Source organism: Paenibacillus sp. J31P316 (assembly GCF_056269105.1).
Window position 1 is genome coordinate 115,344 of the sequence record NZ_JBWDNI010000006.1, and the last position, 115,343, is coordinate 230,686.

Here is a 115,343-nt window from a genome sequence, read left to right on the forward strand (position 1 = left end):
CCTCGTACCCGGATATGTCCACGACCGACGCGCGGATGCCCGCCTCCGCCATGATGCGGTCATGCCAAGCGGTATCGCGCTCGGAGGAACGCTCCATCAGCATGCGGAAGTTCGCCTCCGTCAGCTCCGTCACGCCCCAGCAGTGCTCCAGGCCGGCCATGAAATACTTGTAGTATGCCGTATGCTTCACCTTCGGGAGCACCTTTGCGAACGCTTCCCACTTCTGCTCGAACGGCGCGTCGCCGTTGGTCATCAGCCGCGCGAACGGACGGTCCTCCAGCCCGGAAGCCACGTCGAGGTCGGAATGCAGGTAGCCGAGGTAGAGGCCGAACGGGTTCGTTACCTTCCCGCCGCTGCCGATATGATGGTCGTGCGTATTAATGACGGGCACCGTATCGAGGTAAGCCCGCAGTTCGCCGTACAGTTCCTTAGGCATCGTCTCGTCCTCCCTTATCCTTGGCCTGCCGCGGCCTTCTTTTCCTTCGCTTTGTCCGCTTCGCCCGCGTTGCGGTTCGCGGCTTCGCGGTCGGCCTTCTGCTCCTCGACCGTCTTCGTCTTCAACCGGGCTGCTCCTCGGTAATCGTCGCGCGTCGGCACCTTGCGTCCGGCAGCCAGCCGTTCCTTCGCCTCCGCGATCGCGGACGTATACTGCGGCAGCCACCGCTCCTGCGCGACGAGCAGCTCGTCGGCCATCTGCCACACCTCGGGCGGATTGCAAACGGCGCCCGTCAGCGGATCCATCAGCATCGCCTGCCGCAGCAGCAGATCGTCCCCGCGCACCGCCGCCTCCACGCCGAGCCGCTGCACCGAGATGCTCGCGCTGCACACCGCCGCGCAGCCGAGCGGGATGTCCCCGACGACCGGCATGCTGATGCCGTTACGGTCCACGTAGCCCGGTGCCTCGATGATGGCATCGTCCGGCAGGTTCGTAATGATGCCGTTATTTGGCACGTTGAAGTGCCCCCGGTAAACGCGGCCCGTCTCCAAGCCTTCGATAATATAGGAGCCATGCTCCTCGCCGCGCTCCTCGGAAGCGTAGCGGAACGGCGGCGCGGCCAGCCAGTTCGGAAAATCCGTCTTGAACCAGTCGCGCCCTTCCGTGCATACCCGCAGGTAACCGCCCGTTTCGCCGTTGATCCAGACGCTGAGATCGATCCAATTGCCGATGTCGTCCGGCCGCTTGCGGTACCAGGGCACATACTCGCTGTCATGGCCGTTCGACTCCGTGCTGAAGTACCCGAACCGCCGCAGCAGGTCGATGCGCACCTTCTCGGTATCGCGATAGACGGGATGCCGTTCGAACGCGTCCAGCAGCTTGCCGGTCATGTCCTCCCCTTTGTGCTTGATGGACACGAACCAGGTCTGATGATTAATGCCCGCGCAGACGACGTCGATGTCGTCCTTCGCAAGCCCCAGCACCTCCGCGACCTGCCGCGTATCGCCCTGCACGCCGTGGCATAGGCCGATCGTCCGCACGCCGCCGTACTTGTTGCACGCCCACGTCAGCATGGCCATCGGATTGGCGTAGTTGAGCAGCAGGCAGTCCGGGTGCGCCACTTCGCGGATGTCCTTGCAGATATTCAGCATCTCGGCGATGCCGCGCTGCGCGTACATGATGCCGCCGGTGCAAAGCGTGTCGCCGACGCACTGGTCGACGCCGTAGCGAAGCGGAATATCGATATCCGATTCGAAGGCTTCCAATCCGCCGATCCGCACGACGGTGAATACGTATTTCGCGCCCGCGAGCGCCTCCCGCCGGTCGAGCGTCGATTGAATGGCGATTCCGAGTCCGTTCTCGCGGATATCCCGCTGACACAGCTGCGTGACCATGTCGAGCTGCGACTCGTTAATGTCCGTGAACGCCACCTCGATATCGGCGAACTCCGGCACCGACAGCAGATCCCGCAGCAAGCCGCGCGTGAAGCCGACGCTGCCCGCTCCGACAAAAGCGATTTTAAACGGCATGAATGATTGCCCTCCTTAAATGCTTGCTCATAATTCCATCCTGATGCGGTCCTGCTGCCGGTCAAATATCCGTCCCTGACCCGATGCTTCGAATGGCTACACGTCAATATGCTTCGAACGGCTGCCTGTCAATTCATGCGTTCGATGAAAATCCACTCGGCGACGAAGCGCCCTTCCAGCCTCACATTCAACCCTGAAGACATCAGCTGCGCACCCGTCATGCGCGCCGGCGGATTGGTGCCGTCCTCGAACGCGACCGCATACTCGGCCTCCGGCTCCAGCCCTTTCCACGGGATGGTCCAGGCATCCACGCCGCTGTCCGGCTTGAACACCATCGTCAGCCCTTTGCCCGTGTCCGGGTCGTACAGTTCCAGCCCATCCCACGTGACGCCGTCCGGCCGCGGCAAGTTATGGTACACGTTCGCATGCCGCACGAGCGGACGCACTTTCTCCTTGTACGTTCGGATCAAACGCGCCAACGTCGCCCGGTCCGCCTCCGACATCTCCGTGGGCAGCTCCACGTGCATCGACGGCGCGCCCATCAGATACGTGCGGAACCGGTAACCCGCCGTGCCGACGATGCCGTCCGACGCCGCGTCCCCGAACTGCGTCATGAGCTGCATGAGCGGGAAGCAGTAGACCGAATCCCACATTGCCCGCCGGATATTAATCGCTTCGAAATAATCGGTCACCTGCACGACACTCGACCGCTTCATGACGGCGTAGCCCTTGAGCGCTCCGCCGCCGGAGCAGTTCTGATAGCGAAAGCCCGGACGCTCCGCATTATAACGATCCAGCAGTTCGACGTACGCTTGCTCCGCCCAATACGCGGCGTCATTGCAGCCCCGATGCTTATTGCCGTCCGCCTTGCGCGTGACGACCGGGTCGTAATCAGTGCGCAGCGAGTCGACGCCGTATTCGTCAAACCGACGGGCAAGCGCTTCGTAGACGAATGCGCTGCATTCCGGCACGCCGAGGTCCGCCTTCAGGTTATCGACGAACCAAGCCGGATGCCCGTTCTCCCCTTCCGAGGTGAGCGCCTCCGGGTCGGTCGATTCCCCGTTCGTCAGCGTAAAATAAAGCGCGAACGCCAGTCCCTTGCCATGCGCGTAATCCGATGCGGCCCGCATGCCCCGCGGCCAGTTCTCCGCGCTGGCCCGCCAGTCGCCGTAGCCCTCCCACCAGCCGACGTCGATGGTCACTTCCTCCGCGCCGATCTCGGCGACGGCATCCACCATCGGGTAGTAATTGTCCTCTCTGCAAATCCACGAGCCCTTTTCAATAGCCGTATTGTAATAGGCATTCCAACCGACATACGGCAGATTCTCGTTCGTCCGGTTAATCTCCGGCATCATGTGCCGGAACAGCCACTTGCGCAGCCGGTTGCTTCCGTCGTCGATATCGCCGTTGAAAGTGCCGATGAATGCCGCGGGCAGCTCGAAGGACGTACCCGGCGCGATCTCGGCGCAAAAGTCATCGAACATGCCTGCGCGGATCTCTGCTTGGACCGAGGCGGATCCGCCCGCTCCGTTCGCGGCGCCGGAGGCTCCGCCTTCCATGCCCCGCACCGCGATGCGCCCATGGTTCCATACCCAGCCGACGTACAGCCCATGGCCGCTGCGGGCATGCAGCATGACGAACGGAATGAATCCGGTATCGTCGTCGTCCGGCTTCGTCCAAATATCCTTCGCGTACCGGTCGCGCAGCGGCTCGAGGTAAGTGCCGTAACCGGAGCGCATATAGGACATGATTGTCGCCGCGGCTCTGTCTTTATGTACATAGAAGACATCCGTGTCCTCTCCGGCGCCGACGACGATGTCCAGCGATTCCGGCTCAAACAGCAGTATCGGCTGCTCCGCCCGATTCTCGATGATCAGTTGATGCTGCACCGGCCCCGGGCCTGCATTCGCCGTCCACACGGAGCGCAGCGCTGCGCCGCTGACCGCGTCATGAAAATGCAGCGTCAGCTCCGTGCCTCCCGAACCGATCGTCTCCCCTGCCGCGGACTCGAACGTCCACTCCGGCGCTCGGCGCACGTAACCGGCCGCCAGCCTGCACGGCAGCTTCACTTCCGCCGATTCGCGGTCTGACCAATCAACGCCCGCCGGCCCCTTCAGCGAGACAAGGTACAGCCGATCTTCCCGGACGGTCAGCGCAAGCTCCGTATCCGCGGTGGCCAACGTCCAGCCATGCTCCCTATTCGCCAACGGATTCATCGGCCCCGCCTCCTTCGCTTACGCTTATGCCCTCGCCTTGGCCTTGTCCTTGGCTTTGGCCTTTGCCTTTGCCTTGGACTTCGCTTTTGCCTTCGCTACTGCCACCGCTCTTGCTGATATCGCTGTCGCTGTCGGCCAAACGATAGAACACCCACTCCGCGCTGAACTTCTCCGCCAGATACACGCGCAGCCCGCGCTCCATCAGCTCGCTTCCGAGCGCTCGCACGGGCGGCAGCGATGCATCATCGTAATCGATGTCGTAATGCGCGCTTGGTTCAAGCCCTTGGAGCGGCACGAAGATTTCCGCCCCCTCGTTATCCGGCCGAAAGACGGTCAGCATCCCGCGTCCCCGCACGGGATCGTACAGCTGAAGACCGTCCCAATTCACGCCGTCCGGCCGCGGCAGCGCATGATAGACGTCGGCATGCCGCACGAGCGGGCGAACGCGCTCCTTATACACCCCGACCAAACGCTTCAGCGTCGCCGCTTCCTCGGGCGGCATCTCGCTCGGCAGCTCGAAGTGGGCTGACGGGGCGCCAATGAGATACGTGCGGAACCGGTACGAGTCGCTCGCGCTCTTGCCGCCGGAGGCGACGTCGCCGAATTGCGTCAGCAGCTGCATGAGCGGCAGGACGTAGACGGAATCCCAAACCGCCTGCCGCACGTCGAGCGCGGTGTAAATGTCCGTCACCTGTACGGCCGTGGAGCGCTTCATGATCGCGTAGCCTTTGAACGCGCCGCCACAGTTGCAGTTCTGGAACCGCAGTCCCGGCTTGTTCGCGAGCAGATGATCGATGATGTGCAGAAACCCCTTCTGTGCCCAGTACGGACCGTCGTGGCAGCCTTGATGCGCATTGCCCTTCGCCTTGCTGCGGGCGATGGGGCTGAGATCCGAGCGGAACGTGTCCACGTCGTATTCGTTCAGCCGCTGCAGCAGCACGTCCTTGAGGAAATCCCGGCATTCGTCGATGCCCACGTCCGCCACCCAGCGGTGCACGAACCAATCGGGATGGCCGGTCGGCCCCTTCGAGCTCAGCGCCAGCGGATGCTCTGACCAGCCGTCGAGGAAGGCAAAATACAGCGTGAAGAGCATCCCGCGCTCATGGGCGTAACGCGAAGCGGCGTCCATGCCTTTCGACCAGCGCTCCTCATGCGCGCGGAAGTCGCCCGGCTTCTGCCACCAGCCGACGTCGATCGTGATTTCTTCGATGCCGACCTCCGCGACCGAGTCGACCATCGGATAATATTTGACCTCCACCGGGTTCCAGCTGCCCGGGGGCTCGCCCGTGTTCCAGAAGGCGTTCCACTGCACGTACGGAATATTCTCGTTCGTCCGGTTGGCTTCCGGCATCATATGGTTGAACAGCCATTTGCGCAGCCGGTTCGAGCCGTCGTCCAGGCTGCCCTCGAACGCGCCGATGAACGCGTTCGGCACCTCGAACGTCTCCCCGTCCGGAAGCTCCGTGCAGAAATCCCCGTGCATACCCGCGGATACCGCGGCGTACAAGCCGTCCGCCCCATTCCGTCCGGCGACATGGATGCGGCCTTCGTTCCACTCCCAGCCGACGTAGAGGCCGTGCGACTTCCCGGCATGCAGCATCACGAGCGGCACGTAGCCGGTGTCGTCGCTGTCGACGGTCGTCCAGACATCGGCGTGATAACGATCGGTAAGCGCTTCCAAGTACGTCCCGATCCGGTTCTGGAACGAGATCACCCGCGGGGCAAGACGGTCCTTCGACACGTAGAATACGTCCGCAGATTCCTGCCCGGCCGTAAATTCCGCATCCAGCGACTGCGGATCGTAAATCATGATGCCGCGGCCCGTGCGGTTCTCAATCGCCATCCCGTGCTGCACCGGCCCGGGACCGGGGCGAGACATCCATACCGACGTCAGCGTAATATCGAACTTCTTTGCTTTATAGGTAAGCGTCAGCCGGTCTCCGTCCGGAAGCCGCTCCAGCTCCGCATGCCGATACGTCCATTCCGGCGGATAGAGGCTCTCGCCCACCGCGAGCCTTCCCGGCAGCAGCACGTCGGTGCCCCGCTGCGCCCAGTTCCAGCCCCGGCGCCCTGCCGCCCAGACGATTCTCGGCGCATGGGGCCCGGCCTCCACCGTCAGCTGCATGTCTTCGGTTTCAAGCGTCCAGCTCATGCTCGGTCTCCCTTCTAATCTGCCTTGCGATTGGTCGTTCCTTCCGATGCACTTTGATTATAGGCCGCGCTCTCCGCCCGCTGTAGTCCAATTCTAAGACGTAAATGTATGAAACTAGGACCATGCCGGCAGGGAAAGAAAACCCTGCCGATTCGCGGTCAGCCAGTTCTCGGAACGCGAACGTTCAGAACCCCCGCAGATGCTCCCTATTCGCCTATTATCCGTACCGCCGTGACGACACCGGAGCGCGGCACCGCGATCGAAGCGACCCCCGACAGCGCGCGGACTTCGTTCGCCACGACATCGCCCATGCAGTTCTGCACGAGGATGTCCCACTTCGTCCCGCTGCCGAAGTCCGCCGCAACGTACGGTTCATGCGAGCCGTTCACCAGCACAAGCGTGCGCGCATCCTCCGCGACCTTCGCCACGATGCGGTTGTAGGCCGTCGTCACCTGCTTATCCGGCGTCTGGCAAGTGATGGCAGGGTAAAGGTTCTCCGGTGACTCCGGCATGAAGCGGCCGAACTGCAGCGCGTCGCGGTGCTCGAGCCAGAAGGCGGTATAGAACTTCAGCATCTTGGCATGCGGCTCGCTCAGCTCCGCAAGACGGACCGAAATCTGCGGCACCGCGTGCAGCACGCCGATGAACTGCTGCGCCGCCGATTCCGGCGACTCGTCCGGATGCCACGCGAACATATCCGAATGAACGACGGAGTCGCCCGCGAGCATGCGGATATCCGCGGTGCGGAAGCGGTTGGTGTGCGAGCCGAGCGCGCAGTCCATCGCCCTGAAAATATTGCCGTACGCGCGCATCCGCGGCCCGGTGTAATTTTGGCGGAACTCCAGCATGATGTCCGGCTTCAGCGCGGTCAATCGGCTCGTAATCGCGGACAGCAGCTTATCGACGGCCAAGTCGAGGCTCGGCGTGTCATGCGCCGGATCGCTGCGCAGCCTGCTTTTCCTGTCGGCGAAATCCAGATAGCGCGAGAAGTGATCGACGAAGTCCAGCTTGAAGCCGTCGATGTTCCATTCCTCCAGCGCCCGGACGTAGCGGTCGGCCAGATAATCGCGCACCGCCGGATACCTCGGATCGAGCGCCTGCGGCTGATCCTCGTCCGAGTCCAGTACATAGCCGCTCATCTGCGGATACAGCGGATTCGACCGGTTTATGTGGGGGACGGAGAACCAGACCATGATTTTGAGGCCGAGCGCGTGAATCTCCCGTACCGTGGCCGCCATATCCGGAAACTTGTCGACTGCGATCTCCCACTGCCCGAACGCAGGATCGGCTTCGCCCGGCCGATCGATCTGCCAGCCGAAATCAAGAATGACGGTGCCGCAGCCTAGCTCGCGTGCAAGCTTCGCCTCGTGGACCAGCTTATCGGCGTCGATCCGGTGATGGTACGCGTACCAAGTGGAATAGCAAGGACGCCGCGCAGCATCGGGCGCCGGGAGCGGATGGCAGCCGTCCAGCTCCGACCACCAGTCGGACAAGTCGCGAAGGGCTTCATAGATGGGCACGGGACGTTCGTCGATCCGCAGCACGATGCTGTAATCCGTCGTTTCGTACCCCGGCTCCGGCATGAGCTTGACCGTGATTGGCATCGTCGAAGCGCCCTCGTCGATATCCGCCACCATGTGCGTGCGCGTGCGCGTATCGGATACGCTCACCGTCGCGCGGTTCTCCCCGCCCGCGCTGTACAGCGCGTAGACCGGCGAGCCGTTATGCGGCGCCATGTTCATGCCCCCGTACCAGTTCGGAATGATGTACCGGTCCGCCCAGTAGTGGCCGGTGAACCGGGCCTGAATGTCGTTGAACGCATGCACCCACTCCGCGGAGAAAGCAGGGAGCTTCGGCGTATCCGACTGCATGCGGAGCGTGACGTAGCGAATGCCGCCCTCCTCCCGGCTCTCCGCGGTAAGCCTGAAATCATTCTCGCATTTGAACACGAACGTCCTGCCGCCGATTAATTCGTTTAACGTCTGAACCATGTCCCTCAGCACCTCTGAACGATGAATTTTGGTCGCGCTGCCTCACAAAACAAATAGGCCGAAGCTTCCCGTTATGGATGCTCGACCAAGGCGCAATGAACGTCCGCGGCTCGCGCCCCTTTCGTTCGACGATCCCCTAGAATGCCGCATGCGAAACCTGAGAAGGCCGCATGGCAGCAGACAATCACCTTAGCCAAGAAGGTTGCCACTTTCCGGGTATCTGTTAACCGTTTACCTAATACTATTATGTATCACTGATACTTACAACCATTTTTTTCCTAACATCTGCGATGTCGGTTAATCCAGCAAACGCAAAAAGGCGGCTCCCCATCCGATCAAACCCTGGGCTGCCGCCATAATTGGCTCGTGCTGGTATGAATCTTTAAATTTCCTGTCTCCCGCTCAGCAAAGCCCCGATCGCCCCGCAATACTCCCCGTTGTCCGGAAAGAACGGCGTGCCTCCGCGCAGCACGGTATAAGCCCGCACGACATCCCGCAGCGGCTCGTTCCGAATAAACGACGACCCAATATATACGATGGACGAAATCCCGTTTTGTCCGGCAGCCAGGACGCTGGTCGTCGCGACCGTCTCGCCCACCAATCCCATGACCGAGGCGATCAAGTCTTCTTTCGCAATGTCGTCTATGTGCTCATGCAGGAATAGTTTCGCAAAATTGCTTGCCGTCAGGTCCCCCGGAATCGGAGGCTCCGAGCCGGCGTAGATATCGCTGACCTTCAGGTCGACGCCGCCGCGCGCGCCCGACTTCGCTAACCCGACGATCGTCTCGAAGTCCGTCATGCCCGACAGCAGCCTGGACAGCCCCATCAGCGTGCCGCCGCCGACGCCGGTGCCGCCGATTCGCGCGTGTCCCTCGGGATTCACGCGGTGAATCGAGGTCCCGGTTCCGACGTTCGTCAGCACGTAGTCATCCGCCCCGAAAGCTTGCTCCAGGAGCAGGTAAGAGGCGCCCCTCATCGTTGCGATAAATTCCGCTATGCCCGATACGTCCTTGTTCATCCGCGCCTTCAGCTGTGCGCTCCTGCCGCCGGTCACGACAATCCGCGCATCCTCTTCTTCATTTAACCAAGCCGCAATCGCGCCCATCTCGCGCACGGGCGCTTTCCGGAGCTCGAGCGAACCGCTCTCGTCCATGCCGGCGATTTTGATCAACGTTCCGCCCGCATCGATTCCGATCTTTCTCATGACTGATCGCCACGCTTTCCCATCGCGTCATCGCCGCAATGTCATTCTCGCTTACCTTAGTATAGTATATGCCTTGTGAAAAGACCGTCAAACTCCTCGCCCGCCTCTTCGTGCCCGTCCGTTCCGTAAACAGCGCGAAAACCGCGAAAGTCTATGACCTTCGCGGCTTCTCAGAATTCCTCTATTCCAGCTTCTTCTTCCACGCTTTCTCTCGTTCGCCGATCAGCGGGAATTCGCCGATGCGCAGGCGCGCGCTGCCGTACGGCACGAGCGTCAGCTCCTTAATCTCCTGCCCCTTGACGTTCGGGTAGAGCGGCGGCGTGCCGGCGCTGTTGCCTTCCATCTTCCAGCCGCGCACGAACTGGCCGGATGCCCGGAGCTTCACCGGCGCATGCTCCGCTTCGAACGGCTGGTAGGGCACGTCGGACTCGCTGACTTCGTACTCGCTGTCCGCCAGCAGGCCGTATTGCCACTGGGAGCCGGGAAGGATTTCCCAGTCGTGGAACTTCTCCCGCTTCTGCAGCAGCTGCCAATTCTCTTGAACGGGCAGCGCGTACACGAGCGGGCCCCGCTCGACGCTCACCGCGTATAGATTGCGCGTGGTCGTCTTCACTTTCATCGGCAGCGTCAACGACAGTCGGTCGCCATTGCTCCACTCGCGCTCGACTCGGGCATAACCGTTAATCACATGAAGTGTTAACGCCGTGCCGTTAATCGTCAACGCAGGCGACTCGCACCAGGCCGGAATGCGCAGCGAGATGGCGAACGCCTCGCTCGCGCGGTCGAGCTCCACTTCGATGGCCACCGTCTCGCGGAATGGATATCCGCCGCTTACCCGGATCGTTGCCGATGCGCCGCTGCCGACCTCGGCCGTCACCGTGCTCGGCGCGTAAGAGACGGCCGCCAGGCCGCCGCTGCCTTCGCCCATCCAGAGATGGGACGCGAATTTCGGCCAGCCCTGATGCATGTTGGCCGTGCAGCAGCCGAAGTTCGGCTCCAGGCCGAACAGGTTCGCCTCTTCGTCGTTGCTCCATGTGCGCGGCGCGACATTGCAGATGACTTGATTCACCTGCTGGTCGTATTGATGCGAGGTCCAGTCCTTCGAGATCGTGGCCGGCAGCGCGTTGAACGCCACCTTTTCCAATATATCTCCGAACCGCCCTTCGCCGAATATCCGGGTCAAATGCTCCATCGAGAACATGTACTCAACGACGGCACATAGCTCTACGCCCTGACTCGGGCTCGTGCCGGACAGCCATTCGTCCCCGGAGAACATCCCGTGCGCCTGTCCGTGATACGTCATCAGGCTGTCGATTCCGCGATGGACCGCGTCGCGTTCGACTTCCGCCCCGCTCAGCTCGTAGCGAATGCCCGGCGTCTTGATCCCCATCGCCACGTTGACGACATGCGTCGTCCAGTCCCATTCCTCGACCTTGCGCCAATACGGAAAATCATGGAACACGTCCGTCCAGTCCGTCGTCTGCTCGGCCGCGATCTTCGCTAGCTCCAGCAGCGACTCATCGCCCGTCTTGCGGTACAGCCATTGGATGGAGAGCACGAGATCCGCGCCGCGCGCCTTGGCCCAGCCCCGCATCGGATATTGCTCGATAGCCCCGCGCAGGAAGCCGAAGAACTTCAGCATGAACGGAACGACCCGCGGATCGCCCGTCGCTTCCTCGTACTGGGTGAACACTTTCAGCATGATCGTGTAGTGCCACCAGTCCTGCTGTTTGTCCAAGTCGTTATTGACGGTTTGAATCGGACCCCGCGGACCGAAATTCCCGTCCGCCCGCTGGCTGTTCAGCGACCATTCGATCCAGCGCTGCGCCTTGGCGATCAGCTTCTCGTCGTCCAGCACGTAGGCGAGCGGCAGCAAGCCGTCCAGATAATACGGCCCGCGCTCCCAGCTCTCGCCTTTGCCTCCGATCCAGCCGTTGTCCGGACCGACGTCGCCCCAATGCTCTTCCAAATGTCCCGTGAACCCGTCCGCTTGAATGCGCAGCTGATCGCGCAGCCAGCCCGCCGGCTTGACCGCTCCGAGCGGAAGCTCCCGGAACGCTGCCTGCGCCTGCTTCTTCGTCGTCTCCATATTAGTGGTCGTCTCCCTTGCGTTCAATTGGCATGACATGTCCCGAATATACCATGGGGAGCGGATGGCAACCGATAGCCGATGACAACGTGTTAGTGACGAATCACAACATTAATATTGCATGCGTCTTCTAGCCATGATGCTAACAACTCCTTATACTTGAAGGACTAACCGGACAAACCGTCGAAAGGGGTTTCCGCAAAATGTTCCGATTCACCTCCCCGCCCATGCCGCATTACATTACATCCGGCAAGGATGTCTATCCTGCGGGCGACAGGCATGCCGACCGTTCCGGCATCGGGGTGTTCGACCTGCTCGTGACGACGCGCGGCTGCCTGTTTCTCGAGGAAGACGGGCTCGAGCTGACCGTTCCCGCCGGCCATTTCGCGATCTTGAGGCCGGACCGCTCCCATCGGTCGTCGAAGCCTTGCGACGAAGAGACGCATTTCTATTGGCTGCATTTCCAAACGCTCGGCAGCTGGAGCGAGGTCACGGAACGGGAGCCCTATGCAGCCCCCGCACGAACGATACCGTATTTGCAAATCGAGACGTTCGTCTTCCATGTGCCGCGATCCGGCGAGCTGCCCGCGAGGGAGACGATGTACGAATGGCTGGAGGAGCTGCAGGGGTTGAAGGCTGCCGCGGATGCCGGCGCCCGCTTCAAGCAGCAAGGGGTGTTTCAGCAGCTGTTGTTCCGGCTGCAGGAGGAAGGCCGCGCAGCCAAGGATGCCCAACTGGCGCTTGCCGATGAAGCCGCCGCGTTCCTGCGCCGCAGCTACCGCGAGCAGGTGAGCTACAAGGAACTGTCGGAGCAGCTGCATTTTCACGCCAACTACATCGCGCTCTGCATGAAGAAGGCGTTCGGCTGCACGCCGCTCGACTACTTGACCCGCTACCGGATCGAACAGGCCAAGCAGCTGCTGATCCATACGGGAGAGCCGATCGGATCGATCGCCGAAGCGACGGGGTTCGTGACGTTCTCGTATTTCGTGCGGTGCTTCAGCAAGCATACGGGGACGAGGCCGAAGGCGTTCCGGCAGCGGTTCCGGACGTAATCGAACGTCGCTCGCGCTCCATTATTCGTGTCAAATGGGCCATGCGACGAGGAATCGGGCCGCATCATCCCGAACCTATGAGCAAAAGGAGAAATGACGATGACGAACGATCCTCACGTACAGGAGCTGCTCACGCTCAAAATCATCGCCGAGACGCTGAACCAATCGAACGATCTGACGCTCATGCTGGGAACGGTGCTGGAGAAGCTGCTGGAGCTGACCGGGCTGCAGGCCGGATGGATCTTCTTGACGGACGGGCGAATGAACTACGAACGCGTCGCCGACCGGGGCCTGCCGCCGGGATTGCTGCACGACAATAAAGCGCCGATGTGCAACGGAACCTGCTGGTGCCTCGACCGCTACTGGGACAACCGATTGAATAATGCCGTTAATATTCTGAACTGCAAACGTTTGGAGGACGCGGTATCCTGCGGCTGGGGCGACACGCAGGGCATTACCCACCATGCCACCGTCCCTCTTCGTTCCGGCGACCGCAAATTCGGGGTGCTGAATGTCGCTTCGCCCTTCAAAACGCATTTCTCGAACGAAGAGCTCGCGCTGCTGCAAGCCGTCGCGTTCCAAATCGGCAGCGCCGTCGACCGCATGCGGCTGTATGCCGCCGAGCAGCGCCGAGCCGAACTGTTCGCCCGGCTCGGCGACTACAGCCGGTCGCTCGGCATGGCCGTCAGCGCGGGAACGGAGCCGGGGCGGCTGACGGAGCTCGCGCTTCGCCTGATCGGCGAGCATTTCGAATGGCCGTTCGCGGCCTTGCTGGAGACGACCGGAGGCGAGCTGGTCCTTCAGGCCGTCCATGCGCAAGGACGCACGACGCTGCCGAATGCGCGTCTTCCTCTGCCGGCGGCGAATTGGCTTCGCGAGGCCGCCCGCGCTCGGCGGCCTGCCGTCGCGACGTCCGAGCAAGCATCGGAGCTGGCCGGCCGCCGCGAGCTGCGCGGCTTGTCGCCCAAGCTGTCGATCGCGCAGGCGGTGCCGATTCCACTCGCCGGACTCATGCCGGGCAGCATGCTCGTCGTCGGTAGTGCTGCGGCAGGACGAGCGGAGCAGCCCGTCGACAACGAGGTGCTGGAGGCGCTCGCCGAGCATATCGCGATGGCGTTCGAGAGCGCCAGGCTGGAGGAGCATCGGCGGGAGCTCGCGCGCCTTGCCGAGCGCAACCGGCTTGCCCGCGATTTGCATGACTCCGTCTGCCAAATGCTGTTCTCGCTTTCGATGACGGCCAAGGGCGTGGAGAGCCTGCTCAAAGGGAGCAAGCCCGAGGCGGCGCTGCAGTCGGTCGGAGACATGCAGTCGCTCTCCCAGACGGCGCTCAAGGAAATGCGCGCGCTTATCATGCAGCTCCGGCCAGCCGGACTGGAAGCAGGCTTGGTCACGGCGCTTCAGGCTTACGGCGAAAAGCTGAAGCTGCGGGTGCATACCGAGGTGACGGACGTATGCGAGCTGCCACGCCAGATCGAGGAAGCGCTGTGGCGAATCGGGCAGGAGGCGCTAAACAATGTAAGCAAGCATGCCGGAACCGCGGATGCGACGGTTTCGTTGCGCGTGGAAGCGCGGCAGGCGGTTCTGCGGATCGCCGACCAAGGACGGGGCATCGCGAAGAAGAAACGGCCCGCGGAGGGAGTTCCCTCCTACGGAATGGCGACGATGCGCGAGCGGGCGGAAGCGCTCGGCGGCCGTTTTACGCTGACAAGCGCCTATCGGGGCGGTACGGCAATCGAGGTCGCGATCCCGTTTCCGGCAAACGAGTAATCGAGTAATTTAGAGGAGGTGATCGTCCATGGCGATCAAATTGCTGCTGGCCGACGACCATGCGATGGTCCGCAAAGGGCTGCAGGTGTTTCTGGCGACCCAGCCCGATATCGAGCTGGTCGGGGAAGCCGCGAACGGACTGGAAACGATCGAACGTACCGAAGCGCTGCGGCCGGACGTCGTTCTGATGGATTTGAACATGCCCTTGCTGAACGGCATCGAGACGACGAAGCGGCTCAAGCTGGCCTATCCCGAGGTCAAGGTCATCGTCCTGACGTCGTTTTCCGATCAAGACCATGTGCTGCCGGCCATTCGTGCGGGAGCGAGAGGTTATTTGCTTAAGGATATCGGCCCGGAGGAGCTCGTGATGGCGATCAAACGGGTGCATGACGGCAAAGTCGAGCTGCATTCGGAGGCGGCCGGGCTGCTGATGAACCTGGTCGCCTCGCCGGAAGCGCCCTCCGAGTCAGGAGCGGCCGACGGCTCTCGAACAGCGGAAACGCCTTACGGACAGCTGACTCCCAAGGAGATGCAGGTGCTCCGGCTGATCGCGCGCGGACGGAGCAACAAGGAGATCGGCGAAGCGCTCTTCATCACCGAGAAAACGGTCAAAACCCACGTCAGCCATCTGCTCGACAAGCTCGGCCTGACCGATCGGACGCAGGCCGCCATCTATGCCGTCAAACAAGGATTCGGCGATTAGCCCCTTCTCTACGACTAAAGTTGTAGACACGTTCAGCCGAAAGGCTGGACGTTTTTTCGTTTTGGCCTCATCCTTTCCGCCGACGCTGCACTGCCCTCCCATGCCGTAAGATGAATACATCGCAAGCAACTCCATTTCCCGGAAGGACGGACCCATATGAAAATCGTTATGATCGCAGGAAGCAACCGCAAGTCGGCCACGAGCACGCAGCTCACGGAATATCTGGTACGCATCGCGGAGCGGAAAGGACATTCGGCCGTGTTGTTCGACTTGTACCGTAACCCGCTCCCCTTCTACTCGCCGGATGATTCGCATGACGGCCACGGCGGACTCGTCGAGCTGAAGCGCCTGCTGCGCGAAGCCGATGCCATCGTCCTCTCCTCGCCCGAATATCACGGCAGCATGAGCGGCGTGCTCAAGAACGCGCTCGACCATCTCGGACAGGAGCATTTCGGCGGCAAGCCGGTGCTGTCCGTCAGCTCCGCCGGCGGCGCGGTCGGCGTCAGCTCGCTGCAGCAGCTGCAAGCCGTCATCCGCAACCTGCACGGCATCAACTCGCCGGAATGGCTGTCGATCGGCGGCCCGCAGCGCAAATGGTTCGAATCCGCGCAGGACGCGTATGAGGTCGGACAGGAGATCGACGACCGCATCCACCGCGTGCTCGGCTCGTTCCTGGCGCTCGCCCAGCTGGTCCGCGGGCAAGGGAAGCCGGCCGCCGCGGATGCCGTTTGAGGGGCGGTGTAATCGGATGATCACTCATTTCGCCGATTTACGGCTGCAGACCGTATCCATTCAAGGCGTCAAACAGTTTTATGGGGGGATGCTCGGGCTTCAGGCAGTCGACGAATCGGAAGATGGAATCCGTTTTCGGCTGACCGAGCGCTGCACGCTGACCTTCGAGGAGGCGGGTCTGCCGCTGTCGCCGGCACATGTTGCCTTCGAGGTGCCCTACCCGGCGTTCGATGATTGCGTGCGCGTCATTCGCGAACGGGGTATCGCGTTATTGCAATGGCCTGACGGCCAAGAGGAGACGACATTCGAGCACGGGCGGAGCGTCTACTTTCGTGACGGAGACGGCAACCTGCTTGAGCTCATCGCACATTCCTACATTCGCGATGACGTCGTGCATCCATACGGCGCGCTCCGGATCCTGTACCTCCGTGAAGCCGGAATGCCGGTCGACGATGTCGTCTCGTTTCGGGAATGGCTTAAGCGCACGCTCGGCCTGCGAACAAGAGACGAGTCGGATACCTTCAATTTCGCGATCGGCGGAACGGCTCACGTCATCGCGGTATCCACGAAGCGGCGTTGGATTCCCGTCGCCATGCAGGCACTGCCGCCGAACATGCACGTCGTCTTTGGAGCGACCGACATGGCTTACGTGGAGAACGTCCGGTTGGCGCTCGCCGACCAAGGCATTCCGTATTCGATTCCAGACGACAAGAACGCAAGCGATACGTTGCATTTCAGCGCGTTCGGCTACCGCTTCACATTGGTGCTCGTCGCGCCTCACCCTGCCATGGAAAAGGAGCGTTTAACATGATTAAATCGTTGTTCGAAACGCATCTACAGGTGACGGACGTGGATGCCTCTATCGCCTTCTACCAAACGATCGGTCTCAGCTTAATCGAAAGAAACCATGACGCGTTGGCATTCCTGCGGATCGGCAGCACGCCGGGACTGCATCAGGAGCTCGGCCTGTGGAGAGTGAGAGAAGGGCAGACGCTGGAGCGGCGGCATATCGCGTTTGAGGTCGACTTCTTCGATCTGATGAAAGCGAGGAACTGGCTGCGCGAGCGCGATATCGAGACGGTCGGCGTCTTCGGCCACAGCGATGGGGTACCGATCGTGCACACCGGCGGGACGGTGGCCTCTCTGTACTTCAATGACCCGGACGGCAACGAACTGGAATTCGCCTCGCGGGTATCGGGCCAGCATCGCAAGCTGGACTTTGTACCGACGCTGAAAGAGTGGGTCGCGCTTAATATCGACCATGCCTGAAGGAATGCCGCCCAAGTGCAGTGGTGAATAACCCACCGACCGCACTTAGGCGACTAGTTTACCAATATGCTGCTCTTTAGCTGTCTACTGGTTCTCGTAAGCCAAACCTCCAGCATACTTCTCGATGTATCTCAGCAAATAGACCGCTGCCTCATCCTGATTGGCCGTTAATGTCTTAAAGGTGCCGACAGCAGACTTAAGCTCGGCAAAATCAACGTCGAATTGCTTTTGCGCCGCGCTCACTTGATCGGCATCCTCATACTCAGTTAAGTTTTTGACACCATCGGCTTGTATTTGCCTTAAGTCCACGTCCAGCATCCGAGCCAACTCCTTATAGGCGCGCGCGTCAATCTTCGAACCTTTCAATTCCATATCGACGAAGGCATGCATACGATACCCGTACAATCCGAGTGTCCGAGCGCCGATATGGGACGACAGCGTGCCTCCTCCCCGGATGTAGTCGATTTCGGAGAAACCCATGACGATAGACTGAATGGCCCCGTTTAAGGCGTCAACTTGCCTTCCCAGTCCAGCGTTCCCCGAGAGGCTCCGCTGCTTCGCTTCGGCCTGGAAGCACTCCCCCAGCGCGAGATACATGTCGTCCTGTCCGTGCTCCGAGCCGTCGAAGCCCCGCTTGGTATATTCGTCGTCATAGATGCTGACGGCCTCATCCTCCGTGATTTCGGCATCTAGCACTTTGGTGCATAGCGATTGGTCAACCTGATCTTTGACGACCTTCTCATTACTATAAAAGTCTTCGTCGGTCCCCCTGCTCGACGGAACGTCATTCACCGGTTCCCCTTCATGGGAGGCGCTCTCGGTCCGCGCTTTATAAAAGGCTGTCACATCGCCGATCTTCCGGATCGTGCTGGACGCGTTCAAGCGTCTGTCTTGGTCAGCGTCGGATTGAAAACTTCGGTCATGCTGCCAATATACCATCGCAACCGTCTCGGAGTTCTTCCCCGCTTCCTGTCCCGGCAAACTGTAGGTTGCTAGCACGATAACTTCCTTCTTGCCGTCCCCGTCCATATCTTTGAACGAAACAGCTTCGACGGTTGCGAAGCTGCGGCCGTCGGCTATTGCCGGCTGCGGAAAGTTGTAGAGCAACGTATGTTTGGCATCTTCCAGACTCAATCGCAGCTCACTTACGCCATCGATACTTGAGGTACTAGAAGAAACAAACCGTACTTTCCCCCAGGACTCCAGATTAACGTCAAAGGATTGACTTGGAATTTCCTCAGCCGTGAAGCCGTTATTCTTTGTCTCGGGACTTGCGTCGCTATCCGCTCCGTTCTGCGCGGTGCTTTGCGATAAAGCCGGTTTAGAGGCATTTGCTGAAGAGGCAGCTGCCGTCTGGGCCGGAACCGTGCTTTTCGTTGCCGTTGCGGCGGGACTGGATCCATTGTCGCATCCCGCTAGTAGAACCATACCTACGCAAATGACGATAACCAACCTGTTCAAACCGTGCCTACTCTCTCAAGCCCGCATAATCGAAGCTCGCTGTTCTTCGCATGCCGCATCGCTATTGTCAGCCTTTCACGAGACCGGTTCTCAGCCGGCTGGCCCCATTCTCCAAGTACCCCTTCAAGCAGGTCAGCATGAACACCCAGCCTTCTTTGTTGTCCAGCATTTTGCCCAGCAGCTCCGGATCGTCTTCGCGGAATCCGGATTCGGTCACCTCTAGAATCGTCGTGTTCGAATCGACCTCGCGAAAATTCATCGTCACCACATTCTCTCCCCCGCCCCAGCGATACGCGATGGTCCGGTTCGTTTCAACTTCCAGCACATGAATCTCCAATTGCGCATTGTACTCGTCATAGCGCAGGCCGATCGTCCTGCCCGCCTCCCACCGCTCGGAGCTGGAAGAGAACCAGAAGTTCCCGATCCGCTCGGGATCGACGAAAGCTTCGAATACGTCCGCTGCGGGTTTTAGAATTTTCATGCTCGTTACGTTGTTCATCCTCATCGCTCCTCATGTTCCAAATTCTTACTTCCCTCATCATAGCATGTCCGCGATTCGCTCGCGAAGACCCCGCTCCATCCCTTGATAAGGTCCAGCATCGGCAGCTTGCCGTTGTCCTTCATCAACGGTATCCGCATGCGGTGCCGCTCGCCAGATTATGGCCGTTGTAGGGTTATAATCACTACTCTCTATGGTTGTTCGCACCTCCCGGCCCACGCAAAATGAGGAAGAGGACAGGGATCTCCGCCTCTTAGAATTCGCAGCGGCCTCGCATGCACCACTATCGCGGGAGGTATCGATTAAATGAAGAAACGAACGAAGCATTGGAAGCAGGTGAGTCTGGCGCTCGTCTTGAGCCTGCTGCTCACGGCGGTCGGCAGCGGCGCCGCGCATGCGCAAACTGTAAGCGCTTCCAGCAAGCCCGGTAAAGCTACCCCGATCAAGAACGTCGCGCTGAACACGACCAAGCCCGCGCAGTACGGCAAGCTTGAGGTCACGTTTGATTTGGAAACGGCGTACAGCAATCCTTTCGATCCGGACATCGTGGACGCCGAAGCGGAGATCACGACGCCTTCCGGCCAGGTGGAAGTCGTGCCGGCATTCTACGCCTCCGCTTCCGCGCCGAACTGGACGGTCCGCTATTCGCCGCGCCAGCAGGGCAAGCATGAGCTCGTCCTCACGGTCAAGGATGCAAGCGGCGTGTCCCGTTCCGATAAGCTGAAGTTCGACGCCAAGAAGCCTGATGCCGGACGCGGCTTCATGGGCACGTCGGGCGACCGCTTCGTCGACAGCTACGGGAAGCAAATCACGCTCCTCGGCACGAACTACGCTTGGGGCAATCCGGCCGAAACGCTGGCAGCCATGCCGGAATACAAAGCCGCTGACATGAACTTGATCCGCGTCTGGCTGACGGCCTGGTGGTCGAACTATTCGCCGGAATACGGCCCGACCTCCACGACTCAGAACGGCATTACGATGACGTATAACGGAATCGGCAACTACAACTTGGACAATATGGCCCGCATGGATGCCTTGATGGAGACGGCCCGGGCGAACGGCCTGTACGTCATGCTGACGCTCAACAGCTTCGGCGACTTTTGGTATGACTGGGCTTACCACGCGTACAACAGCGACAACGGCGGCACTTCCCAATGGAAGGAGAACGATACGGATTTCTGGTACAATCCGGACGCGATAGCCTATCAGAAGCAGCTGCTTCGCTATGTATTCGCGCGCTGGGGCTATAGTACGTCCCTCGGGATGCTGGAGTACTGGAATGAATCCGACAACCGCGTGGATACGTCGGCCGATATTCGCGACAGCTGGCATGCCGCGCTGGACGGCTATTGGAAGAGCTGGGATTTCTACAAGCATCCGACGACGACCAGCTTCGCTTGGAAGGATCATGCCGAGCAGCATGCCACCCAAGTTTCCTGGCAAGGTCTTCGGACGCTCGATGCCGTCAACATGCATTTATATGCGGAGGATTCGCATATTACGGAGCTGTGGGAAACGAATCTGAACGGGCTGAGAGAATTCGGAAACCGTCCGATTTTCATCGGCGAGGCGGGCAAGACCGGCAACGACGTAAGCACCGACGCGCAGCTGCCGAATTACGTCCATGACGGCGTATGGGCGCCGCTCTTCCGTTCGGGCGCCGCCGGGTCGAACGTGTGGTGGACGTTCGAGAACGGCTTCGACATGCCGCAGCCGTATAAGAAGCAGTACCAGAACCTGGCCCGCTTCATTCAGCCGGAGGAAGAATACTTGGTCAATATGCCGTTCGTGGACTACGGCACCCAAGGCAACGGCACGAAAGCCGGCGCGTTCCAAAACAGCTCGCGGACACTCCTATGGATCAACGATCCGCAGGCAACGTACGACGCCGGCAGCGGCAGAACCGTCACTGGCATGCAGCTGACCGTGCCGAATTTGACGCCAGGCAAGTACGCGGTCGAGTTTTACGATACGTACGCGGGAACGACGATCGCCAAGCAGACCGTCACCGCGAACGCGCAGGGCTTGAAGCTGAGCGTGCCTGCCTTCCAGCGGGACATCGCGATCAAGGCGGTGCTGCAGGGCAAGCCGGACAAGGATAAGAAGGATCCTTCCGCGCCGTCGCAGCTCGCTTCTCCTTTCCAAACCGAGAACATCATCGACCTCACCTGGAGCGCAGCCTCCGATAATACTTCCGTTACGGGATACGATATTTATCGCGGCAACGATCTCGTCGGCTCGGTCAGCGGACTGGTGCATGCGTTCCGGGACACTGCGCTCAAGGCAGGCACCGAGTACAAGTATGCGGTACGGGCCAAGGACGATGCGGGCAACCAATCGGAACAAGCCAAACTTTCCGTAAGCACGAAAACAGCGGATTCCGTCGCCCCTACTGCTCCGGCTAACCTGACGAATACGCTGAACGGGATCAATACCGTCGATCTCTCCTGGTCAGCTTCGACGGATGGGGTCGGCGTGACCCGCTATCTAATCTACCGGGGAACGACGCTGGTCGGCATGACGACAGGGACGGCATTCCAGGACAAGGATCTGCGCCCGGGCCAAAGCTATTCGTATACGGTGAAAGCCGAAGATGCGGCGCTCAATCTGTCTCCTGCCAGCAATTCGGTCGCGGCGACGACCGAAAGTCCGAACATGACCGACAACCTGCTGAGCAACCCGGGCTTCGAGACGCTGGCGGACGGCAAGCCGGCGAACTGGACCTGCGAGCAGGCGCAGTACTGCGCGGGGGATACCAACGAGAAGAAAACCGGCGATGCTTCCTTGCGGATCAGCGGGGATACCGGGGCTTGGTTCGGAGTCGCTTCCGCTTCCGCCCCGGCTATCGCAGGCAATACGTACATGCTGGACAGCTACGCGAATATCTCCGTGAACAACGGCACGACGGTCAAGGTCAGGCTGCAATTCCTGAACGCCGTCGACAGCATCTTGGACGATAAGACCGTCAAGGTCTACAACGGCACGACCAAAGGCTACGACAACATCTACGGCGCCCTCGAAGCACCGGCGAATACGGCCAAGGTACGCGTCTACGTCTATATCGAAGGGTTGAACGCGGTCATCCATCTCGATGACTTCTCCGTAAAAGGCTATGGTCCCGGCATCCAGCAGCCGGAGGAGCCGCAGGGCAACCTGCTGCTTAACCCTGGCTTCGACGATCATAACGATGCTTGGAAAACGGCCATCTGGTCCTGCGAGAAAGAATGGCTCTGCCAATGGACGGACCAAGCGAAGCGCTCCGGCACCGCCGCGATGCGCATTCTTACAACCGATGCACAGTGGTTCTCCGTCTATCAGGATGCGCTAGCCGCGCCGGGCAAATCCTATACGCTGGATGGTTACGTGCAAGTGAACAAGACCGGCAGCGACGGCAAGCTGCAGGCGAAGCTGGTCTTCTACGACGCCGGCGGCGCGCAGCTGTCGGAAGAGTGGCTGAAGGACTTCGACGCGACCACGTCCGGCTTCGAGAACGTTCACGGCTCGAAAACCGCTCCCGCCGGGACGGCGAAGGTTCGGGTGCTCTTATATGTAAATGGAATCGTCGGCGATATCTATCTGGATGACTTCTCCTTGAGTGCCGACCAATAATGCACAGGCGCCGCCCGTATGACGGGCGGCGCTTTATTTGTGCCGGCTGGCCTCAATGAGCGATGATAGAATAACTCTTATAGAGGGGATAGAATCCCTTTTCACAGAAATGGAGGAAGAAGTCTGAACCCCGAGAAAAGCAACCTTATTTCACGCGTGCTATCCATTGCTGAGGAAACGGGCTTAAGCGGGGTTACACCTGTGGTGCTTAGAGATAGCGGCAACCTGATTATTCACCTGGCTCCCTACTCCGTCGTAGCCCGAATAGCCACGGTCTTGTCGCAGCAGGATGCAGGACACGCCCACCGCAACCTTGAACGGGAGCTGCGCGCAGCACGCCACCTGCAATCCAAAGGCGTCCCCGTGTCATTGCCTTCGGATCATGCGGATGCTGGGCCATATAATGTCGATGGAACATGGATGACGTTTTGGAGGTACATACCCAAGGCGCAATTGCCTCCGCTTGAACCAGCCGAAGCCGTTGCACTGGTAAATGGACTTTCGTCGGCAATGAAAGACTTCTCTGATGCTGACGCGCTTCCTGTGCTTGGCGTTTGGGAACGCACCTCTCAGTCGGCCGTTCGATTGAGAACGCAATCCGATCCGCGCATCCAAGCGTTGTTAGGCGTGTTCTATAAGGTGGATGACCAGATGCGGGCTCGGTCGCACTCGCTGATACCGTGTCATGGGGATGCCCATAAGGGCAACTTGATGCCCAGCCCTGAAGGTTGGCTCTGGTCGGACTTCGAGGATGTATCGTTAATGCCCGCCTACTGGGACTTGGCATCATTCATTTGCAATTCGGCCTTATTCAGTGGCATTCGGGAATCGACTTTTCGTGCTGTTTGGGGGCAGCTCGACAATCATGCGGATGGGAAAGCTTTTGGGTTGGCGATGATCGCGCGCGTGCTCATGTCCACCTTAGGAAATTTGGATTTCGCCCTGGCGGGTCACGGAGATCTGGGATTCGCGAACAGGCAGCTGGAGCTTGCGGGAGATTTCATCGGTCAGCTGGAGCTGCTCGTTGAACGCGGCGTTCAAGACTGATTGGGAACGAGCTTCCCCTCCGGCCCTACGACGATACGCTAGGGCACCGTATATGACGAAAGGGGTATCCCCGAGCCAGATGGCTCCCTGGGACACCCCTTATTTATTTTTGACATCGATGATTGCGATGAACCTATTGCTCCTCAGGCAAACGCGGGTAATGGAGCTCACCGCCGTTCGCATCGTTCCGGCCGATTACCCGTGCACCGGCTCCTTGCCCAAGTCGTTAAGAATATTATCCTCCAGCACGGCGGCTTTATCCCCGTATTCCTTAATGATATGCCGCTCGCCCCAATCGCACAGCATATTCAGCACGACCTCCAGGCTTCGGCCATACTCGCTCAGTTCATACTCGACCTTCGGCGGCACCTGATTGTAGACATTCCGATTCACGATGCCGTCCTCCTCGAGCTCGCGAAGCTGCTGAATCAGCATCTTCTGGGTAATGCTAGGCATGAGCCGCTTCAGGTCGCTCGTCCTCCGCTTCCCGTGGGTCAAGTGACAGAGAATGACGCATTTCCACTTGCCGCCGATGACCTCGAGCGTTGCCTCCACGGAGATGTTGTACTTCTTCCTTCCTGTGATTTCGTCCGCCATGTCCGCTCCTCCTTCGCGTGGTGCAAAAGTTACTTTTTAGTGCCTATGGCACGGAAAAGTACGTACTACTCACCTTTACCCATAGCACGTATAATAGCATTCACCGGCCGGTCACCGCAAACGAACGTACTATAGAGGAGGGAAATCATGACTGCCCACAGAAACAACAGCACCTTGGCATTACTGGCTTTGGCGATCAGCGCCTTTGCGATCGGCACGACGGAATTCATCAGCGTCGGTCTGCTTCCGCTCATCGCAGAGGATTTGCATATATCCATTACGGTTGCAGGATTGACGGTGACGCTCTATGCGCTCGGCGTAACCGTCGGCGCTCCGGTCTTAACGTCCCTGACCTCGCAGGTCCCGCGCAAAACGCTCCTGCTGTGGATCATGGTCGTGTTCATCGCAGGCAACTTGCTCGCGGCGACGGCTAGCGGCATTGCCGTCCTGCTTACCGCCCGGGTCATCTCGGCGTTCGCGCATGGGATCTTCATGTCGATCGGTTCCACGCTGGCAGCCGACCTCGTACCGGAAAATCGCCGGGCGAGCGCGATTTCCATCATGTTCTCCGGCTTGACCGTCGCTACGGTCACCGGGGTGCCGATCGGCACGTTCATCGGCCAGCAGATCGGCTGGCGGGCGGCTTTTGTCGCCATCGTCGCAATTGGCGTCGTAGCGTTCATCGCCAACTTGACGCTCATGCCGTCCGGCTTGCGCAAAGGCGCACGGATCCGTCTCGGCGACCAGGTCAAGCTCGTCACGAACGGCAGGCTGCTGCTCGTCTTCCTGATGACGGCGCTTGGTTACGGAGGTACGTTCGTCGTGTTCACTTACCTGTCCCCGCTGCTGCACGAGGTAACGGGATTCAAGGAAAGCACGGTCGCGATCATCCTGCTTATGTATGGAATCGCCATCGCGATTGGCAACCTAATCGGAGGAAAAGCGGCGAACCGCAACCCTGCGAAGGCGCTGCTCTATATGTTTGCCCTGCAGGCTATCGTCCTAGTCGTTTTATCGTTTACCGCGCCGTACCAGATTGCCGGGCTGATTACGATTTTCTTCATGGGCTTGTTCGCCTTCATGAACGTGCCCGGCCTGCAGGTCTACGTCGTGCTTTTGGCTGAGCGTTTCGCTCCGAAGGCGAAGGACGTCGCGTCCGCCGTCAATATTGCCGCATTTAATGCCGGCATCGCGCTCGGCGCCTACTTGGGCGGCGTCATCACCGACTCCATCGGCCTCATTCATACGACGTGGATCGGCGCCTTGATGGTCGGAGCAGCCGTGGCGCTGACGGCATGGGCGAAGCTGCTGGAGCGCAAGGATAACAAGAAAAGCAAGGTAATCGAGGCGGCCTAACGGGCGGATAACGCTGGCGTGTGCCTTCAGAAAGGCGTAAGCAGTAGTTAACGCGCGAACCGGGAAAGCAGAGCGTAATTCAAAGGTACACTTTTTGATGGAACGCAATTCAAAGAACATGCATCAACAATCAAAACAAACACACAAAGCACCGCAATAAGAGAGGATGGTTACACCACATGTTGAACAATCTGCAAGATACCGTAACGCTGCACAATGGCGTCCAAATGCCCGGCTTCGGCCTTGGCGTATTCAAAGTCCAAGAAGGCGAAGAACTCGTCGAAGCGGTGAAAGCTGCCATCAAGCACGGTTACCGCAGCATCGACACCGCAGCTATCTATGGCAACGAGCAAGGCGTCGGCCGCGGCATCCGCGAGGCGCTGGAGGAGAACGGCCTTCGCAGAGAGGATCTGTTCGTAACGTCGAAGGTATGGAACGCGGATCAAGGCTACGAGTCGACGATTGCGGCTTACGAAGCTTCCTTAAGCAAACTGGGGCTGGACAGCTTGGATCTGTACCTCGTCCACTGGCCGGTGAAAGGCAAATTCAAAGAAACCTGGCGTGCGCTGGAGACGCTCTACAAGGAAGGCCGCGTGAAAGCGATCGGCGTCAGCAACTTCCAAGTGCATCATATCGAAGAGCTGATGCAGGATGCGACGATTAAACCGATGGTCAACCAAGTGGAGCTCCATCCCCGCCTGACGCAGAAAGAGCTGCTGAACTTCACCAAGGCGCAGGGCATTCAGCTGGAGGCTTGGTCCCCGCTCATGCAGGGCGAGCTGCTGGACGACAAGACGCTGCAAGAGATCGGCGCCAAATACGGCAAGTCGGTCGCGCAGGTCATTCTCCGCTGGGATATTCAGAACGGCATCGTCACCATTCCGAAATCGACGAAAGAGCACCGCATCATCGAAAATGCCGCGATCTACGACTTCGAGCTGACGAGCGAAGACATGGCCCTGATCGATGCGCTGAACGAAGACCGCCGCGTCGGCCCGGATCCGGACAACTTCGATTTCTAATTGATGCGTGATCGCACGCATCGCCGACTATACAGCGAGCGCCGCCCGAATGACGGGCGGCGCTCGCTGTTTGTCGAAGAAATCTATTCTCGCGGCACTTTATGCACTTTATGCATTATATAGGCTGGTTGCCAATGTAAGCAACGATACTCGTGCTTGCGAAAATAAACCTAAACACCCTACAGCTAATTACAGTCTAACGGTTGTGAGGAAGGCTAATGACCTCAGAATGCCCCTTTTAGTTAGCCACCGGTTGCCAGGGAGCCTATTGCGAGATTTTCCCGTGCAAATCTGCTCCTCTGCGAACAATAACGTCACTCAGAACCGTTAAATCTTCACAAGCAGCATTTTTCATGGATTAGCAACGCTGGCAACCGTTACGTCTCCGTCCGAATTCACGTTGCGTGGCTCGGCACTTTTGGTGCTCGCTAGTCCAGGTAGGATGGGTAAGCATAATTGAGAATCGCGCCGTTATTGCGTACACTAGAGGAAAAGAAGGGGGCAACGAGAATGGCCGAATTGGCAAAACCGATGGAGATTGGAATCAGTACGTTTCTGGAAACGACGCCGGATCCGGAGACGGGCGCATTAATCACGCACGCCGAGCGCCTGCGCCGCGCCGTGGAAGAGATCGTGCTCGCCGATCAGGTCGGCTTGGACGTCTACGGCATCGGAGAGCATCACCGCCCCGATTATGCAGGCACCGCGCCGGCGATCGTCTTGGCTGCAGCAGCCGGCATGACGAAACGGATTCGGCTGACGAGCGCCGTCACCGTGCTTTCTTCCGATGATCCGGTGCGCGTGTACCAGCAATTCTCCACCTTGGACGGTATCTCGAACGGACGCGCCGAAATCATGGCCGGCCGGGGATCGTTCATCGAATCGTTCCCGTTGTTCGGTTACAGCCTGGAAGATTACGACGAGCTGTTCGAGGAAAACTTGGAGCTGCTGCTCGCCATCCGCGCCTCGGAGAAGGTCAGCTGGCGCGGCGGGCATCGTCCCGCCATCGACAACCTCGGCGTCTACCCGCGCTCCGTGCAAGATCCGCTGCCGGTGTGGATCGCGAGCGGCGGCAACGCGCAGTCGGCGATTCGCGCGGGCTTGCTGGGTCTGCCGATTGCTTTCGCCATCATCGGCGGCATGCCGGAGAAATTCGCCCCGCTCGTGGAGCTCTACAAGCGCGCGGCCGCCCAAGCTGGCCATGATCCGGACAAGCTGCCTATCGCCACCCATTCCCACGGGTTCGTCGGCGATTCCACCGAAGAGACAGCCGAGCTGTTCTTCAAGCCGACGCAGGCGCAAATGACCAAGATCGGCAGCGAGCGCGGCTGGGGCGAGCCTTACTCTCGCGCCACCTACGACGACGCCCGCAGCCTGCGCGGCGCGCTCTATCTCGGCGATCCGGAGACGGTCGCGGAGAAGATCGTCCTGCTGCGCAAGAACCTCGGCATCACGCGCTTCTTCCTGCACGTGAACGTCGGCACGATGCCGCACAAGGACGTGCTGCGCGCCATCGAGCTGCTCGGCACGAAGGTGAAGCCGCTGGTTCTGCAAGAGCTGGCCCGAATCGAAGGAACCGTCTAACGCGTAACGACGAAAGGGGTGTCTCTGAGCCTTAACGGCTGGAGACACCCCTTTTTTTCATGCCTTTAAAGGTTCGTGCAATTAACTATCAAATAACTCCCGTTGCAGCAACGCCGGCTGCACGGTGGTGGGCCTTTTGGGCCTTTATTTCAACCGCGAAGCACATATGCACTTCCTATGCACTTCCTATGCACTTCCTGTGCACTTCCCACGCACTTCCGCTGCACCCTCTAGCTCTCCCACCCCGCACGCCGCAGCACTTCGCTCACGAAAGCACCCTTCGCTTCCGAGTAGGCCGCGCGATTCTGACGGAACCGCTCCGCCAGCTGCCTTTTCAGCTCGCCGTATGCATGCGCGTCCTCCGGATGGCTGCGCAAGTAGTCCCGAAATAACAGATGCCTGCGATGTTCCGCATGATCCTCCGTGCATACGTAGAGGTGATGCCAGCTCAGGCCGACAGGCGGAATGAACGCTTCGCGACCGGCCACGCCCAAATCGCCTTCATGCACATAACCGAGTCCTTCAAGACGTCCGATTATGATCGTAACATCCTCCCGCGAAGCTGCGGTGACATCGATATCCACGATCGGCTTTGCCGCCAAGCCCGGAACAGACGTGCTTCCGACATGAACGATGCCAACCTCCAGATCGCTTAACGCCGGCTGCACGTAGGCTTTCAATTCCTCGAACTGCCTTGCCCAATCGGGATCGTACGCCTGCACGACAACCTCTCTGCTCATCGTATCCGATCTCGCCTCCTCAGCCGACGCTGACCCGAACGCGGACTAAACCGCCCTTACAACGTATACAAGTGATAATCGATATACTTATTCCGAGTTTCAATTCTGTCTGCCAGCTTCGTCAAGCCCGAACCGGGAGCAGCCCGAAGGTAGGATCGCAGGCACTCTTTGGTCAAATTAATCGTCCATTCGTCCTCGAGCACCTCGTCGATCGGCCTGAACCTGGCGTCCGTGACCTCGGAGAGATCCGCCTCCGCCTGCCCCGCCGTCCACGCCATTTCATAGACCAAGTGAATGCCGAGCTCGGGGCCTTCTTCCGTTTCTTTCGTCCCGGTTCGCACGCCGATCAGACGCAGCGGCTCCGCTTGAATGCCCGCCTCTTCCCGAACCTCGCGCACGGCAGCCTGTTCCGCCGACTCTCCTTCGTCAACCAGTCCGCCGGGCAGCATCCAATAATCCTTATTGGCTCCCTGCGCGATCTTCACAAGCAGCACCGAATCATCCTTTACAATCAGCCCTCCGGCCGAACATATCGTTCTCATGCGCTCGCCTCCATTCTTATTCAAGAGCATATTATGATGCTTGGCCAATATCTAATACTTGTTCGCTATAACTACATCGTTCCCGCCTATAAGTCATTATTACCTCTTCGCTCGCATCAAAAAACCGTGCAGCCCCGAATTAGGAGACGACTGCACGGTTTTGTTGTTATTGTCCTTCGCCGACTGCAGCGCGGTAAAGCACGGGAAACGCGTCCCCGTCGAACACTTCGCCGTCGCGGCCCTGCATGAAACGGGCGTTGAAATGCAGGTCGCCCTTCGGACTGTGGGCATAACGGGTATCTCCCGTCATGAGGTGGACGGCCATCGACCGGCGCGCTTCGTCGGTCGTATTGGGGCCGCTGCCGTGAATCGTCAACGCGTGGTGGAAGCTGACTTGGCCGGCCTTCATGATGACCGGCACCGTCGTGAACTTCTCGTTCTCCGGAATGTCCATGTCCGCCTGCTGCTTCTCGATATTTTGCTCGAAGAAATCGCTCATCTTCAGCAGTCCCCACTGGTGGCTCCGCGGCACCATCTGCATGCAGCCGTTGGTGAGATCCACGTCGGTAAAAGCGACCCAAGCCGTAATCAGCGTCGGTTCCTTCGCGCATTGCCAATAGGCAAAATCCTGATGCCAGCCGACATTCGCCGTCTCGCGCCCTGATCCTCTGCCTGGCTTATACAGCAATTGATCATGCCATAGCCGGATTTGATCCGCATGCATGAGCCTGCCCGCGATCTCCCCGATCGTCTTGTTCGTCGCCACGCCTTGGAGTACGGAATCGGACCAATGCGAATTGTCGGTTTTGCGCAGCGAACGCGGATTGTCCACGCCCTCCAGCCAGTTGCAGATCGGCTCGCGCCCCGTCTCGAATTCCGCGCGGTAGATCCGGTCCTGATGCTCCTTGATCGCCGCCAGCTCCTCCTCCGAGAAAATGACCGGGGACAGCCAGTAGCCGTTTTGATCGAAGAACGCCACATCCTCCTGCGTCGGCAGGCAAGCCGCATTCACTTGCTTTTGCATTGTCGTCATCCTCTCGCACCTCATGCTTTCGTATCGATTGGTCATACGCTGTTGATTATCATTTTAGAGGCTGAAGCGAGCGCTGTCTTTGCTGGATGCATGCAGGAATTTAAAGCTTTTGATCATCTGCGCTCTTTCAAACCGCCTGGCGCCACGGTATACTGAAGGCACCAAGAACGACCGGGAGGCCGAACACGGATGACCTTGCCGAAAACAGCAACCACAAGGAATGCACGGCGCAGCGCGAGGGGAACGAATACGCGGACAGTGAACGCAGAAAGCACGGCGCAAACAGGGAACGCCGACGCTCCCCCCTACCGCGATCAGGCGCCGCATCTGCCGCTGCTCGTCGAGAACGAGCTCGAATATCGGGCGGAGCTGCCTTTCGACGCGCAGTCGAGCAATCTCTACTATATCGGCGAACAGCTGATGCCGAATTGGGCAACCACGTCGCATTACCATGACCATTTTGAGCTGTGCTACTTGGATGAGGGTCATGGTCAGTACCAGATCGACAAGACGCGCTATCCCATTCAGGCCGGCGACCTGTGGCTGACCAAGCCAGGCGAGACGCATTACGGGCTGGCTGGCAAGGACGCGCCGTTCCGCCTGCTCTATATGGGCTTCAAGCTGGAGTGGATGAAGGCGCTGCAGCCGGACTTCTATCAGCTCGGCGCAGGGCGTGTCGTGCGGGACTCAGACGGTGCGGTCCAAGCGATCTTTCGGCAGCTGCTGACCGAAGTACGGCTGCGCCGGCGGCTCAGCTTCCAGATGGCGGAGGGGCTGTTCCTGCAGCTGCTCGTGACCGTATCGCGGCTATTTCACGACGACGCCGCGCAGCGGACGGGCACGCTCCCGAACCCGCTCGGTAGCGCCGTCATCGCGGTCATGAACCGGCTGCACGGCGAAATCCGCTACGATCACGATATCGAAACGATCGCGAGGTCCATCCCGATCAGCCGCTCCCATCTCGCGCGCGAGTTCAAGAGCGCGATCGGCATGCCGGTCGGCGAATACATGCGCAGCCTTTGCCTCGACAAGGCCAAATTCGAGCTCCGCGCTTCGGATAAGCCGGTGACGCAAATCGCGGAGGAGCTGTATTTCTCGTCCATCCATACCTTCAGCATCTTCTTCAAACGCTTCACGGGCTTCACCCCGTCGGACTACCGCAGGCAAGCGTCCAAGGATGCGCGGACATGAGGACGAGGCCACTAAACACGAACCTATCGAAAAGGAGGCTGATCGCCGCATGAACCACCCCCTATCCTTGTCCGCCATTCAATCCATGTGCGGTCAGTTATCGTACAAACGAGGCGAGGCCGCATTTCGCGGCGGCAAAGTCGCCGTGACCTATTACGACGCGGATGCCGGAAGGTGCGAAGCCACCGTCAAGCTGCAGGAGAGCTTCGAGGTTACGCTGCGGATCGACGATGACGGCGACGTCTCGGCCACATGCACCTGCCCTTCCCTGTCCTCTTACGACAAATACTGTTCCCACGTCGCCGCGGTGCTGCTGCTCATTCTCGATGCCCAGCAGGCCGGCCGATCGCCGAATTCGCCTGTGCTTAGAGAGCTCGTTTCGAACGGAGCCGAACGCGATGCCCACGCTCGCAGAGGGGAAGCGGAACTGGAGGACGGGCTGGCCCAAGGGCTGCTCGCGATGTTCTCGCCGCTTGCGGAGCGGCGTTCGGTTCCCGCTTCTCAGACGCGGTTCGATACGCGCGCGCCGCTCGACCTGACGTTCGTCTGCAAGCCGTTCACGTACAGCCGCGGGAAACGGATGCTCGGCATCGAGCTCCGAGCCGACGCGAAACGGCCGGTGATCGTGCCGAGCATTCGCGCCTTCCTGCGGTGCATTGCGGAAGGCGAGCCCTATGACATCTCCAAATCGCTCGCCTACGACCCGCGCTTGCACTGCTTCCAACCAGCCGACTATGCCGTCTTGGAGCAGCTCGTCGCCATGGAACGGCAAGAGCGCTTATACCGTGAAACAGGCGGCATTCATGCCATGCATGCGGCCCCGCTTAGCGGCGAACGGATGCTGCCTATCCCGCCCGCGGTATGGGATATGTTCCTCCCCGCCTTGTGCGGGGCGCCTTCTGCGGTGATGGAGCTGGACAAGGTCGTCTACGCGACCATCGCGGTCGCGGATGAACGGCTGCCGCTGCATTTCGAGCTCGAAGAAGACAAAGACGGAAAAGGCTGCCGGCTGCGCGTGCAGGGACTCTCGGACATGACCATCTTGGACGCCTATGGACTCGTCCTCGCCGGAGGCAAGCTGCTGCGGGAGACGCCCGAAGCTTGCTCACGGCTGCTGGAGCTGCAAGGGCTGCTCGACCGCTCGTTCGAACCCGGGCAGCTGCCGCTCCCTCCGGCGCAAATCGAACCGTTCATGGATCGGGTCATGCCGGGCCTGCTGAAGCTGGGCAGCGTTCGGATCGCCGATTCCGTGGCGGAGCGGATCACGCAGCGTCCGCTGCGGGCGAAGCTGTTTCTCGACCGCGTGCGCGACCGGCTGCTCGCGGCGCTCGAATTTCATTACGGAGACCTCGTGATCAATCCGCTCGAGACGGAGCACGAGAGCCGCAGCAACGGACCGATACTCGTGCGGGACGGCGAGAAGGAACGGCAAATCCTCGCCTTGATGGAAGGGGCGGCGATGGCGAAGACGGAGGCGGGGTATTTTCTGGGGGACGAGGAACGGGAGTACCAATTTCTCTTCCATGTCGTGCCGCAGCTGGAGAAGCTGTTGACCGTTCACGCCACCTCCGCGGTCCGGACGCGCATCCATATCCCAGGCACGCCTCCGAATGTCACGCTCTCGCTGAACGAACGCAGCAACTGGCTGGACGTCAAGTTCGACATCGAAGGCATTCCGGAATCCGAGATCAAAGCGATCCTGAAGTCCATCGACGAGAAAAGAACCTATCACCGCCTGCCGACCGGTGCGCTCCTGCCGCTGGACAGCGACGAGATGAAAGAAGTCATCCGGTTCATCAACGAAGGCCGGATCACGGTCAAGGATTTGCGCGCCTCGGGCATTCACATCCCGCTGTTCCGCGGACTGCACCTGATCGACGCCCCCCGGCAGGGAGGCACGGTCAAGCTGGACAAGGCTTTCCGGCGGCTGTTGGACAACCTGCGGAATCCGGAAAATTTCGATTTCCCCGAGCCGGACGGGCTGCGTCATCCGCTGCGGGATTACCAAGCCTACGGCTACCAATGGCTGCGAACGCTCGCGCATTACGGGTTCGGAGGCATTCTTGCCGACGACATGGGCCTTGGCAAAACGGTGCAGGCGATCGCTTTCCTCTCCGCCATGCTGCCGGCCATTCGCGAGGAACGGCTGCCTGCCATCATCGTGGCGCCCGCTTCGCTGACCTACAACTGGCGCAATGAAATTCGCAAGTTCGCGCCGCATATCCGGGCGGCCGTCGTGGACGGGACCAAGACGGAGCGCGACGCCATTCTCGCCGGCCATGCGTCGGCCGACGTTCTGATTACGTCCTATCCGCTGCTGCGGCGGGACGTCGTCGATTACGCGGCGCTGTCGTTCCACACGCTGATTCTCGACGAAGCGCAGGCGTTCAAGAACTACGCGACGCAGACGGCGCAGAGCGTGAAGCTGCTGCAGGCCCGCAACCGTTTCGCGCTGACGGGCACGCCGGTCGAGAACCGGCTCGAGGAGCTGTGGTCCTTGTTCGACGCCGTCTCGCCGGATCTGTTCCCGGGCCGCAAGGCATTCGGCGAGCTCGCGCGCGAGACGATCGCGAAGCGCGCGCGGCCTTTTCTTCTGCGCCGGGTGAAGGCCGACGTCCTGCAGGAGCTTCCGCCGAAGATCGAGTCGGTGCAAGCATCCGCGCTGCTGCCGGAACAGAAACGGCTGTACGCCGCGTACCTCGCGAAGCTGCGGGTCGAGGCGCTCGAGCATCTGGACAAGGATACGTTGAATAAGAATCGCATCCGCATCTTGGCCGGCCTTACCCGGCTTCGGCAGCTGTGCTGCCATCCCGCGCTGTTCATCGACGATTACGCGGGCAGCTCGGGCAAGTTTGAGCAGCTGCTGGACCTCATCGAAGAATGCCGCGCCGCGGGCCGGCGGATGCTCGTGTTCTCGCAGTTCGTCGAGATGCTGAAGCTGATCCGGTCGGAGCTGATTCGGCGGGAGGTCCCGTATTTCTACCTGGACGGCAGCACGCCGCCGAGCGATCGCATCGAGCTGAGCGACCGGTTCAACGCCGGCGAAGGCGACCTGTTCCTGATCTCGCTCAAAGCCGGCGGAACAGGCCTCAACCTGACCGGCGCGGACACCGTCATTCTCTATGATTTGTGGTGGAACCCGGCCGTCGAGCAGCAAGCCATGGACCGCGCCCACCGCATCGGGCAGAAGAACGTCGTGCAGGTCATCCGCCTTGTAGCTGAGGGTACCGTCGAGGACAAAATGGTGGAGCTCCAAGAGCGCAAAAAGAATCTCATCGACGAGGTCGTTCGTCCCGGCGAGGAGCCGTTATCCGCGCTGACGGAGGATGAAATTAAGGAGCTGCTCATGCTTTCCTGAGCGCGCCTTGTAAAAGCAAACAGCCATTAATACCACGTTAATCTTTCACGTGGTATTAATGGCTGTTTTGCGTGGTGCCGGGTCTGGAGATGCAGCGCTCGCGCCGGGATGCTGCCTGGTAAGCGCAGCATCGGCCTCGAGCGCGACGTTCGGCGGATCGTGCACTCGAAGCAGCTGTTCCCAGTATTTCAGCTGGTTTCCGCCGATGTAGTGTACTGGATACAACTCTTTGCTCGCATCGGCCAGTTTCTCACCGATGTCGTGCACTGGGTACACCTCTTTGCTCGAATTGACCGGTTTCCTGCCGATGTAGCGTACTCGGTACATCGGCCAGTTTCTCACCGTCTTTTACGCGTACACCCGAATCTCGATCACCTGAGCAAAGGGCGAGCCATTGGTCGACTCGACCGCGAGCCGGATCGCGGTTGCGGCAACGGCAGCCGGAAGCGTCACGACCCTTTTGCGTCTGCGGTTGTCCGCGATCCGCTCCAGCACGGTCCATTCCCCTTCTACCAGCGCCTCGATCCGGCAGTCCTTGACCAGCTCCGGCAAGACGGCAAAAGGCGTCGTATGATGGTGCAGGTTAATCAAGTCCTCATTGACGTCGTCGTTGAACGTCAGGTGGATTTCCCGCACGCTGACGGGAGCCGCCCATTGCAGCCGCAGCCACTCTTCTTGTCCCCCGTCGTTCATCGCCTCCGAGCTCCACAGATGCGGACCGCCGAATGGACGCGCGTAGCCATCGACCGCTTTACCTGCCGCATACGCCTCCGTTCCTGGCGACAGCTTCAAGCAGAAAGGCTTGCGGTTGAAAGCCCCGTTGCGCCACAGCGTAACGCGCTGGCTTTCCTCGCTTCCCTCGTCGAACGGCATTGCGCCGCTGTAGTTGAAGCCCAACACGCCGAAAACATTCCCTTCCGCCGCATGCAGCCGCAACCGAGGATTCTCGCGTATGACGAGAAACACGTTGCATGGCGCTGCCGGAAGCTGCGCCCCGCTCGTATCGACGGCAACCCACTGCTTCTCGCCCCCGGCGACGCTGCTGCGGTGCCTGGAAACGAAGCGATACGGGATGTAATTCTCCTCGCGGCCCGTCTCCCACACCTCGACGACGAGCTCCGTATCCTCGTCCGCATCGACGAGCAGCTCCACGGCATCCAACCTCGGATCGACCGGCACGAGAATGCCGACCGGCTTCTCCAGCGCATACGTGACCGTCGTTCCCTCATCCCGGGCCAAAGGCCACCGCTCCAATGTCAACGAGCTCGATGCATCCACCGCGGCCGACTGCGCCAGGTCAGCCGTATCCTTGCTGCGCAGTCCGATGACCGATGCGTCCTGCCGAAGCAGCGTCTGCTGCAGCTCCTGCAGATGCTCGGCGTGCAGCGCTCTCGGCGTTACGCCCTTCTGCACGCACAGCGCCGCCCCCGTCCCGGCCGCTTCGCCGATCACGGCGCAGGTCGCCATGACGCGCGTCGTGCCGAACGCCACATGCGACGCGCTGATGTTACGTCCGGCGAACAGCAGATTGCGCACGTTCGCGGAGTAGAGCGAGCGGAACGGCACGGAGTAATTGCCGTCCGGATAGAAATGCTTCGACCCGCTTTCGGCGGCATACATGCCCTGCGGCGGATGAAGATCGATCGACCAGCCGCCGAAAGCGACCCGGTCCTCGAACGGCCGCTGCTCGACGACGTCGTTTTGATTCAGCATATAGTCGCCGACGAAGCGCCGGAATTCTCTTTTGCCGGGAAGCGATCCGACCCACTCCAAGGTCATGTTGTCCGCCTCGAACTGGCCCGAGTTTTTAATATAATCCCAAATGCCGTAAATGACGGACCACAGCTCGTCGCGGATCCGCTCGTTCTCGTGCACCGTGTCCAGCTCGCCGCCCCATTCGATCCACCAGTAGTGGCAGCCGGAATCGCCGCTGCGGATGACCCGCCGAACAGGAATGCTCGTTTGCGTAATATCCTTGGCAAAAGAAGGCGGAACGTATTTGACCGGACGGCCGGCATCCTTCGAATAGAACAAAATCGTGCTCCCCAGCGTAATGTCGTCCGCAACCTCGGGTGCCCAATCTTCGTTGAACTCCGCCTTCGCTTCGCGCCCGATCCGATACTGCGCGCCAGCCAGGAAGCCGACCAGGCCGTCGCCGGTGCAGTCCAGCACCTGTTCGCCTTCGAAACGAATCCGCCGCTCCGAGCCCATCATCCAGCCGGTAACGGACTTGATGATCCGGTCTTCCGCGGAACCCTCGGCCTCCACTTCATGCACGTCGGTATTCAAAAACAGCTGAATGTTAGGCTCCGCGCGGACCGTTTCCAGCACGACGAGATCCCAATAATACGGATTTCCCTCCATGTTCCGGTACTGGTTCTCCACGAACAGCTCGCCCATGATGCCCGTCTCGCGGGCGTAACGGTTGGTCCCATGCCCCGTCGCGCCGCATACCCAGACGCGAACCTCGCTGCTCGAATTGCCGCCAAGCACCGGCCGGTTCTGCACGAGCGCGACCGTTTGCCCGAGCCTTGCCGCAGCCACCGCCGCGCATACGCCCGCCAAGCCGCCGCCGATCACGACGATATCCGTTTTCACTGTTTGCTCCAACATCAGAAATCCCCTCCATCGGTAGGTGTAAGACTTTATTTTCATGCTACAATGAAGGAAACCACCAATGGAATGGCCTGATTTTCTCTTTCCATATCTTTATTTTCATACGAGGTGCTAACATGCTGGAGCCTATGCCATACCTGTTTCCGGAAGATACGGAGTGGACCTATTGGCATCACAAAGAAACCTTTCAGCTGGCGCAGGACACCTACGTCAAATGGGTGATGTTCGCGGTGGAAAGCGGTTCGTTCCGCTATCGGATTCAAGGCGGCGAAGGGACCGCCGAGGCCGGGGACGTTGTCGTCTGCCCGCCTCATACGGACTTCGAGCGGGAGGTAATCGAGCCGCTGTCTTTCGCATTCATCAGCTTTAATCTGCGCGCGGAAGACATCTCCGGCCTGCCGCAAGGCCGGGTGCGCTTCGCCGATGCCGCTCGTCTGCATCATGACCTGGAGCGGCTCAAGACGCCGCCGCTGCATGAAGCCGCCGCGCCGCATCCTTACGGCGCGCACTACGCGGCTGATATTTGGCTGCTGTGCATAGAGGCGGCCAGCAAGCGCGAAGAGCCTTCGAAGCCCGCCGACGCCGAAATGGAGGCGGCCGTCGTCTGGCTTCGAACGCATGTCGACGCCAAATCCGCGCTTGGCGAAGCCGCCGCCCGCTGCGATTTGACGCCGGTCCAGTTCACCCGCCGCTTCCAGCGTGCGTTCGGCATCGCGCCTCAGCACTTCCTGCTGTCGCTTCGTATTGCCGAAGCACGGAAGCTGCTCCTGACGACAGAATGGACGCTCGACCGGATCGCCGTGTCCTGCGGTTACGAGAACGGCTTCTCGCTCAGCCGCAGCTTCATGCGGGCAACGGGCATGCGCCCTTCCCGTTACCGCGAGCATCATCGGCTGTGAGCGAGGCGCCGCGCGAAGGGCAGCCGAAACCGCCAACCCTCGGTCGCCGCTGCCCGCTCCCCTGCCGGCGGCCCGCGGCACACTCGGCACCCGGCCCGCGACACAGACTCCAGCAGCGCCTTGGTGCCCCGTCCATCAACGACGTTGGCCAAAACAAAAATAGGGCTGGAATCCCATGATTCCAGCCTTTATGATTACAGCCTCTAACGATGCCGGCCCTTTACGGTTGCGGCCCCTGTTCCGCCCTTCCTATTCCTCGCGCCGCGTCATCCAGCTCTCCAACTGCGGCATGCCGATGGCCGTCAGCTTAGGCTGCCAGCATCAGGCTGCCGACACGGCGCCTAGCGAATGGAGACGCGCCTTTGGCACACGGCTTCCGCTCTGCCGGCACCGCGCCTAGCGAATAGAAACGCACCTCTGCCCCGAGGGCTCTGCTCTTCCGACTTCCGCTCTGCCGGCACTCCGCCTAGCGAATAGAGACGCGCCTCTGCCCAGACGGCTTGCGCTCTGCCGGCACGATGGCCGGAGACGCGCCCTCCACCTTCCGGATGCGCTCGAGCAGTCGCGCCCGCAGCTGTCCGGTCACCTCGTCGTAGCTGTCCAGTCCGATCAGGTTCGTCAGCTCGTGCGGGTCGGCCTCCAGATCGTACAGAAACTCCTCCAGGTACGTATCCGAAGCCGCTTCGTCCCAGCCGTTCTTGCCCGGCGCCGCCACGCTGTACTTCCAGCGCGGCGTGCGCAGCGCCCGGCCGACCTGCGTCTCGCTGATCTGCACGAACACGTCGTCCGGCTCGCCGTCCGCTTCGCCCCGGAGCTCCCGGAGCAGCGAGCGCCCTTCCATCTCCTCCGGCACCGGAATGGATGCCGCATCGAGCAGGGTCGGCGGCAGATCGACCAAGCTGACGAGCCGCTTCAGCCTGCCGCCCCCGCTGAACCCCGGGCCGGTGAGCGCCGTAGGCACGCGGATCGAACTGTCGTGGCAGGAGCGCTTGTACTCCCCGTTGCGGGTTTTGAAATGACAGCCGTGGTCGGACGTGAACAAAATGACGGTATCTTCGGCAAGCCCCAGACTCCGCACCGCGTCGTTCAGACGGCCGAGCGCTTCATCTAGTCGCTTGACCATGCCGTAATAACCGCCGAGATGCTGCGGGGCGCTGCCTCCGAGCGCGGCCAGATCCGGCGGCGTCCATCGGCCGGCATACATGCCTTCGTAGCCGACGGGCGCCGGATAATTGTCGAGGTGATTCTGATGATGCGGCTCGATGTACGACAGGAAGAGGAAGAACGGATCGTCCTTGTTCCCGTCGATGAACCGGATCGCCGCGTCCGTCATGGCGTCCACCCGGTAGCCCGGCAGCTTCACCGCTTCGTTGTTCCCGTTATACATGACGGTATCGTAGCTGTCCGACGAAAATTCGAGCGTATTGGATGCAAGCCAATAATCGTAGCCGCCCCGCTTGCCGGCCGGAACCGGCTCCTCGTCCGCGAGATGCCACTTCCCGATGTAACCGGTGCGGTAACCGGCCCCCGTGAAATGCTCGGCCAGCGTAGCGTGACCCGAGGCGAGCGGAATGCCGTTACGATAGCTGCCCGTCGTCGTCGCGTGCTTGCCGGTCTGCAGGCAGGACCGCGCGGGGCCGCATACGGGCTGGCAGGTGAAGGAATGCGCCGCGTGCGTGCCTTCCTGCGCCATGCGGTCGAAGTTCGGCGTCAAGCCGAGCGGATTGCCATGGATCCCGGTCGTATCCCAGCGCTGCTGGTCCGTGAAAAACACGATGACGTTCGGTTTTTTTCGGTTGCTGCTCATAAGCTGCTCCTTTTGCCGCGATGCCGTTATTTTTTGGTGCCGTAGCCGTTCTCCGCGCTCCAGCCCTGCGACTGCTTAAGCGCGTCAGCCTCTTGTTTCGCCACGTCGTTCATCTTGCCGAGGAAGGCGTCCAAGGACATCGAGCCGTCCAAGTACAGCTGTCCGTCTTTGCCGAACGTATCGTACAGGTTCTTGCTGAAGGCCGGCCCGAACAGGTTCATCTTGAACGGTTCGTTGACCGCCAGGAATTGCTTGATGTTCTCGGGGAATTCGGCGTCTTTCAGAACCGGCACCCGGAACAACTGCTCGGCGATTTCCTTCTGCACGGACGGCGAGGTCAAGTACATCAGGAAGTCGACGGCGCCAGCTTTCTTCTCCGCCGAGATCGTCTTCGGCATGACGTAGACGCCGTCCGGATTGCCGGAAGCCACCTCGTAATACTTGTTCTCGGCCATCGGGTGATTCTCCTTCGTGAGATGCGGCACCCGCATGACGCCGTAATTCATGCCCTCCAGCTGCTTGGTGAAGTCCGGGGTAGCGAGAATCATCGCCGCGTCGCCGCGCAGGAACATCTCGGCCGCATCGTCCACGGTGACGCCGTTAAAGCCCTTCGGCCAGAAACGGGTCCAATCCTTCAGAATCGGGAATACGTCCTTCCACGGATCCTTCGTGAAATCAAGCAAGCCGCCGTCGATTGCCGCGACGATCTCGTTGGAGCCGACCAGCTTGTTGCCGTCCAAGTCCATCTTCGGAACCAGCTGCTCGACCGTCTGGTCGGACAAATACCGCAGCATCCAGTCCGGCCGGTCGCCCCCCTGCTTGGCGAAGCCGATCGCCATCGGCGTGACGCCCGACTTCAGGATGCTGTCCTGCGCGGCCAGAAAATCGTTCCACGTCTCCGGCAGCGCCGTGACGCCGGCCTTGTCGAACAGGTCCTTATTGTAGAACAGACGGATCGTAGCCGAATACGTGGGAATGCCCGCGAACTTATCGGTACCGGGCACGAACATGTTGGCCATGACGGTATCGGACAGCGTGCCGCGCCAGTCCGCGTTCCCTGCGTACGGGTTCGGCTGCGCAAGGTCGTCGGTCAGCTCGGTAACGAGCCCTTTGCCGAAATCCTCCTGCGACCACAGGTACTTGGATTGAAACAGGTCCGGCGCGTTGTCGCCGATCAGCTGCGTCGTAACCCACGTCCGCTGGGCGGTTCCGTCATCTCCCCAGTTGGCGAGCGTCAGCTTCACTTCTGCCTTCGCGTTCGGATTGGCGTTGTAGTCGCCGACGAGCTTCTCATAGAACTTGTTGTCGTCCTCGATCTTGCTTTTGCTGGTCGTGAACTGGATCACGGGCTTGGCTTTTCCCGAGCTATTCGCATTGGAGCTGTCGCCCGGGTCCGCCTGATCGGCAGGAGCCGCATTGTTCGAGCAACCCGCGAGCAAGGCCACTCCGAGGGCGAGGACTGCCGGCTTTTGCAGACGTTTTAATGAAATGAATGACATGGATGAATCTCTCCTATCGTGCGTATTGGGGTATTTCGTCCTTCATCGGCAAGCGCGTACGGCTTCCGCGAACGGAAGCATCATGGTCACCTCCTGCTTGAAATCGGGTATTTCTGCTGCCTCTTAGCCTTTTATAGCGCCCGACGTAAGACCGGAGATGAACGGCTTGGTCGCGAAAAGGAACAATACGAGAAACGGCAGGGAAGCAAATGCATATCCTGCCAGCTGGAGCCCCGTGCCTTGCTCGACCGTGCCGGAGATGGTGCCGAGCACCAAGATGACCGGCTTCAGCTTCTCGTCGGAAATAATGACAAGCGGCCAGATGTAGTTGTTCCATCCGCTGATGGCCGTCAGAATGCCGACGACCGACAGGATCGGCTTCGCCAGCGGGAGCGCGATCCGGCTGTAGATCCGCCAAGAACCGGCCCCGTCGAGCTGCGCCGACTCGAACAAGCCGGCGGGCAGCCCCGCCAGGAACTCGCGGATCAGCATCGTGCCCATCGCCGAGCCGACCGCTGCCGGAGGAAAGATCTGGCCGGCGTACGAGTTGAGCAGCCCCATCCCTTTCACCAGCACGAACTGCGGCACGAGCAGCAGAAAGCCCGGAATCATCATCATCATGATGACGAGCACGTACAGCAGTCCTTTGCCAGGAAAATCGTACGCCGCGAAGGAGAAGGCCGCCATGGACGACAGGATCAACACGACCAGCACGATGCCGCCGGCGACGATGATCGAGTTCATCATATACGGCAGCAAATAGCGGGCGGCGGTTGCGTAATTATCGGCATAGAAGTGCGTCGGCCAGCCCCAAAAATGCTCGTATAAGTCTCTGCGGTGCTTCCACGAATTGATCAGCGTCATATAGAACGGGAACAGGGTGGCCAGCAGCAGCGCCGCCACGACGGCATAGTGGGCCGTCGACCGGAAAGTCGTTCTGATATTCATGCGCGTCCGCCTCCTAACCCGACGTCTCGGAAGATTTGAACAGCTTTTGGATCGCCTGCGTCACGATCAGGATGCCGACGAACAGCACCATGCCGAGCGCCGAAGCATACCCCATTTCGTTATAGGTAAATGCCCGATCGTACAGATACAGCGCCGGCGTCAGCGAGGATTCGCCGGGACCGCCTCCGGTCAGAATCAGGGGAAGCTCGAAGTTCTGCAGCTGCCCGATGACGACCAGCAGCGCGACGAGCCGGATTTGGCCGCGAATGAGCGGCAGCTCCAGATAACGGAATCGCTGCCAGACGCTCATGCCGTCCAAGCTGCCGCTCTCGAAGAGCTCCGTCGGGATGTTCAGCAGCCCCGCCAAGTAGATCAGGAAGTAGATGCCGCCGATCCACGGAAAATTGTAGAGGATAAGCGCCCAGAGCGAAGTGCCGCTCTCGCCCAGCCAGGCATGCGTCCAGCCGTCCAGGCCGACCAGCTCGAGCAGGCCGTTCAGGATGCCGTTCTGGCTCGCATACACCCAGGTCCAGATCTTGATGACGACCAGCGCCGGCACGATCAGCGGCACGATGAACAGCACGCGGACCCATTCGGCGAGCCGCTTGCGCCGGATATGGAAGACGAGCACGGCAGCGAGCAGCGGAAGCGTCAGCGTCTCGACCAGCGCGCCTGCCGTAAGCGCGAGCGCGTGGCCGATCGAGCCCCGGAACGACGCGTCATGCAGCACCTTGGCGTAATTCGCGAAGCCGACGAACCTGTCGACGTTCGCGCCGTTCCAATCGAAGAACGACTTCTGCACGGCAACGACGAGCGGTCCGTATTTGAACGTGCCGAGAACGGCAAAGACGGGGATCAGGAAGAAGTACGCTTGCCGGACGCGCCATATTTTCCTTAACAAACCGGGCTTTGTCGGCTTCGCGCCTTCGCTCAGAGAAGCGGTTGACATGGTTTTATTCCCCCTTCGTAGAGGCGCGCACGATCAAGCGCGCCGGCAGCAGCGTCTGAATGCGGGCGTAATCTTGCTGCCGCAGCAGCTCGTCGAAGACCTTCACGGCCATGCGTCCGATGTCCGCGATCGGCTGATGAACCGTCGTCATCGGCGGGTTCATGAGCGGCGACACGTCGTAATCGCCGAACCCCGCGACGGCGATATCCTCCGGTATGCGCAGCCCCAGCTCCTGGAGTCCGCCGCTGACGGCCAGCGTGCCGCGGTAGGTCGAGCAGAAGACGGCCGACGGCTTGGCTTCCTGCAGCATTTTCCGGACGGTGTCCTTTACCGGCTCGCGGTTGGCGTCCAGCTCCTGCACCCAGCCGGAGCCGACCTCGATTCCCCCCTGGCGCAGCGCTTCGTGATAACCCCGAACCCGGTCCGCCTCGCAGGGATGCGCAATCGGCGCATGAAGCAGCGCGATCCGCCGGTGGCCCAGCTCGAGCAGATGCCGCACGGCCTGCCTGCAGCCGTCGGCATTGTCGACGTCGACCCAGGAGACGTCCGTGTTCGGATAAGACGCCGCCACGATGACATGCGGAATCCCGCCCGCGACAAGCGACTGCGGCAAGGACGAATGCAGCGGCGGGTTGATCGCGATCAGTCCCTTGAAACCGTAGGTGCGGCAAAAATGCGCGACGGAGCCGGCATCCTTGAATGCCCTGCCCTCGTAAGGCACCAGCGTCAGGTAGAGACCGAGCGAGTAGGCTTTCTCCATGATGCCGTTCATCAGCTCGCCCATGTATTCCGGAAACGACACGACCGGCGTCACGATCCCGATCGTTTCTTGCCGGTTCGTCACCACGGAGGGCCGGAAGCCTTGCTCGTTCATGTACCGAATCACTTTCTCCCGCGTCTCCGCGTTGACATCCGGCTTGTTGTTGAGGATGCGGGAGACGGTCGACACCGACACGTCGCACATCTCGGCGATTTTGCGAATGTTCATTGGCGCTCTCCTCTCGTACGGCCTATCGGTACGTTTCCGGTACAGTACCGGTAAACGCAAAAAAGGAGACATCGCATGAATCGCGTGTCTCCGGTTGGCCGGTCAACAAATATGTAATAGCAGTAATGCCGAGTTATTTACTCAGGTTTACACTGAGGTAATTGTAGCAACCCCATCCGGATACGTCAACACCATTTCTAGGTCTTCGTAGTGCGCATGGTTGCGATCCATACTGGCCCCAAACGCATCCGCTACTGACAAAGCTTTACATCGTGCGGGTTACAGCCCCTATGGGTTCTGCCATCGGATGCCGCAAAAAACTCGTTGCACATTTACTGCGTACATAATATACTGTTACCATAATAAACTGTTTATATATTATACAGTTAATCAAAAAGGAGCGACGCCCCCTTGAAGAATTCCGCCATCACCATTAAAGGTCTTCGTAAATCCTTCGGCCGGCTGACTGTGCTGGACGGCATCGACCTGGACGTTCCGTCCGGCACGATCTTCGCCCTGCTCGGTCCGAACGGCGCCGGCAAGACGACCTTGATCAACATTCTCTCCACGCTGACCACGCCCGACGCGGGCAAGGCCGCCGTAAACGGCCATGACATCGTCTCAGAACGTGAAGCCGTCAAAATGTCCATCAGCCTCACGGGTCAATTCGCCGCCGTCGACGGCATGCTGACCGCCCGGGAGAACCTGCACATGATCTGCAGGCTCTCCGGTTTCTCCTCCTCCGGTGCCCGCGCCAGAACCTCGGAACTCTTGCAGCTGTTCGACCTTGAAGCAAGCGCCGGCAAGCTGGTCAAAACCTACTCCGGCGGCATGCGCCGCAGGCTTGATCTAGCCGTTAGCCTCGTGGCGCGCCGGCCGGTGCTGTTCCTCGACGAGCCGACGACGGGACTCGATACCGTCAGCCGCCGTGCGTTGTGGAAGCAAATTACGGAGCTGCGGGACGAGGGCATCACGATCTTCCTCACGACGCAATATTTGGAGGAGGCCGATCAGCTCGCGGACCGCATCGCGGTCATCGCCGGCGGACGCATCGCCGCGGAAGGCACCGCGCAGGAGCTCAAGTCCCGCATCGGCGAAGAACGGATCGAGCTGCTGGGCGACGACGAGGAGCTCCTCGCCGCTTACGCGACCGACGGGAGTCTGCAGGATATTCGCAGAACGCTGAACGAGCTGGCCGGCAAGGTTTCGCCGGATACGCGGATTCGTCTGCGGAAGCCGAGCCTGGATGACGTATTCGTCGCCCTGACCGAGGCAAAACCATTCGAGGAGGTCGTACGATGAATCCAGTCCAAACCGCTCCAGCCCGCAAGACATCGTTAGCCGTCACCAACGCCGTCTTCATCGGACGCAGCATCCGTCTGAGCCTTCGCAACACGGAGGCGCTGATCATGGCCATCGTGCTGCCGGTCATGCTGATGCTCTTGTTCACGTATGTGTTCGGCGGGGCAATCGATCCGGGAGGCGACTACGTCGATTACGTCGTACCCGGCATCATCCTGCTCTGCGCCGGCTTCGGCTCATCCAGCACGGCCGTCGACGTCTCGCAGGATATGACGAACGGCATCATCGACCGGTTCCGAACGCTGCCGATTCGCAGCCTCAGCGTCATCGCCGGGCATGTCGCCGCCAGCCTCGCCCGCAACCTGATGGCGACCGGCGTCGTCATCGGCGTCGCGTTTCTCGTCGGCTTCCGATCCTCCGCCGGCTTCCTGGAATGGCTTGCCGCCATCGGCATCATCGCGTTGTTCATTCTCGCCCTGACCTGGCTCTTCGCGGCGATCGGGCTGGTCGCGGGCTCCCCTTCGGCAGCTTCGGGTTACGGCTTCATCCTGCTCTTCCTGCCATACCTCTCCAGCGCGTTCGTCCCCACGACGACGATGCCGCGATGGCTGCAGGGCGTGGCGAACCATCAGCCGATCACGCCGGTCATCGAAACGATCCGCGACCTTCTGACCGGCACCCCGATCGGGCATCATGCCTGGCTGGCAGCCGCCTGGTGCGTCGGCATTCTGCTGCTCGCGCTGCTGTGGAGCATCGCCTCGTTCCGCCGCAAGGCCGGGCATAGATAGCGCATTGCCGGTACCACAGCCAGAAGCGTGCAATGCAGTAACGCAACAAAGGACGGCCAGCTCATCAACAGGAGCTGGTCGTCCTTTGTTAGCGTTCGCTTGCTTGCGCGATGGCAAACTACGGTCGATTCGGTCTAATCGCCCAGCGAAGCAGCTCCTGCGCGCTCCTGCAAAATAAGTGTAATTCTGCACTTATTTTCAAATACCAACACGGTACCATAGGAATAAATGCAAAAGTGCATTTATTCTTATGGCTTACGGTCCAATCCGCTCAGCATCAATCGATTAGCTGCACATTTGCACGTATTTTCGTTTTTCGGACGAAATCGTTGAAAATAAGTGCAGATTTGCAGCTATTCGATTCAGCAACTGGTCAGCAGGTGGTCAGCAGATGTCGTTGTCGGCAGATGTCAGCAACCAGTCTGAATCTGACCTCTGACGAATGAACCTGCGCAGATGAGAGCAGCGCTGCTACGCGCTTGCTAACAGCTCAGGCTCATTGAAGACACTCGCGCTTTGTTTACATGACACAACATACATGTTATAACATACAAGGTATGAACGGGACCTTTGCCAGGGAGGATATCGAATGAAACTCGACGATGCGGTTGGTTTTATCCTTACCAAGACGCTGCGTAATTTGAACTTGCTTTTCAACCAGGAATTCAGCCCCTCCGGCATCACGAGCGAGCAATGGTGCCTGTTGAAAAGGCTGGACGAGCAAGACGGGATCAGCATCAAGGATTTGACGCTGGGCGTCGGTAAAGACCAGGCTAACGTCACGCGAATTCTGGCTATATTAGAACAACGGGGATTCGTCCAACGATCTCCCCACCCGAGCGACGGAAGGTCGTCTCTGGTGTATTTGACCGGGGAAGGCAAGGAATTGACGGCGCGCTTGAACCCGATCGACGAGAAGATACAGGCCGTCGCGGTGGACGGTTTATCGGAGGAAGAAGTGCTGTTCTTGAGACGAACGCTCGCCAAATTAAGTCACAACGCGGATAAGCATCTCATACGCTAACCGCCCGATCATAGATGGGATGGGAATAACCAATGAATGATAGAGCTGTCATGCCGGTTTGGATGTTCGGCGTATTTATCGTCCTGATGAATACCACGATGTTCAACGTCTCCTTACCCGGCATTATTCGAACGTTTCATATTACGGCCGACCTCGGATCGTGGATTATTTCAAGCTACTCCATCGGATACGCCTTATCGACGGTGATCTACAGCCGTTTATCGGACAGCGTGCCCTTGCGAAGACTGCTATTGGTAGGTTTGACGATCTTGGGTCTGTCCTCGGCAGCCGGGATCTTCGCGGACGATTTCAACACGCTGCTGGCCGTCCGCATTCTGCAATCTGCCGGCGCGGGAACGATGTCCGGGCTGGGAATCGTGATGGCAAGCCGTTATATCCCTTATGAGCGCAGGGGAAGGGCCATTACGATGATATCGACGGGGAGCGCGATGGCGTTCGGCTTCGGCCCCATTATCGGAGGCGCCATCACCGAGTATCTTGGATTCAACGGGCTGTTCGCCGTCACTTGCCTGATTCTTCTGGTGCTTCCCGTGTTGATGCGGCTGCTGCCCAAGGAAGAACCGAAGCCGATGCGTTTCGACGCGTTCGGGGCCTTATTAACGGTCTTAAATGCAGCGACGTTGCTGATCGCCGTCATGCAGCGTTCCTGGCTCTGGTCGATCGGAAGCCTTCTGTCGTTCGCCGTTCATGCTTGGTATCTGCGAAGCGTCAAGAAAGAAACCTTTATCAATCCGGCGCTGTTCGCCAAACGCGATTATCGGAAGCTTACGGCGGTGGGGTTCTGCGTGTTGGTATTGAACATGGGCAATCTGTTCCTCATGCCGCTCGCGTTGGCTAATCTGGCCGGCGAATCGACGATGACCATCGGGCTGACGATTGCGCCGGGGGCCATCTTGTCGGCTTTGTCGGGCCGTTTCGTGGGACGGTGGATCGACCGTTACGGAAATGTGCGGTTCCTGCTGATCGGTCATGTCGTGCTGGCCGTCGTGCTGGCCGTCTTCTCGTTTGCCGTGGAAGTATCGCCGTTCGTCGTGCTATGCGGGTATCTGTTCTTCTCGCCCTCGTTCTCCGCGACCCTGTCTTCGTTAAACAATGAAACGTCGCGCATCCTGCCGAAGCAGATGATCGGCTCGGGCATGGGACTCATGCAGCTGATTCAGTTCTTTGGAGGCTCGATCTCCGTCGCGGTCTGCGGCATGATTCTGACGATGCAGAAGAATAGCCCGCTTGGCTTGGCCTATGAGAACGTGTACCGCGTGCTGCTCGCCGTTTGCCTGCTTTCCCTGACCGTCGCGGTCTGGTATACGCGAACCTCCGGCAGCTCCGAGAAACCAGCTCGGATGACCACATGAACATGGCTTCGCCGTCGCTCTCCGACGCTCGCACATCGCTATACGGACGCAAACAGCGGCTCCATCCGATTGGATGAGCCGCTGTTTGTTTTTGCTTCCACGTCTTATTCTGTCGTTGTTACCGCGCCTCTTCTGTCGTTGCTTCCATGCCTTATACCCGCTGTCATCACGGAGCCGGCGCATCGCCGGACGGTCTCCGCCGCCGTTCCAAATAGAGCTCGACGCCGTCCAACACCCGCTCCAGGCCGAAGTCCAAGTCGTCGCCGACCGTGCTCTCCGCTTCCCGTTCGCCCGCATAGATTCCCGACATGACGACAGGGTACAGGTCCGGGAAACGCTCCGGCTTCACGAGCTGCTTCAGCGCGGGGCTGAAGGACAGGCCTCCGAAATCGTCCGCGCTCGTGCCTGCCCGCATCGCTTTGGCCATGTCGCGCCGGATCAGGCCGATGGAGCGCGCATAGCTGCTGAGCAGCAGCAGGATGGACATCTTCTCGAAGTCGTCCAGCTGCAGCGGACGCAGCGATCGCAGCACCCAATCGATCATCGCCATGATGTTCGGCGTCACCGGAATGCCCGTAATCGGAATATCCCCGTACCACGGATGTTCGACGAAGACCTGCACGCAGCGATCGACGTAGCCGCGAAGCCCGTCGCGCCAATGCTGGCCCGGATCTTCCGCCGGAATCGGAACATCGCTTACCGCCTCCTGCATTAACAGCAAGAGATCATCTTTACTCGTAATGTAGCGGTACAGCGACATCGTCGTATAGCCGAGCGATTGGGCGACGCGGCTCATGGACACCGCCTGCAGCCCGTCTTGATCGGCGATCGCGACGGCGGCATCCACGATTTGCTTGATGCTCAGCTCGCCCTTGGGTCCGCGCTTCCCTTGCTTGACGATGCCCCAGCTTAAAGCGACGCCGTTCGGCAGCCCTTTAAGCGTCTCATCCTCGGTCTCGTTGCGGTTCGTCATGCGCTCTATCCCTCGCTATCCCTACTAGTCCCGTAATTGTATACGCTATAAACAGTATAGCATATGCGTTCCTGCCGGGACAACGGCACCGCAGCGAGAGCCGGTCGGAGGCGTATCTCCTCCGTCACACCCAAACTCAACTACCAGCCGCAAACGACGCCGCGCAGGCTTGAAGGTAATAGGCCAGACCGGTCTGCTGACTCTCCAGCATTTGCAAATGAAATTCGTCTTCCAGAAAGAACCGCGTCTGCGCAGCAAAGTCCTCCGGAGCGGCAGCGTGTCCATGCGCCTGCATAAACGCCAAATGGCTGCCGATCAGCTCTTGCACCCGCGCATCGCGATGCTTCACGCCGGAGCGAAGCAGCTCCGCCATCTCGGACATGAAGCGCGCCGCCTCCTGCGCTTGTTCGTTCAGCACCGCCGGCTCGGGCACCGACTCCGTCAGCTCCACGCCGTAATTCGCCTTCAAGTACTCCTGCTGCTCCGCCAGCGCCGCTTTCCATTCCGCCTCGCTTTCAAATCCTTCGAACATGTCGCTCACCTGCATCACTTCGCCTCTCATCGTGGATTCCAAGGTTTTCGACAACGTGCGAATCACTGTCTCCAGCCGCTCCTTGCGCTTCATCAGCAGCACGCGCTGACGGCTCAGTTCCGTACCGGGATGGCGCTCCTCTAACAGAAGTTCTTTGATTTGCGCCAGCGGAAAATCAAGCGTCTTGTAGAACAAGATCCGCTGCAGCCGCTCGAGCTCCTTCATTCCGTAGTATCTGTAGCCCGCTTCGCTGACCTCGCCCGGAAGCAGAAGGCCGAGCTTATGGTAATGATGCAGCGTCTTGATCGTCACCCCGGACAGCGCCGACAGCTCCTTGACCGTATATCGCATGCGTTGTCGCTCCTTTCAATCCGTACTGTACAGCCTCCCCTTAGAGGAGAGTCAATACGCTTTTTCTTCGAGAGCCGATTGGGCGCCGATTAAAAAAGCCGAGCAACCCGCCAGGGGATGCTCGACTTCAAATTGTTTGCCGATAAGCCGACAGCCGGCTCGAGCTGCCACTTCGCAGCAACTCCGGTTAACGGCTCCAAGGCCGCCGCTGCCCGCGGCAATCACCGCGCGGCGTTTAACTCGATGACATTGCGGTCGGGATCCAGCAGAAAAATCTGCGCGAAGCCCGTGATGCTGTTCCGGTTAGCCCGATGCTCGATGCCGCACCGGTTCAGCCAATCGATCGTCTCGTCGAAGTCGGCGACGCGTATCGCGAAATGCCCGTCTCGGGTATCGATGCCGCCGTTTCTCGCCGTCTCGCCTTGATGCACGATCAAGTGCAGCTGCTGCCCGCCGCTGCCGATTCCGTACCAGGCGCCGGGAAAGTCGAACGCCGGCCGCTCGATTTCCCGCAGCCCGATAACCGATTCATAGAAGCGCTTGGCCCGGTCTAGATCCGTTACGATCAGACTCACGTGATGAATACCTTCGTGGCGAATCATCGTGAATGTGCACCGCCCTTTTTTTGGCCTTATTATACCATGGCAGGCGAGTTGCGGCTTACACTTTTACTTTGGCGATCGTATCGGAGAGCTCCACGGCGATCGCGCTGAGCGTCTGCGCGGCTGCCGCGATCTCCTGGACCGACGCGAGCTGTTCCTCCGTCGTGGCCGCGACCGATTGCGTCGCTTCCGTCGATTGCTTCGCGACGGTGCTCATGTCATGCACCGACGCCGACACCTGCTCGGAACCGGCAGCCATTTGTTGCGAGGATGCCGCTACCTCCTGCACCATCTCGGATACATGGCCGGCCGCGATGGCGATTCGCTGGAACGACTCCTCCGCTTCGGCAACCGCCTGCAAACCCAGACGCACCTCCGCCAGACTCCGATCCATCGTCCGCACGGCCTTCAGCGTATCCTCTTGGATCAGGGCGATCACCTCCGCGATGTTCTGCACGGACTCCGCGGATTGCTCCGACAGTTTCCTGACCTCGCCTGCGACGACGGCGAATCCGCGGCCGTGTTCGCCTGCGCGGGCCGCTTCGATGGAGGCGTTCAGCGCCAGCAGATTCGTCTGGGAAGCGATGCCGCCGATCAGCTCGACGATATCGCCGATTTGGCCGGAATGGGCTTCCAGCAGCTTAATCTCCGATCCCGTTTGCTCCACGGAACGACTGATGGCATCCATTTTCTCCATGGCCGAGGCGATCGCTTGATTGCCGTTCTCCGCGAGCTGGCCGGACTGCAGCGTTAATTCGGATACCGTGGAGGATGTCTCCGCGATCCGCTGAATGCCCCTCGCCATTTCCTCCATCGCCCTGCTCGTCTCCTTGGCGCTGTGCAGCTGGCTGCCCGAGCCGTCGGCCATCGCCTGCGCGGCTTCCGCGACATGCTTCGTGGCTTCCGCATTCTGCTCGGAGCTGGCCAAGAGCTCTTCCGACGAAGCAGCTACCGTCTGGGAGGCTTGGGAGACGCGGACGATCAAGCTCTTCAAGCTTCCCGACATGACGTTGAGCGACTGAATCAAGGCGCCGATCTCGTCCTTCCGCTTCGTCACGATGGCCGGCGCGGTCAGATCGCCTTCGGCAACGATCCGCAGCGCCCGCGACACCTGCTTGATCGGCTTCGAGATCAGCCTGTTCAGGAGCACTGCGAGCGCGATGGCGATAACAAGCGCCGCGGCCATGATCCAGAACGACGACGTTCTTGCGCCGTTATAAATATCCTGGCTTTCCTTGACGGCTTGTAACGCACCGTCGTGATTAAAGCCGACGAGCCGGTTCATATCCTCCTGCATGTCGTTGAATATCTTCTCCGTCTGCGCCATGAGCGACTGAACCGTGCTTTCCTTGGCACCCGCGCCGTGAATCAGATCGATTTGCTTGCCGAGGGCGGCGGCTTGCTCGAATACCGTTTTGAACTGCGTCCAATGGCGCTGCAGTTCCTCCGCGACCGCTTTGTCTTCGGCATTCGCATACGTGGCCGCATACGCCGTCCACTTGTCGTCGATGGTTTTAAGCGCGGCGTCGGCCTCCTGTTGGTAGGCTTGCTTTTGCGCTTGGTCCGCGTCCGTCATGATCTTGAACTGAAGCGTCAGCATATGCTCCGTCAAATAGTTGAGATGGTTCGCGATTTCGACGCCGTCCAACCAATTGGTCGTAATTTCTTTCGACTTGTCCGCCATCCGCTCCTCGGACTTCAGGGACATGATACCCAAGAAACCGATCAGGATAATAAGAAGCAAAAAGGATAAAAATAACTTTCTTCCAACGCTGAAGATCACAAAGCCGGATTTCAAGAAAACGTCACTCCTCAACAATTTTTAATATCTCTTTTATCGACATTTTTCGACTGTTTATTAGGTTTTTTGACATATCGTAAAGGGACGCTGCAAAAGAAAATGTACCATCCGCCGCGACCCGACAGCCAAGCGGTTGGGGGCGCAAGAGCTCAAGCGAAGGAGAGCAGCCATGCCGAATAAAGGAGAGCAGCCATGCCGAAACCACTTGCAGTCTTTGTCTTATTGTTATCTGTTGTCGGATTGACCGGATTCACAGAGTATTCGACGGCCGCTGGAGCCACAGAGCTCGCAGTGTCCGCAGGAGCGACCCCGTTACACGTATCGCCCGAATCGGAGTGGCGCCGGATCGAAGAGGGGGAAGCCGTATCGGTGCAGGTCGTCGGCAGCATGCACGGCGCGAGGTCTTCGCCGCTCTACGCGATCGACACGCCAGAAGGCCGGGCCGTCGTCTTACAAGTCGTCCGCTGGTATAACGCAGCACCGCCATCCGGCCTCCAGCCGATGTACGGCAGGCACGGCTATCCTTGGAAGCTTCGCATTCACCTTACAGGCGGAGATCCCATTACAGTCGAGCAGGCTTGGGACTGCCAGTCGCAAAAGCTCCCGAACGGCAGCACGCTGAAGAGCTGCCGTTCGGCTGACGGCGAGGTCGTCGTGCATCTGGGTTCGAAGGAGCTTCGCGGCAAGAGCAGAGAGCTCTACGATTGGCTCGAAAGCGGGTGGCGGAAGGCACCATGACGGAAGTTGGCGGCAGACGCCACGAAAAAGCCTTCGAAGCTGCGGAACGCCGCAGTCTCGAAGGCTTCTTTGCTTGGCTATTTGCTTGGCTTTTCACTTGGCCTATTGCTCGGATTTTTGCTTGCCTATTAACTCTTGCCCGATTAGTGCGTCCCCGGAAGCGAAAATACTTTCTTCCACGTCTTGCCGCTGTCCGCCGTCTTGTAGACGGCAGGCTTCTCGAAGCTCGTGACGGCCAGGTAACCGGCTTTCGCCGAGAGGAACGACAGCTTGCCGTCATACCCGGGCGCGGCACCCGGCAGATTCGTCCACGTCTTGCCGTCGTCCAGCGAACGGCCGAACTGAAGCGCGTCGAGCGCGCCGCTCCCCGCAACGAGGAAAGCGGCTTGGCGTCCGACGACCGCCATATCCGTCGGTCTGCCCGCAGGTCCGACCAGCTTGCCGCTTGGCGCGACAGGTCCCGGCGCGGGACCGCCGCCAGCCGTCGGCCGCGAGATAACCTGCTTCCAGTGCGCGCCCGCATCCGCCGTGTGGTAGACGGAATACGACGTCTGCGACATGCCGGATTCTCCGTACAGCAGCACCCAGACATCCGCGCTGTCCGTGCCGAAGACCATGCCTCCGACGTTCGTCGCCGACTTCACCTTCAGCGAGTCGCTCCACGTCTTGCCGCCGTCGAGCGTGCGCTTCACTTCATAGCCGCCGGTCGCGAGAACGACGATTGCCCAGCCTTTCTGCTCCGTCATGAAGTGCACGTAACGCGTATTCGGCGGCGTGGGCAGCTTGCTCCAATTCTTGCCGCCGTTCGTCGTCTTGTACGTGAAGGCGCGCGCGTACCCGAAGCCCGCCTGCTCGTTCAAGAACTGAATACGGTCGAACGGATGCGCTCCCGTCGGAATCCATGCGAAGCTCTTGCCGCCGTCAGTCGTCTTCAGCAGCGTGTTCGGCTTGCCGTAAGCGACCTGCGCCAAGACGTAGCCTTTGGAATTGCTCAGAAAATTCATCTGCGTAAAGTTGAGCTTGCCCGTGTTATAAATGGACTGCCAGTGGCAGCCGGCATCGGATGTTCCGATCATGAACCCGTTCCCGGCAGCGCGGCCGATATTCGTGCTCAAGAACTGAATCGACCCCAGGTAAGGATCGGATGTGTCCTTCATGGCCTTCAAGGACAATCCGTGATCATCCGTGCGGCAGGCTGCTGCTGCGTTCGGCGCACTTGCCGCCGCAGCTGCGGAGGCGGCTGATGTCGCGCCAAAGCCCGTTAGCGTCGCCGCTGCCAGCAGCGCGGAGAGCGCAAAGCCGGATATTTTCCTCATTATCATCGTCATCACCTCGTTCATGTATTACCCGCGTGAAGTAGATCTCTATCTTCTTCCTCCGACGTTCGGCTGGACCGAGAGGTTGCAGGACGACTGCGCGCCTCAGGAAAATTCCTCCATCACCTAGCTTCTCCTCGTCCCGAAATTGTATGTCTCGGGAAAACGAAAAAGAGACGGATCATCGCAGGCCCGATCCGGCCCCCGATATCCGCCTCTCCCCATTCAGGAAAGTAAAATTGCTTAATCTCACACATACCGACAAACATTCACTAGTCAACAACATGCGAGCGTCAATAGTCCGTGGAGATATCCCATTCGTCGTCGTAATTGTACGTCCAGCGCCCATCCACGAAGTCCATGCCCGCTACCAGTTCGTAAGGGTACGGTTCTTCGGCCGGACCGCTCTCGCCGTTCTGTCGTTCATTAAATAGAATATTCAAATGCACGATAGCATGCTGATTATCGATAAGCAACACGCGCGAATCGACGATTTGCCTTGTCGTATGTCCGTTGTCGAATACCGCCTTCAGCACGTCTTCATAGTCCTCGCCGGTACTCTTCTTCCAGCTTTCCAAGAAACCGGGGCTCATCAGCTTCATCGTCGACGCCAGATCTTCTGCGTTATTCGCGTCGTAAAAGGCGTTCAAATCCCGGAGTACCGCCTCGACCTCGCCCGGATGCTCGCGTTTGAGATTGTCGGCTGTTTCGTCCGCGTCCGCGGGCAGGTCCATCGCGAGATGGATCCAATCCTGCTTCGCGATCTTCCAACCGGAAGCTTCAAGGCGCAGCGTAAACTGAATGTCGCTGTCGCGCTTCAAGGCCTGCGTCTCGCTGCGCGTGCCGGCATGAAGTACCGCTGTCGCGGCGGACGTATAATCGATGTCCCCCATCCACGTCTCAAACGTCCGGTAAGCCGGCTCGTAGCCATCCAGCTTGTCTGCGTAATAGTCGCGCTGCGGATTATCCCAGGTCAGCAGATCCGAGCGGCTTCCGTGCACGGCCGGATCGAGGAATGACGCGACGACTGCTTTGGCCGCTTCATCCTGCCCGTAACCCCAATTCTTCACGTCCGCCCGCATTGCCTTGCGGTCGTAAGCTACGTCCAGTTCAAGCAATTGGCCCATGCTTCGGGCAGGAACATAGACTTGTCCTTGAATCCGTTTGATTTCCGCGTTCAAGTAAATCTCCGCATCCTTATAATACACCGCGTAATCATCCGGCCAGAAGTTCATCGTTTCTTTGCCGATGACCGCCGTGACGCCGTTCTCCGAATCATAGCCGACCTTGGCCCCAAGCGCGCCCATCAGCGGACGAAAAGGCAGATACATGACCCCGCTGTCGATGACGGCACTTACGCCGGGTAACATTTTCCCGTTCATGTAGACGGCAATCCCGTCCGGTGCTTGGGCGAACCCGACAACCGCCTGCGCCGTCCCAATGAATGCGAATACGATGGCGGCAGCCGCCAGCACTTTAAACCCTTTCATCCCGTTCCCCATTCCTCTCCTAGTCGTATACGCAAACCAATCGCTCAATACATCAACTGACGAATGCTGCATATCCAACCTCACGGTCGTATACGCAAACCAATCGTCAATACTTTACCTCAGTCGACTAAATCTGACTATACCTTCCATTCATTTCTAACATTCCCTTCACACTTTCAACATTCTGCGTTAATAATCGCCTGCTACACTGGGGTCAACTTAACGAAAAGGAGCTTGCCACCATGTCGTCCACCCCAGCCATCGTCTACGCGGCCCGCATCAGCGACAGCGATACGATGACGAACAAGCTGATCTACCAAGTCAGGCAAAATCAACTTTCCCCCGCCGAAATGAACCGCCTGCAGGACCGCTGCACCCGCGAGCTTCACGCCCTCCGCCAAGAGCTGAACGAGCTGTTGAACGAGCTTCGCGCGATTGCGGAGCGCAATACCCCTGAACGCCAGCCAGCCTCCCGCAAAACCGCCGCCTAACGCCACGCTCTCCCTTCGCCTTCCTTTCTGCTCCTCCTACACCAATCGTCAGGCAACAAAAAACCGGCTTCCCCTGCGACTCGCGTCTACAGGCAGAAGGCCGGTTTTGTTATCTTCTTGCATGGGGGAGCGCTGGAATCCTCCACGCCGTTCGCTTACTTGCAACTCCCGCTCGATTGCTAATGCTTCGATGCGAACTACTTCTCGTCCGTTAGATCCCAGCGATGCCGATACTTCTCCAGCTTCGGATGCAGGCGCTCCGGCGCGGACGCAAGCAGCAGGCGCAGCTTGACGATCCATTCCTCGAAGGAAGAGAACGACGCGAAGAGATTCGCCATCTCCGGCGTCAAATACAGAAACAGCGGCGAAGGATAGACCTCCGCCAAATGCCGGAGCGCCGCTTCCATCGGCGTGTACTTCTTCCTTTTGCCTTCCAGGCCCTCAACGGCGACCGGAATCGCTCCGCGGCCGCGCTCTTCCTCGTAGCTGCGTTTCCAGTCATGCAGGCGGTCCAGCCGCTTATGATAAGGAAGCACGGGCTCCTTCGTCATCCGCCGCACCGTCTCCTCATGCAGCGGGTACAGCACCAGCTTGGCGAAGCTGCGTTTCTCCACCGTCGCGGCCGCGGACGCCAGCGCCTTGTCCTCCATATGCTGAAACGTATCGTAGACGATCAGCGTTCCTTTGCGGCTGTTAGCCGGCGGCTCGTAACCGTATGGAACGGATCCGGCGATTCGGTTCACTGTTCATTCCTCCCTTTGGTAGGATCCGTATATCATGAGTATAACCCTAAGGCGCCGCGTAGATGAAGGCATACCTAAAACGTTTTAAGCACAGGATTCCGCTTAAAAGAGTGGTTTTCAGTTCCGAAAATGGTTAGACAGCGCTTCCATGCATAAAATACGACATGTTCCATCTATGTAAACGTACTCATTGACGCTAATGGGAGGGTGTGATACGTTTATCGTATAAAACGTTTTTAGAGGGTGCGATTATGAAAAAATCCGACCGCAGCGTCACCATTAAAGATATCGCCCGCGAAGCCGGCGTATCCATCTCCACCGTGTCGTTCGCCTTCAACGGCACCGCTCCCGTCGCCCAAGAAACGAAGGAACGCATTTTCGAAGTCATCAAGCGTCTCAACTATCAGCCGAACTCCGCGGCGCGCGGTCTCGTCACGCGCAAGACGAACAATATTTGCTTATTCACTCCTCATCCGGCGTCCGACTTCTTCTCCTTCTCGGGGAACAGCGTGTTCTCGGATCTGCTGCAGGGCATCGGGGACGTCCTTGACCAGCGGGACTACAACCTGCTGATTGCCTGGGACAATCTCGGCCACAAGGCGAAGACACCGAAGCTGGTGAAGCTGATGCGCGAGCGCGCCATGGACGGCGTTCTCATCGCGCTGCCGAGCCATGACTCGTCGGTCATCGAGGAGCTGTCCGAGCATCAATTCCCGATGGTCATCGTCGGCACCAACGACCGCAAGAACCAGATCAATTCCGTCGACGTCGACAATTACGACATCGGCTACCGCAACACGAAGCATATGCTGGGGCTCGGCCATACCCGAGTCGCGTTCATCAGCCCCGGCCCGCTGGAATTCCTCGTGTGCGAGGACCGGCTGGAAGGATACCGCGACGCCCTGCAGGAGGCGGGTATCAAATACCGCGAAGATTACGTGTTCATCGGCGACGAGAAGGAGCACAGCGGTTACCGCGCAGCGAGCAGCTTCTTCGCGCTCAAGGAGACGCCTACGGCCATCGTGGCCGGGCGCGACATCCAGGCGGTCGGCGTCCTGGAATATGCCCGCGAGAACGGGCTGAGCGTTCCGAACGATCTCGCGCTGATCAGCTTCGAGAACACCGAGCTCGCCCAGAAATACGACATCACGTCCTCCACGACGGATCTCTACGAAATCGGCAAAGAAGGCGCCAAGCTGCTGCATAAGGTGCTGACCCGCAAGAAAGACCGCAGCGCGCAGAACGTCGTCATCGCTTCCGAATTGATCGTTCGTTCCAGCTGCGGGGCGAAGCCCAAGTCTTGAGTACCTGAATGAGATGCTAAACAGGGCGCAACGGCACAGCCCGAGCGAAGCCCTCTCTCAGATACAATGGCTGTCTCCGCTCTAATGCAACGTATATTTCGCCTCATCCGACAAGCTCCGGCAGCCTTACTGCCGGAGCTTGTCCCGATTCTCCTTGCACTGCCGAAAAAGCGGGCGTACGATGGGAGTAGTCATTCCTGATTGGAGGGATTCATGTGTTTCAAGAAGCTCTTCCGCTTTGGCCTGCCGGCCTCGCGGAATCAATGAATGTTACCTGCGGCATCAGGGCCCGGTTCGGGTCCGACCGGCAATCGTCCGCGCTCGTGCGCGTCACGGCTTCGTCCCGTTACCGCGTATTCGTCAACGGTCTATTCTGCGGGCACGGCCCGGCGACAGGTCCGCACGGTTATTACCGCGTCGACGAATGGAACCTTGCTCCTTACTTAAGCGGCGGAGACAACTATGTCGCGATCGAGACAGCCGGCTACAACGTGAACAGCTTCTATACGTTGGATCAGCCGTCCTTCGTGCAGGCAGAGATCGAGCAAGGCGGACGGATCGAAGCGGCCACCGGCAGCGACGAGCATCCGTTCGACGTCTTCGTGCTGCCGGAGCGCGTGCGCAACGTGCAGCGCTACAGCTTCCAGCGCGCCTTTATCGAGGCCTACGAATTCACGCCGGGCGTGCATGATTGGCGGAGCTCGGCGGCGCTGCCTGCAGCCCCTGCGCAGTGGGAGCTCGCGGCGGATAAGCAGCTGCTGCCCCGCCGCGTCGGCTATCCCCGCTTCGCGGTTGCCCTGCCGACGGATATCCTGGCGACAGGTCGTTTCGCCGTATCCGATTCGCCGGCGCCTCCTTGGCGCGACCGTTCCTTGAGCGGGGTCGGTCCTGCTTTCAAAGGCTACCCGATCGAGGAGCTTGCGCTTCTGCCGACCGATGAGATCGGCAAGCTGACGATGACCGGCTGGAACCGGGAAGCGAAGCGCTATGAAGGGCAGTCGCTCCCGCTTCAAGCCGGGGAAGCGGCGCTACTCGCCTTCGACCGCAACCTGACGGGATTCGTCGGCCTGGAATTCACGGTATCCGCGAAGTCTCGGATCGCGCTGACGTTCGACGAGATCCTCACGGACGACGGGGATGTCGACCATCTTCGCCTGGACGTCGCCAACGTGATCTACGCGGCCTGCGAACCGGGAACCTATTCGCTCGAAAGCCTCGAGCCGTATACGCTGCAATATTTGAAGGTGCTCGTATTGGAGGGCGACTGCCTGATAACGGGCTCGTCCATCCGGGAGTACGCCAATCCGAACGCGGACCGCGGCACCTTCGTCAGCTCGGACGAGACGCTGAACGCCATCTTCGAAGCGGCGCGCGAATCGTTCCGGCAGAACGCCGTCGACGTCTTCATGGACTGCCCGTCCCGCGAACGGGCCGGCTGGCTGTGCGACAGCTTCTTCACCGCCAGGGTCGAAGCCGATTTAACGGGCGATTCCATCATCGAACGCAACTTCTTCGAGAACTACTTGCTGCCGGATTCGTTTGCTTTCCTGCCCGAGGGCATGATTCCGATGTGTTATCCCGCCGACCATAACGACGGGGTGTTCATTCCGAACTGGGCGCTCTGGTTCGTGCTGCAGCTGGAGGAGTTCCGCGATCGCGGTGGCGATGAAGCAACGATCGCGGCGCTGCGTCCGCGGGTGGACGCGCTGTTCCGCTATTTCGCGGGCTTCCGCAACGAGTTCGGGCTGCTGGAGAATCTCGAGAGCTGGGTATTCATCGAATGGTCGAAGGCCAACGAATTCATTAGCGGCATCAATTACCCGACCAACATGCTCTATTCGGCGGCTTTGGCTGCGGCTGGACGAATCTATCGCGAGGAAGCGTACTTGGAGGAAGCAGAGGCCGTCAAGCAAACGGTGCGCGAGCATTCCTTCGATGGTGCGTTCTTCGTGGATCAGGCGGTCGAAGACGAGCAAGGCGAGATTGAGATCACGGATCACCGCACGGAGGTTTGCCAATATTACGCGGCGTACTTCGGCATCGCGGACGCGGAGGAGCTGCCGGTCTGGTTCGAGAGCCTGATAAAGGATTTCAGTCCTTCGCGGCATGCGGACGAGCCCTACGTGGCCGATATTCGCGACGTTCATCCGGCCAACGCTTTCATCGGCTACTACCTGCGGATGGAGCTGCTGTCGCGCCACGGCGCGTCCGCCCAGCTGCTGGAGGAGATCAAAGCGTTCTTCGGTAAAATGGCCGCTCGCACGGGCACGCTGTGGGAGCATAACGGCACGCAGGCAAGCTGCAACCACGGCTTCGCCTCCCATGTGGTGCGCGCGCTTTACCGCGATGCCCTGGGCATCCACTCGCTGGACCGAAATCAGGGCGAGTTGACCGTCGTCTTCACGGATAATGCGCTTGCCTCCTGCAGCGGCATGATGCCGACGCCGGCCGGCGACATCGCGCTCAGCTGGCGCATGGAGAACGACACGATCTATTATCGCCTGAAGGCGCCGCCTACGCTCGCCGTCAGCATCGAGAACCGCAGCGGCAAGCAGCTGCAGGTATGGGAGTAATAGGAGAGATCGGCATGACGGACTACGACAGCGGTTCATTGACACCGCGGCGCAATTGAACCGGACCGACGAAGCGACAAAAACCCGTAAGCGGTCACTTTTTCAAAGTGTCCCTCTTACGGGTTTTTGTTCAGCAGTTGGCTAAAAGCGGCGATCTTCGATAATCGCTTGCAATTCTTAACTTTGGCTCAGCCGCTCACATGGTTTCTGCGCCTGAACGCGCCCGGCGTCAGCCCGGTTTCCTTCAGGAACAGCTTGGTGTAGTGGTGCACGGAGCGAAATCCGTGTTTCTCGGCGATAGCGGTAATCGTGGCAGATTTGCCGATCAGATCCTTAAACGTCCGGACGATGCGCTGACTGGTCAAATAGGCGTGCGGCGTGGCGTTCATCTGCTGCTTGAATCGATGATGAAAATGACTGCGACTGACGCCGTTGGCAGCCGTCCATTCCTCGACGGTGCCCTGCAGCAGCGCGCTGTCGCCTTCGGCAATCGCTTTGACAAAACGCCGGACATGCCTGTCCATATAATCTTGCGGTTTCATCGTCACGTTCAGTACATAGTCCAGAAAAAGCAGAAAGTCCCCCTGCATACGCAGCGATCCGGGAAACCGGCTACGGTCGTACACTTCGTAATTGGAATGGATTAGCGTGAATTTGCGAATCCATTCCTTCATATCATCCAGCACGATATATTCAGGAAACTCCCGAGCAATCGGCGGCTCGATAAAATCTTCAATCAAGCGCGAATTCGGGTCGGCCAAAAAATCGCTCGGATAAATGCACCCTGGCCGCTCCCGATAGTTCCACTCGAAATAAACGATGCGGTACACGAACGGATTGTCCTCCGACGCCTTCCAGGCATGACGCTTGCCGGGAACCATATAGATCTGGATTCCGGGGCGCAGCACATGCCGCCCGCTTTCGGTAATCAATTCTCCTTCGCCGGATTCAATCAGGTTCAAGGTTGGAATATAGGTAATACGCGGCCCGTGAACTTCGCCAGGAGCCATGCAGTAGCGCAGAGAGAAGCGAAAAAAAGGAGACGGATAACCCGTATCGTCGGATCGCAATCTTTCGCCTCCCTCGTTGTGTACTTCTACAGCTCAAGCAAATATTTGGCCGGCTCGGAGATGCGCGCTAACGTCTCCGGCTGGATAAACTTCTTGTGATCGATGTGAGCCGCGTGCTCCCTGGCGTTGAAGTGCGCAAACAGGGCTCGCCGCGGTTTGTCGGTATTGTTCTGGGTACCGCTGTGCCACAGATGCAGATTGACGATGGCAACGGAGCCTGCCTTCTCTTCGAGCAGTGCTTGCTGCGGATGCTTCTCGTACCTATCCTTGAATTTATAGTGGTTGTCCATCGGGCCCGTCCACTTGTGGCTTCCCGGTACGACCCGCGTGGCCCCGTTCGCTTCCGTAAAGTCATCGAGCAGCCACACCGTGTTGACGGCGTGGAACGGCTGGCCTTCTTCCAGCGGCTCGTGCCAATCGACGTGCATCCCCTGTTGCCCCATGCCCGGCAACGCATCGCGACCGCAGAAGTTGGACAGCTTGATCCCGCGTTTGAGCACGTAATGGACGGCGGCTAGCACCTTGGGGTGCGTGTAAACCAAATCGTACTCTTCCCCTTGATTAACCAAATTGCTGGGCCGGCGAGCGCCGGCTTCCTTGTTGCCGTCCAAAGCTCCGGCACCTTCGCCTTCCGCCTCCATGATCCGTTCGTAGCTTTCGCGCATCCGCTCCACCCACGTCGGATCCATCAGACCATGAAAGACGGTATATCCCTTTTCGTCCAAGTCCTGCTTCTCCTGCTCCGACAATAAATTTTCCGAAACGCCCAGGGCGTCCAAACAGTGTTCGATTGTATTTATTTTCTCCATGATGGGCCTGAGTCCTCCCTTGAATTGAGTTTTTCTTTCCCTGTCATTATCACTCGATTCGCCGGGAATGTCTTTGTGCGTGCGTGGGGTTTTTGTTTATTTGTGCGAAGAAAAAAGCTTCGCTTCCGTGCCGTCAAGGCACTTCATTCCTGTGCTCTTATTCTTAGATGTTTGATCGTCGTCGAATCGCTGCCGACCGCTGGGAGGAGGCTTTCCGAAGCAGCGCTGCGGTACGTGCGATCGTTAACGGAGCAAAATTAACCAGGAACCCCGGGATGAGCGCGATAGCGCCTTCCGGGGCTGTATGCGTTGCTGTCTTCGGCAGCTCATTTAAACGCAAAGAAGCAGCCCGAGGGCTGCTTCTTTGCGTTGCATTTAGCGGCATGAATTACTTGCCGATGCCTTTATTACTTCGCGCCAAGCGCGCGCAGACCAAGCGCCAGCGAGCCGCTGAGGCCGGCATTGTCGCCGAGGCCCGGCGGCACGATGTAGTCATCGATGCCGGCAAGCAAGGCTTCCGCGCTGACGTAGCCGTTCAGATTCTTGCGCACTTGCTCGCGGATCAGCGGGAAAAGCTGCATCTGGTGCATGACGCCGCCGCCAAGGATGACTTTCTTCGGCGACATTAGCAGCACTGCGCTCGCAACCGCTTGTCCGATATAGAACGCCTCGATCTCCCAAGCCGCGTGATCGACGCCGAGCTCGCTGCCTTTGACTTTCCAGCGGCCTTCAAGCGCAGGGCCAGCCGCCATGCCTTCCAGGCAGTCGCCGTGATACGGGCAGAAGCCTTCGTACGTATCTTCCGGATGACGGCGCGTCAGCACATGTCCGCCCTCGGGATGAACAAGGCCGTGAACCAGCTTGCCTTCCGTATATACGCCTACGCCGACGCCCGTTCCGATCGTGTAGTAAAGCACGCTGTCGAGGCCCGCTGCCGCTCCCCATGTGGCTTCGCCGAGCGCCGCCGCGTTCACGTCCGTGTCCCAGCCGAACGGCACGTCGAACGTTTTGCGCAGCTCGGGCAGGAACGGATAATTGCCCCAGCCCGGCTTCGGCGTCGTCGTAACGTAGCCGTAAGTCGGACTCGCCGGATCGATGTCGAGCGGTCCGAAGGAACCGATGCCGATCGCCTCGACCTCTTTATCGCGGAAATATGCCACGACGTTCGCCAGCGTCACTTCCGGGCGCTCCGTCGGAAAGCTCACTCGATCTAGAATCTCGCCATTCTCATTACCGATGCCGCAAACGAACTTCGTGCCGCCGGCTTCAATTGCTCCAATACGCATGCCTCACTCGTCCTCCTCTAGATTCTCTCTCTCAACCATGGCCAGACGACGTCCAGCGTAAGCCGCTGATTCGTCAATCCAAGCGCATTCACATAAGGCTCCCGCTCGCGAAAATAATCCGCGTGCTTCCCGATGATCGGCACGCCGCTGTTGAACAGCGGTGCATGCTTGTCCGTCCCGCGCATCCAGCCGCCGCCGAACGTGCCGAGCCGGGCAACGGCATCGGACGGTCTTACGGGCCGGGGCGATTCGTGCTCCGCCGCGCCCGCGTAAACGAACAGCACCGATGCCCGCAATTCCTCCGGAATGCGGCAGCGGGGCGAGCCGATCATGACGACCGGAATCGGCGGTCCGCCGATCAGGTCCATCAGCTGCCAGGCCGCATGAACGGCCGCGACGCCGCCGCCGCTATGGCCGATCAGCACGATGCGATCGCCGGGTCCCGGACCCGGCGTCCATCCGGAGCCGATCATGTCCACCGCCCGGCTGCCCCCGATGGAGCGGCCGAACCGGCCCGCGCTTAGCCGCATGTCGCGGCTGATTTCCCACAGCTGGGGAATGGCGCGGCGGCTCCAGTCGCCGTACGGAAACAGCAGCTGCGACGTCCTGACGCCGAAGCCTTCTCGCTCCATTATATCATGCAATGCGACGCGAAAGCTCTCCATGAATTGCGGCGCCGTCGCCAGCCCCGCAAGCAAGTAGAGCGATACGTTGACGCGTTCCCCGTTGTCCGTCATGCTAGGATCCCGCCTGCCCATGGGATTTGGCGAAATCCATCGCGGCGATGATTCGCTCCATATCGCTCGGATGATCGTCGCGGAACCAGCGCACGAGCAGCGGCGGATTGACGTCGCTCAGCGTAATGACGCCCGTCTTCTGCTGCATGGACACCTCGCCTTCCGAGGTGTTCAGCAGCTTCATGGCGTACGCGTCCGCCGACGATTCCGCATGGCGGGAGACCGCGTTGCTGACCGGCAGCGAGACGACGGAGAGCACCGCCATGATGAGCAGCAGCAAGGGCAGCGCCGTCATGTCGGAGCGGCTGCGAATGCCCCAGCCTTCTCCCCAACGGCGAAGGCACCAGACGTAGATCCCGCCGCCCAGCCAAATGACGACAAGCGAGGAGCCGACGGCGCCGACGGCGCTCCATTCGAGATGATGCATGGCGTAATGGCCCATTTCATGCGCCATGATGAGCAGGATTTCCGGCTCCGTCAGCTGCTTCAGCGTCGTGTCCCACAGCACGATGCGCAGCGAGGAGCCGATGCCCGTGACGTAGGCGTTGATCGCGTTCGTTTTCTTGGACATGTCGACCTCGTACACCCGGTCCGCGGGGATGTCCGCTTTGGCGGCAAGGTCCAGGATTTTGGCCTCCAGCTGCGGGTCGGACAACGTCGTGAAACGATTGTACAGCGGATCGATGATCACCGGCTCCACGTACATCATGAAGACGGTGAACGGCACGGAGATGAGCCACAGCTTCAGCCACCACCGGCCGCGCCGCGACAAAATCCAGAACGCGACGATCGACACCGCTAGCATCGTCAGATAGCCGACGCCGAACGACACGAGCTTATCCCGAATCCAGCCCGCAGCCGGCTGCGTCGTAATGCCGTAATGCTTCGACAACCAATAGCTGAAGATCCGCAGGGGCAAATACAGCACGAAGGAAGCCAAATCCACGAGCAGGACGAACAGCGGGAACCTGACGGCGAGCGGGAGTCCGCTCCGTTCGAGGGCATTGCGCCAATACCTGGCCAGCCCGCCGGAGAGCAGGAACAGATAAATCAGCCACTCCCAAGGGATGCTCGTGAAGAAAATCCAGTTGCGGATCGGGTTCAGCACTTCGCTGTCCTTCAGCTGCTGCGAGGTAAAATACGTCGCGGGATCCGCAGCCGTGCCTTTGTAGGCGGCAGGCACGTTATTCGGCGAGGTGTACCATACGTAAGCCGCTGCAAGGATTGCGTACAGCAGCAGCAACAGCAGCCATTTCTTTGAAAAGCGCGCGCGCACCGGCATGCCAACATCTCCTGTTTTCCAAGGTTTAGGATACGTCAATCATAGCATGTTTTCGCCCGGAAACAGAAACGAGCGCCCGCGCGGCGACTGCCGCGGAACGCTCGAATCGGATGCTATCGTACTGGGGGGCGTGCGGCGGAAGAGCTGCTCCGAGGCTTAAGCCCGGCGCAGGCGTTTCCCATGAGGCGGAATGAGGCGGAATGCCGTCACGCGCCGTCACTTAACCCCGCCCGCCGAGTATCGTCACGCATCTTCGCCTCGCACGCGGAGACGCGCGAGATTCCAAAAGATTGCGCGGTTAGATGACCTCGCGCTCGTCGTTGCCCGGCAGCTCGGGGAACGACGCATGCGGCTCCGTTTGGTACCAGAAGACCGTCGAAGCGATGTCGCTTTGCTGCGGGAGGTAACGGCCGCCGGAGCGCCAGCCGAGATCCTGGATCGTCACGCGCAGGCCGGATTCGAAGCGGATCGGATCCTGCACATGCCAGCGGTACATGCCGAAGCGCTGCTGGCTGCGATACAGCCCGTCCGGCTTAATGACCTGATGCATGCCGAGGAACGGCGTGGAATACGTGCCGTATTCGCCCTGCGGATGTTCCCAGTTCCACGCGCCGCCGAAGTAATCCTCCGTGCCCGTGCCGCAGATCGTCGGGAATTCTTTGTCGTCGTCGAGGAAGAATTTGATCTCGCCCTCGCCCCACCAGCCGGTGTTGTTCACCTGCCAAGCCAGGTAGCAGCCAACGTAATGGCCTTTGCCCTGAACGCCGTCGAGGAGCGTGTGCACGTCCTTGTAAGGCACCGGATTCGTGCGGCGCCACTGCGCGTGGAAGTAGGCCATGTCGGAAGGCACTTCCGTCAGCGTATAGTCGATTTGGTAGTATAGCACCGCTTTATCCGGCGACGCGTTCTCCATCGTGAAGCGCGCCGACTTGCGGAAAGGCATCTGCCAGTAGCAGTTCATGCCGCCTGCCGGATTGACGGCGACCGGGAACGAATTCACGTTGCAGCGCTCCTGCCAGCCGTTGCAGAAAAAGTCGCCGATCGGCGCTTCGACGGAAGGCGTCTCCTCGCCGTCCCAGTAGATACGCAGAATAAAGTTGCGCCATACGTTCGGAGCACTTGTCAGCCAAATATGTTGAATGGCGCCCGGACCCGCGATGTCCGCCATCGTAAACGTCTCGCCTGCCTCGATAGCGACGGAAGGCGAAACCTTCCAGCCGAGACCTAGATCGCGCGCGCAGCCTGCGCCGGTACCCTCGGTAGCCATGCCGCCTTTGCCCGCCTCGCCCGTGAAGTTCTCCGCGCTGATCGACCGGCTCTTCGCGTCCGACAGCCTCGCCAGATTGCCCATGCCCATATCCAAACCGTTGAAACCAACCATCGTCGTTCCCTCTCCTTTACAACTTTGAATGTAACCGCTTTTATGGTTGAATATGGGACCTATGCTATCCTGCCGGGCACGGCATGTCAACGACTTTTCGTAGAATAATGGCGAAAATAGGGCTAAGGTGGCGCTTGGACGGGGCGCCGGGGGCGGTGTGCCAGAGGCGGCGTGCCGGAGCGGCGTGCCGGAGCGGTGTGCCAGAGGCGGCGTGCCGGAGCGGCGTGCCGGAGCGGCGTGCCGGAGCGGCGTGCCGGAGCGGCGTGCCGGAGGCGGGGTGCCGGAGCGGGGTGCCGGAGCGGGGTGCCGGAGGCGGCGTGCCGGAGCGGCGTGCCGGAGGCGGCGTGCCGGAGCGGGGTGCCGGAGCGGGGTGCCGGAGGCGGCGTGCCGGACGACTCGCATAGAGAGGACGTAGCCATACACCACCCGCAGGACGAGACGCGCGAGCATTCCTAGCAAATAGTCGGCCTGCGATGTGCGACGTACGGTGAAGGAACAAATAACTGCAAATCTGCAGTTATTTCCAACGAAATCGCTCGAAAATCAAAAATAACTGCATATCTGCATCTAATCTGGCCGTTTCGAGCCATTTCAGCAGATCATCCAGAAAATAGATGCATATTTGCATTTATTCAGCCGTAATAGCGATGACACATAAAAATAAGTGCATATTTGCAGCTATTTCGGCGAGACGGACCTAGAGGCCGACCGCAAGCCGTATGGGGAACCGTGCGAGCTGCTTGCAGCGCTGCCTTCCTCTGGACCTGGCCGCATAAAGCCTGCCGAGATGCCACCCGCGGCGAATAAGCGTATTCTTTCCCGGCACAGGCACCAGGCATCTTGCATCCGCCAACTGCATAACAAAAAAAGCGCTCCCCCCGCCAACTACGGGGTGAACGCCTTCAGCAGCCGATACAGCGAGTCCACCGACTGCATGGCATATTCGGTTTGCACCGGTTCGCCGTCCTGCACGAGCACGAGCGCCGGCACGCTTGCGATGCGCCAGCCGTCTCGGAGGGCGGGAGCGAAGTTGATGTTGATTTTAACCATCGGCACGTCGACGCCCGCAGCCTGGACAATCTCCAGCATGCGCAATCCTATCTTGCAGGTGCCGCATAGCGGCGTGAAGAAAAACACCGCTTCATGCGGCATTTTGGCCCGCCCCAGCCATTCCCGCTCCGACATTTCCTCCAGGGCCATCTCGCCGGCACCGCCTTTCTGCTCACGTCTTCGTTCGAATGTACACCTTTCTCGAACGGACGACAAGCTTTTTAGGTTGCCGACATGAGTCATGAAAGCCCAACGCCATCACAGCTTGCATCCTCTAATCGCGTTAACGATTAATGGGATTAACGGCGAGCGGTAAACAACAGAAAGACCTCAGCAAGCAGTGCGGCGCATCCAAATACCACCGCTACTTCCGCCCGTAATCCGCCTTGATCTCGCCCCACACCTTCGTCTGCCACTTTAGCACCTTATTGCTGTACGTGTTCGTCTGCAGCCAGCGGACCGCGCGGTCGACCATGACCCAGATTTCCTCCGTCGATGCATCGCGCGGCAGCGTGGTGGAGACGTTCTTCTGCTTGACCCATTTGAGCGCGTTCATGGAGTCGCTGTACACCGTCTTATTGCTGCCCTGCTGCTTCAGCAGCGCAAGCGCATGCACGATGGCGAGAAACTCGCCGAGGTTGTTCGTGCCCTTCTTCACCGGCCCTACCGCGAAAATCACTTCGCCCGTGCGCGTATCCACGCCTTTGTATTCGACCGGGCCCGGATTGCCGCTCGTCCCGACGTCGACGGACCAGCTGTCGTAATCGATTTCGCCCGGCTCGTCCCCGGTCCCCGCGGTCTTACGGCGGAATTGCCCGCTTCCGCTCTTCGCGGCGCCCGAGCCGCTTTTGGCCCCGGCCGCGCCCTGTCCCCAATGCTTCTTCCAGCCGCCGCGGTACGCTTCTTCCGCCTCCGACCGGCTTTCGTACGATTTGAACTTGGCATCGTCGAACTTATTGATCTGCTCCTGGCATTCGCCCCAGCTGGTATATACGCCCGGCTGACGACCGACCCAGACAACGTAAAATTTCCCCTTGGCCATTATCCGCACCTTCTTCTGCGTCATTCTCCCCGTCCGCGCGGGATGGGATTACATCGTTTCGACGGACGGCCCGCAAAACCCTCCACGCCGGCGAAATTTCATGACGCCCGCCCCGCAAACGACGTCGATGGGTCAGTAGGTGAAGAAGACGATCTGAATGAAAAAGAGCACCGCGAACAAGTAGAACACGGGATGCACGTCTTTGGCCTTGCCCCGGAGCAGCTTCAGCAGCGGATACGCGATGAACCCGATGCCGATCCCCGTCGCGATGCTGTACGTGAGCGGCATGAGCACGACGATCAGGAACGCGGGAAAAGCTTCCTCGAGCTCATTCCATTCGATCCGCCGCATGACGTCCAGCATGAGGAAGCCGACGATGATCAGCGCCGGCGCCGTAATAGCGGGGACGCCCGAAAGCACGGCGACGACCGGCGAGAAGAACAGCGTCAGGGCCAGAAGCACGCAGACGACGACCGCCGTCAGCCCCGTCCGGCCGCCGATCGCGACGCCGGCGCTGGATTCGATGTAGGCCGATGTCGGACTCGTGCCGAGCAGCGCGCCGACCGAGGTTCCGGTCGCATCCGCCAGGAGCGCGCCTTGGGAGCGCGGGAACTTGCCGTCCTTCAGCAGCCCGGCCTGCTCCGCGACGCCGAGCATCGTGCCCGTCGTGTCGAACAGCGTAATGAGCAGGAAGGTGAAGATGACGGCATAGAGGCCTTTCTCGAACACGCCCCAGATATCCAGCCGGAATGCCGTATCGTTCAGGCCGCTCGGCATCGCGACGATATTCGAGGGCATATCCATTTGTCCCATGCTCAGCGCGATGACCGCGGTCACGAGCATGCCGACGAACAGATAGCCCCTCACGCGGTAAGCCATCAGGATCAGCGACACGAAGAGACCGACCATCGTTAACGCCGTCATGGGCCTTGTCAGATCGCCGAGCGTGAGCAGCGTCGAAGGAGAGTCGACGATAATGCCCGCGTTTTGCAGGCCGATGAACGTGATGAACAGGCCGATGCCAGCCGTGATGGCATGCTTCAGGCTCGCCGGAATGGCGTTCAGCAGCATGTAGCGAAACGCCGTCAGCGACAGCAGGATGAAGATCAGGCCCGCGACGAATACGGCGCCTAGCGCGATCTGCCACGTCACGCCGTCATCCGGGGAGACGACCGTGAACGCGAAATACGCATTCAATCCCATGCCAGGGGCGAGCACGATCGGATAGTTGGCGAACACCCCCATGATCAGCGTCGCGACGATGCTGGCCAGCACGGTGGCGATGAAGACGCCGTGAAAATCCATGCCCGTTTTGCTCAGGATGCCGGGATTGACGATGACAATGTAGACCATCGTCAGGAACGTCGTGATGCCGGCCATGATTTCCGTCCCGACCGAGGTCCCCCTGTCTTGCAGCTTGAAGAGCTTGTCCATGCTCGTTGTCCTCCCGAAGGCAAAGGGGCGGCCCCTGCCGGTAATGCCCTTATTTTCCCCTATTCAGGAAAATGTCATCCGTCATGGAAGAACCGGGGATCGGCTGCCGAAAAATAAGCCGTTTTCAGGGGACTCCGGCTTGGAAGAACTGGTATAATAGATGGACGTTTATACTAGAACGACTACGGGAATGGGAGTCGACGACGGATGGAAACGGACTATTTGCTGGACGACGCGGGGTGGCGCGCGCTGCTTGAGGGCGTTGCCGCGCATTTCGATGAACTGACGATCATTCGCGGTTTTCAATATTACAAGCAAGGACGCGTGGAGTCGCTCGAGCTGCAGGACGGCGGAGAGTTGTTGGATGCGAGCGTGCAGGACACCCGGATTTGCCATATCTCCGCGGATCTCGGGGATTTGGGCCGAAGCGCCTGCTCCTGCCCGCTGGATCGCACCTGCCACCATATCGTCGCGGCGCTGCTGCGGTACGCGGAGCTGTGCGGACGGCCGATTCAGGCGCTCGTCAATGCGCGCATGACGGTGCGGAACATGAACCAGGCATCGCAGCAGCAAGGGGCGGTCACGAGCGCAGCCGCAACGGCGGCTGCCGTTGCCGCGAAAGGAACGGAGAAGCCGGCCCGCATGGGCGCTCCCGCGCTGCGCCCTTCCCGTCCGATGCTGACGGAGCAGGAGCTGACCGAGCTCCCCGTGGCGGAATGGCATGAACGCTTCCGTCTGCGGAGGGGTCCGCTGCAGATGAATATCCGCACCGCGCAGGAGGTCAGCGACCTGATGGCCGACCTGCAGGCAATGCGGCCCGAGCTGCCGTATGCTTTGGAGCAGCTTTTCCAGCTCCACGCGGTGTTGTTCGTGCTGGAGCAGATGGTGAAGCCGGCCCAAGCGGACTGGCGCCAATCCGGACTGTTCATGGGCTACCATACCCAGCTCGCGCTGGATGGGCTGCTCATGCAGGCACGGCGTTTGTTCGCGGACGAGCTGGCGATTTCTTCCGAGGATTCGGCGTACTGGGGCCGCCTGCTGGATACGGCGGATTGGCTGCGGGAACGAATGCTGACGGAAGATAAGACATTGAACGGCTTCGCCTCGCTCTACCGGGCGTTTTGGCTGAGCTGGCTCGGCCCCAAGTCGGTCGGCAGCAAGCCGATGTACGAGGAAGAACTGCGGAAGCTGCAAGCCGCGCGCCAGGAGCTCGGCCCATCGCTGTCGCTGCTGAACTGGACGCTTGCGCAGTCCCTGCTGTGGATCTATCTGGCGCGTGACGGAGAGGCGCTCGACTTGATTGCCGCGGGCGGCAATAAGCTCATGCTGAAGGCCGAGTATCTCATGCCCTTGCTGGATGTCATGAACCGGGCAGAGCAATGGGAGCGGCTGCGCGGCTGGCTGGAGAAGACCGGCCCGCTGCTGGTCGGCTTCCGCGGCGAGGATCTGGCGCCGTACGGCGACTACTGGTCTGTCGTCGTGGAGCAGCTGCCGGAAGCGCTGCCCGCCATGTGGCGCACGCTGACGGCGATGCTGCCTTTCTCCCGCGTCATCTACGAGGAAGCGCTGGTCGCGCACGGCGAATGGGCGCGCTGGATCGATTATCAAATGTGCAGCGGCAACGAGCCGCTCTCGTTCCGCGTCGGCGTGCTGAAGCCGATCGAGAAGGAAGCGCCGGAGCTGCTGCTGCCTTTCTACCATCAGGCCGTGGAACGGTACGTGCTGCAGAAGAACCGCGACGGCTACAAGGCGGCGGTGAAGCTGCTCAAGCGGCTCGCCAAGCTGTACGCGCGCCTCAAGCGCGAGGAGCGCTGGGAACAGTTCTTTTCCGCCTTCGCGAGCCGGAACAGCCGTCTTCGCGCCCTGCAGGAAGAATTGCGTAAAGGAGGCCTGCTGGCATGAGCACCGAAACGTTAAACATCCAAACAAGCTTGTCGGAGCAAGGCGACGCGCTCATCTACGGCGCCATGCCCGCCTCCGGTTATGCGAGCGGGCTGCTGGTAAAACAGCGCCTGTTCGCTTGGCATGAGCCGTCCTTCTACGGAACGGAGCTCGACATCGAGAAGCTGCAGGACGAGCTGGAGCTGGTCGTGCTGCCTGCCGAGATGGTCATTCCGTTCTTCGCGGAGCGCAGCCTGCTGATGTCGCATATCGACTGGCAGTTCGAAGGCGACGCCTCTCTCCTCGTCGCGATCGCGCCGGGGCTCCAAGCCTGCATCGAAGAGAGGAAATTCATGCCGAGCTTCGTGGCCTACAAGGCCGGCAAGCTGCGCTGGACCTGGGACCCGGAAGCGCTCGACATGCGAACGCGCAAAGCGCTGCAGGCGCTGCTCGGCAGCGGCGGCAGGGCGGCCGGAGGTGCCATGAACGGCGGCGCGATTAACAGCGGCGAGAACGACGGAATTAGCGGAGCCGACGATGACGGCGATTGGGAAGGCGAGACTGCGGGAGCGGACGATGACGGCGATACGTCCGCCGCCTTCGCCGATGGCCTGCAGGCGACGTTCTCCGCCGCCGTGTTCCAGCGCTATTACAGCACGGAAGAAGCCGCGGGCGATCTGCGCCGCGACTTCCCGATGCTCTTCGCGCGCGACCGCGCCGCTGCCGCCGCGGGCATGGACGAGCGCGCGTGGCTCGTCGCCGCCGGCTGGAAGGCCGACACCCTGCCGTTCCGGCCGCTCCTGCAGCTGTCGGAGCCCGAGGACGCCGAGGGCGGCTGGCGCCTCGCGCTGATGCTGCAGGACAAGCTCGAACCGGCGAAGCTCGTGCCGGTTCGGCTGGCCATGGACGGCGAAGCCTTCGGGACATGGCCCTCCGGCTGGACGCCGCATGTGCGCGAGCGCTCCGCGTCCTGGCTCGCGCATATGCAGGCGAGCCTGCCGGCGGATCGCCTTGCCGGCAGCCCCGCCGATGCCCTGAACGCCCCGCTGACCGACGAGGCCGCGTGGCAGTTCCTGACCGTCGACAGCCCGCGGCTGCTCACCGCCGGCTGGCAGGTGCTGCTCCCCGGCTGGTGGGAGGAAGCCAGCCGAAAGAAGCCGCGCGTCCGCGCGAAGATCCGCCCCGGCGAAGGGGCGGCCGCGACGGGCGAAGGCGCGGGCAGCGGCCAAAAGTCCTTCTTCGGCCTCGATGCGCTCATCGACTTCGACTGGCGTTTTTCCATCGGCGACGTCGATCTGAGCGAGGACGAATTCAAGGAGCTGGTCGCCCGCGGCGAGCGGCTCGTGAAGTTCCGCGGCCAATGGGTGCCGCTCGATCCTTCCTTGCTGGCGCAGATCCGCAAAGCGATGGCGGGCATCAATCCGCAGAAGGGGCTCTCCTTCCAGGACGTGCTCCAGCTGCATCTGCGGAGGCAGGCCGGCGAAGCCTTCCGATCGGCGGCAATCGCCAGCCGGAACGGCCAACCGGAGGCGAATGAGCAGGAAGACGAGGAGATTCCCGTCGAGGTCGAGCTGAACGCCCATCTCTCGAAGCTGATGGAGCAGCTCTCCGGAGGAGAATGGCCGGCGATCGAGGTCCCGGCCTCGCTGCAGGCAGAGCTGCGCAGCTACCAGCGCGACGGGTTCGCCTGGCTCGCCTTCCTGCGGCGTTTCGGACTCGGCGCGTGCCTGGCCGATGACATGGGCCTCGGCAAGACGATCCAGTTCATTACGTATTTGCTGCATGTTTCCGAAGCCGCGGCAGCCGGCGAGCGCCGGCCATCGCTGCTGATCTGCCCGACCTCCGTGCTCGGCAACTGGCAGAAGGAGGTTAGCCGCTTCGCGCCGTCGCTGCGCATCCTGCTCCATTACAGCAGCAAGCGGTTGAGCGGCGAAGCCTTCTTCGCGGCAGCCGGGGAAGCCGATCTCGTGCTCACCTCCTACGCCACCGCGACGCTGGATCAGGAGATGCTGAGCAGCTACGGCTGGTCGGCGATCTGCCTCGACGAGGCGCAGAACATCAAGAACGCCGGCACGAAGCAGGCGGCCGCCGTCAAGAGCTTCCCGGCGAGTCACCGTATCGCGCTGACGGGTACGCCGATCGAGAATCGGCTGTCGGAACTGTGGTCGATTTATGATTTTACCAATCCGGGCTATCTCGGCAGCGCACGCGCCTTCGGCGACCAGTTCAGCCAAGCGATCGAACGGGAACGCGACGAGAAGCGGACGCAAGAGCTGCAGCGGCTGGTCAAGCCATTCATGCTGCGGCGCAAGAAGAAGGATCCTTCCATCCAGCTCGACCTGCCGGAGAAAAACGAGATGAAGACGTACATCCATCTCACCGCCGAGCAGAGCGCGCTGTATGAACAGACCGTCAGCGAGCTGATGGAGAACGTGAAAAAGCTGGAGGGCATGCAGCGCAAAGGCGCCATTCTCTCCGCGCTCACGCAGCTGAAGCAGCTGTGCGACCATCCCGTGCTGCTCACCAAAGAAGCGGTTCCTTGGCCCGACGACGAGGATGAGGCGGCGGCCGAATCGGCTGCGCTCATCAGCCGGTCCGCCAAGCTGGAGCGGCTGCTCGATATGGTGAAGGAGCTGCGCGAGGAAGGCGAGCGATGCTTGATTTTCACCCAGTACATCGGCATGGGACAGATGCTGCAGCGCGTGCTGGCGCGGGAAACCGGCGAGCCCGTGCTCTACCTGCACGGCGGCACGTCCAAGACGGCGCGCGACCGGATGATCGACGAGTTCCAGTCCCGCAGCCTGCCGGAAGCGGAGCAGCCGAACATTTTCATCCTGTCCATCAAGGCAGGCGGCGTCGGCCTCAACCTGACCGCGGCCAACCATGTCTTCCACTTCGACCGGTGGTGGAATCCGGCGGTGGAGAACCAGGCGACGGACCGCGCTTACCGAATGGGCCAGACGCGCGACGTGCAAGTGCACAAGTTCATCTCGCTCGGCACGCTGGAGGAGCGCATCGACGAGATGCTGGAGAGCAAACAGCAGTTGAGCGACGACGTCATTACGAGCTCCGAAGGCTGGATCACGGAGATGTCGACGGATGCGCTGCGAGACCTGTTCACGCTGCGGCGTGAATGGTCGGTCTGATCGTAGGCGGAGCGGACGGACCCGGCCACGCGTAGAAAGCTGCTTTTGGACAGCTTTTCGGGCCGTTCTGCTGCACTCGGTGCGTTACTTGGCCGCCAATACGCGGGATTCGAAGTATGTACTGTACCCAGGACACTACATGTCTGCCAATATGCTGAATTCGGGTCATGCACTGCATCCAGTACACTACATCGCCGCGAATACGCGGAATTCGGGTCATATACTGCACCCTGTGCGCTACATGACCGCCAACACGCTTAATTTCGAACAAGAGGTGCACCCCGTGCACCTCTTCAGAGTGTCGAGAAAATCAAAAATCGCGGAACTCTATAGGTTGCTGAGTGCCGATGCAAGAAATTATAGTCATACTTGCGAAGTTGAACCCAAACACTCTACAGCTAACGGTTGTACGGATGACTAATCGGCTCGATATGCCCATTCTGTAAAGCTAATGGTTGCCAGAAGGCTTATTGCTAGGTTTTTGCGTGCAAATCAGCTCTTCAGCGCGCAATAACGTCGCTTATAACCGTTAGCGTTTATTTAGCTGTATTTTTTGTGGATTAGCAACGCTGGCAACCGTTATGCATCAGCCCAAATTCCCATTGAACGATCGGCAGCTTCCGCCGCTTGCTGAACTCCCTTTAAATACAGCGGTTTCTCTACATGCAGCCTGTTAACCCACCCGCATGATCAACCCCATTAACCTTCCTCAGGATGGCCCAGCTGCCATCCTTTTTGTTTTGTAAAGGCCCAATATGAACGTCATTGATTCAGGCCAAATTTACCTGGGTAACATCATAATACATGGCAGACACGTCCTCATTACCCAGTTTTCGCCATGCACATAGGCGATTTGGATCAATCTGCAGCTCAGAAGGTTAATTTCCTCTCATGGATCCAACATTGCGCTCCGCTTCACTTAGCTGCACCCGGCAATTTAAGCTAGGCCCACTCATATCCAACCAAGGAGCGTGACGTAATTGAAAACGAAAAAGTTGATCCTTCCGACCGTGCTTGCCCTGAGCCTGCTGACCCCTGCGATGGCGAACGCCGATTCCATTCCGACAACGGATAACGTGCAGCCTTCCGCTCCGCTGAAAGAGTATGTGGTCCAATTGAAAGTGAACGACACCCTCTTGAATCTTGACGGTACCGTGAAACGCATGGATACGACTCCGATTCTGTGGAAGGGCATCGTTTACGTGCCTGTACGCGCTCTGGCGGAAGGCGTCGGCGCTAAAGTCGTGTGGGACGATAAGACCGGAGCCACGCAGGTCAAGATCGGCGACGACGTGCTGAAGATCTGGCTGGGACGCGAAGCGATGGACGTCAACGGCGCTGGCGTCGCTCTCGGATCGAAGGTCATCATGAACGACGACGGCCGCATCATGGTGCCGTTGCGCCCCGTTTCGATGCAGCTCGGCTGGGACCTCGATTACAACATGCTCGACTGGACGATCACGCTGTCGAAAATGATGGGCAAATAATCAACACTCCAACAACAATTTTACTGCACTTATATGAAGAGGCCGACGGGAATTCCCGTCGGCCTCTTTCTTCGATATGAGCTTCATCGTGTGAGTTTTGAGCGCTGAAAATTCATGAATGCTTAGACGCATGAGCCTACTGGTTTGAACTATAAGCAAGTAGCAAGCAGTTAAGCATGCATTTTACGCTGGAAATCCGCAAGGTCATGACCCCCGGAAATAAACAAACGCTTCAATAAATACGGATTTTGCTCGCTCGTGGTCCATCCGTCGTCGAACGTGAACGCGTAGACGTAACCGCTCTGCTTGGCGATCCGCATCGTCTCTTCGCTGCGCAGGCCGTACGGATAAGCAATCGCGGTCACCTCCGTGCCGAGGTTCCGTTCGATCGCCGCTTTGGAGCCGGCAATCTCATCCCGTTGTGACTTGGCCGTATGCAAGGGCAAGTACGGATGCGTGCGCGTGTGCGCCATGATGTCCCAGCCCGCGGTATGCATCATTTTGACCTGATCCCATGTTAAGTAGTCCTTGCCGCCGACCCAGCTGGTGACGAGAAATTCCGTCGCTTGGAAGCCGTATTGCTTCAGTATGGGCAGCGCAGCCGTATAATTATTCTTGTACCCATCGTCGAACGTAATGAGCACTTCCTTGCCATCAGACGATTCCTCCCCCGACAGGATCGCGCCGAATTCCTCCATCGTGATGCTGCGATAACCCTCATCGTGCAGCCAAGCCATCTGCTGGCGGAACGCATCCGGCGAGACGACATATTCGTTTCCTGCTCCGTTGTCCGCAATCGAATGATAGCAGAGCACCGGAATGCGTTCCGCCTCTGCAGGCGATGACGCGAATACGGCCGTCCGCTTGAACTGCAGCAGCTGATCGGCCGTTATGGAGAGCGACGCCGCCATAAATAGCAGCGTGGCACACAAGACAAGGATTTTACGCTTCTTCATTGCCGATCCCCCGCTGTCTTCGCTTCTTCGTAGCTTTATTTTACGACAGGAGCGCGAAACGAGGCCACTGTTACTTTTTCCATGCTGTTCAGAAGCTTTCCAGAGGGAGTTCCAGAGTAGTCCCATTGGTATCTCATAAACTTTACATAAGCTTTTCATTAGCTTCTTTTGATTAGTTTCTTTTCATTAGCTTTTCATTAGCTTTATACTAGCTTATCATAATCTTCTCATTAGCCTTTCCAGAAGCTTTCCAACGCTTTCGCAAGAGCTCCCAACATGCTTCGCGCCGCCTCCCCAAACGCCCCAAAAACCCTCTCGAAAGCTCCACTAAAGCATTGCTGCGATAAAGCCCTGCTGTTCCCGGGGTATACCCGAACGTGTATAATGATGAAGCTCATCCATTGAGCCGCATACCCTACAACAAAAGGAATGAAATATGAGAATCAGAGATTGGGACATCAACTTAAAAATCCGCCTCGGCGGCGAAGCGGCGTTCAACGTTATTTTCTGGACGTTCTTTCCGTTCTTGTCGATTTATTTTACGGCCGCGTTCGGCAAAGGCTGGACCGGTGTTCTGCTCGTCCTGTCGCAGCTGCTGTCCGTGCTGGCCAACCTGGTTGGCGGCTACTGCGCGGATCGGTTCGGCCGCAAGCGGATGATGGTGATCGCGGCAGGCGGACAAGCGCTCGGCTACGGACTCTTCGCCATCGCGGCTTCGCCTTGGGTAGACCTGCCGATTGCGGGCTTCGCCAGCTTCACGCTCGCAAGCCTGTTCGGCTCCTTGTATTGGCCGGCCAGCCAAGCGATGGTCGCGGATGTCGTGGACGAGAAGGATCAATCCAATGTGTTCGCCATCTTCTATACGGCCGCCAATATGGCCGTCGTCGTCGGACCGCTGCTGGGCTCGCTCCTGTATTCGGACAACCCGTATGCGGTGCTTGGCGCAGCGGCAGTCGTGTGCGCGGCGCTTGCGCTCGTCATGAGCCGCCGTCTCGGCGAGACGCGCCCCGCGATCGTCGCCGAACGGCACCGGACGACGGACGGCTCGCCTTGGTACGGCTCCATTACCGCGCAGCTGCGCGATTATCGGGTCATCGCCACGGACCGCGTGTTTCTGCTATTCAGCATCGCTGGCGTGCTGCTGGCGCAGACGTTCATGCAGTTAGACCTGCTGTTCCCGGTCTTCCTGAAGGAAACGGTCGCGCAGACGACGATCTTCTCGTTTCGCGACTGGAACCTGACGATGACCGGACAGCAGCTATTCGGCCTCATCGTCTCGGAGAACGGCTTATTCGTCGCCGTCTTCACGGTCGTCGTGACCAAATGGATGGCAACGTACCGCGACCGAGTCGTATTCATCGGCGGCGCGCTCTTCTACGCTGCCGGCATGATGCTGTTCAGCAATATGTCGACGTTCTGGGGTTTCACGGCAGCGATCGCTGTCTTCACGCTCGCGGAGCTGATGTCCGCCGGACCGCAGCAGGCGTTCATCGCGCGGCTCGCGCCGGAGGAAATGCGCGGGCAGTATTTCGCGGCGGCAAGCCTGCGCTTCACGCTCGGACGCACCATCGCGCCGATGTCCATCCCGCTCACCGGCTGGATCGGCTTCCAATGGACGTTCGCGCTGCTCGCCTTGCTGGCCGTGCTGTCGGCCGGCATCTACAATATGATGTTCAATCAGCTTGAGGAGCCTCCGCGCAAAACAGAGACTGCTTAAGAGCAAGCCGCATAAGCTCCGGCGCCCTTCATAATCAGCCCTCATCCCGCAGCCCGGCAATTTCTAATAAATTGCTTTGTACGTCATACTCATGTATCATTGAGTTCCTAAACAGAGTTCCTTTGGAGGATGACTGAATCTTGGCTAACAAACCTCTATTTACCGCAAAACAAGAACTGATTACGGATCAAGATTTAGAATTGGCGATGATGCACAAGGAACCGATCGAAGCCTTCCAAGACCGCATGCGCTTAAGACCCATCTCGACAATAAAGTCTTATAATGATCATTCCGTTCGAATTGCCGATGGAACGACTATTTTCCGGAGTTTTAGTAAATTTTACACGCTAAGCGAACAAGACAAGCTGGCATACACGAATAGTTAGAACGTCAAAAGGAGGTGCAGCTGCTGCGCCTCCTTTTCTATATCTGCTAGCCATTCTTGGTCATACTCTCATTTATTTGTCCGCGCATCGTGATACGGTTGGGTTCCCAATCCCAGGAGACGTTGGAGCGAAGCTCCATGAACGTCTCTCTCCCGCTCAGGCGGCAAGTGAGTTGAAAATGAAATGCGGTCTCCACGAACATCAACCGAATGTCCATCGTTTCAGGGTCACTCCACGTAAAGCTGCCTTCCACCCGCTGTTCCGTCTCGAGTCCCCATACCGCCAAACGCAGCCTGCCCGACGTCCATGCTCCGCGACCCAAACGTATATACTGCTCGCCGTAGCCATTACGCAGCGTGAGTATAGCATCCTGATCGGCGAAGCCTAAGGATATCGTCTCCATTAGCTGCCCGTTCGGCTCCAATTGGTAGACATGTCCACCGATGCGCATTTCATGAGGGGAACACAGCTCCTGCTGCGGGATCGCGTTTCGCCATGCTTCGATCCGTTCCGCTAATACGGCATTCCCTATTACGTCCGGTTCCAGCGCATCAGAAGACATGGCCGGTAAAAGCATGTCCCAGACGGTGTTCAACAGCGCCCTCTTATCTTCCAGACCCGAGGTCATGACGATGACCGCCTCTTGCTCCGGCATGACGATACAAACTTGACCGAATGCGCCATCTGCCCGGTACGCGCCGTGTTGACATCGCCAGAATTGATAGCCGTAGCCTTGCTCGAAATCATTGTCCGTCCCCGCGTCGCCATTCGATATTTTATATGAGGTCGCTTCTTCGATCCAATCGACGGGGAGAATCCGCTTCCCCTCCCATTCGCCGCCTTGCAAGTACAATTGGCCGAATTTGGCGATATCTTCGGTCGTGAGACTCATGCCGACACCGCCGCCTTCGATCCCGCGCGGACAGGTCTCCCAAGAAGTTCGAGACAATCCGAGCGGAACGAACAAGCGCTTGTCCAGAAAGGCGAGCAGCGGCTGCCCGGTAACACGCTGGATGATGGCGGATAACATATAGGTATCCATGCTGTCGTACATGAATCGCGTACCCGGTGGATGGGCAATCGGCGCTTGGAGAAACAGCTCGACCCAATTATCCGTTTCCGAACCCCATGTGCTCACAACTTCCTCGTGCCCGGTACTCATCATGAGCAGATGCCGTATACGCAGCGCGTCCAAGTCATCCGATGCCGGCTCTGGTACGTCGTCCGGGAAGAAATCGATTACTCGGTCGTCCAATGACAGAAGGCCCTCCGCAATCGCGAAGCCGATCGCCGCCGAAACAAAGCTCTTGCTGAGCGAGTATAGGGCATGCGGGTATTCAGGACCATAAGGATCCCACCACCCTTCGGCCACGACCTGTCCGTGCCGCAGCACCATGAAGCTATGTACCTCTAAATTCCGCTCTCGCAAGGCGTCCAGAAACCCGATAATCGCGGCTGAGGACATGCCTTGCGCCTCCGGCGTCGCTCTCGTCAAGGGAGCCAGGTTCCCCATGCTTGGCACCCTCCTTTCTTCGCCTCTTTTCTCTCTATATTATCCTTTTATACCAGATCATGAAAGATAACCAAATACGATCAGCCGTCTCCGTTTCCTATTCGCCGGTTGCGTGTGCTTGCTGCCTCGGACCGGACGGACGTGCATAAATTTCACCATTTGGGAAATCTTAGACACACGAAGAGCGAAAGGAGGATCCGACCGGGATGAACGGAAAAATCACCGCCTTTCAGTTGGGAACGCTGCTGATCACGTTTATCGGCATCTCCAACCATGTCATCATGATCCCGATCCTGCTGGATACCGCGAAACGCGATGCCTGGATTTCCGTCTTGTGCGCCATCATTCCGTCCGTGCTCCTAGGCTTGCTGTGCGTGTATATTTACAACCGTATTCCTTCTTCTCTCTCTACTTGGGTGAGCGATAAAACAAATCTGCTGGTATGGCTGCCGTTCACGCTTCTATTCACTGTCTACTTCTCCGTTCAGGCAAGCATCAGCATACGGGATACGATCGTGTGGTCGAATACGACCTACTTGACCTATACTCCGCCTTGGGTGGTCGGCATGTGTCTCCTCGGCATCTGTTATTACACGGCAAGAAAAGGGCTGGCCGCGATCGCGGTCACCAATGGCCTGCTCCTCCCATGGATCGTGCTGTTCGGCTTCTATGTCATGGCCGTGGACTTCGGAGTCAAAGACTACCACTACCTGTTTCCCGTATTCAAAAATTCGGCGCAGGCGATCGCGAAAGGCGCATGGTACACGACATCGGGCATCACGGAGATCTTCCTCGTGCTCTTCCTGAAGGACGATATCAAGGGGAAGCTGTCCGGCAGGAAGATCATTCCGGTCGTCCTGATTCTGATCGAGCTGACGATCGGTCCGTTGTCCGGCATCATCGCCATGTTCGGCCCGTTCGAAGCCGCACTGCTGCGATACCCGGCCTACGAGCAATGGCGCATGGCATCCATCGGCAGCATGCTCAGTCAAACCGACTTCTTGTCCATCTATCAATGGCTAGCCGGCGCGTTCATTCGCATCTCGCTGGCGATCTATATCATTCACACCTTGTGGGTGAAGAAATGGCGGCATCCCGAGTGGCTGTTCATTCTGATTTCCGCGTTCCTCTTCTTCGTCAATCAGCTCAGGCTGTCGGACGTCAGGTTCCACGATCATGTGCAAACGTACTATACGAGCTCCAGTCTCATCTGCGGCGCGACCAGCGTCGTGCTGTTGATTTGCATTTGGGCAGGGAAGCGCAAGAAGGCGGTGTAGCGAAATGGTTAACCTAAGCGAAAACGACATTCGGGAGCTGTTCAAGGACTGCGGGGACGTCATGCTCGAGCCGACCGGCGGTTTTCTGTTCGTATTCTGCCAAGGCATGTCCAATCGGGAGCAAATCAACGAGCTGAGCACAAGCAGGGAAGACATTTGGCGACAGCACCCCGTAGACCTGACGCCGGACTGGAAGAACGAGCTCGCCACCTACGTGTTTAACGGCGACCTGCTCCTCTTCGATCGGGAATCGGCCTGCTTCTTCGTGCAATACGTCGCCGACCCTCCCGAAAGAAACCCGGAAGAGTCCGTCACGGAGACGTCCTCGAAGGGGGCGCGCGACGGATTTACCGAAAGCATCGAGACCAATGTCGCGCTGATTCGCAAGCGGCTGGTATCGCCGACGCTCAAGGTGGAATCCTTTACGATCGGCGTTCGAAGCCGGACCCAGGTATGTCTGCTCTATATCCAAGATATCGCGAATAAGGATGCCGTCGACGAGGCTCGGACAAGATTGCGGAAAATCGAAATCGATGCGCTGATTACGAGCTCTCAGCTGGAAGAAGCCATCTCGGATCGGACCATGTGCGTGGTGCCGCTGATCGACAATACCGGGCGGCCCGATTTTGCGGCGGAGTACCTGGTCGGCGGTCGTTTTGCGATCCTGCTGAACGGCTCGCCGCTCGCCATCATCGCGCCCGTTACGCTGACCTCGCTCATCAAGTCGCCGGAAGACGGCTATTACCGGGCGGTCATCAGCTCGTTTCAACGGTTAATCCGCTTGTTCGGCTGGTATTTGGCTCTGTTCCTGCCCGGATTCTACATCGCGCTGACCGGATTCAACTTCGAGCAGATTCCGCTGCCGCTGCTGGCGACGATCGCCACGAATCGCGTCGGACTCCCGACTTCGGTTCCGTTCGAAGCGATTACCGTTCTTATCTTGTTCGAGCTGTTCAAGGAAGCCGGACTGCGTCTCCCGAAATCAGTCGGACCGACCGTAACCGTCGTCGGCGGCATCATCGTGGGCGATGCCGCCATCCGGGCCGGCATTACTTCACCTACGGTAACGGTCGTGGCCGCGACCACGGTCATCGCCGGCTATACGCTCGTGAACCCGACGCTGAGCGGCGTCGTGTCGATCATCCGCATTCTCATCATGATCATTTCCTCGATTCTCGGCATGTTCGGGTTCTTCATGTCCATCTTCCTGGTCGTCGCTTATCTATCCGACCTCAAGTCGTTCGGCGTCCCTTATCTCTCCCCGCTGTCGCCCCCGTCTTGGGGAGACATAACGGCGGCATTGCTGAAGAAACCGGCGAGCAAGATGCGCAAGCGCGCGCAGAACCTCCATTTGCAGGACGACACGAGGATGAAGGACGAACACTGATGAAACAGCTCTGGAAAACGATAGTCATCGGCTGCTTGCTTGCATCCCTCTGCGGATGCTGGGACGTCAAAAATATTCAATACTTCAATTTCGTCAACTTGATCGGCATCGATTACGTCGACGGCAAGTATCGCCTCTACGCGCAGATCAACGAGCTCGCATCCATGTCGAAACAGGAAGGGACCGGTAGCACGCCGAATCCGGTCGTTATCGGCATGGGAGAAGGCGTCAGCATCGGAATGGCGGCGTTCGACCTGCAGAAGGAAAGTCAGATGCGCATGGATTGGACGCAGAACAAAGGCTTTATTTTCAGCGACCGCATGCTTGCCAGAGGAGTCTTCGATATTCATGACGAGCTGATGCGCACGCGCGATCAGCGCTATACGCCCTGGGTATTCGCAACGGGCGACGACCTTGCGAAGGTGCTCAGCACGAAGCCGATCACCGGAAGCTCCTCAATTAACACCGTTTATTACCAGCCGAATCTCTTATACAAACAGTTGCAGTCGTCCTTCGAGCCGGTAACTTATCAGAAATTCGTTCGATCTTCCAGGGAACCGTTCGAGACGGCGCTCGTCGATCACATCAAACTAACGGAGAACTGGGACAAAGACGGCAAGCCGTTTACGCTGCCGATCGTGAACGGCCTTGTTGCGCTCCGGAACGGCAAGAGCGAAGCAAGGTTCAACCGGGAAGAAGCGAGCGGCGTAAAATGGTTAAAGGAGAAAACGCTGCGCGGCCTTCTCCCCATCAAGGACGATCAAGGAGCACTCGTCGGGACCGCGGCGCTGAAGAACAATAAGGTCAAGAAAACGACCGCCTATAAGGATGGCAAACGAATCGTCAAGCTGTACATCAACATGAGCGCTACCCTTCGAGAGCAGAAGAAGCGGATGGGGCTAAATGAAATGAATGCATGGCTCAAGAAGAGCGTCGAGAGCGAGATCATGCAGACCTACGAGGTCGGGAAGAAACGATCGGTCGATATTTACTCCTTGAACGAAGTCTGGTACCGCAAAGGGCTCGCCGTCAATGAGGAAATACCGGGCATCGAGCTGCATGTCAACGTCAACCTCATCGCGACGAACATGTTCGAGCTGCGGGAGCCGCTTCCATAGCGTGAAGCAAGGACCGCCGGGGTAATCGGCGTTGATAGCGTTGAAGGTCCCGGCATGCACAATACGTTCGTTGAATCGAAAAGGCCGTTGGTGAGCGCTCTGGCGCGCAGCCATACGGCCTTCTTCCGTTTCAGGCTGCTCATCGGCGCTATTTTATGCTTTTTTTAGAGTTGGATTATCGTTTGTTTACGGACACCCGCTACAATGGGAAGAAAGGAGCGTTCTTATGTCCATTCGAAAGAAACTATACCTCTCTCATATCGCCATGATCGTGATCCCTGTGGCGCTGTTCGGACTCGCGGTCATGATGGCCGCGGGCATCTATATGCGGGACATGGCGCCCGGGGCTCTCCATGGTTCCGCTCAGCAGCGCTCCGCCCCTTTCGGCGAAATTCGCGCGCTGTTCGGCGGGCGTACCGAGCTCGCTGCCGGCCTGCGGTTCATCGCCGCGCATGACCCGAGGCTGCTCGGCGATCCGTCCTTCCTCGCGGAGACGGAAGCGGAGCTCGCTGCCGTGAAGGCCGGGATCGTCGTCCTGTCGGGCGATCGGGCAGCCTACGTCTCTCCCGGCCTCGACGCGGACGATATCGCGAACCGTTCGCGCGAGGCGGAGCAAGGCGGCGGCAGTCGCGGCTGGGGCCCGGGGCCGCCCGTCGGCAGCGGCCTGGAGCGCATCGCCTTCCTAGCGGCCGACGGTTCGCCCGGCACCTTGATCATCGTGTCGGACATGGAACCGGTCGGCAAGTTCTTCCGCAAATTCGTGCCGACCGTGCTCCTCTCGCTCATCGGCGCGCTGGCAGCCACGAACGGCGTCCTCACGTTCCTCGTCTCGCGCAGCATCATCAAGCCGCTCTACGCGCTCAAGGCCGCGGCGGAGCAAATCCGCGAAGGCGACTTGGACAGACCCGTGCAGCTGGGGCGGCAGGACGAGATCGGCCGGCTCGGCGCCGCTTTCGAAGAGATGCGCATCCGGCTGAGGGACTCGCTGGGCGAAGGGCTTACGCTGGAGCAGAACCGGAAAGAACTGCTCGCCCACATCTCCCACGATCTGAAAACGCCGATTACGGCCATCCAAGGCTGCGTGGAATGCCTCCAAGACGGCGTCGCGGACACGGAGGAGAAACGGCGCAAATACGTGGCCATGATCGGCGGCAAAACCGACGGTATGAACCGCATGATCGAGGAGCTGCTGCTCTATTCCACGCTCGATATCGGCAAGCTTCCGTTCGATTTCGAAAGGCTGGATATGACCGAATACCTGCGTCAGTTCGCCTTGGAGCTGCGAGTGGACCCGCGCATGGCCGGCGTTCAAGTCGATTTGATCGTCGAGGATGGCTTGCCGTACGAGGCACAGACCGAGGTTCGGGATGAGGGACGGGATGAGGGACGGGATGACGGAAGGCCCGAGGTTCGGGAAGCAGCTCGATCCGAGGTACGGGCCGAGGTAATGGCGGACCGGGAGAAGCTGCACCGGGCCATCCAAAACATCGTCGACAACAGCCTCAAATACATGGTTGCCGAGCCTCGGACCCTCCGGTTCGAGCTGGCTCGGACGGCGGACGGCGGCGTAACCGTCCGGGTGACGGACAACGGCACCGGCATTCCGGAAGAAGCGCTGCCTTACGTATTCGACCGCTTCTTCCGCGCGGAGCCATCCCGGCAGGCAGACGCGGGCAGCAGCGGCCTCGGGCTTGCGATCGTGAAGCAAATCATAGACGAGCACGGAGGCACGGTCCGTGCGTACCGAGCGGCGACAGGCACGGGTACGACGATCGCGATCGATTTGCCGCCAGCCCCGGGACCAGCCATTCAGAAAGGAGACCCACGATGAAGCGGATATTGATTATCGAAGACGATCCCGTCATTGCCGAGGTTCAGCATGATTACTTGGAAGCGAGCGGTTTGGCGGTCGACATCGCCGAACGCGGCGAACAGGGACTGGAGATGGCGCTGCGGCAGCGGTACGATCTGATTCTGCTCGATCTGATGCTCCCCGGCATGGACGGCTACGAGGTTTGCCGGCAAATCCGGGCGGCGAGCAACGTGCCGATCCTGATCGTCTCGGCGAAGAAGGAAGAAGTGGACAAAATCCGCGGATTCGGGCTCGGCGCGGACGATTATATCTTGAAGCCTTTCGGACTGGGCGAGCTGGTTGCCCGCGTGAAGGCGCATTTGGCCCGCTACGACCGTCTCGTCGGCGACGGCGAATGGCGGCGGGACGAGCTGCGGCTTCACGGCATTCGCATCGACCGGCAGGCGCGCAGAGTATTCGTGAACGAGGAGGAAGTGCCGTTTACGGCCAAAGAATACGAGCTGCTCCTGTTCCTCGCGCAGCATCCGAACCGGGCGTTTCGGAAGGAAGAGCTTTTCGAACGCATCTGGGGCCTCGACGCGCTCGGCGATTATGCGACCGTAACGGTGCATATCGGCAAGCTGCGCGAGAAGATCGAGCGCGATCCGTCCAAGCCGCGATACGTGGAGACGATCTGGGGCGTCGGCTATCGGTTTAATGTTTAACCATCTGAATGGCTGCTTTTTAATCAGCCTACTCGTCTCTAGTTAACCATCCTAATCATAAATTACATTTCATTGAAGGAGGCTGCCGCATGAGTAAACTTACCCTGCAACGACGGCGCATTTTGTTGCTGCTTCATCTGATCTTCGCTTCCATCATGCTCGGCGGCCAAGCAACGTTCATCATCCTGGCGCTGACGGCTTCAACGACGGACAGCGCGGACACCCTGCGAACCTGTTACGACGTGATGCACCTGCTGGCCGATTCAAGCGTTCGGGCTTCGACGATCGGCACGACGGTGACCGGCATTATGCTGTCGGTGCTCACGTCCTGGGGATTATTCCGCTACTATTGGCTGATCGCCAAGGAAGTGCTTACGCTGGTTACGATCGCCATCGGTTTCGTCGGACTGTACGCGTGGACGCTTCGCGGCGTTCGGCTCTCCGAAGCACCGGCCATGAACGCTTGGGCGGAGCCGGGGTTCACGGTGAATCATACTTGGCTGTGGATCGGGATCCTGCTGCAGGCGATTTCCTTGATCGTGCTGTTCATCCTGTCCGTGTGGAAGCCGGGCGGGAAAGTTAAGGCCGCGAGAAGCCGTTAACGCGGCAGAAGTCGCAAACGCGGCCGCGACGCTCTTCAAATGAAGCAGCTAAACCCTGCTCGCTTAGCACCTACCCCCTATTCGCTAAGCAGCTAAACCACCCTGCATGCTATGCAAGCTAATCTACAATTACAGCAGCAAAATCCTACAATCTAACCCACACTTTCGTGCCGTCCCCAGCCTGAAAATCAACCAGAACCGTCCCTTTGCAGCGCTGCAGCTCGTTGATGAGCTGCCTGAGCGCTTGCTTCGTGCTTCGGGTTTCGATAAGCGACAGCAGCAGTTCCTTCCCGAACCGGCTGCCGTTCGAATGGACAACATGCTCCAGGCTCGAGTACCCTTCCGCATGCCGATCCGACTGCCCGCCGTCCAAGTTCAGCCAACCTCTCATTTTACGCCGCAATAAGCCGGAAGTCAGGATGCCGCTCCCTAGACGCAATACGACATACGGAACCGGAATCGTAAACTTATATTCCTGGCTCTTCACCTTCACGATGATCATAAGCAGCTACTCGATCACGACGCTGACGGTCTCTTCGCCTGAGCGGATGTCGACGATTTGCCCGTCAAGCTCGTTCTCGATGGCATCAATCAGCAAAGCGATATCGATATCCTTCACATAGTTCGCGGCCTGCGGAATATTGGACGCGATGCTGTGCCCCGCTCCTAGAACGGCCTTCACCAGTTTAAGCGGCACATTGATGTTGATGCTCTCGTTGTCTTGGGAGGTTACCCGTACTTTCAGCGTCTTGTTCAGATAAGCGCCGGATGCCGATGACGGTTTCTTCAAATAGTCGGGGGTCCCCAGTGCCTGCGCGGATTGCGACGCGGGAGCCGTTTGCTTCAGCGCGTTAATTAACTCCGAAGCCTTGTCAGAATCAATCTTGCCTTCCTGCAACATGGACAACACTCTGCCGATTTCTTCTTTCATCGTTTCTTCCTCCTTATTCACCCTTTAACATTTTGAGCGCTTCGTCCGCGGTGATTTCGCCGTTCTCCAGCATGGTGATGACCTTCCGCTCATCGACTTCCGGCTTCTTCTGCGTCTCGTATCCGAGGGAGGCGATGATGTCGTTGAGCTTGCCGCGCACCGTCGGGTAAGAGATGCCGAGCTCCTTCTCCACTTCCTTGATGTTGCCCCTGCTCACTAGAAAGGTGATTACAAAATGGAGCTGTTCCGGCGATAGCAGCGCCAGCTTCGATAATTCAAACTTGTTCTCGATCGTCGTCCGGCAATGCCCGCATTCCAGCTTGACGGCGTGCAATTGATGGTCGCAAACCGGACATTGCGTGAGGATGGGATATTTCATACGCCTCTCCTTTCTTTTATTGAATTATAAATCAACATATTAAAATTGTACACTTATAAAAATAAATAATTTTAATTATAGAATTGATTATATTCATTTTCGTTTGTCAATTTCCCATCTAAAAAGCAAAAAGGCAGCTCGGCACGCCTCGTAGCGCGATCCAAACTGCCTTCTTCCTTATTCCTGTTCGCCGGGCTCGCCGAGATGGAACAACGGCTGCAGGTCGCGCCAGAGCTGCTCCTCTTCGCCAACCTCCTGTCCCCAAGGCTCGAAATGCGGAAGCATCGCGGTCGGCCAATCCGCCGGCGTCTGCTTGGAGTCCAGCAGCCCTGCACGGGACGGCTCCACCAGACCCGGCGACTCGGCGTACGAGAAGATGTACGGGCCGAAGCTGCCGATCATGTAGTACTTGTTAAACTTACGGGGCAGCTCTTCCTGCAGCTGATAATGCAGGAAGACGTAGCTGCTGTACATGTCCGGTTTCAGCCGCGCGAGCTTGCCGTCGCGCTGCTCCGGCTTCCAATCCGGCCGCCGCCAAGGAACGTCGTCCATCGGCACGTCGTCATGGAAAATATCGTTCATTCGCAGCACGAACGACTCTTCCTCTTGCAGGGAAGGCCAGGCATCGAGCAGCGGTTGGAGCCCGGTCTGGCTCCACAAACGCTCTGTCAGCAGACGGCGGAAATCCCGCTCGTCCGCCGAGCTTGGCGCTGCCGGTGTTGCCGTTGCTTCTATTGCTGTTTCTGTTGCTGTTTCTATTGCTGTTTCTGTTGCTGTTTCTGTTGCTGTTTCTGTTGCCGTTCCTGCTACCGGAGCATTTTGCCCGCCGCCGCTGTTCTGATCAGGCAGCTCCGCGTACAGGAACAGGTACCGCCCCTGCCGAAACACGCTGCAGGCCACGGCGTCCATCTCGAGAAGCTGCGCTCTTAACGCCTCGCGGCCAGCTTCGAACGCATGGAGGAAGACCTCCTCCTTGCCCCGCTTGATCGCGGACACGCCCATGAACCGATTATCCGGCTTAACCATTGGCAGCCGCCTCCCACGGTTCAAGATAGGAAGGATCGTTCGCGAAGCGCGTCATGCCGAGCGTAAGCGTAATTCGGCAGCCCGGCAGCAGCTCCACTTGGAGCCACTTGTCATTGACAATTGCTTCGCGCTTCATAGCCGGCGGCACGAAGAGGCCGCTTGGCATTTTCTCCATCGTCGTGGAACCGGAGAGCTTGCTGCCGTCATCTTCAACCGTCCCCGTTACGGTATAGGTTACGCCCGTGAATTGATGCTCGCCGAAGGCACCGGCTTGCAGGATGATCGTGCGGGTTTCCGTCGCGTTCAGGTTGACGAGCTCCACGACCGTACGGTCCGCCGTCAGCGAGCTGACGAGCGCAGCAACGTCCTGCGGCAGGCCGGGACGCTTAACGTCGGCGTCGAAATAACGCAGTCGCGACGTCAGCAGGCCGCCGTTGTACAAAGGCGAAGGCGCGCCGAGCGTCAACTGCAGCAGCCCTTCCAGCGTGATCGGATTGCGGATCTGAATGTAGTCGTCTTTGTATCCCGCCGGATTCTCCGTATCCGTCCGCATGAAGTGCAGACGCTGATAGATCTGCGACAGGTTGTAGTTCAGGATTTCTTCCGGATAGTTCGGATACTCGCCTTCCAGGTACGAGACCCACGCATAATCATGTCCGGCTTGGTCCTTCGCCCGATAGTAGCGGATATGGTCCCAGTCCGGTTCGGCGTAATTCCGCAGCGACTTCAGCAGCTCGCGGTCGTTCTCCTCCATGGACATGTACCATAGATGCGTCGGATAGACGGGATCCATCGGCTGGAACTCGAACCAGCCGTCCTTCCACAGCACCGATTTGTCCTCCTTGCGGAAGGCTACCGACTTCGTGCGATCCTCGAAGAGCACGTTGTTCATCTGCATATCGAACCCGTACCAGCCCGGATCGCCGAACTTGTAAGGGATGAACCGCGTCCCGTCCACGACCTCCGCCTGCTCGTTCATCTTCACTAGCTGGGTACGCAGGAATTCCGCGTAGGACGGATCCCGCTCCAGCAGCATCGCGTTCTGTGCCGCAACGCCGACGCCTTGACCGATGCTGACCCAGCCATGCGGCCAGGTCCAGCCGTACCAGCCGCCGTACCATTTGCCGCCGTTATGCTCGCCGATCTTGCCCGTCAATCCGATGTTGTCGGGGATCATGCCGCCATTCTCTTGCGAGCGCTCGATCCACGCGTCCACGTAGGTTTTCACCCACGACTTGTACTTCGGATCGCCCGTGTGCAGATAGGCATTGGTCACCATGCTCGTCGCGAGCAGGTTCAGCGGCACGTCGCCGCGCGCCATTCGGTCCGCGACCGCGTTGCCGAGCGCCAGCGCGCCTGCTTCGGTCTTGGTATCCTCGAGCTTCGTGACGCCCGGGACGTCTTGGAAATGCAGGCCGTAGAAACGCATCCACTCCGCATAGTACCAGCCCTTCCGGTTCTGCTCGAGATTCCGGTCCGTCGCGCCCTTGCTGCCCGAATGCGGATACGGAATGATCCGATGCTCCTCGTCGTAGTTGACGACGTCCGGGTCCTCGTTCAGGAACAACCCCGCGAAGCGCATCGCGCGCTCCCGGATCTTCGGATCATGCGGATCCATCATGCCCATATGGTAGAAGAACGTATAGCCTTCGCCTTGATGGAACCAGTCGTAGCCCTGCTCGTATTCGTTCTCGATCATTTTGTACCCGGTGCCAGTGTCATACTTCGCGAATTGCTTGGTGATGGCTTCGAACTCCTGCTTGGAAAGCGATTTGAACTTCTCGTGGCCGCCCAGCACGTAGAACAACGGCCAGTTGAAAAAGCTCTCGTACATGTCGTCCAGCGCGTCGATCCCGGTATGGGTATCGGACGCCGGCCACAGGATCGTGCCGTCCGGACGGACGTAGCGCGCCATCAGCGGCTCGACCGCCTCGTTCATGAGGTCGATCAAGCGGCGCTCGAGGAGCGCCCACTGCGGCGGTTCGTAGAAAGGATGCTCGCCGCGGAGCTTAAGCATAGCCGTTCTCCTTCTTCCAGTTCTCGAATTCGATCTTCGCATCGGCGTTCGGCGGATAGTGCGTATGCAGCGACGCGCCTTCGTCCAGCTTCATCTTGATCCAGCGCTCCTCCAGCTCGTCGTGGGCGCGGGCGATCTTCACGATCTCCTCGACGCATTGCGGCGGAATCGCGACGACGCCGTCACGGTCGGCGAGGATGATATCGCCCGGCACGACGGACACGCCGCCGCAGCGGATCGGTTCGTTGAAACCGACGGACATGAGCGAGCGCGGAATGGCGCCGCCGTGCACGCCTTTGGCATAGACCGGGAAGTTGACGTCCTTCACCCGCTGCAAATCGCGGATGCAGCCGTCGACGATGATCGCCTTGCCGCCCAGGTAACGCAGCCGACGCGTGAAAATATCGCCGATTACGCCTGTTTCCATGTGGCTGCCGGTATCGATGACGAGCACGTCATTCTCGGTGATGGATTCCAGCGACACCCGGTGCGGCGACTCCGGCAGCGTGTCGTACTGCTGCTTCACCAGGTCTTCGCGCAGCGGAATGAAGCGCAGCGTGACGGCCCGGCCGACCGCGCTCTGTTGGTCATCCGGGAAGGCAAGCGGCATGATGCCCTGCATGTAGGCGTTGCGGTAGCCCATTTCGACAAGCGTATGGGAGGCGGTGCTGACGCTGACGAGCTTCAATTCTTCGAGCAGTTCGTCGCTGATGGTTGCGGTGTTTTTCACGATATACGTCACTAGGGACACTCCTTTAAGTTTCGCTGTAGTTTGATGGAGCTGCGGGTGAGGGCCTGCGGCCTGCCGCTGCTCTTTGCCGCTCTCTTCGTCGTTTGGGGCAGGGGGCAATGGGTGTCCGCGCTTACTTGCGGACACTTTGAATGCGTAAGGTTGGCTTGTCGCTGGTCGTGGCCAGCTCTAGCGAGTCAAGGTCGGACTGCAGATTGTGCCAGAGACCGAGATCTAGATCGAGACCAGCCTGCGCGAGTCGAGATCTGACCGCAGATTGTGGCCAGATACCGGGGTCAAGATCGAAGCCAGCTCGCGCGAGTCGAGGTCAGACCGCAGGCTGTGGCCAGAGACCGAGATCAAGATCAAGGCCAACCTGCGCGAGTCGAGGTCAGACCGCAGGCTGTGGCCAGAGACGGGGATCAAGATCGAAGGCCAGACCGCGAGTCGAGTTGCCTCGCCTCGGCCTGCGGTTGGCGCCTCACCGGGGCTTACTACTTCGAAATAAGTGCAAATCTGCACTTATTTTTAAAGATTCATCGGCATTGGGGCGAATAGATGCAAATATGCAGTTATTTCCCTGGTTTATTGCGAAAGTGACTAAGAAATGGATGATTAAATGCAGATTTGCAGTTATTTTCGTTTTTCGAACGAATTCGTTGAAAATAAGTGCAGAAATGCACTTATTTCTTTTTGAACGAACAATTCGTGCACCACTAGCCGACAACAGGTAGTTAACTTCTCCAATCGTCGGTTCTGCGGTCGGCCTAGCTTCCGCCCCCAACCCCTAGTGCAGCCGGCAGTGCACCTTCCCCTCTCGAGGCGATTGGGTTGGCTCGCCAGTGGTTGGACTGCGTTCGCATTCGCTGGAGAGCGCGAAAACCGCTTCTGAAGAGCCGCCTGCAGTAAGCTAAATCGCGAGTATCCGGCTTGGCCCTTGGCATCGACCGGCCGCGGGCATTCGATTCGACCATAGGCTTCGATCCGGCCGCAGGTTTTCGGCTAAGGCCGCAAACAGGCAGCGCTCGCTCTAGGACTCCTGGACACCTTATTTAAACAAGGACGGCGCGCCGTTGAACAGTTCCAGCACGCGCTCGTGATCCTGCGGGTCTAGGCCTTGGCCGTCGCAGTAGGCGGCGTTGGCCCGGATGAAGCTGCTGGTCGCCGCTCCTGTCAGGGTAACGTGGATGTCGGGGTTTTGCAGGCTGAAGCGATAACCCGGCTCGATGAGTCCCTTCGGCTCGGCGCGGCGAAGGAACTTCAGCTTCTCCATCCGCTCGGCGGCCGCGTCGATCATTTCCTGGCCCAAGAATTCCGCGGGGGATTCGGCGAGCAGACCCATGCCGAGCACGCTGCCGTTGATGACGCCCATGTTCTTCGCTCTTGCCAGCGGCAGAATCTCGTTCGCCGCGGAGAAGTCCACCAGCATGTAGCGGGCATAGAATTGAATCGCGTCGAACTGGTCCGTCTCCATGTATCGCTTCATCAGCGGCAGGACGCGCGTGCTGAAGCCGATATGGCGTATCTTGCCGTCGGCCCGAAGCTTCTGAAGCGCGGGAAGCGTCTCGTTCATGATGAGCTCGAACGGCTGCTTTTCCACGTCATGGATCTGCAGCAGATCGACGTAATCCGTCTGCAACCGCTTCAAGCTTCCCTCTACGGAAGCGATCGTGCTCGCGTAGTCGTAGGGCAGATCGGAGCGGACGGCTTTGGTCGACAGGACGACTTTCTCCCGCCGACCGCCGCGAAGCGCATGGCCGATGCGTTCCTCCGACTTGCCGCCGCCGTACAGCGGCGCTGTGTCGATGAAGGTAATCCCGAGATCGATCGCCTCGTGGACGGTGCGCTCCATCTCCGCTTCGGTCGTGTTCTCGAACCCGCCGCCGAGCGGCGCTCCGCCGAGCCCCAGCTTGGAGACGCGCAGTCCGGTCTTCCCGAATGTCGTATATTCCACGATGTTTAAGCTCCTTTCTATTTCACTTCGTTAATAAACGTCCCCATGAAGCCGGACTTGTCCGCCAGGCGCTGCAAGATCCGAAGCCGCGGACTTGAAAACCAGCTCCGGCCGTTCCGCCTCGCCCACCTCGTCGGAGATCGTCGGCTCCTACACTCTGCTGACTCCGACCGCTCCAGACCGTGCGCAGCAGCACCTGACTAGATATGTCGATTTTGCTATTCCGATAACCACTTCTTCACTATATAATAGAATTTGACGGGATCGAATACCTCGTTTTTGCGATCGACACCAATATTTTGCGGAGCTGATTGAGATGTATGAAGCGCGTTATGTGGCCAAACCGGATTTTGACCGCTTTCCTGGCTACCCCATCGCGATTGGGCATATTTTCGAAGAGAGCGGCCATCTCGTGAACGGGACGCTGTATCCGCCGCTCATGTACAATCTGCATCTCGTCGTGCGTGGCAGGGGCTGGCTCAAGACGGACAACGAGACGCTGGAGCTGCTGCCGGGAACGGGCTTTCTCTGCTCGCCGCATCAGGTGCAGCACTTCGGCTCGGACAGCCGGGAGCCTTGGGAAGTGTGGTGGCTTCTCTTCGGCGGAGAGGGTCTGCAGGCGATGTTCGGCGACAAAAGCATGGGGGACGTATGGGTATTCTCGTTCGAGGAGCATGAGCGGCTGGAGGCGTTGATTCGGGAGCTGTGGCGCTTGGCCGGACTGAGCAGCGTGCCGAGCGTGCCGAAGAAGGCGGCGCTGCTGTACGAGATCATCGCGGAGGTGCTGCTCGGAGCCGGCGACTTGAATGCCCCGAGCACGCGCAGCCTGGAGCAGAACATCCGGCGAACCGCGGAGTACATGCGCACGAACTGCAGCAGACGGCTGCCGCTTGGCAAGCTCGCCGACTTCAGCGGGCTGAGTCCCGCTTACTTCAGCCGAAGCTTTCACGAGGTGATGGGCATGCCGCCGCTCGTCTACTTGAACGAGCAGCGCATCGAATTGTCGAAGCAGATGCTGATCACGACGGCCAAACCCGTGAAGCAGATCGCGCTGGAGGCCGGCTTTGCGAAGCCGAGCTATTTTATCGAACGCTTCCGCCTCGCCGCGGGCATGACGCCGACGGCTTATCGGGCGGGGTTTACCGGCGGAAATGCGGAGAGTTGATTCGTCTTATAGATGCACGAAGCAGACTATGTTTCCATTCATAACGTTCCTAACGTGAAAAGGCAGCCGTTGTCGGCTGCCTCGTTGTTGTCTGCAATTATTATTCAATTGTCTTCAATCTTCTGCAATTGTTATTCCATTGTCTTCAATCTTCTGCAAATGTTATCCATCATGGTCGTCATGAATGCTCTCGTATGCCTGAAATTCACGTCCGCAGTCCGCTCGCCGCGCATACGCGTTAGCCGTCTACGACATCGTGACGGTAAGCTGCTGATGCCCCGCATCTTCCGTCACCGTAATTACGGTATCGCCCGACAACTTATATACCGTATCGCCCAGCCTGTATTCGTTAAGCTGATACGTTCCCGGGGGCAGGTACAAGCCGAGCTTGCCGTTTACGACCTCCACCGCCGACAAGATGCTGGTGCCGTCCGCGTTAGATAAGAACGCGGCGCCGCCCTGGTTTTTGCCCGCATTCGCGATCGTCACGTCTACGTTCAGTTCCGGCAGCCGGATACTGGCCGGAGAAGCAATGCCCTGCTCGACATGGAGCCGCTTATCCGAGAACATGTAGACTGCGCCGGGGCGCATGATACTCGGAATGCCGTAATCGCCGTCAGGCACGTCCAGGTTGATGCTTCCGCTCTGCCAGAAGAAGCTCTTGTTTACGCTGCCCTCGCTGCTGGTTCCCTCCACGAAGATGGTCCCCTCGGAGACAGGCTTGCCGTCCCCATATTGAACCGAAAGCATCGGGATATGGCGAACCGCGCCGCTATCCGGATCCAAGATGAAGAAGCTGGTGGCGCCGCTTCGAACCGCGCGCTCGTACGGCGTGGAACCCATGGAGTCCTTCCGATGCGGATCGGCGCCGTGACGGACGAGAAGCTGCGCGACCTCGCGGCTGTTGGCTTGGATGGCGTTGGTCAGCGAATCGTTCTCCGTCGGATCGCCGCCGTAGTCAAGCAAGAGCTTCACGATCTGCGCGCTGGGAGGAATGATCGTTTCCGTGCCGTCCGCGTTCATGGCGTGGATGCTGTTGCACGCAACGGTCAGCAAGGTCGCGTTAAAATTCGGCATCGTCATATTGGGATCCACGCCATGCTTCAGCAGCACCTCCATCAGCTGGCTGTTATGCGACATCAGCACCTCGAACACCCGCTGCTTATCGAACGTGCCGCCATGCTCCAGCAAGACCTTCGCCGCTTCCGCATGATCGTTCAGCACGGCATAGTCCAAGGCCGTATTTTGCCCATACTCGTTCACCAGCATGACATTGACATCCACGCCCCGGCTAAGCATGGTTTCGATTACGGCAGCATCCCCGTTCCGCGCCGCCTCGAACAGCAGCCGCGCAAACCCCCGCATCTGATCCTCCGTGTAGCCGATCGTCGCCGTCTTCTTGCCTCCGGCGGTGCTGTACGCAACCGACTTGTCCAGCACGAGCGACACGAACTTGGCCGGGACGTACAGGCGCCCGTCCTGGATCGTCGGCGGTGCCGGCAGCGGAATCGTCTGCTTGCCCTTCACGGCGTATTTCGAGCTAAGCTTGCCTTCGACCTGAACCGGCCCTTTGCCGGCATACAGGTGTCCGGTTTGCATGCGGAACGGGATGCCGACGGCATCGAATATGGCTTTTGCCGGGAACATTAGATTCCCTTGAATGAGAATCGGAGGCGCGGTAAGCTTCAGCGGCTGTCGATCCAATACGACGGAAATTGCCGTGTCGCTCTGCGACGGCTTGACGGTGGACTGGACGGACGAAGAAGGCGCGGCCTCCGCGGCCGGCAGCCCAAGAGCGCCCAGCAGCAGCATGCCCCCGATTCCGTACGAGATAACGCGATAGAAAGTCGAAGCGCGATATGAACGCATGAAATGACTACACTCCCCTTGGTAATTCAGCTCTCTATCAAGCTGTTATTTTAGTTAACCTAGTAAAATTTACCATGACAAGACAACGCCGTCCAGCTAGCAATGGGCATGTTCCTCCGCCGCATGCGCACAAAAAAAACCACCCATCCCGGGTGGTCGCATGCTAGCCGTTCCATCTTTTGCTGTTCTGGTGCGCGATCGTCACGAAGGCGACGTAGATCGGCTGCACGTTGAATTTCTTGCCGAATTCGAATTTGTACGCGGCGGTGTGCACCTGGTTCGCTTTATGGAAAGGCGAAGTGATGTAGTGGATCGTCAGCTCGCTGTCATCGAACCCCGTTCCGCCCGTTTCCATCGTCACTTCGTAGATCGAATCCAAATGTATGGAGGCCACTCTCGTTTTCTTGCCGGTCACGCCTTGATGATCGATCAGAATGATGCGTTCGTCCGTGATAATAAACGTATCCCGAACTAATTTGAAGCCCATGTGCACGTTCTCTTGGGGCATCATATAAGCGCCGTATTGCTGTTGAAGCTCTTGCACGGATACCTCCGAATAGTTACCCAGCAAGCCGTTGAACAATCCCATGCCATTCCCTCCGCGATCGTATTGAACGCTAGCGACAGCGCCAGCCTCGAGAATAATAACATAGCACAAGCCGCGAAGACGCGATACGGCAAAATAAGTCCGATCGGCCGATCGCTGCCGTCCGTTGCAGGCATTCATAGGGGCGCTACTTCGCTGCGTAAGCAGACATCGTATACCTGAATAACGCAAACCCGAGCAAGATATAGACGACAGGCGTAATCATGGAAGACAGCGACATGTTCGTAAACGGATATAAACAGACGAACGCGTAAATCCATAGCCCGTATGGCGTATACTTCACGTTCGCCGAGGCCAGCGTCAGCCATACTCCCAGCAGGAAAGCAAGATAAGCAAGCGAAGACAACGGAATCGTAAAGAAGGCGACGTTAAGCCCGTGATAGCTCGAGAACGGAAGAATTTCGTAAAGCAGTTCTTTCAGCATGAGCACGCTCAGACCGCCGAACAGCACATGCAGCTCGAATGGCCGGATCAAGGAATACCAGCCGAACGTCTCGAACCACTTGCGAAGCGAATGCAGTAACTGCGCAAATCGTTGCATCAAGAAATCCCCCTCGAATGACGGATATGGTATTGTTATAAACCTATGACGCCGTCCGTGAAATACCACTTCCCGCCAACCTTAATCGGATCATGGTTGTCCTCCTCGCGGGCCAAGCCATGCAACCCGGCCAAAGTTGGCGGGAAGTCGACGGCGAGTTCGGAGGAAAGTCGCCGCCGCGTTTCGATCCGACGCAAAAAAGGCTTGACCACATGGCCAAGCCTTCCCTGATCTCCTCGAAGGAGCAAAGATCTTTTGTACTTCACGCTATAATCATTCCTCGCAAACCCTACTCCCACGGATACGCCGTCACCAAATAATCCGCGAATTTCTTGCTCTCTTCCCGCCGATGCTTCCGCATGTGCGTCCGGTACTCCGCCGTCTCGAAGAGCTTCTTCTCTTCCTCCGATTCCGGAATGACCTGCGGCACGGGAACGGGGCGGTTGTTATCGTCGAGCGCGACGAAGGTCAGGAACGCGGTGGCCGCGATCGTGCGTTCGCCGCTGTTCATATCCTCGCGGATGACCTTGACGAACACTTCCATGGAGCTCGTCCCGGTATGCGTGATGAACGATTCCAGCGAGACGGAGTCGCTTGGCCGGATGGGGCTCAGAAAGTCGACCGAGTCGGTCGAGGCCGTAACCGCGGTGGTCCGGCACAGCTTCGCGACGGAGATCGAGGCGATATCGTCGATATAGGACATGAGTTTGCCGCCGAACAACGTATTGTGATTATTGACGTCGGTCGGAAATACCCGGAGCACCTTGAAGCAGCGCGTCTGCCGAATGAACTTGGTTTCCATTTCGCTTCACTTCACTCTCTTAGAAGATGGAGATTCTCTAAGAGATGATTTCGCGGCGGGCAGCAATTCTCCTGTTTTATCCGCGATCAGCTCGGAAACGGTCACAAGGCGATAGCCCCGTCGTTCCAACTCCGGCAAAATGATCCGCAGCGCTTTTACCGTGTGAGCGGATCCCGAAATATAGTCGTGCAGCAGCACGATATCGCCGCTCCGCGCGTTCTTCAGCACTTTGTTCACGATGTGCCGTACCCCGGGACTGCGCCAATCCTCGGTATCCTGGTGCCAGGACCACAGGACGGTCGTATAGCCGAGCCTGCGGGCAACGTCGATCGTGGCATCGCTGTAGAAACCGCCGGGCGGACGGAACAGATGCGGCTTCCTGCCGGTCAATTCGATCAGCGAACGGTCGGTCCGCTCGATTTCCCGCTGAATGGTATCCCGCTTGATTCCTTTGGAAAAGTACACGTGATTGTACGTATGATTGGCGACTTCATGCCCCTCCGCGATCTCCCGCTTGATGATGTCGGGATACTTCTGCACGCGAAATCCGATGACGAAGAAAGTAGCTTTGGCCCGGTACTGCTTCAGCAGGTCGAGAATTTCGACCGTCGTCTCCGGATCCGGCCCGTCGTCGAACGTCAGCGCAAGCTCCTTCCGCTCGAGCGGCAGCTCCCAGATGATATCCCCCCGGCTTTCATAGAAATGCCGGTCCTTGCGCGGCGCCTGGAATCCGCACAGGATGCAGACGCAGAGCGCGACGGCCAACAACCGATTCGATAAATGCCGCATAACGGCTCCTCCCTTGGTGCTTTGGCAAATCTGTGGCAAAACGGTGCAATCCTCTTTACTATGCGGATGAAAGCGGCGTTTTATGCCAGCTTCCGCGCAATGCGGAATGTGCGCCCTTGAGACGGATTGTCCACAACCCGAGAGGTCGCCCAGCACAAAAAAAGAACGCCCGAGGGCGCTCTTATGCGATTGAATATCTGCCGTAGCTAGCCTTTCCGATGATTACGAGGCCGTGTTGGTCCGCGGCTGCGATGAATCGAAATGCTGCATGTCGATGCCGTCCCAAATATTGCCCGAATCGAATTGCTCCGGATGGTCGAAGACGAGAAAAGCGGACGGCAGGTAGCGCATGCCGTATTTGCTGGACGGCTTGTTTACGACTTGGTCGTCCTTCACCAGCACGGTAGAGGAACCGCCGTCGAGATTCGCGGCCGTTACCGCGCCCTTCTGCAGCAAAATCTTCTGAATATCGTAGAGCGTCGCGCCAACGGAATAGCCAGGTTGACGGCCGTCGATCACGACGAACATAATCGTGCCGTCCTTCTGCTGCGCCATGACGGTTCGAGGCGCGATGCCCCAGCCGTCGGCTTGGTTCTTGATCAGGCCTTTGCCGTTAACGATGAACTTGGGCTGGAAGGTCACCGCGTCTTTCACGCCCATCTGCAGCAGTTCCGACGGCTTATACCGCCCGGCTACCATCAGGCCGTCCTTGTCGATGCCGACAACATTGACGGGCGCCTGCAGGCCGTCGCCTTTGTAAAGCACCTTGCCGCCCGACATGACGATGCCCGCAGGCTTGAAGCCGTTGCCGTCCCATTCCGGATCGTCGAACGCGCCGCCGTTGACGCCGGCGATCGCGCCGGTACGCTTCACCATGCTGAGCACGGTTTCGCCGGAGCCGACGATGCTCGTCGTGGCGACGCGGATCATCTTCGGATCGTGGACGTACATGATGAAACCTTTGAACTTCGCGGTCGAGATCTGCTCGATCTGTACGTCGCTCGCGGGGTGGGACGCCAGCGCAACGTTATGCTCGTCCTTGATCTGACCCATCTCGTCGAACCGCTTCATGTACTCGGCCACCCGGTTGTCCAGCTCGCGCTGCCCGATGAGGTACTTCGCCAAGTATCGATGCTGGCTGGAGATCAGCGTGTCCGCCATCATATAACGGATGTCCGATCCGGACGGCGTAAGATAGAACCATCCGCCCGCACCCAGCATAATTACCAACACCCCGGCAAAAGCTATCGATACTCGCTTTTTCCACCTTCGGAACGCGCTTGTTTTCTTGAATTTCGGTTGTCGTTTATAATTAGGCTCAAATGAGGCCTCATGTTGAGTATTCATGCTCTTCTCCTTTAGCCGCGCCATAGTCGTGCAAACGAACGGCAGCGCAAGCGCTCCGTCGCTTCCAACCACTATACGCCCGCTAGCTTAAGAGAAGCTGAAAATCGGTCGTGCAAATACTGGCAGTCCGGCTTCCATGGCCGCTGCGAGCCTGAAGAAAAGGTCCAGGACACGCTGCGTGTCGTGGACCTTTTTTATGGTCTGCCAGTCTGCCGAGCTTTCGCTAACCATTCGTTGATACCGTAAGGAGGAGTTCCAAAAGCTTATCGGGTGCCTCAGCCATAATATTGTGTCCGACTGGCAGCGAGAAGACCGTCCATGCCGGATCTTTCCGGAGGCGTTCATAAGTGCCGGTAAACGGTGTTTCATTCCAGTTGGATAAATAAACGTAGTAGTGGCGCAACTTGTTCGCCGGTTGACCCTTCAACCGTATCTTTTGAACGAAAGAAGCAAGCGGGTGTGGCGTAACTCTAGCATCATGCAGCCTTGGAGGCGGACTTACCGCATATCCGTTCAAGGAAGCTCCTTCAATGTATTGCTGTCTAAACGTCTCATTCGACAGGTCCCAGCACGATTCTCCGTCAGCCGGAACGTAAGCATCTATGAAGACTAGGCTTGATATACGTTCCGGAACCGCGTCTGCAACCCCTGAAATAACCATCCCGCCATAACTATGACCACAAAGAATAACGTCGGTAACCCCTTCGGTTCTAATGAATGCGATCACGTCTTGAATATGCGTCTCCAGATTAACGGAGGCTGTCAGAAGGTGCTGACGTTCACCGAGGCCAGTGAGAGTCAGCGGATAGACATCGTGTTTCTGCTCGCGCAATGCTGCAGCTAGGCTCTGATAATACCATCCTGCATGCCATCCCCCAGCAACAAGTACAAATGTCGCCATGTATTTCCCCTCCTAAATGAAGCCGATTTAAGTTCCGCGCAGTTGGTGTCAAGGTTGAAGATGCGCGAGTCTTCGATTGGGTTTTCGTTTTACGCCTTGTTTTTCACGGCGATGGATTTATAATAATGCCAATATATCGCATTTGAAAGTAGGCACCTTTTTATCCGATACGAACCTAAAGGTAACTAATGGGGGGAGAACTTGAATGATACCGAAGAAGGAATTGCCCTTTTGCCCGGTCGCAACGACCGTCGGCTTGATCGGCAATAAGTGGAAGCTTCTCATCTTGCGGGACTTGTTGACGGGATCCAAGCGTTTCGGCGAACTACGGAAAGGGCTGCCCGAAATTAGTCAAAAGGTTTTAACCCAGAACCTGCGGGCCATGGAGGAAGACGGTATCGTCACCCGGAAGGTCTATGCCGAAATTCCTCCGAAAGTGGAGTATGAACTAAGCGAATTGGGCGATACCTTAAGACCGATCATTGATTTAATGCGAACCTGGGGCCGTAACTATAAGACGATGGTTAATGAATCTATAGAATAACGGGGCGATGCCATGATCATGAGGCTTGGCGCAGAACCAAGGAGAGGATATCGGTAACGAGCGTAAAAAGAGCGCCCCTATGGACGCTCCCCGGAATCTAAACTCGTAAAGCCGTGCAACTTACCGGCATCCAACGGCGTCGACGCCTGCGAGGCAGCGTGTCAAAGAAGGCGCTACTGCGTCTCGACCCGCAGCACCTGCGGCACCCGCTGAATGATCGGCAGGAGCTTCGCCGCGCCGCCGGCCGAGGAAACCCTGACGATCATGTCCAGCTGCAGCACCTGGCCGTCCCCGCCCCGCAGCTTCTCGGCATGAAACTGCAGCACGACGACCCCCGCCGATTCGAGAGCGGATTGCAGCGCCTCCGTCGCGCCGTCTTCATCCGCTAAACCGATGGTCAGCTGCTCGCTCTTCGGTCCGTCCACCCAGCTAAACCCGCCGTGCAGCAGCTTTTGCCCGGCTAGAATGAGAATCGTTACCCCGATTCCGAGCACGTACAGATTCGCGCCGATCGCCATCCCGATGCCGGCCGTCACCCATAGTCCCGCGGCCGTCGTCAGGCCTTTGATCGTCTGCCGCTGCATGAAGATCATGCCCGCGCCGAGAAACCCGACGCCGCTCACCACCTGTGCCGCTATTCGAGAAGGATCCAGCGCGATACCGGTGTCACCCTGCATATCGTGGAACCCGTACTTGGAAATCGCCATCATAAGCGCCGCTCCGACCGCCGCGACGAAATGCGTCCGAATGCCCGCCTCCTTCATCCGGCTCTTCCGTTCCCAGCCGATGAGCAGACCGCATGCGCCCGCGACCGCGATCCGGACCAGCAATTCGTATTCCATCATCCCCGCCTCCCTCGTCTTCTATATGTACGCCAATCGGGCGGGATTCAAACCCCACGCCGAACGGAGGAAGGCCGCTGCAACCTTGCCTCATCGCTTGACGTCGACTAAATCGCTGGCAAGATCCTTCTAGCAAAACGCATGCTCTGACGAGCGTCATCCGTTAATTTCTCCCGTTCCATTACTATCACTCGACAAGGAAGGTGTATTCCTATGGAATGCCTAGGCTGCCGTATCGCCAACGGCCTCGAGCCGAACGTCAACGTGATCTACGAAAATGAACATGTCGCCTGCGTGCTCGATATTGCGCCTTTTAACGAAGGGCATCTGCTCATCCTGCCCAAACGGCATGTGCTGGACGTGGAAGAGACCGATGACGCGACGGCCTACGCCGTCATGGACGCGTCCAAGATGCTGTCCGCCCTGCTCAAGCAGGCGTTCCGGCCCGACGGCATTACCATCTGCCAGAACGGCGGCCGCTTCAACGACCTCGGCCATTATCACATGCATCTCATCCCCCGGTATGCCGGAGACGGCTTCTCTTGGAGCGAGCCGCTTGAGCCGCACGGTGCGGAACGGCGGCTTGCGGAGACGAGAGGGAAGCTAGTGGCCTCGCTTCGGGTGAATTGAGGATGCGGGCAATACCCGAGCGCCTGTCGCATAGAGGGTCCCGCTCACGACATTTTGCACTAGCGACTCGTATTTGCTGCCTAGCGTGCAACTTTCCGAAGCTGACGGCGTCTTCACGCGCCCAATTCAGGTCCACAACAAACGAAGAGCAGCCCCGGTTTCCCGGGAGCTGCTCTTCGTTCTTTCACGTCGTTACTCCTACATGCCGTTTATCGTTTACACCATGACTTTGCAAATATCGTTCGTGAACGCCACCGGATCCTGGATCGGCAGACCTTCGATCAGCAGCGCCTGGTTGTACAGCAGCTGCGTGTACAGGTTCAGCTTCTCGTTGTCCTTCTCCGCGGCTTCCTTCAGCGATTGGAACACGGGATGGTTCACGTTGATCTCGAGCACCTTCTCCGCTTGCACGCCGTCGTTGTTCGGCATTGCGTTCAGGATTTTCTCCATCTCGATGGACAATTCGCCCTCGCTCGTGAGGCAGACCGGATGACTCTTCAGGCGCTTGGACGCCTTCACCTTGGTCACCTTGCCGCTCAGCAGCGTCTGCATTTGCTCGAACAGTTCCTTGCTGCCCGCTTCTTCCGCTTCCGGTTTGTCGGCATCCGCATCCGGCTCGATGCCGAGGTCGCCGCTCGATACGGATTTGAACTGCTTCTCCTTGTAGCTCATGATCGACTTCAGCGCAAACTCGTCGATGTCGTCGGTCAAGTACAGGATTTCGTAGCCTTTATCGGACACCATTTCCGTCTGCGGGAGCTTCTCGATGCGCTCGATGGAGCTGCCCGTCGCGTAGTAAATGAACTTCTGGTCTTCCGGCATGCGCGAGACGTATTCGTCCAGCGACACCAGCTTGTTCTCCTTGGAGGAGTGGAACAGCAGCAGATCCTGCAGCACGTCCTTGTTCATGCCGTAGTCGCCGTATACGCCGAACTTCAGCTGGCGGCCGAACGACTTGTAGAACTTCTCGTAATTGTCGCGCTCGTCCTTCAGCAGGCTAAGCAGCGTGCTCTTGACCTTGTTCTTGATGTTCTTCGCGATCAGGGTCAGCTGGCGGTCATGCTGCAGCATTTCCCGGGAGATGTTGAGGGACAGATCCTCGGAGTCGACCATCCCTTTCACGAAGCTGAAGTAGTCCGGCAGCAGGTCGCCGCACTTGTCCATGATCAGGACGCCGTTGGAATAAAGCTCGAGCCCCTTCTCGTATTCTTTCGTGTAGTAGTCGAAAGGGGTGTTCTCCGGAACGTACAGGATCGCCCGGTAGACAACCGCGCCGTCCGCGCTGATATGGATATGCTTCAGCGGCTTGTCGAAGCCGTAACGCTTCTCGTTGTAGAACTGCTCGTAGTCGGCGTCGGTCAGCTCGCTCTTGTTCTTGCGCCAAATCGGCACCATGCTGTTGACCGTCTGCTCTTCGACGTACGATTCGAATTCCGGCGCTTCGCCTTCGGCTGCTTCGGCCTTCGGACGCTGCCCCGTCACGTCCATCTTGATCGGGTAACGGATGAAATCGGAATATTTCTTGATGATGGAGCGGAGGCGGTATTCCTCCAGGAACTCATCGTAATTGTCGTCTTCGGTGTTCGTCTTGATATGAAGCACGATCTCGGTGCCCACGGAAGCTTTCTCGGCCGGAACGATCGTGTAGCCGTCCGCGCCTTCGGATTCCCACTTGAACGCCTCGGCGCTGCCGAGCGCGCGGCTCGTGACCGTTACGCGGTCCGCCACCATGAACGCCGCATAGAAGCCGACGCCGAATTGGCCGATGATGTTGTGGCCTTCCTTGCTCTCGTTCTCTTTCTTGAAGGCCAGCGAGCCGCTCTTCGCGATGATGCCGAGGTTATTCTCCAGGTCCTCCTGCGTCATGCCGATCCCGGTATCGGCGATCGTCAAGGTGCGGCCTTCTTTGTTGGCGGTGATTTTCACGTAGTAGTCGGCCGCGTTGAACGCGATGCTCTCGTCGGTCAGCGCCTTATAGTAGATTTTATCGATAGCGTCGCTTGCGTTGGAGATCAGCTCCCGCAGGAAAATCTCGCGTTGCGTGTAGATGGAGTTGATCATCATTTCCAGCAGTCGCTTGGACTCTGCCTTGAACTCTTGCTTCACCATGGTACGGAAAGCCTCCCCGAATGAATGTTGTTAGCACTCTGATGCTCGGAGTGCTAACGCTACTCTTTTTATAGCATACTTCCGGGTACGGGCTCAAGTCCGAAGACGCAGAAATATTGCTGACGCTGCTTGATTCGGCGAAAAAGCCTGCCGCGCTCCGATCGAGCGCGACAGGCTAAGCTCTATGCGATGAATCGATTAAGGCACCAGCGAGACGGCATAGACATGCATATCCGAATTGGCCGGCAGCGTGATGCTCTTCACGGTTTTCCCGGACGTCGGCGTCAAACTGTAGCCGAACACATAGAATGAGCCCGTTCCGACGGCACCGCTAATATGCGCGCGCGGCATCGTCTGCACTTGATTCGCCGTCGTACCCGGCAAAGCCCAGTCCTGCATGGCCACGCCGACGGCGCTCGTGCCGCCGTCCGAATAGTTCAAGGTGAACGTGCCGGTCTTGTCGCCGTGCGAGCTGGATCCGAGCAGCTTGATCGACGAATAGAGGTTCGGCGGCAGCGCGATCGTCTGGCCCGTTACCTTGATCTCGTTGTTCTGGTTGTTCGCCGCCGGTCCCAGCGTATACTTGATGCCGCTATAGGTCGGGTTCAGATTGAGCACGTCCGACGAATAGCCGTAGCCGGCATCGCCGCCGAAGCTGTTGTTGCTCGCGCTCGCGTCGCTTGCCCATCCGTCCTCGTTGTAATACGGCGTTAAGTCCGCTTGCTGGGCGGATACGAGCGTGATCGCGAAAATATTGACGTTCAGGCTGTTCGGCAGCGTGATGCTCGAGAGCGTCCAATTCGGCGTCGCGCGCAGGTAGTAGGCATACATCCGCGCGGTTCCCGGGTTCTCGCCCGCCGAGGTGTGCGTCGACGTGAACGTCTTGGCGACCTTCTGGCCGGTCGTATCGCTCGCCGCCCAGTCCGCCATCACGATGTTCGCTTGGTTCGGCACGCTGCCGCTAGTGCTGTAATTGAGCTTGATCTCCTTCGCAATCTGGCTGCCGTACGTAGCTGCGGCAAGGATGCGAACCTCGGTATATTTGCCGGACGGTAGCGAAATGGTCTGGCCGACCGCCTTTACGGCGTTGCACTCCGTGTTGACGGTGCCGTTGCAGCTGCCGTCGTTCGTAGGTCCGAAGTTGTACGGCGTGCCCTCGAAATTCACGCTGCTGCCCACCTGCTCGGACGGATAGGCATACGAGCCGCCGCTCCAGCTGAAGCTGCCGGGCGTCGCATCCGTGCTGAATGCGTCTTCGTTAAAGTAGGACGACAAGTTGACCATTGTCGAAGCTGCCGGCGCAGGTGATTTCGTGATCGAACCGCTGGCAGGAATCGTGTTCTGCAGCTGCGAGACGCCCGTCGAGCTGCCGAAGGATTTGATCGTCCCGCTCGGCGCCTTCACCGACCAGTCCTTGTAAGTCAGGTTGTCTGCCGTGCGGCGGTTGTTCCAGACCGTGTCGGCGTTCAGATTCATCCACGGCGCATACTGGCTTTGGCCGTCCACATTAATAAGCAGGTTCATATAGCGGGCGAAGATCCCCTTGAACCCCGCTCCTGCCTCGACGCCATCCTCAGCGTCATAGGTCAGGATGTAGTTGGTGTCCGTAATGTGATTGTACGAATAGTCCGCGGCCGCGATGGCATCCTGCAGGTAGGAAGCCGTGTTCGTCGCCTTGTACAGATAATGCGCTGCGCCGATGAAGGCACCCTGGTTGTACGTAAACTCCCAGCTGTCGACCGTGACGTTGTCGCTGTGCAGGTTGTCCATGACGCGGCCGTTCAGGAACAGACGGCTTTTCTCCCAACTGTACAGGTTTTGCGCCTTGGTCAAGTAGCTCGTGTCGCTGAGCGCGCCGGACAGCATGACCGCCGCGATGGCCGCCGGCATGTTATTGCACGTGTTCTTCGCCGTCTTGGCGTAATCCCACCAGATGCCGCCGCCGAGCGACGTGTCGTAGGCCGCCGTCCATATGCCGTCGAAGGTATTTTTGGCCGCCGTCAGGTAGCTCGCCGTGCCGGTGATCGCGTTGGCGCGCAGGAACGCCATCGTCATCCACATCGGATCGTCCGTCAGCGTGGCCACATACGTCCAGTTGTTGCCGTACTGCGCCAGAATCGAATTGGCCAGGCTGACAATGTAGTTATAATACGTAGAACTCGGCGAACCCTGTCTCACCGTCCGGTCGTACGCGTCTTCGAGCACCTCCATCATCAAGGCTTGCTTCCAAAATTCCTCTTTCGCCGATTTCGTCGTATCGATGGCGAATTGGTTCTGGCTGCTCATCCAATAGGAGCTGATGAACGCGTTCATCGCCGTGTCGGCATCCGTGTTCGTGAAGGCGGCTGCGGGCGATGGCGCCGAGCCGATAAGGGCGGGTACCGCAATCGCGGCGGCAAGAACGAGCTTGCCGACGGTTTTCTTGAGCTTGGTCAGCCTGTTGCCGAAAATGGACATCATAAACACTCCTTTGGCGTGAATGGGTCAAACCTTGCAGCATGCCGCTTGCCGTTTGGCGAAGCATGGGGATTCTGGTCGATCGTTCCCTCTGTTCCGCGGTGAGGCATTCCCCCTCCGTGTTCTGCCGTCCACTGTAAGTACGAGGCCCCGTGTGAGTGAACAAGCCCATCGTACTGCAAAAGTAAGCGTTTTCACAATGAGCTGGATTTGTTTTTTGTGTGGGATTTTTGTGTTATGGCGAGGTGATCGAGAGGCTTGTCGCGGGGACGCGGGGCGTGGCAATAGGAGCTTACCGCAGGGCGGCGCGAACGCGGGGATAGGGAGTGGAGTGCTAGGTGCGGGGGTGCGGCGTGGGACGCTAGGCGCGGACGTGGGCACAGGGCGTGGAGCGCTTGGCGCGGACGCGCCGCGTGGGGCGCTTGGCGCGAGGGCGCGGCGGCGTGGAGAGTGCTTGGCGCGGGCGAAAGCACAAGGCGTGGAGCGCTTGGCGCGAGGGCGCAGCGAGTGCTAGGTGCGGGCGTAAGCACAAGGGCGTGGAGTACTAGGCGCCGGGAGCGCCGCGTAGAGAGTGCTAAGCGCGGGCGTAAGCACAAGGGCGTGGAGTACTAGGCGCCGGGGGCGCGGCGTGGAGAGTGCTAGGCGCGGACGTAAGCACAGGGCGCGGACGTAGGATCAGAGCGTGGAGCGCTTGGCGCGGGCAGGGCGAAATCGTGCGTAACAGCAGCTTTAATGCCCAATAAGCCGGAGTTGAGTCAAATTTGTGCAATTCAGCAGCTTTCCGAGCTCGAGATGCCGATGATACAACCAAATTTGTGCGATCCAGCAGCTTTACGAGCTCGAGATGCCGATGTTGATCCGGATTTGTGCGATTCAGCAGCTTTCGCAGCTCGAGAAGCCGATGTTGATCCGAATTTGTGCAATTCAGCAGCTTTCCGAGCTCGAGATGCCGATGATACACCAAATTTGTGCGATCCAGCAGCTTTACGAGCTCGAGATGCCGATGTTGATCCGGATTTGTGCGATTCAGCAGCTTTCGGAGCTCAAGAAACCAATATTGATCCGAATTTGTGCGATTCAGCAGCTTTCGGAGCTCGAGAAGCCGATGTTGATCCGAATTTGTGCGATCCAGCAGCTTTGCGAGCTCGAGATGCCGATGTTGATCCGGATTTGTGCAATTCAGCAGCTTTCGGAGCTCAAGAAGCTGATGTTGATCCGGATTTGTGTGATTCAGCAGCTTTCGGAGCTCGAGATGCCGATATTAATTAGGATTTATGCGATTCAGCAACTTTGCATGCTCGAAAGCAGCTTTGCGAGTTTGATGAGCCGAAGCCGGACCGAATGACGGACAAAATGAAGGAGCCCACCTTTTCCGGGCAGGCTCCTTCTTCGGCGCATCTCGCGCTGCTATTCTATTTGCCTCCCATGATATTGCAGCTTACCAGGCACTTCATCGCCACCTCGCAAACTCTCGCGTGCCCCGACTACCGACGAACCGTAATCTTCGTCGCGTTCGTCAGCGCCTCGGTTACCGTCAGCTTGCCGCTCGCGTCTGTCGTTGCCGTGCGCGTCGTCGTCGTGCCTGCCGCGATGTTCAGCTTGTCGATCGTGTAGGTCGTGCTCGCGGCCAGGTTGCCCACGAGATACGTCACCGTAGGCGTGCCGCTGTTCAGCGTCGTGATCTCTACGCGATCATCCCACACTTGAATGGCATACTCGCGGCCGCGGTACGACAACGGGTTCACCGTCGCCGTCGTCATCCCCGTCGGAATGTTCGGCGCGATGGTCAAACCGTCCTTCGAGGCGTCGATGCCCGCCACCGTATAGACGAAGGCTGCCGGCACGAGGCCGGATTCCGGAAACTCGCCGGTCACGCCGATGCGCCATGCCGCGCCGTAGCCGTTGTTCGGATCGCGGCGAAGCTCGTCGATCGCGTATTCGCTCGCGACCGTTTTCATCCGAGCGTAGGCATTGTCGATACCTTTATACTGCGCCCGTGCCAAGATATCGTAGAACTCGGTATAGAAAATAAACCCGCCGTTCTCCAAATGCTGATCCCAGCCGCCGGACGCCGTGACCGAGATGCCGCCCGGATCCTGCCACCAATACGGACTGCCCGTGCTTTCGATCGCGAGCGTATTGGAACGCGGCGCGACGGTATAGTAATAGATGTCGCTGCCCGTCGACGTGTCGCCGGAGATCGTCCGCGTGCCGTCCAGCCAGCTGAAAATGTCGTTCGCCTTCGTCGTGCTGTCGGCAAGGCCGTAAGCCAGCGCTTCCGTGTTCAGGAATACGAGGCCGAAATCCCGCGTCGTGTTATTGATGTCGATCGTCGAGACGTAGCGCTTCTTCGTGCTGTCCCAGAACGTGGCGTTGAAGTTGGTCTTGACCGTGGCCGCCAGCGTCGCATAGTTAGCTGCTTCCGTCGCGTTGCCCTTCATCGCATACAGCTCGCTCATCGCTTTGCAGGCCGCGTAGAAATATAGGTTCACGTAAGGATCCTTGTAGCCGAAGCGCAGGTTATCCCAGTAGTTCGTCGGATGCCCCGTCGCCCCGGACGTCGTGCCTTCGCTCTCGCCGTTATTAATGACGATAAGGCCGTTCGAGCCGTTCATGCTCGCGGACTTCAGGAAAGCCATGGCGTCCTGCACCTTCTGCCAAACCGTCTTGCCGTTGGAAATATCCCCGCCTGCGTAATTCGAATTGCTGTCGACCGCATCCAGGAAGCTTGGATCATCCCATACCGCGATCCGCCAAGCCGACAGAATATAGAGCGGATTGTTGGCGATATGCAGGGAATTGCCGCTCGGCCAGCGCGGATTGTCCGCCCACGACCATAAGAAGCCGTCGGAGCTTTGGGCGTGATCGCGCACCTTCTGCTTCAGGTCGCTCTTGTAGCTCGTCTCGGTGCTCCACATGAGCTTGCGGGCCATCCATTCGAAATACGTCGGTTCGTTGCCGAACTTGTACACCGCGTCCGTGCCGTCGTCCACGGCGCCGAACTGCTGCCACATGTTGTTCCAGTTCTGGTCGAAGTCCCCGCCCGCGTCGGTCGCGAACGGCGTGCCGGAATACGCGGCCGCCTCCGCCAGCTGGAAGTAGTAGTTATTGAAGGAATCCTTCCCAAGCTTCGTTGCGACGACCCGGAGCGCCTTCGCCTTCAGCGGCGCGAAAGCGAACGTCTGCGGCGCTGCGCCCGGAGCCGGATAGTTCGTGTAGCTTTGGCCAGGAATGTCCGTGAAGCTGCTGCCGTCCGCGCTGTATTGCAGCTTGAAGTCGACCGGGAATGCCTCGCCGCTCGAACGCGGCGTCAGGACAAGCTTCGAGAACGCGTAC

The 115,343-nt window shown here is 59.0% G+C and carries 94 protein-coding genes (2 of these 94 cut by a window edge); 38 read left to right on the forward strand and 56 right to left on the reverse strand.

The window, feature by feature from the left end; all coding sequences use genetic code 11:
• The 7 genes from AC0YNU_RS19695 to AC0YNU_RS19725 form a co-directional block, all read right to left on the reverse strand.
• Positions 1-436, reverse strand: partial view of an amidohydrolase family protein gene (locus AC0YNU_RS19695; RefSeq protein WP_475759732.1) — the beginning only. It extends 905 nt beyond the left edge of the window; 436 of the gene's 1,341 nt are visible here — the first part of the coding sequence; it begins with the start codon at positions 434-436; its stop codon lies off the left edge, out of view.
• 14 nt (positions 437-450) lie between these two features.
• On the reverse strand, positions 451-1,965 hold the full coding sequence (gene melA, locus AC0YNU_RS19700) for an alpha-galactosidase (RefSeq protein ID WP_475759734.1): 1,515 nt from the start codon (positions 1,963-1,965) through the stop codon (positions 451-453).
• Between the two features lie 128 nt (positions 1,966-2,093).
• Complete coding sequence (locus AC0YNU_RS19705) at positions 2,094-4,181, reverse strand: alpha-galactosidase (protein ID WP_475759736.1); 2,088 nt, start codon at positions 4,179-4,181, stop codon at positions 2,094-2,096.
• The gene (locus AC0YNU_RS19710) at positions 4,162-6,333 is read right to left on the reverse strand and encodes an alpha-galactosidase (RefSeq protein WP_475759738.1); all 2,172 of its coding nucleotides are present in this window, start codon (positions 6,331-6,333) and stop codon (positions 4,162-4,164) included. Before AC0YNU_RS19710 ends, AC0YNU_RS19705 begins: the two co-directional genes overlap by 20 nt.
• 206 nt (positions 6,334-6,539) lie before the next feature.
• Positions 6,540-8,324 (reverse strand): glycoside hydrolase family 36 protein, encoded by a 1,785-nt coding sequence (locus AC0YNU_RS19715; protein ID WP_475759740.1) that lies wholly within the window; start codon positions 8,322-8,324, stop codon positions 6,540-6,542.
• A 382-nt stretch (positions 8,325-8,706) separates the two neighbouring features.
• Positions 8,707-9,528 carry a type II pantothenate kinase gene (gene coaW / locus AC0YNU_RS19720; RefSeq protein ID WP_475759742.1) on the reverse strand — a complete coding sequence of 274 codons (822 nt, stop codon included), beginning with the start codon at positions 9,526-9,528 and terminating at the stop codon, positions 8,707-8,709.
• A 181-nt stretch (positions 9,529-9,709) separates the two neighbouring features.
• On the reverse strand, positions 9,710-11,617 hold the full coding sequence (locus tag AC0YNU_RS19725) for a beta-L-arabinofuranosidase domain-containing protein (RefSeq protein WP_475759744.1): 1,908 nt from the start codon (positions 11,615-11,617) through the stop codon (positions 9,710-9,712).
• A gap of 203 nt (positions 11,618-11,820) precedes the next feature.
• Here AC0YNU_RS19725 and AC0YNU_RS19730 point away from each other — a divergent pair, with 203 nt between their 5' ends.
• The 6 genes from AC0YNU_RS19730 to AC0YNU_RS19755 all read left to right on the forward strand — a co-directional run bounded on the left by AC0YNU_RS19730 (position 11,821) and on the right by AC0YNU_RS19755 (position 17,143).
• A complete protein-coding gene (locus tag AC0YNU_RS19730) occupies positions 11,821-12,672 on the forward strand; it encodes a helix-turn-helix domain-containing protein (protein ID WP_475759746.1) in 852 nt (283 codons plus the stop codon).
• Between the two features lie 99 nt (positions 12,673-12,771).
• Positions 12,772-14,439: a GAF domain-containing sensor histidine kinase gene (locus AC0YNU_RS19735; RefSeq protein WP_475759748.1), complete on the forward strand. Its 1,668-nt coding sequence runs from the start codon at positions 12,772-12,774 to the stop codon at positions 14,437-14,439.
• A gap of 28 nt (positions 14,440-14,467) precedes the next feature.
• Positions 14,468-15,142 carry a response regulator gene (locus tag AC0YNU_RS19740; RefSeq protein ID WP_475759750.1) on the forward strand — a complete coding sequence of 225 codons (675 nt, stop codon included), beginning with the start codon at positions 14,468-14,470 and terminating at the stop codon, positions 15,140-15,142.
• Positions 15,143-15,298: 156 nt separating this feature from the next.
• Entirely contained in the window at positions 15,299-15,874 is a 576-nt protein-coding gene (locus AC0YNU_RS19745; protein ID WP_475759752.1) for an NADPH-dependent FMN reductase, read from the forward strand.
• Between the two features lie 16 nt (positions 15,875-15,890).
• Positions 15,891-16,685 (forward strand): VOC family protein, encoded by a 795-nt coding sequence (locus AC0YNU_RS19750; RefSeq protein ID WP_475759754.1) that lies wholly within the window; start codon positions 15,891-15,893, stop codon positions 16,683-16,685.
• Positions 16,682-17,143, forward strand: coding sequence for a VOC family protein (locus AC0YNU_RS19755; RefSeq protein ID WP_475759756.1), 462 nt, complete (start codon positions 16,682-16,684; stop codon positions 17,141-17,143). Before AC0YNU_RS19750 ends, AC0YNU_RS19755 begins: the two co-directional genes overlap by 4 nt.
• 84 nt (positions 17,144-17,227) lie before the next feature.
• On the opposite strand, the gene AC0YNU_RS19760 is transcribed toward AC0YNU_RS19755, so the two are convergent.
• Both AC0YNU_RS19760 and AC0YNU_RS19765 read right to left on the reverse strand, forming a co-directional pair.
• Positions 17,228-18,277: a hypothetical protein gene (locus tag AC0YNU_RS19760; protein ID WP_475759758.1), complete on the reverse strand. Its 1,050-nt coding sequence runs from the start codon at positions 18,275-18,277 to the stop codon at positions 17,228-17,230.
• 394 nt (positions 18,278-18,671) lie between these two features.
• Complete coding sequence (locus tag AC0YNU_RS19765; RefSeq protein ID WP_475759759.1) at positions 18,672-19,103, reverse strand: SRPBCC family protein; 432 nt, start codon at positions 19,101-19,103, stop codon at positions 18,672-18,674.
• Positions 19,104-19,409: 306 nt separating this feature from the next.
• Between AC0YNU_RS19765 and AC0YNU_RS19770 the strand changes: the two genes are divergently transcribed.
• A complete protein-coding gene (locus tag AC0YNU_RS19770; RefSeq protein ID WP_475759761.1) occupies positions 19,410-22,712 on the forward strand; it encodes a DUF5060 domain-containing protein in 3,303 nt (1,100 codons plus the stop codon).
• 201 nt (positions 22,713-22,913) lie between these two features.
• Positions 22,914-23,759, forward strand: a complete 846-nt coding sequence (locus AC0YNU_RS19775) for a phosphotransferase (RefSeq protein WP_475759763.1) — start codon at positions 22,914-22,916, stop codon at positions 23,757-23,759.
• A 195-nt stretch (positions 23,760-23,954) separates the two neighbouring features.
• Here the strand turns inward: AC0YNU_RS19775 and AC0YNU_RS19780 are convergent, their stop codons facing one another.
• Positions 23,955-24,356, reverse strand: coding sequence for a winged helix-turn-helix transcriptional regulator (locus AC0YNU_RS19780; protein WP_475759765.1), 402 nt, complete (start codon positions 24,354-24,356; stop codon positions 23,955-23,957).
• A gap of 147 nt (positions 24,357-24,503) precedes the next feature.
• On the opposite strand from AC0YNU_RS19780, the gene AC0YNU_RS19785 reads away from it, so the two are divergent.
• The 3 genes from AC0YNU_RS19785 (at position 24,504) to AC0YNU_RS19795 (ending at position 28,318) form a co-directional block, all read left to right on the forward strand.
• Positions 24,504-25,712 (forward strand): MFS transporter, encoded by a 1,209-nt coding sequence (locus AC0YNU_RS19785; protein WP_475759767.1) that lies wholly within the window; start codon positions 24,504-24,506, stop codon positions 25,710-25,712.
• Positions 25,713-25,891: 179 nt separating this feature from the next.
• Positions 25,892-26,734, forward strand: a complete 843-nt coding sequence (locus AC0YNU_RS19790; RefSeq protein ID WP_475759769.1) for an aldo/keto reductase — start codon at positions 25,892-25,894, stop codon at positions 26,732-26,734.
• Positions 26,735-27,244: 510 nt separating this feature from the next.
• Positions 27,245-28,318 carry an LLM class flavin-dependent oxidoreductase gene (locus tag AC0YNU_RS19795; RefSeq protein WP_475759771.1) on the forward strand — a complete coding sequence of 358 codons (1,074 nt, stop codon included), beginning with the start codon at positions 27,245-27,247 and terminating at the stop codon, positions 28,316-28,318.
• A 230-nt stretch (positions 28,319-28,548) separates the two neighbouring features.
• On the opposite strand, the gene AC0YNU_RS19800 is transcribed toward AC0YNU_RS19795, so the two are convergent.
• From AC0YNU_RS19800 to AC0YNU_RS19810, 3 genes are all read right to left on the reverse strand, one after another.
• A complete protein-coding gene (locus AC0YNU_RS19800) occupies positions 28,549-29,058 on the reverse strand; it encodes a GrpB family protein (RefSeq protein WP_475759773.1) in 510 nt (169 codons plus the stop codon).
• Positions 29,059-29,114: 56 nt separating this feature from the next.
• A complete protein-coding gene (locus AC0YNU_RS19805) occupies positions 29,115-29,600 on the reverse strand; it encodes an NUDIX domain-containing protein (protein ID WP_475759774.1) in 486 nt (161 codons plus the stop codon).
• A 166-nt stretch (positions 29,601-29,766) separates the two neighbouring features.
• Positions 29,767-30,633: a phytanoyl-CoA dioxygenase family protein gene (locus tag AC0YNU_RS19810; RefSeq protein ID WP_475759776.1), complete on the reverse strand. Its 867-nt coding sequence runs from the start codon at positions 30,631-30,633 to the stop codon at positions 29,767-29,769.
• 189 nt (positions 30,634-30,822) lie between these two features.
• Here AC0YNU_RS19810 and AC0YNU_RS19815 point away from each other — a divergent pair, with 189 nt between their 5' ends.
• Both AC0YNU_RS19815 and AC0YNU_RS19820 read left to right on the forward strand, forming a co-directional pair.
• Entirely contained in the window at positions 30,823-31,824 is a 1,002-nt protein-coding gene (locus tag AC0YNU_RS19815) for a helix-turn-helix domain-containing protein (protein WP_475759778.1), read from the forward strand.
• A gap of 49 nt (positions 31,825-31,873) precedes the next feature.
• Complete coding sequence (locus AC0YNU_RS19820; RefSeq protein WP_475759780.1) at positions 31,874-35,182, forward strand: DEAD/DEAH box helicase; 3,309 nt, start codon at positions 31,874-31,876, stop codon at positions 35,180-35,182.
• 45 nt (positions 35,183-35,227) lie between these two features.
• On the opposite strand, the gene AC0YNU_RS19825 is transcribed toward AC0YNU_RS19820, so the two are convergent.
• A complete protein-coding gene (locus tag AC0YNU_RS19825) occupies positions 35,228-35,449 on the reverse strand; it encodes a hypothetical protein (protein ID WP_475759782.1) in 222 nt (73 codons plus the stop codon).
• Positions 35,450-35,530: 81 nt separating this feature from the next.
• Positions 35,531-37,795 (reverse strand): FAD-dependent oxidoreductase, encoded by a 2,265-nt coding sequence (locus tag AC0YNU_RS19830; RefSeq protein ID WP_475759784.1) that lies wholly within the window; start codon positions 37,793-37,795, stop codon positions 35,531-35,533.
• A 119-nt stretch (positions 37,796-37,914) separates the two neighbouring features.
• Here AC0YNU_RS19830 and AC0YNU_RS19835 point away from each other — a divergent pair, with 119 nt between their 5' ends.
• Positions 37,915-38,697, forward strand: coding sequence for a helix-turn-helix domain-containing protein (locus tag AC0YNU_RS19835; RefSeq protein ID WP_475759786.1), 783 nt, complete (start codon positions 37,915-37,917; stop codon positions 38,695-38,697).
• 466 nt (positions 38,698-39,163) lie between these two features.
• Here AC0YNU_RS19835 and AC0YNU_RS19840 read toward each other — a convergent pair whose 3' ends face one another.
• The 5 genes from AC0YNU_RS19840 to AC0YNU_RS19860 all read right to left on the reverse strand — a co-directional run bounded on the left by AC0YNU_RS19840 (position 39,164) and on the right by AC0YNU_RS19860 (position 44,888).
• On the reverse strand, positions 39,164-40,504 hold the full coding sequence (locus AC0YNU_RS19840; protein WP_475759788.1) for a sulfatase family protein: 1,341 nt from the start codon (positions 40,502-40,504) through the stop codon (positions 39,164-39,166).
• Between the two features lie 26 nt (positions 40,505-40,530).
• Positions 40,531-42,003, reverse strand: coding sequence for an ABC transporter substrate-binding protein (locus tag AC0YNU_RS19845; RefSeq protein ID WP_475759790.1), 1,473 nt, complete (start codon positions 42,001-42,003; stop codon positions 40,531-40,533).
• Positions 42,004-42,126: 123 nt separating this feature from the next.
• Positions 42,127-42,951 carry a carbohydrate ABC transporter permease gene (locus AC0YNU_RS19850; protein ID WP_475759791.1) on the reverse strand — a complete coding sequence of 275 codons (825 nt, stop codon included), beginning with the start codon at positions 42,949-42,951 and terminating at the stop codon, positions 42,127-42,129.
• 13 nt (positions 42,952-42,964) lie between these two features.
• On the reverse strand, positions 42,965-43,900 hold the full coding sequence (locus AC0YNU_RS19855) for a carbohydrate ABC transporter permease (protein ID WP_475759793.1): 936 nt from the start codon (positions 43,898-43,900) through the stop codon (positions 42,965-42,967).
• Positions 43,901-43,904: 4 nt separating this feature from the next.
• Positions 43,905-44,888 (reverse strand): LacI family DNA-binding transcriptional regulator, encoded by a 984-nt coding sequence (locus tag AC0YNU_RS19860; RefSeq protein WP_475759795.1) that lies wholly within the window; start codon positions 44,886-44,888, stop codon positions 43,905-43,907.
• A gap of 411 nt (positions 44,889-45,299) precedes the next feature.
• Between AC0YNU_RS19860 and AC0YNU_RS19865 the strand changes: the two genes are divergently transcribed.
• From AC0YNU_RS19865 to AC0YNU_RS19880, 4 genes are all read left to right on the forward strand, one after another.
• Positions 45,300-46,190, forward strand: coding sequence for an ATP-binding cassette domain-containing protein (locus tag AC0YNU_RS19865; RefSeq protein ID WP_475759797.1), 891 nt, complete (start codon positions 45,300-45,302; stop codon positions 46,188-46,190).
• Positions 46,187-46,978: an ABC transporter permease gene (locus AC0YNU_RS19870; RefSeq protein ID WP_475759799.1), complete on the forward strand. Its 792-nt coding sequence runs from the start codon at positions 46,187-46,189 to the stop codon at positions 46,976-46,978. The genes AC0YNU_RS19865 and AC0YNU_RS19870 overlap by 4 nt, the downstream gene beginning before the upstream one ends.
• Positions 46,979-47,567: 589 nt before the next feature.
• Positions 47,568-48,002 (forward strand): MarR family winged helix-turn-helix transcriptional regulator, encoded by a 435-nt coding sequence (locus AC0YNU_RS19875; RefSeq protein WP_475759801.1) that lies wholly within the window; start codon positions 47,568-47,570, stop codon positions 48,000-48,002.
• Between the two features lie 32 nt (positions 48,003-48,034).
• Complete coding sequence (locus tag AC0YNU_RS19880) at positions 48,035-49,375, forward strand: MFS transporter (RefSeq protein WP_475759803.1); 1,341 nt, start codon at positions 48,035-48,037, stop codon at positions 49,373-49,375.
• A gap of 166 nt (positions 49,376-49,541) precedes the next feature.
• Here AC0YNU_RS19880 and AC0YNU_RS19885 read toward each other — a convergent pair whose 3' ends face one another.
• From AC0YNU_RS19885 to AC0YNU_RS19900, 4 genes are all read right to left on the reverse strand, one after another.
• Positions 49,542-50,348 (reverse strand): TetR/AcrR family transcriptional regulator, encoded by an 807-nt coding sequence (locus AC0YNU_RS19885; RefSeq protein ID WP_475759805.1) that lies wholly within the window; start codon positions 50,346-50,348, stop codon positions 49,542-49,544.
• Positions 50,349-50,484: 136 nt separating this feature from the next.
• A complete protein-coding gene (locus AC0YNU_RS19890; RefSeq protein WP_475759807.1) occupies positions 50,485-51,231 on the reverse strand; it encodes a MerR family transcriptional regulator in 747 nt (248 codons plus the stop codon).
• 221 nt (positions 51,232-51,452) lie between these two features.
• Positions 51,453-51,833, reverse strand: coding sequence for a VOC family protein (locus tag AC0YNU_RS19895; RefSeq protein ID WP_475759809.1), 381 nt, complete (start codon positions 51,831-51,833; stop codon positions 51,453-51,455).
• A 58-nt stretch (positions 51,834-51,891) separates the two neighbouring features.
• Entirely contained in the window at positions 51,892-53,631 is a 1,740-nt protein-coding gene (locus tag AC0YNU_RS19900) for a methyl-accepting chemotaxis protein (protein ID WP_475759811.1), read from the reverse strand.
• A 195-nt stretch (positions 53,632-53,826) separates the two neighbouring features.
• Here AC0YNU_RS19900 and AC0YNU_RS19905 point away from each other — a divergent pair, with 195 nt between their 5' ends.
• Entirely contained in the window at positions 53,827-54,372 is a 546-nt protein-coding gene (locus AC0YNU_RS19905) for a hypothetical protein (protein WP_475759813.1), read from the forward strand.
• 143 nt (positions 54,373-54,515) lie between these two features.
• Here the strand turns inward: AC0YNU_RS19905 and AC0YNU_RS19910 are convergent, their stop codons facing one another.
• Positions 54,516-55,694 carry a sialidase family protein gene (locus AC0YNU_RS19910; protein ID WP_475759815.1) on the reverse strand — a complete coding sequence of 393 codons (1,179 nt, stop codon included), beginning with the start codon at positions 55,692-55,694 and terminating at the stop codon, positions 54,516-54,518.
• 287 nt (positions 55,695-55,981) lie between these two features.
• Entirely contained in the window at positions 55,982-57,178 is a 1,197-nt protein-coding gene (locus AC0YNU_RS19915) for a copper amine oxidase N-terminal domain-containing protein (RefSeq protein WP_475759817.1), read from the reverse strand.
• Between the two features lie 242 nt (positions 57,179-57,420).
• Here AC0YNU_RS19915 and AC0YNU_RS19920 point away from each other — a divergent pair, with 242 nt between their 5' ends.
• Complete coding sequence (locus tag AC0YNU_RS19920) at positions 57,421-57,669, forward strand: hypothetical protein (RefSeq protein WP_475759819.1); 249 nt, start codon at positions 57,421-57,423, stop codon at positions 57,667-57,669.
• Positions 57,670-57,866: 197 nt separating this feature from the next.
• Here the strand turns inward: AC0YNU_RS19920 and AC0YNU_RS19925 are convergent, their stop codons facing one another.
• Positions 57,867-58,412 carry a hypothetical protein gene (locus AC0YNU_RS19925; protein ID WP_475759821.1) on the reverse strand — a complete coding sequence of 182 codons (546 nt, stop codon included), beginning with the start codon at positions 58,410-58,412 and terminating at the stop codon, positions 57,867-57,869.
• A 251-nt stretch (positions 58,413-58,663) separates the two neighbouring features.
• Between AC0YNU_RS19925 and AC0YNU_RS19930 the strand changes: the two genes are divergently transcribed.
• Positions 58,664-59,716 carry a LacI family DNA-binding transcriptional regulator gene (locus tag AC0YNU_RS19930; protein WP_475759823.1) on the forward strand — a complete coding sequence of 351 codons (1,053 nt, stop codon included), beginning with the start codon at positions 58,664-58,666 and terminating at the stop codon, positions 59,714-59,716.
• Positions 59,717-59,931: 215 nt separating this feature from the next.
• Positions 59,932-62,289, forward strand: a complete 2,358-nt coding sequence (locus AC0YNU_RS19935; protein ID WP_475759825.1) for an alpha-L-rhamnosidase-related protein — start codon at positions 59,932-59,934, stop codon at positions 62,287-62,289.
• A gap of 188 nt (positions 62,290-62,477) precedes the next feature.
• Here the strand turns inward: AC0YNU_RS19935 and AC0YNU_RS19940 are convergent, their stop codons facing one another.
• The 6 genes from AC0YNU_RS19940 to AC0YNU_RS19965 form a co-directional block, all read right to left on the reverse strand.
• Positions 62,478-63,359, reverse strand: coding sequence for a helix-turn-helix domain-containing protein (locus tag AC0YNU_RS19940; protein ID WP_475759827.1), 882 nt, complete (start codon positions 63,357-63,359; stop codon positions 62,478-62,480).
• A 26-nt stretch (positions 63,360-63,385) separates the two neighbouring features.
• Positions 63,386-64,168, reverse strand: coding sequence for a phytanoyl-CoA dioxygenase family protein (locus AC0YNU_RS19945; RefSeq protein WP_475759829.1), 783 nt, complete (start codon positions 64,166-64,168; stop codon positions 63,386-63,388).
• Positions 64,169-64,575: 407 nt separating this feature from the next.
• Positions 64,576-65,454, reverse strand: a complete 879-nt coding sequence (locus AC0YNU_RS19950; protein WP_475759831.1) for an ROK family protein — start codon at positions 65,452-65,454, stop codon at positions 64,576-64,578.
• Between the two features lie 17 nt (positions 65,455-65,471).
• The gene (locus tag AC0YNU_RS19955) at positions 65,472-66,191 is read right to left on the reverse strand and encodes a hypothetical protein (protein WP_475759833.1); all 720 of its coding nucleotides are present in this window, start codon (positions 66,189-66,191) and stop codon (positions 65,472-65,474) included.
• 1 nt (position 66,192) lies between these two features.
• Positions 66,193-67,473 (reverse strand): M48 family metallopeptidase, encoded by a 1,281-nt coding sequence (locus AC0YNU_RS19960; RefSeq protein WP_475759835.1) that lies wholly within the window; start codon positions 67,471-67,473, stop codon positions 66,193-66,195.
• 298 nt (positions 67,474-67,771) lie between these two features.
• Positions 67,772-68,854 carry a glycoside hydrolase family 172 protein gene (locus AC0YNU_RS19965; RefSeq protein ID WP_475759837.1) on the reverse strand — a complete coding sequence of 361 codons (1,083 nt, stop codon included), beginning with the start codon at positions 68,852-68,854 and terminating at the stop codon, positions 67,772-67,774.
• A 303-nt stretch (positions 68,855-69,157) separates the two neighbouring features.
• On the opposite strand from AC0YNU_RS19965, the gene AC0YNU_RS19970 reads away from it, so the two are divergent.
• Complete coding sequence (locus tag AC0YNU_RS19970) at positions 69,158-69,310, forward strand: hypothetical protein (protein WP_475759839.1); 153 nt, start codon at positions 69,158-69,160, stop codon at positions 69,308-69,310.
• 429 nt (positions 69,311-69,739) lie between these two features.
• Here AC0YNU_RS19970 and AC0YNU_RS19975 read toward each other — a convergent pair whose 3' ends face one another.
• The 3 genes from AC0YNU_RS19975 to AC0YNU_RS19985 form a co-directional block, all read right to left on the reverse strand.
• On the reverse strand, positions 69,740-70,054 hold the full coding sequence (locus AC0YNU_RS19975) for a thioredoxin family protein (RefSeq protein WP_475759841.1): 315 nt from the start codon (positions 70,052-70,054) through the stop codon (positions 69,740-69,742).
• Positions 70,055-70,268: 214 nt separating this feature from the next.
• On the reverse strand, positions 70,269-70,946 hold the full coding sequence (gene rnhA, locus AC0YNU_RS19980) for a ribonuclease H (protein WP_475759843.1): 678 nt from the start codon (positions 70,944-70,946) through the stop codon (positions 70,269-70,271).
• A 132-nt stretch (positions 70,947-71,078) separates the two neighbouring features.
• Positions 71,079-72,380: an NCS2 family permease gene (locus AC0YNU_RS19985; protein ID WP_475759845.1), complete on the reverse strand. Its 1,302-nt coding sequence runs from the start codon at positions 72,378-72,380 to the stop codon at positions 71,079-71,081.
• A 207-nt stretch (positions 72,381-72,587) separates the two neighbouring features.
• On the opposite strand from AC0YNU_RS19985, the gene AC0YNU_RS19990 reads away from it, so the two are divergent.
• The 3 genes from AC0YNU_RS19990 (at position 72,588) to AC0YNU_RS20000 (ending at position 78,894) form a co-directional block, all read left to right on the forward strand.
• Complete coding sequence (locus AC0YNU_RS19990; RefSeq protein WP_475759847.1) at positions 72,588-74,282, forward strand: SWIM zinc finger family protein; 1,695 nt, start codon at positions 72,588-72,590, stop codon at positions 74,280-74,282.
• A 65-nt stretch (positions 74,283-74,347) separates the two neighbouring features.
• Positions 74,348-77,407, forward strand: coding sequence for a DEAD/DEAH box helicase (locus AC0YNU_RS19995; RefSeq protein ID WP_475759971.1), 3,060 nt, complete (start codon positions 74,348-74,350; stop codon positions 77,405-77,407).
• 980 nt (positions 77,408-78,387) lie between these two features.
• Positions 78,388-78,894, forward strand: a complete 507-nt coding sequence (locus AC0YNU_RS20000; RefSeq protein ID WP_475759849.1) for a stalk domain-containing protein — start codon at positions 78,388-78,390, stop codon at positions 78,892-78,894.
• 170 nt (positions 78,895-79,064) lie between these two features.
• Here the strand turns inward: AC0YNU_RS20000 and AC0YNU_RS20005 are convergent, their stop codons facing one another.
• Positions 79,065-79,850, reverse strand: coding sequence for a polysaccharide deacetylase family protein (locus AC0YNU_RS20005; RefSeq protein ID WP_475759850.1), 786 nt, complete (start codon positions 79,848-79,850; stop codon positions 79,065-79,067).
• Positions 79,851-80,286: 436 nt separating this feature from the next.
• Between AC0YNU_RS20005 and AC0YNU_RS20010 the strand changes: the two genes are divergently transcribed.
• A complete protein-coding gene (locus tag AC0YNU_RS20010; protein WP_475759852.1) occupies positions 80,287-81,567 on the forward strand; it encodes an MDR family MFS transporter in 1,281 nt (426 codons plus the stop codon).
• 140 nt (positions 81,568-81,707) lie between these two features.
• Positions 81,708-81,953, forward strand: coding sequence for a hypothetical protein (locus tag AC0YNU_RS20015; RefSeq protein WP_475759854.1), 246 nt, complete (start codon positions 81,708-81,710; stop codon positions 81,951-81,953).
• 46 nt (positions 81,954-81,999) lie between these two features.
• Here the strand turns inward: AC0YNU_RS20015 and AC0YNU_RS20020 are convergent, their stop codons facing one another.
• The gene (locus tag AC0YNU_RS20020) at positions 82,000-83,466 is read right to left on the reverse strand and encodes a serine hydrolase domain-containing protein (protein ID WP_475759856.1); all 1,467 of its coding nucleotides are present in this window, start codon (positions 83,464-83,466) and stop codon (positions 82,000-82,002) included.
• 206 nt (positions 83,467-83,672) lie between these two features.
• Between AC0YNU_RS20020 and AC0YNU_RS20025 the strand changes: the two genes are divergently transcribed.
• The 6 genes from AC0YNU_RS20025 to AC0YNU_RS20050 all read left to right on the forward strand — a co-directional run bounded on the left by AC0YNU_RS20025 (position 83,673) and on the right by AC0YNU_RS20050 (position 90,367).
• Positions 83,673-84,743 carry a GerAB/ArcD/ProY family transporter gene (locus AC0YNU_RS20025; protein ID WP_475759858.1) on the forward strand — a complete coding sequence of 357 codons (1,071 nt, stop codon included), beginning with the start codon at positions 83,673-83,675 and terminating at the stop codon, positions 84,741-84,743.
• A 4-nt stretch (positions 84,744-84,747) separates the two neighbouring features.
• Complete coding sequence (locus tag AC0YNU_RS20030) at positions 84,748-86,130, forward strand: spore germination protein (protein WP_475759860.1); 1,383 nt, start codon at positions 84,748-84,750, stop codon at positions 86,128-86,130.
• Positions 86,130-87,248 (forward strand): Ger(x)C family spore germination protein, encoded by a 1,119-nt coding sequence (locus AC0YNU_RS20035; protein WP_475759862.1) that lies wholly within the window; start codon positions 86,130-86,132, stop codon positions 87,246-87,248. The genes AC0YNU_RS20030 and AC0YNU_RS20035 overlap by 1 nt, the downstream gene beginning before the upstream one ends.
• Before the next feature lie 226 nt (positions 87,249-87,474).
• On the forward strand, positions 87,475-89,079 hold the full coding sequence (locus AC0YNU_RS20040) for a sensor histidine kinase (protein ID WP_475759864.1): 1,605 nt from the start codon (positions 87,475-87,477) through the stop codon (positions 89,077-89,079).
• On the forward strand, positions 89,076-89,765 hold the full coding sequence (locus AC0YNU_RS20045; protein ID WP_475759866.1) for a response regulator transcription factor: 690 nt from the start codon (positions 89,076-89,078) through the stop codon (positions 89,763-89,765). Before AC0YNU_RS20040 ends, AC0YNU_RS20045 begins: the two co-directional genes overlap by 4 nt.
• Positions 89,766-89,854: 89 nt before the next feature.
• The gene (locus AC0YNU_RS20050; protein WP_475759868.1) at positions 89,855-90,367 is read left to right on the forward strand and encodes a hypothetical protein; all 513 of its coding nucleotides are present in this window, start codon (positions 89,855-89,857) and stop codon (positions 90,365-90,367) included.
• Positions 90,368-90,512: 145 nt separating this feature from the next.
• On the opposite strand, the gene AC0YNU_RS20055 is transcribed toward AC0YNU_RS20050, so the two are convergent.
• The 7 genes from AC0YNU_RS20055 to AC0YNU_RS20085 form a co-directional block, all read right to left on the reverse strand.
• Positions 90,513-90,869 carry a hypothetical protein gene (locus AC0YNU_RS20055; RefSeq protein WP_475759870.1) on the reverse strand — a complete coding sequence of 119 codons (357 nt, stop codon included), beginning with the start codon at positions 90,867-90,869 and terminating at the stop codon, positions 90,513-90,515.
• A 6-nt stretch (positions 90,870-90,875) separates the two neighbouring features.
• Complete coding sequence (locus AC0YNU_RS20060; protein ID WP_475759872.1) at positions 90,876-91,298, reverse strand: SHOCT-like domain-containing protein; 423 nt, start codon at positions 91,296-91,298, stop codon at positions 90,876-90,878.
• A gap of 13 nt (positions 91,299-91,311) precedes the next feature.
• Positions 91,312-91,677, reverse strand: coding sequence for a DUF2089 family protein (locus tag AC0YNU_RS20065; RefSeq protein WP_475759874.1), 366 nt, complete (start codon positions 91,675-91,677; stop codon positions 91,312-91,314).
• 177 nt (positions 91,678-91,854) lie between these two features.
• Entirely contained in the window at positions 91,855-92,703 is an 849-nt protein-coding gene (locus tag AC0YNU_RS20070; protein WP_475759876.1) for a hypothetical protein, read from the reverse strand.
• A complete protein-coding gene (locus AC0YNU_RS20075) occupies positions 92,696-94,720 on the reverse strand; it encodes a DUF8034 domain-containing protein (RefSeq protein ID WP_475759878.1) in 2,025 nt (674 codons plus the stop codon). The genes AC0YNU_RS20070 and AC0YNU_RS20075 overlap by 8 nt, the downstream gene beginning before the upstream one ends.
• On the reverse strand, positions 94,713-95,462 hold the full coding sequence (locus tag AC0YNU_RS20080; RefSeq protein WP_475759880.1) for an RraA family protein: 750 nt from the start codon (positions 95,460-95,462) through the stop codon (positions 94,713-94,715). Before AC0YNU_RS20080 ends, AC0YNU_RS20075 begins: the two co-directional genes overlap by 8 nt.
• A gap of 1,036 nt (positions 95,463-96,498) precedes the next feature.
• Positions 96,499-97,404: an aldo/keto reductase gene (locus AC0YNU_RS20085; RefSeq protein ID WP_475759882.1), complete on the reverse strand. Its 906-nt coding sequence runs from the start codon at positions 97,402-97,404 to the stop codon at positions 96,499-96,501.
• A gap of 316 nt (positions 97,405-97,720) precedes the next feature.
• Here AC0YNU_RS20085 and AC0YNU_RS20090 point away from each other — a divergent pair, with 316 nt between their 5' ends.
• Positions 97,721-98,569, forward strand: a complete 849-nt coding sequence (locus AC0YNU_RS20090) for a helix-turn-helix domain-containing protein (RefSeq protein WP_475759884.1) — start codon at positions 97,721-97,723, stop codon at positions 98,567-98,569.
• Between the two features lie 246 nt (positions 98,570-98,815).
• On the opposite strand, the gene AC0YNU_RS20095 is transcribed toward AC0YNU_RS20090, so the two are convergent.
• The 7 genes from AC0YNU_RS20095 to AC0YNU_RS20125 form a co-directional block, all read right to left on the reverse strand.
• Positions 98,816-100,438 (reverse strand): ankyrin repeat domain-containing protein, encoded by a 1,623-nt coding sequence (locus tag AC0YNU_RS20095; RefSeq protein WP_475759886.1) that lies wholly within the window; start codon positions 100,436-100,438, stop codon positions 98,816-98,818.
• Between the two features lie 163 nt (positions 100,439-100,601).
• On the reverse strand, positions 100,602-101,027 hold the full coding sequence (locus tag AC0YNU_RS20100) for a PH domain-containing protein (RefSeq protein ID WP_475759888.1): 426 nt from the start codon (positions 101,025-101,027) through the stop codon (positions 100,602-100,604).
• 145 nt (positions 101,028-101,172) lie between these two features.
• On the reverse strand, positions 101,173-101,586 hold the full coding sequence (locus tag AC0YNU_RS20105) for a hypothetical protein (protein WP_475759890.1): 414 nt from the start codon (positions 101,584-101,586) through the stop codon (positions 101,173-101,175).
• Positions 101,587-101,875: 289 nt separating this feature from the next.
• The gene (locus AC0YNU_RS20110) at positions 101,876-102,388 is read right to left on the reverse strand and encodes an acyl-CoA thioesterase (protein ID WP_475759892.1); all 513 of its coding nucleotides are present in this window, start codon (positions 102,386-102,388) and stop codon (positions 101,876-101,878) included.
• A 6-nt stretch (positions 102,389-102,394) separates the two neighbouring features.
• Positions 102,395-103,177 (reverse strand): polysaccharide deacetylase family protein, encoded by a 783-nt coding sequence (locus AC0YNU_RS20115; RefSeq protein ID WP_475759894.1) that lies wholly within the window; start codon positions 103,175-103,177, stop codon positions 102,395-102,397.
• Between the two features lie 222 nt (positions 103,178-103,399).
• Positions 103,400-104,524, reverse strand: a complete 1,125-nt coding sequence (locus tag AC0YNU_RS20120) for a phosphodiester glycosidase family protein (RefSeq protein WP_475759896.1) — start codon at positions 104,522-104,524, stop codon at positions 103,400-103,402.
• Between the two features lie 223 nt (positions 104,525-104,747).
• Positions 104,748-105,425 carry an alpha/beta fold hydrolase gene (locus AC0YNU_RS20125; protein WP_475759898.1) on the reverse strand — a complete coding sequence of 226 codons (678 nt, stop codon included), beginning with the start codon at positions 105,423-105,425 and terminating at the stop codon, positions 104,748-104,750.
• Positions 105,426-105,630: 205 nt separating this feature from the next.
• Here AC0YNU_RS20125 and AC0YNU_RS20130 point away from each other — a divergent pair, with 205 nt between their 5' ends.
• Complete coding sequence (locus AC0YNU_RS20130) at positions 105,631-105,969, forward strand: winged helix-turn-helix transcriptional regulator (RefSeq protein ID WP_475759900.1); 339 nt, start codon at positions 105,631-105,633, stop codon at positions 105,967-105,969.
• A gap of 173 nt (positions 105,970-106,142) precedes the next feature.
• Here AC0YNU_RS20130 and AC0YNU_RS20135 read toward each other — a convergent pair whose 3' ends face one another.
• Positions 106,143-106,814, reverse strand: coding sequence for an MgtC/SapB family protein (locus AC0YNU_RS20135; RefSeq protein ID WP_475759902.1), 672 nt, complete (start codon positions 106,812-106,814; stop codon positions 106,143-106,145).
• 210 nt (positions 106,815-107,024) lie between these two features.
• Here AC0YNU_RS20135 and AC0YNU_RS20140 point away from each other — a divergent pair, with 210 nt between their 5' ends.
• Positions 107,025-107,441, forward strand: a complete 417-nt coding sequence (locus AC0YNU_RS20140; protein ID WP_475759905.1) for an HIT family protein — start codon at positions 107,025-107,027, stop codon at positions 107,439-107,441.
• 216 nt (positions 107,442-107,657) lie between these two features.
• Here AC0YNU_RS20140 and htpG read toward each other — a convergent pair whose 3' ends face one another.
• Both htpG and AC0YNU_RS20150 read right to left on the reverse strand, forming a co-directional pair.
• A complete protein-coding gene (gene htpG, locus AC0YNU_RS20145; protein ID WP_475759907.1) occupies positions 107,658-109,550 on the reverse strand; it encodes a molecular chaperone HtpG in 1,893 nt (630 codons plus the stop codon).
• Between the two features lie 198 nt (positions 109,551-109,748).
• Positions 109,749-112,010: a glycoside hydrolase family 76 protein gene (locus tag AC0YNU_RS20150; RefSeq protein ID WP_475759909.1), complete on the reverse strand. Its 2,262-nt coding sequence runs from the start codon at positions 112,008-112,010 to the stop codon at positions 109,749-109,751.
• Between the two features lie 729 nt (positions 112,011-112,739).
• Here AC0YNU_RS20150 and AC0YNU_RS20155 point away from each other — a divergent pair.
• Complete coding sequence (locus tag AC0YNU_RS20155; RefSeq protein WP_475759911.1) at positions 112,740-113,276, forward strand: hypothetical protein; 537 nt, start codon at positions 112,740-112,742, stop codon at positions 113,274-113,276.
• 215 nt (positions 113,277-113,491) lie between these two features.
• On the opposite strand, the gene AC0YNU_RS20160 is transcribed toward AC0YNU_RS20155, so the two are convergent.
• Positions 113,492-115,343 carry the 3' portion of a discoidin domain-containing protein gene (locus tag AC0YNU_RS20160; RefSeq protein ID WP_475759913.1) on the reverse strand. Its footprint extends 692 nt past the window's final position, so only the last 1,852 of its 2,544 coding nucleotides appear in the window; its start codon lies beyond the right edge, outside the window; its stop codon occupies positions 113,492-113,494.

Bases quoted from the DNA above. Each gene is read 5' to 3' on its own strand.
- melA (WP_475759734.1), bottom strand. From the start codon at position 1,965: ATGCCGTTTAAAATCGCTTTTGTCGGAGCGGGCAGCGTCGGCTTCACG.
- AC0YNU_RS19705 (WP_475759736.1), bottom strand. From the start codon at position 4,181: ATGAATCCGTTGGCGAATAGGGAGCATGGCTGGACGTTGGCCACCGCG.
- AC0YNU_RS19710 (WP_475759738.1), bottom strand. From the start codon at position 6,333: ATGAGCTGGACGCTTGAAACCGAAGACATGCAGCTGACGGTGGAGGCC.
- AC0YNU_RS19715 (WP_475759740.1), bottom strand. From the start codon at position 8,324: ATGGTTCAGACGTTAAACGAATTAATCGGCGGCAGGACGTTCGTGTTC.
- coaW (WP_475759742.1), bottom strand. From the start codon at position 9,528: ATGAGAAAGATCGGAATCGATGCGGGCGGAACGTTGATCAAAATCGCC.
- AC0YNU_RS19725 (WP_475759744.1), bottom strand. From the start codon at position 11,617: ATGGAGACGACGAAGAAGCAGGCGCAGGCAGCGTTCCGGGAGCTTCCG.
- AC0YNU_RS19730 (WP_475759746.1), top strand. From the start codon at position 11,821: ATGTTCCGATTCACCTCCCCGCCCATGCCGCATTACATTACATCCGGC.
- AC0YNU_RS19735 (WP_475759748.1), top strand. From the start codon at position 12,772: ATGACGAACGATCCTCACGTACAGGAGCTGCTCACGCTCAAAATCATC.
- AC0YNU_RS19740 (WP_475759750.1), top strand. From the start codon at position 14,468: ATGGCGATCAAATTGCTGCTGGCCGACGACCATGCGATGGTCCGCAAA.
- AC0YNU_RS19745 (WP_475759752.1), top strand. From the start codon at position 15,299: ATGAAAATCGTTATGATCGCAGGAAGCAACCGCAAGTCGGCCACGAGC.
- AC0YNU_RS19750 (WP_475759754.1), top strand. From the start codon at position 15,891: ATGATCACTCATTTCGCCGATTTACGGCTGCAGACCGTATCCATTCAA.
- AC0YNU_RS19755 (WP_475759756.1), top strand. From the start codon at position 16,682: ATGATTAAATCGTTGTTCGAAACGCATCTACAGGTGACGGACGTGGAT.
- AC0YNU_RS19765 (WP_475759759.1), bottom strand. From the start codon at position 19,103: ATGAACAACGTAACGAGCATGAAAATTCTAAAACCCGCAGCGGACGTA.
- AC0YNU_RS19770 (WP_475759761.1), top strand. From the start codon at position 19,410: ATGAAGAAACGAACGAAGCATTGGAAGCAGGTGAGTCTGGCGCTCGTC.
- AC0YNU_RS19780 (WP_475759765.1), bottom strand. From the start codon at position 24,356: ATGGCGGACGAAATCACAGGAAGGAAGAAGTACAACATCTCCGTGGAG.
- AC0YNU_RS19785 (WP_475759767.1), top strand. From the start codon at position 24,504: ATGACTGCCCACAGAAACAACAGCACCTTGGCATTACTGGCTTTGGCG.
- AC0YNU_RS19790 (WP_475759769.1), top strand. From the start codon at position 25,892: ATGTTGAACAATCTGCAAGATACCGTAACGCTGCACAATGGCGTCCAA.
- AC0YNU_RS19795 (WP_475759771.1), top strand. From the start codon at position 27,245: ATGGCCGAATTGGCAAAACCGATGGAGATTGGAATCAGTACGTTTCTG.
- AC0YNU_RS19800 (WP_475759773.1), bottom strand. From the start codon at position 29,058: ATGAGCAGAGAGGTTGTCGTGCAGGCGTACGATCCCGATTGGGCAAGG.
- AC0YNU_RS19805 (WP_475759774.1), bottom strand. From the start codon at position 29,600: ATGAGAACGATATGTTCGGCCGGAGGGCTGATTGTAAAGGATGATTCG.
- AC0YNU_RS19810 (WP_475759776.1), bottom strand. From the start codon at position 30,633: ATGACGACAATGCAAAAGCAAGTGAATGCGGCTTGCCTGCCGACGCAG.
- AC0YNU_RS19815 (WP_475759778.1), top strand. From the start codon at position 30,823: ATGACCTTGCCGAAAACAGCAACCACAAGGAATGCACGGCGCAGCGCG.
- AC0YNU_RS19820 (WP_475759780.1), top strand. From the start codon at position 31,874: ATGAACCACCCCCTATCCTTGTCCGCCATTCAATCCATGTGCGGTCAG.
- AC0YNU_RS19830 (WP_475759784.1), bottom strand. From the start codon at position 37,795: ATGTTGGAGCAAACAGTGAAAACGGATATCGTCGTGATCGGCGGCGGC.
- AC0YNU_RS19835 (WP_475759786.1), top strand. From the start codon at position 37,915: ATGCTGGAGCCTATGCCATACCTGTTTCCGGAAGATACGGAGTGGACC.
- AC0YNU_RS19840 (WP_475759788.1), bottom strand. From the start codon at position 40,504: ATGAGCAGCAACCGAAAAAAACCGAACGTCATCGTGTTTTTCACGGAC.
- AC0YNU_RS19845 (WP_475759790.1), bottom strand. From the start codon at position 42,003: ATGTCATTCATTTCATTAAAACGTCTGCAAAAGCCGGCAGTCCTCGCC.
- AC0YNU_RS19850 (WP_475759791.1), bottom strand. From the start codon at position 42,951: ATGAATATCAGAACGACTTTCCGGTCGACGGCCCACTATGCCGTCGTG.
- AC0YNU_RS19855 (WP_475759793.1), bottom strand. From the start codon at position 43,900: ATGTCAACCGCTTCTCTGAGCGAAGGCGCGAAGCCGACAAAGCCCGGT.
- AC0YNU_RS19860 (WP_475759795.1), bottom strand. From the start codon at position 44,888: ATGAACATTCGCAAAATCGCCGAGATGTGCGACGTGTCGGTGTCGACC.
- AC0YNU_RS19870 (WP_475759799.1), top strand. From the start codon at position 46,187: ATGAATCCAGTCCAAACCGCTCCAGCCCGCAAGACATCGTTAGCCGTC.
- AC0YNU_RS19875 (WP_475759801.1), top strand. From the start codon at position 47,568: ATGAAACTCGACGATGCGGTTGGTTTTATCCTTACCAAGACGCTGCGT.
- AC0YNU_RS19880 (WP_475759803.1), top strand. From the start codon at position 48,035: ATGAATGATAGAGCTGTCATGCCGGTTTGGATGTTCGGCGTATTTATC.
- AC0YNU_RS19885 (WP_475759805.1), bottom strand. From the start codon at position 50,348: ATGACGAACCGCAACGAGACCGAGGATGAGACGCTTAAAGGGCTGCCG.
- AC0YNU_RS19890 (WP_475759807.1), bottom strand. From the start codon at position 51,231: ATGCGATATACGGTCAAGGAGCTGTCGGCGCTGTCCGGGGTGACGATC.
- AC0YNU_RS19895 (WP_475759809.1), bottom strand. From the start codon at position 51,833: ATGATTCGCCACGAAGGTATTCATCACGTGAGTCTGATCGTAACGGAT.
- AC0YNU_RS19905 (WP_475759813.1), top strand. From the start codon at position 53,827: ATGCCGAAACCACTTGCAGTCTTTGTCTTATTGTTATCTGTTGTCGGA.
- AC0YNU_RS19910 (WP_475759815.1), bottom strand. From the start codon at position 55,694: ATGATAATGAGGAAAATATCCGGCTTTGCGCTCTCCGCGCTGCTGGCA.
- AC0YNU_RS19915 (WP_475759817.1), bottom strand. From the start codon at position 57,178: ATGAAAGGGTTTAAAGTGCTGGCGGCTGCCGCCATCGTATTCGCATTC.
- AC0YNU_RS19920 (WP_475759819.1), top strand. From the start codon at position 57,421: ATGTCGTCCACCCCAGCCATCGTCTACGCGGCCCGCATCAGCGACAGC.
- AC0YNU_RS19930 (WP_475759823.1), top strand. From the start codon at position 58,664: ATGAAAAAATCCGACCGCAGCGTCACCATTAAAGATATCGCCCGCGAA.
- AC0YNU_RS19945 (WP_475759829.1), bottom strand. From the start codon at position 64,168: ATGGAGAAAATAAATACAATCGAACACTGTTTGGACGCCCTGGGCGTT.
- AC0YNU_RS19950 (WP_475759831.1), bottom strand. From the start codon at position 65,454: ATGCGTATTGGAGCAATTGAAGCCGGCGGCACGAAGTTCGTTTGCGGC.
- AC0YNU_RS19955 (WP_475759833.1), bottom strand. From the start codon at position 66,191: ATGACGGACAACGGGGAACGCGTCAACGTATCGCTCTACTTGCTTGCG.
- AC0YNU_RS19960 (WP_475759835.1), bottom strand. From the start codon at position 67,473: ATGCCGGTGCGCGCGCGCTTTTCAAAGAAATGGCTGCTGTTGCTGCTG.
- AC0YNU_RS19965 (WP_475759837.1), bottom strand. From the start codon at position 68,854: ATGGTTGGTTTCAACGGTTTGGATATGGGCATGGGCAATCTGGCGAGG.
- AC0YNU_RS19975 (WP_475759841.1), bottom strand. From the start codon at position 70,054: ATGGCCCTGGAGGAAATGTCGGAGCGGGAATGGCTGGGGCGGGCCAAA.
- rnhA (WP_475759843.1), bottom strand. From the start codon at position 70,946: ATGGCCAAGGGGAAATTTTACGTTGTCTGGGTCGGTCGTCAGCCGGGC.
- AC0YNU_RS19985 (WP_475759845.1), bottom strand. From the start codon at position 72,380: ATGGACAAGCTCTTCAAGCTGCAAGACAGGGGGACCTCGGTCGGGACG.
- AC0YNU_RS19990 (WP_475759847.1), top strand. From the start codon at position 72,588: ATGGAAACGGACTATTTGCTGGACGACGCGGGGTGGCGCGCGCTGCTT.
- AC0YNU_RS19995 (WP_475759971.1), top strand. From the start codon at position 74,348: ATGCCCGCCTCCGGTTATGCGAGCGGGCTGCTGGTAAAACAGCGCCTG.
- AC0YNU_RS20005 (WP_475759850.1), bottom strand. From the start codon at position 79,850: ATGAAGAAGCGTAAAATCCTTGTCTTGTGTGCCACGCTGCTATTTATG.
- AC0YNU_RS20010 (WP_475759852.1), top strand. From the start codon at position 80,287: ATGAGAATCAGAGATTGGGACATCAACTTAAAAATCCGCCTCGGCGGC.
- AC0YNU_RS20020 (WP_475759856.1), bottom strand. From the start codon at position 83,466: ATGGGGAACCTGGCTCCCTTGACGAGAGCGACGCCGGAGGCGCAAGGC.
- AC0YNU_RS20025 (WP_475759858.1), top strand. From the start codon at position 83,673: ATGAACGGAAAAATCACCGCCTTTCAGTTGGGAACGCTGCTGATCACG.
- AC0YNU_RS20030 (WP_475759860.1), top strand. From the start codon at position 84,748: ATGGTTAACCTAAGCGAAAACGACATTCGGGAGCTGTTCAAGGACTGC.
- AC0YNU_RS20035 (WP_475759862.1), top strand. From the start codon at position 86,130: ATGAAACAGCTCTGGAAAACGATAGTCATCGGCTGCTTGCTTGCATCC.
- AC0YNU_RS20040 (WP_475759864.1), top strand. From the start codon at position 87,475: ATGTCCATTCGAAAGAAACTATACCTCTCTCATATCGCCATGATCGTG.
- AC0YNU_RS20045 (WP_475759866.1), top strand. From the start codon at position 89,076: ATGAAGCGGATATTGATTATCGAAGACGATCCCGTCATTGCCGAGGTT.
- AC0YNU_RS20050 (WP_475759868.1), top strand. From the start codon at position 89,855: ATGAGTAAACTTACCCTGCAACGACGGCGCATTTTGTTGCTGCTTCAT.
- AC0YNU_RS20055 (WP_475759870.1), bottom strand. From the start codon at position 90,869: ATGATCATCGTGAAGGTGAAGAGCCAGGAATATAAGTTTACGATTCCG.
- AC0YNU_RS20060 (WP_475759872.1), bottom strand. From the start codon at position 91,298: ATGAAAGAAGAAATCGGCAGAGTGTTGTCCATGTTGCAGGAAGGCAAG.
- AC0YNU_RS20065 (WP_475759874.1), bottom strand. From the start codon at position 91,677: ATGAAATATCCCATCCTCACGCAATGTCCGGTTTGCGACCATCAATTG.
- AC0YNU_RS20070 (WP_475759876.1), bottom strand. From the start codon at position 92,703: ATGGTTAAGCCGGATAATCGGTTCATGGGCGTGTCCGCGATCAAGCGG.
- AC0YNU_RS20075 (WP_475759878.1), bottom strand. From the start codon at position 94,720: ATGCTTAAGCTCCGCGGCGAGCATCCTTTCTACGAACCGCCGCAGTGG.
- AC0YNU_RS20090 (WP_475759884.1), top strand. From the start codon at position 97,721: ATGTATGAAGCGCGTTATGTGGCCAAACCGGATTTTGACCGCTTTCCT.
- AC0YNU_RS20095 (WP_475759886.1), bottom strand. From the start codon at position 100,438: ATGCGTTCATATCGCGCTTCGACTTTCTATCGCGTTATCTCGTACGGA.
- AC0YNU_RS20100 (WP_475759888.1), bottom strand. From the start codon at position 101,027: ATGGGATTGTTCAACGGCTTGCTGGGTAACTATTCGGAGGTATCCGTG.
- AC0YNU_RS20105 (WP_475759890.1), bottom strand. From the start codon at position 101,586: ATGCAACGATTTGCGCAGTTACTGCATTCGCTTCGCAAGTGGTTCGAG.
- AC0YNU_RS20110 (WP_475759892.1), bottom strand. From the start codon at position 102,388: ATGGAAACCAAGTTCATTCGGCAGACGCGCTGCTTCAAGGTGCTCCGG.
- AC0YNU_RS20115 (WP_475759894.1), bottom strand. From the start codon at position 103,177: ATGCGGCATTTATCGAATCGGTTGTTGGCCGTCGCGCTCTGCGTCTGC.
- AC0YNU_RS20120 (WP_475759896.1), bottom strand. From the start codon at position 104,524: ATGAATACTCAACATGAGGCCTCATTTGAGCCTAATTATAAACGACAA.
- AC0YNU_RS20125 (WP_475759898.1), bottom strand. From the start codon at position 105,425: ATGGCGACATTTGTACTTGTTGCTGGGGGATGGCATGCAGGATGGTAT.
- AC0YNU_RS20130 (WP_475759900.1), top strand. From the start codon at position 105,631: ATGATACCGAAGAAGGAATTGCCCTTTTGCCCGGTCGCAACGACCGTC.
- AC0YNU_RS20135 (WP_475759902.1), bottom strand. From the start codon at position 106,814: ATGATGGAATACGAATTGCTGGTCCGGATCGCGGTCGCGGGCGCATGC.
- AC0YNU_RS20140 (WP_475759905.1), top strand. From the start codon at position 107,025: ATGGAATGCCTAGGCTGCCGTATCGCCAACGGCCTCGAGCCGAACGTC.
- htpG (WP_475759907.1), bottom strand. From the start codon at position 109,550: ATGGTGAAGCAAGAGTTCAAGGCAGAGTCCAAGCGACTGCTGGAAATG.
- AC0YNU_RS20150 (WP_475759909.1), bottom strand. From the start codon at position 112,010: ATGATGTCCATTTTCGGCAACAGGCTGACCAAGCTCAAGAAAACCGTC.
- AC0YNU_RS20155 (WP_475759911.1), top strand. From the start codon at position 112,740: ATGCCCAATAAGCCGGAGTTGAGTCAAATTTGTGCAATTCAGCAGCTT.